Origin of the sequence: Derxia gummosa DSM 723 (assembly GCF_000482785.1) — a bacterium.
In the GTDB taxonomy this organism is placed as follows: Bacteria; Pseudomonadota; Gammaproteobacteria; order Burkholderiales; family Burkholderiaceae_E; genus Derxia; species Derxia gummosa.
In genome coordinates, this window is sequence record NZ_AXWS01000013.1 from 57,672 (window position 1) to 168,195 (window position 110,524).

The following is a 110,524-nucleotide window of genomic DNA, read 5'->3' on the forward strand; positions in this document are numbered from 1 at the left end:
TGTCGCTCGAATCGAAGGTTCCGTTGTTGCTGTAGAGCGTGTTGAACGGCGAGTAGGGGCCGCCGACGATGTCCACGAGGCTCGCGATCTCGTCGTTGCCGACGACGCGACGCATCTCGGCCTCGACGCGGTCGATGAGCGCCGGCATCTCCTCGATGCGCGTGGCGACCGGCGCGCGCACATGCAGCCGCACCTGGCCCGCGTCGACGGTCGGGAAGAAATCTCGGCCGAGCTGGGGCACGAGCGCGAGTGAGCCGAGGCAGAACAGCGTGAACAGCCCGCCGCACAGGAGCTTGTGCTGGAGCAGCCCCGCGAGCGTGGCCGAATAGCCGGCGCGCAGCCGCTCGAAGGCGCCATCGAAGGCCAGATGCACGCGCCGCAGCGGCGTGGCGCGCGGCGCCGGCCCGCCCCGGTTGCGCTGGCGCATGAGGTACATCACGAGCGTCGGCACCAGCGTGCGCGACAGCAGCCAGGACGCGAGCATCGCGTACACGACCGACAGCGCGAGCGGCACGAACAGCGTGTGCGCGACGCCGCTCAGCAGGAACACCGGCAGGAAGACGATGCAGATGCACAGCGTCGAGACGAAGGCCGGCGTCGCGATCTCGGCCGCGCCGTCGAGGATGGCCTGATGCGGCGCCTTGCCCATGTGCAGATGGCGCTCGACGTTCTCGATCTCGACGGTCGCGTCGTCCACCAGGATGCCGACCGCGAGCGCCAGCCCCCCGAGCGTCATCACGTTGATGGTCTGGCCCGTGAGGTGGAGCAGCAGCACCGCGCTCAGGATCGACAGCGGAATGCTGACCGCGATGATCGCGGTGCTGCGCCAGTTGCCGAGGAACAGCAGGATGAGCGCGACCGTCAGGCTCGCCGCGATCACCGCTTCCTCCACCACGTTGAACACCGCCGCGCGCACGAAGCGCGACTGGTCGGCGAGCTGCGATACCTCCACCTCGGGCGGCATCGCCTCGACGGCCTTGGGCAGCGCGCGATGCACGGCGTCGAGGATGTCGAGCGTCGAGGCCTTGCCGTTCTTGAGCAGGGTCATGAGCATGCCGCGCTCGCCGTCGCGCCTCACCACGGTCTGCGGCGCCTGGCTGCCGTCATGCACATGGGCCACGTCGCGGATGAAGACCGTGCCGCCGCCGAGTTTGCGGATCGGGATGTCGCCGAGCGCGGCGATGGTCGCGGGCGAGCCGTTGAGCGCGACGTTGAATTCGGTGTCGCCGAGCTTGGCCGTGCCCGTCGGCAGGATGAGGTTCTGCGCCGACAGCGCGTTGACCACATCCACCGGCGTGAGGCCGCGCGCCGCAAGCGCCGGCCCGTCGAGATCGACCGACACCTGACGGAAGCGCCCGCCGAAGGGCGCGGTGATGGCGAGGCCCGGAATCGTCACCAGCCGCGTGCGCAGCTCGTTGAAGGCGGCGTCGTTGAGTTCGCCTTCCGTCAGCACCTTGCTGCTCACGCCGAGCTGCATGATCGGCAGGTTGGACGCCGAGTACTTGACGATGGTGGGCGGCGTGCTGCCCGCCGGCAGCGAGCGCAGCGAGGCCTGGGTACTCGCGACCAGTTGCGCGATGGCCTCGGCCGGATCGACCGTCGGCTGGAAGAACACCTTGATGATGCCGAGCCCGCCCGCCGTCTGCGACTCGACATGCTCCATGTCGCTGACCGAGTTGGCGAGGTTGCGCTCGACCGGGATGACGATGCGGTCGGCCATCTCGCGCGCCGACAGGCCGTTGTAGCTGAGCAGGATCGCGGCGGCCGGGATGTCCACGTCCGGGAACACGTCGACCGGCGTGCGCCTGAGCGCGAACGGCGTCGCCAGCACGATGAGCAGTGCGGCGACGATGAAGGTGTAGGGGCGCCGGAGCGCGAGCTTGACGATCCACATGGAGGAGGGGCTGCCGCGAAGGTTCAACCGGACCCTTTCAGCAGCGTCCATGCCATGCGGTTTCAGGCGGTTACGGGGCTTGCGCTGGCCCTCGCGCAGCAAGCGGGCGGCGCCGGCGTGCTGTCGAAACACCATGGCTGCTGCAAATCCAGCAGTTCAAAGGCGGGTTCCGCCGGCTGCGGACGGCAGGCGAGCGTGGCCCGGGAGTTGCACAAGGGCGCTTCAGTCCCATGACACTGAAAGCCTTTGCAATGAAGCTCGCCTCCTCCCTCGCCGCCGCCCTGCTGTTCGCCGTCTCGGCCACCGCCGTCCACGCCCAGGAAGCCGCCCCGGCCGCGCCCGCCGCCACCGCGCCGGCCGCCGACGTGTGGAACTACAAGACCAGGCGCCTGACGCGCGCCGACATCGACAAGCTCGTCGCCAGCCCGAAGAAGGTGATCTTCCTCGACGTGCGCCGCCCCGATGAGATCGTCAGCAAGGGCAGCTGGCCCGTCTTCCTCAACGTGCAGGTGAAGGACATCGAGCAGCAGCTCGACTACATCCCGCGCGACCGCCAGATCATCACCGTGTCCAACCATGCGCATCGCGCCGGCGCCGTCGGCGACCTGCTCGCCAAGAAGGGCTTCAAGGTGGCGGGCGCGGCCGGCTCGCAGGATTACGAAGCCGAGGGCGGCACGATCGTGCGCATCACGGCGCCGGTGCGCCAGGCCGCCGCCGCGCCCGCCGCGACGGCCGCCGCGCAGTAAGCCGGAGCCACGGTCATGACGACGCATGCCGCCGACGCGGGCCGTCCCGCGGACGGCGCCGCCTCCGCCCGCACCGCCGCGCCGGTCGCCACGCCGCCCGCCGGCGCCGTGCCGCCGCGCGCGGCCAATGACGCCCGCGCCGCCCTCGCGCGGACGCGGGTCTGGGATCTGCCGCTGCGGCTGTTCCACTGGTCGCTCGTCGCGGCGGTGGGCACGGCGCTCGTCACCGGCGAGCTGGGCGGCAGCCTGATGGAAGTGCATGCGGCGGCCGGCATCACGGTGGTCGGGCTGGTCGCGTTCCGGCTCGTGTGGGGGCTGGTCGGCTCGACGCATTCGCGCTTCCTGAGCTTCGCGCCGACGCCGGCGCGGCTGGCGGCCTATCTCAAGGGGCGCTGGCAGGGCGTGGGGCACAACCCGCTCGGCGCGCTGTCGGTGTTCGCGCTGCTCGGTTTTCTCGCGGCGCAGGCGGTGAGCGGGCTGTTCGGCAATGACGACATCACCTTCACCGGCCCGCTGTTCGAGCTGGTGGACGAGGAGGTCGCGGCGCGCATCACGACGCTGCACAAGCAGTTCGCCAACCTGCTGATCGGGCTGGTGGCGCTGCATCTTGCGGCGATCGTCTTCCACCGCGTCGTCAAGCGGCATGACCTCGTCAAGCCGATGGTGACGGGCTGGGCCGAGGTGCCGGTGGCGGAGCTGCCCCCGGCGCCGAAGGGCGGCGGCGTGATCGCCTTCGTGGTTGCGGTGGCGGTTGCGCTGGGCGCGGTGTGGGTGGCGAACGGCGGGCCGTGGAAGGCCGCGCCGGTGGCCGCGAGCGCGCCGCCGGCGGCCGCGAGTGGCTGGGGTGGCGCCTCGACCGCGACCGAAGCCGAGCGGCCCGCCGCCGCGACCGCCGACGCTCCGGGCACGCCGGCGACGGGCACGACCCCGGGCGCGACGGGCAAGCCGGCTTCGCCCGCGTGGTAATGCCCGCGCCACACCAGCCGTGACCCTCGAAGCCAGCAACCTCGCCTGCGAACGCGGCGGGCGCGAGCTCTTCGCCGGCCTCGACTTCACCGTCGGCGCCGGCGAGGCGCTCTGGGTGCGCGGGCCGAACGGCGCCGGCAAGAGCAGCCTGCTGCGCATCCTCTGCGGTCTGTCGGCGCCGGCCGCCGGCGAGCTGCGCTGGCGCGGCAGCCTCGTGCACAAGCTGCGCGAGGACTTCCGCCGCGAGCTGCTGTTCATCGGCCACGCGGCCGGCCTGAAGGACGAACTGACCGCGAGCGAGAACCTCGGCTTCGCGGCGATGCTCGCGGGCCGGCCGGTCAACTGGCAGTCGGTGGCCGACGCGCTGGCCCAGGCCGGGCTGTCGCGCATCGCGCGCGTGCCGGCGGGCCGGCTGTCGCAAGGCCAACGCCGGCGCGTGAGCCTCGCGCGGCTGTTCCTCGCGCGCGACGCGAGGCTGATCGTGCTCGACGAGCCCTTCGCCGCGCTCGACGCCGCCGCGATCGAGGCGCTCGTCGCCACGCTCGACGCCCGTCTTGCCGAGGGCGCGAGCCTCGTCTTCACCACCCACCAGCCGCAGACGCTGGCCGCGCGCCGGCTCCAGTCGCTCGAACTCGACGCCTGGCGCCCGCGGGTCGCGCGGCCATGAGCGGCTTCATCGCGCTGGTCCGGCGCGACCTGCTGCTGGCCTGGCGCCGCCCGGCCGACGCGCTCGGCGTGCTGCTGTTCTTCGCGCTCGCGGCGGCGCTGTTCCCGCTCGGCGTCGGCCCGGAGCCGGCAATGCTGCAAACCATTGCACCCGGCGTGCTGTGGGTGACTGCGGTTTTTTCATCAATGCTTTCTCTCAACCGTTTGTTTGCCGCCGACCACGCCGACGGCACGCTTGAGCAACTGCTGCTGTCGGCCGAGCCGCTGCCGCTGGTCGTGACCGCCAAGGCGCTCGCGCACTGGCTGGTGTCGGGCCTGCCGCTGGTGCTGCTGGCGCCGCTGCTCGGGCTGCTGTTCGGCCTGCCGGTCGAGGCGATCGGCGTGCTCGTCGCGAGCCTGCTGCTCGGCACGCCGGTGCTGGGCCTTACCGGCGCGATCGGTGGCGCGCTGACGCTGGGCCTGCGCGGTGGCGGCGTGCTCGTCTCGCTGCTGGTGCTGCCGCTTCAGGTGCCGGTGCTGGTGTTCGGTGCCGGCGCGGTGGGCGCCGAGCCCGGCGGCGGCGTGGCCGCGCATCTGCTGCTGCTCGGCGGGCTGCTCGCGTTCTCGCTCGTGCTCGCGCCCTGGGCGGCGGCGATGGCGCTGCGCGTCGCGCTCGACTGAGGGCGCGGTGGCTCCAACCAACAACGATCAAGGCTTCCTCCGCATGACCTCGACCCTGCTCCATCCCGTGCCGCCCGGCCTCCGGCGCGGCGCCGCGCGGCCTTCGTGGAAGTACGCCGCGCCGTCGGTGTTCTATCCGCTCGCGGGCCGGCTGCTGCCCTGGCTCTACGCCGTCGGCGCGCTGCTGCTCGCGGCCGGCCTCGTGCTCGGCTTCGGCTTCGCGCCCACCGACGCGCAGCAGGGCGACGCCTACCGGATCATCTTCCTGCACGTGCCGGCGGCCTGGATCTCGATGGTCGTCTATCTCGCGATGGCCTTCTGGGGCGCGGTCGGCTACGTGTTCGGCACGCGGCTGTCGTTCATGCTCATGAAAGCGCTTGCACCGACGGGCGCGCTCGCCGCCTTCCTCTGCCTGTGGACCGGCGCGCTCTGGGGCCGGCCGACCTGGGGCGCGTGGTGGGTGTGGGATGCGCGGCTCACCTCGGTGCTGCTGCTGCTCTTCCTCTACCTCGGCTTCATCGCGCTCCAGGCTGCCATCGAAGACCCGCGCCGCGCCGACCGCGCGGGCGCGCTGCTGGCGGTCGTGGGCGCGGTCAACGTGCCGGTCATCTACTTCTCGGTGCAGTGGTGGAACACGCTGCATCAGGGCGCGACGATCCGCCTCGGCGCGGCGCCGTCGATGGCGCCCGACATGCTCGCGGCGCTGCTGCTGTGCGCGCTCGGCCTCTGGGCCTGGGCCATCGCGAGCGTGCTGCGCCGGCTGCGCGCGATCGTGCTCGAACGCGAAGCCGGCAACGACTGGGTGCTGAAGCTGCCGGAGGTGGGTGCATGAACGGTCTCCATCCTCACTGGGCCTCGCTCGCGGATTTCGCGGCGATGGGCGGCTACGGTGGCTATGTGTGGGGCTCGGTGCTGGTCGCGCTCGCGGTGCTCGCCGGCGAGCAGATCGCCATCGGCCTGCGCCGGCGCGCCGCGATCGAGCGCATCCACGAACTGCGCGACGCGCGCGCCGACGACGGGCATGACGATCACGCCGCCAACCGGCGCCACGGCACTGCCGGCACGCCGGACGACAACCTCACCGGAGCCGGAGCATGAAGCCGCGCCACAAGCGCCTCGGCCTCGTGCTGGGCGGGATCGCGGTGCTCGGCATCGGCGTATGGCTGGTGCTCGCGGCCTTCCGCCAGAACCTCGTGTTCTTCTACACGCCGAGCCAGGTGGCGGGTGGCGAGGCGCCGCATGAACGGCGCTTCCGCATCGGCGGGCTGGTCGAGACCGGCAGCCTGCGCCGCGACGGCGACGGCCTGACGGTGAGCTTCGTCGTGACCGATACCGCGCGCACGGTGCCCGTGCGCTATCGCGGCGCGCTGCCCGACCTGTTCAAGGAAGGCAAGGGCGTGGTCGCGCAAGGCCGGCTCGCGGCCGACGGCGCTTTCGTCGCCGACGAGGTGCTCGCCAAGCATGACGAGAACTACATGCCGCCCGAGGCCGCGCAGGCGCTGAAGACCGCGCACGAGCAGGGCGTGGCAAAGCTCGCCGCCGAGGTGCCGAAGTGATTCCCGAACTCGGCAATTTCGCGCTCGCGCTGGCCTTCGCGCTCGCGCTCGCCCAGGGCACGCTGCCGTGGTGGGGCGCGGCGCGCGGCGATGCGCGGCTCACGGCGATCGCGCGCCCGGCCGCCTTCGCCCAGGCGGGCTTCGTCGCGCTCGCATTCGCGGCGCTGGTGCAGGCCTTCGTCACCAACGACTTCTCGGTCGGCTATGTGGCGGCCAACTCCAATTCGCGGCTGCCGCTGGCCTATCGCGTCTGCGCCGTGTGGGGCGGGCATGAAGGCTCGGTGCTGCTGTGGATCGCGATGCTGTCGGCGTGGAGCGTGGCCGTGGGGCTGTTCAGCCGCTCGCTGCCGGCCGAGCTGGTGGCGCGCGTGCTCGCGACGATGGGGCTGATCTCGCTCGGGCTGCTGACCTTCCTGCTGTTCACGTCCAATCCCTTCGCGCGCATCGACGCGCCGGCCGACGGCCGCGACCTCAATCCGCTGCTTCAGGACGCGGGGATGATCGCCCACCCGCCCATCCTCTACATGGGCTATGTAGGCTTCTCGGTGGCCTTCGCGTTCGCGATCGCGGCGCTCGTCGGCGGCCGGCTCGACGCGGCCTGGGCACGCTGGACCCGGCCGTGGACGCTGCTCGCGTGGAGCTTTCTGACGCTCGGCATCTTTCTCGGCAGCGCCTGGGCCTATTACGAGCTGGGCTGGGGCGGCTGGTGGTTCTGGGACGCCGTGGAGAACGCGTCCTTCATGCCCTGGCTGGTCGGCACGGCGCTCATCCATTCGCTGGTCGTGACCGAGAAGCGCGACAGCTTCCGCAACTGGACGGTGCTGCTCGCGATCCTCGCGTTCTCGCTGTCGCTGCTCGGCACCTTCCTCGTGCGCTCGGGCGTGCTCACGTCCGTGCATGCGTTTGCAAGCGACCCGAGGCGCGGGCTGGCCATCCTCGTGCTGCTGGCGCTGGTGATCGGCTCGGCGCTCGCGCTGTATGCGTGGCGCGCGCCGACGGTGGGCCTCGGCAAGCGCTTCGAGCCGTTCTCGCGCGAGGCGCTGCTGCTGATCAACAACCTGCTGCTCGCGGCGTCGGCGGCGACGGTGCTGCTCGGCACGCTGTATCCGCTTGCGCTCGACGCGCTCGGCCTCGGCAAGATCTCGGTCGGGCCGCCCTACTTCGACGCGGTGTTCATGCCGCTGGCGCTGGCGCTCGCGCTGCTCACCGGCCTTGGGCCGCTCGTGGCCTGGAAGCGCGACGGCCTGCGCGCGGTGCTGGCGCGGCTGCGCTGGCCGGCACTCGCGGCCGTGCTGCTCGCGGCGGGCGCGGCGGTCGCGCTGCGCAGCTCGGTTGCGACGGCGGCGGGGCTGGCGGCGGGCTTCTGGCTGCTGATCGCGACCGCGCTCGAAGTGCGCGCGCGGCTCGCGGGCGCCGACGGCTTCCTGCGCCGCGTCGCCGGCCAGCCGCTCGGCTGGTGGGGGATGCTGCTCGCGCATGCGGGCGTCGGCGTGTTCGTGCTGGGCGTGACGGTGGTGCGCAGCTTCGACGCGAGCGTCGACGCCAGCCTGCGCCCCGGCGAGGCGGTCACGCTCGGCGACTACCGCTTCGCCTTCGACGGCATCGAGCGCAAGGAAGGCCCCAACTATGTCGCCGGTCGCGCGAGCTTCACCGTGACGCGCGACGGGCGCGCGGTCGCCACGCTGCATCCGGAAAAGCGCTTCTACGTCGTGCAGCAGATGCCGATGACCGAGGCCGCCGTCGATCGCGGCTTGTTGCGCGACCTATACGTCTCGCTCAGCGAATCGACGCCCGACGGCGCCTGGGTCGTGCGCGTGCAACACAAGCCGCTGATGGGCTGGGTCTGGGCCGGCGCGCTGCTGATCGCGGCCGGCGGCGCGCTCGCGGCGGCCGACCGGCGCTATCGCGGCGCGCGGCGGCGATCGGCGCGCGAAGCCGCCAACCCGCTCCCCGAACCCGCGCCGGCCCACGCCGCCGGCGCCATCCCTGCGTACAAGTCATGAGCCTGCCCCTGCGTCGCCTTCTCGTCCCGATCGGGGCCGTCATCGCCCTTGTCACCCTGCTTGGTGCCGGCCTGCGCCGCGATCCGTCAGAGCTGCCGTCGCCGCTCGTGGGCAAGCCCGCGCCCGCGTTCTCGCTGCCGCGCCTCGACCAGCCGACCCAGAACTTCGGCCCCGAGCAGTTGCGCGGCCAGGTCTGGCTGCTGAATGTCTGGGCCTCGTGGTGCACGTCCTGCCGCAAGGAACATCCGCTGCTGGTCGAGCTCGCGAAGAAGAAGGCCGTGACCGTCGTCGGCCTCGACTACATGGACACGCGCGCCGAGGCCGGCAAATGGCTGGCCGAGCACGGCGACCCCTACAAGCTGTCGGTGGAGGACGCCAAGGGCCGCGCCGGCATGGACTGGGGCGTGGTGGGCGTGCCCGAGACCTTCGTGATCGACAAGGCCGGCGTCGTGCGCTTCAAGTTCACCGGCCCGATCACGCAGGAAGCCTGGGACAAGACCCTCGCGCCGCTGCTGCGGGAGCTGGAGCGTGGCTGAGCTGCAAGCGATTGCAGCCCTCGCGCGGCCGGCCCGGCTCGCGGGCCTGCTGCTGGCGGCGCTGCTGGCCGGCCAGCCGACCGCGCGCGCGGCCGACTCGACGGCGCCCGACGCCGGCACGGCCGTCGCCGAAGCAGCCGCGCCCGACCGCGCGCTCGACGACCACGTCCGCCGCCTCGCCGAGGAGCTGCGCTGCGTCGTCTGCCAGAACCAGACCCTCGCCGAATCCCACGCCCAGCTCGCGCTAGACCTCAAGGCCGAGGTGCGCGCCCAGCTCGCGCGCGGCGCGAGCGACGACGAGGTGAAGGACTTCCTCGTCAGCCGCTACGGCGACTTCGTGCTCTACCGCCCGCCGGTGCGTCCGGCGACCTGGCTGCTCTGGGGCGGACCGCTGCTCATCGTCGGCGCGGGGCTGGCCCTGCTCGTGCCGCGCCTGCGCCGTCAGGCGCGTGAAGGCCAGCCCGATGACGGCGAGGCCGGGGAGATCGCATGACCACCTTCTTCGCCCTCGCGGCCGCGCTGTCGGTGGCCGCGCTGCTCGCGGTGCTCTGGCCGCTGGTCGGACCGCTGCCGCGTCGCGTCGCGGCGGCGGGCGGCGCCGGCAAGGCGGCGGATGGCGTCGCGACGCCAGACGCGCCTGAGGCAGCGAGTGCCGTCGGCCACGCCACGCCCACCACAAACGCGCCCGTCACCCCCGCGCATCGCCGGCTCGCGGGCGCGCTCGTGCTGCTGCTGCCGCTGCTCGCGGCCGGTCTCTATGCCGTGACCGGCGCGCCGTCGGTGCTGCGCGCGATCGCGGCCGACGACGATTCGCTCGACCGCCTCGAAGCCGCAACGCGCGCCGAGCCGGCCTCGGTCGAGGCCTGGCGCCGGCTCGCGCGCGGGCATGAGCATCGCGGCGACTTCGAGCGCGCGGTGACGGCCTGGAAGCGCGCCGTCGATCTCGCGCCGAACGACGCCGATCTGCTGCTCGACTACGCGGTCACGCTCGGCATGGCGCGCGGCGCGAAGCTCGACGGCGAGCCCGAGGCGCTGATCGAGCGCGCGATCGAACTCGCGCCCGACCATGTGCAGGCGCTCGCGCTGTCGGGCAGCGTGCGCTTCGAGCGCGGCGATTACGCGGGCGCCATCGCGCAATGGGAGCGCGTGCTGGCCCAGGTGCCGGCCGATGCCGAGGTGGCGCAATCGATCCGCGCCGGCATCGACAAGGCGCGCGCGCTGGAACAGGCGCGGCGCTGACCGGGCGGCCCTTCACGCGGGCGCGCGCCGCCGCCTGACGGTGCGCGTCCCGCCCCGGGCCGTGCCGACGGCGCTCAGCCCTGCGCGACCTGCGGCTGGAACGCGATCACCGCCATGCCGCCGAGCGCGATCGCCGCGCCCGCCACGTCCCAGCGCGTGAGCGCCACGCCGTCTACCAGCCTCAGCCAGGCGAGCGCGACCGCGATGTACATGCCGCCGTAGGCCGCGTAGGTGCGGCCGGCGGCGGTCGGATGCAGCGTGAGCAGCCAGGCGAACAGCGCGAGCGAGGCGGCCGCCGGCAACAGCAGCCACGCCGACCGGCCCTGGCGCAGCACGAGCCAGGGCAGATAGCAGCCGACGATCTCGGCGACGGCGGTGAGCGCGTAGAGCGCAGCGAGACGGGCGAAGTCCATTGGGGGCCGTTCCTGTGCGGAGGAGCGGCCGATTCTGAACGGCCACGGCGTGATGGCGCGCCCGCTCGCCGGTGCCGGCGGCGCGGCCGTCGCCCGAGGCCGCGCGGCGGTGCGCCTGCTGCTCAGGGCTGGCCGGCCGCGCCGGTCGTGAAGGCCAGCGTGGCGGCGGCGAGGCGGGCGGCGGCGCGCGCGTCCTCGACCGCGCTGTCGGCCTGGGCCAGCGAGTTGTCGGCGTCGATCAGGCTCGTGTGGTTGCCGACGCCGCGCAGCCAGGCCTCCTGCGCGGCGTCGCGCGCGATACGCGCCGCGTCGGCCAGCGCGACGGCAGCCTCGTATTCGGCCAGCGCGGTGCGCAGGGATTCACGCGCGGCGCCGATCTCGCGCGCGGCGGCGTCGATCGCGTGGTCGTGTTCGGCGCGCGCCGCCTCCACTTCGGCGCGCGCGGCGGCGATGCGGCTGTCGCGCCGGCCGCCGTCGCTGAGCGGCAGGCTGAAGCGCAGCAGCAGCGCATTGCCCGAGCGGTTCACGCTGGCCCAGGGGCCGTCGTCGGCGCGCAGCGCGCCGAGGTTCTGGAACACGCGGCCCGCGAGCGCGAGCGTCGGGCCTTCGTCGGCGCGCGCGAGATCGAGACGCGCCTCGGCGGCGCGTTCGCGGCCGAGGCTGGCGAGCAGGTCGGGCCGGCGTTGCAGCGCGTCGGCGAGCAGGCCGTCGAGGTCGGTGACGGGCAGGGCGGGCAGCGGCGCGTCATCGTCCTCGCGCACGCGCAGCGGCGTGGCCGGCGGCAGGCCGAGGCTTGCGAGCAGATCGGTGCGGGCCTGGCGCAGGGCGCCGTCGGCGCGCGCGAGGCCGAGCGTGGCGCGCGCCGACTGGCGCCGCGCCTTCGCCTGATCGACCACGGTGGCAAGGCCGCGCTCGCGGCGCGCATCGACGGCGGCGAGATCCGTCCCGGCGGCCTCGACCGCGCGGACGGCGGCGCGCTGGCGCCCGCGCGCCGCGACGAGCGCGAGGTAGTCGCGCGTGACCGCGTGGATCAGCCGCTGGTGCTCGCCGGTGAAGGCGACGTTGGCGACGAAGGCGGTCTCGCGCGCGGCGCGCTCGGCGCCGGCACGACGGCCGAAGTCGAACAGCAGCCATTCGACCGCGAGCGCGGGCAGCAGCTCGCGCGTGTCCGACGTGAAATAGCCCTTCGGCACCAGCCGGTCCGGAATCGGCAGCGGCGTGCGCTGCATGCCGGCGATGACCTGCACCGACAGCTGGGGCAGATAGCTGCTCTCGACGAGCCCTACGCCGGCCGCGGCGGCGCGCGCCCGTTCCCAGGCGGCGCGGGTCGCGGGGTTGTGGCGCTGGGCGAGGTCGATGAGTTCGGGCAGCGTCAGTTCGCGGTCGGCGACGGCGTCGGCGGCGAGCGCGGCTGGCTCGCGGGCTGGCGCGGCGGTGGGAACGACCGGTGCCGGCGCGGGCGCGGTTGCGGGCTTCGTGCCCGGCGGCGCGAGCAGGTCGGTCGGAGGCGCGGCGGGCGGCAGGGGCAGCGGCCAGGGTCGCTCGGCCGACAGCGGCGCGAGCGCATAGGGATCGGAGGCACAGGCGCCGAGCAGCAGGGCGAGCAGCGGCAGCGGGTTAGCGCGCATGACGGGGCTCCGGCGCGAGGCGGGCGAGCAGCCGGGCCTGAGCGGCCAGCGCGTCGCGTCGGGCCTCGGCGGCGAGGGAGGAGGGGGACGGGGCGTCGGGCGGCGCGGTGGCGTCGGTACGCGTGTTGGTGGCGTCGCGGGTGGCGCTGGGGTCAACGTCAACGTCGGTGTCGATGGCGGTGGCGGTCACGGCGGCGGCAGCGCGGGCGGCGGTCTCCGGCGCGAGAAGCGCGGCGGCGCAGTCGCGCAGTCCGAGCGCGACGGTCGCGCGCGCGGCCGCGTCGCCGCGCGCGTCGCGCTCCGGCTCGGCGAGCGTGTCGACGACCCAGGCGGTCGCGCACACGCGGCGGGCCGCGTCGGTCAGCGCCTGCGGATCGCGCCGCCGCGCGGCCGGGCGCAACCGGGCTTCGAAGCCGGCGAGCCCGACGAGCCGCGTCGCGCGGTCGAGCGCATGCGTGACGGCGATGCCGGCCTCGTCGTCGCCGACAGCGGGCCTGCCGCGATCGCCGGCGTCGCCGCCGTCGAGCCGGGCCGCGAGCAGGTCGAGCGCGCGCGCCAGTTCGCGTCGCGCGCCGTCGAGCGAGCCGGCCGGCCACAGCGTCGCGAACACCACCGACATCAGGAAGTTGCCGAGCAGGATGCCGACCACGCGGTCGCGCAGCACCGTCAGGTCGGTGCCGGGACCGTCGCCCTGGAGCACGCCGACGAAGAAGGCGAACGCCATCTGCATGCCGGCATAGGCGAGCCGCTCGCTGGCGCCGGCGATCCAGCCGCAGAGCGCGGCCACGGCCGCGATCAGCAGCAGCAGCTGGCCGATGTCGGTCATGCGCGGCAGCAGCCAGACGATGGCGATCGCGCCGAGCAGCCCGCCGGCCAGCGCGCCCGCGAGCCGCAGCGTGAGCTTGTGCAGCGTCTCGCCGGTGCTGTCGAGCGCGACGAAGAAGCAGGTCACGAGCGCGGTGCGGATGCCGGGCCAGTCGAGCAGGCTGTAGGCGAGATAGGCCAGCGTCGCGGCGAGCGTGGCCTTGAGCGCGAAGCGCAGCCGGACCGGATCGCGCCAGGGCGGCGGCGCGGCGGGACGGGCAGGCCCGGCGGGCGTGATCCGCGTGGCGGACGTGGCGGACGTGGCGGACGTGGCGGACGTGGCAGGCGTGGCGGACGTGGCAGGCGTGGCGGGCGCTTCAGGCAGGGCGGGCGCGGAGCGTGGGCCGTCCGCGCCGGTCGCGCCGTCGGGTCCGGCCCGGTCGTCGGCGTCGATGCCGGCCAGCAGTCGGTCGAGCGCGTGCCGCGCCGCCGTGGGGCTGCCGTCGGCGCGGCGTTGCGCGAGCGCGGCGATGCGCTCGGCCCGGTCCACGCGGGCGAGCAGCGCGCGGGCGGCGTCGGCCTCGGTGCGGCCGCGCGCGCCGGTCAGGCCGGCGGCGCGGGCAAGGACGTCGAGCAGCGTGGCGGTGGCGCCCGGCGCCGCCGGGGCCGGCACCGGCCGGCCGGCCGCGAGCGCGTCGCGCAGGCGCGCGAGCCGGCGTGCGGCCTCGGCGCGCGCGAGCGTCACCGCGTCCTGGCCGGTGGCGAGATCGAGCAGCGCGATGATCGCCGCCGGCAGCACCGCGACGACCCACAGCCACAGCAGCAGCCGCGTGAGCGCCTCGGGGCGGGGGATGTCGTCGACCACGGCCTGCGCCAGCACCAGCACGAAGCCGGCGAGGAAGGCGATCGGTCCGGCGCCGGGCAGCCGCGCCAGCAGCATCGCGGCGAAGGTGGCGCAGGCCATGAGCGGCAACCGCAGCGCCGGTTCGCCGGCATCGAGCATCGCGAGCAGCAGCGCCAGCGCGACGGCCAGCGTCGCCGCGAGCAGGCCGCCGACGGCGGTGGCAAGCGTGGTCTGGCGATCGCGCCCGCCGACGAGGAAGACGACATAGGCCGCATAGGCCGGCAGCGGAATGCGGAAGGTCATCCAGATCGCCACCACGAGGGCGCTGGCGAGCGCGAGCCGCAGTGCGCCGGCGAGCCGGCCCGGACGCGGCGCGAGTTCGGCCGCGAGCAGCGCCATCAGTCCGGCCGGCCCGGGCATGACGGCCGGGCGCGGGTCGGCGCCGGCCGTCATCGGTCGCGCGCGGCGCCGGCGCCGGCGGTCTCGCTCGGCGCCGCGCCGGCCTCGGGCTCGACGCGCACCGACACCGTCGCGCCCACGCGCAGGGCCTCGGGCGGCGCGGCGTCGAGCAGGATGCGCACCGGAAAGCGCTGGGCCACCACCACCCAGCCGAGCGTGCGGCCGACGGCGGGCAGGCCGGGCGCGCCGCCGTTCTCGGGCCGCACGCCGGGGCCGATGCTCTCGACCCGGCCACGCAGTGGCGCGCGGCCGTCGTCGCCGAGGCGCCAGACCGTGGCCGGCGCGCCGATGGCGAGCGCGCCCAGCTCGGTCTCGCGGAAGTCGGCCACCGCGTACCAGCGATCGGCACGCACGAGGCTGAACAGCGCGTGGCCGGCCGCCGCGTAGCTGCCTTCGCTGAGTTCGAGCCCGGCCACCGTGCCGTCGAAGGGCGCGCGCAGCACGGTGTTGCGCAGGTCGCGCTCGGCCAGGGCGACGGCGGCATCGGCGGCACGCAGTTGCGCGACCAGACCGCCGGTGTCGGTCACGGCCTGGCGTGCCTGCGTGGCCTGGAGCAGGGCGCCCGCGAGCGCGGCCTCGGCACTGCGTTCGTTGGCGCGCGCCTCGTCCACCTGCTGGCGCGTGACATAGCCGGCGCCGAGCAGCGGCTCGACGCGGGCCAGCGTGTCGCGCGCGAGGCCGAGCTGGACCCGCGCGCGCTCGACCGCGCTGCGCGCCGCGTCGGCGCCCGAGCCCTGGGCCGTGACCTGGCGCGCCGTGGTGTCGATCTGGGCGCGCAGCGCGTCGCGCTGGGCGCGCGCCTGGGCCAGTCTGAGTTCATAGGGTTCGGCGTCGATCTCGACCAGCGTGGCGCCGGCGCGCACGCGCTCGTGGTCGCGCACCGCGATGCGCGTGATGCGCCCGTTCACGTCGGGCGCGAGCGCGGCGCTGTCGGCATAGAGGTAGGCGTCATGGGTGCGCGGCCGGGCGTCGAGCACCGTCAGCACGCGCAGGCCGAGCAAGGCGGCCGCGCCGACCGCGAGCAGCGCGACCGCGCGCGCCGCCGGGGTGCGCCAGCCGCTCATGCGCGCGGCTCCGTGGGCAGGGGCAGGGCGTGCATCAGGCCAGCCACAGCAGCCAGAGCGCGAAGGCGAAGGCCGTGGCGCTGGCCAGATGAACGAGCAGCGGCGCCGGCAGCAGCGCCTCGATGCCGGCCAGTACCAGCAGCTGGCGCAGCAGCAGCGCGAGCAGCACGCCGCCGAAGGCGCACAGCATCCACGACGGGAAATAGGCGCCGAGCAGGCTGCGCGACGGCGCGCCCGAGCAGCCGCCGAGCAGCAGCGGAGCGAGCCGGACGGGCAGGTGACGGGCGTGGCGCGACGCTCGCATCGTTTGTTCTCCTTGGCATGACGGTGGCGCCGCCGCCCTCCCGACGGGCCGCGATCGCGGCGCGGATTCTGCTCAGCCTGCGCGGCCCGCGCGCTGAAACTTCTGCATTCCCGGGATGCAGGCAAATCAGCGCGCGGGCCGGGCCGATCCGGCAGCATCGGCGCCGGCGCGCGGCACGCTGCGGCCGCGCCCGCCGACACCAAGATCAAGACCCTTCTTCGCCGCGCGCCCGCGCCTTGCCGCCCATGTCCTCCAAGCGAATCGACCTCAACCTGCTGCGCGTGTTCGAGGCAGTCATGCAACGACGCAGCATCGCCGGCGCGAGCCGTGAGCTGCACCTGACGCCCTCGGCGGTGAGCCATGCGCTGGCGCGGCTGCGCGAGGCGATCGGCGATCCGCTGTTCGTCACCTCGGGCCGGGGCATGGAGCCGACCACGCGCGCCCTCGACCTCGCGCCGCGCCTGCGCGCCGGCCTGGCACAGCTCGACGAGGCGCTCGACATCGGCGGCTTCGACCCGGCCAGCGCGACCCGCGACTTCCGCATCGCCGCCACCGACTACGCCTGCACGATGCTGCTGGCGCCGCTGGTGCGGCGCATCGCCGCGCGCGCGCCGGGCGTGGATCTGCGCGTGTTTCCGTTCAGCCGGCTCGACACCATCCGCCAGCTCGACGATGGCCGGCTCGATCTCGTGCTCGGCTGGTTCGACGAACTGCCCGCGCGCATGCGCCGGCTCGCGCTGTGGGAGGACCGCGAGGCCCTCGTGGTGCGAGCCGGTCATCCGCTCGCGCGCGGGCCTGTGAGCCGCGAGGCGCTGCTGCGCTTCCCGCACGTGGTGGTGGAGCTGACGGGCAGCGCCGAGAGCGGGCCGGGCGGCTTCTTCGACGACCGGGGCGTGCAGCGCCGGGTCTGGATCGAGCGGCTGCTGCTCGAAGGCGGCATCGACGGCGCAGCCCACGGCGGACGCGCTGCGGTGTCGGTGCCGCATTACGGCGCGGTGCTGCCGCTGGTGGAGACCAGCGATCTGGTGGCGACGCTGCCGCTCGGCTATGTGCGCGCGACCGCGCGGCCGGGCGCGATCGCGTTGCTCGATCTGCCCTACGAGCCGGTGGTGGCACGGATCGAGGCGCTGTGGCATCGCCGCTCCGACCCCGACGCGGGCGTGAGCTGGCTCGTGGGCGAACTGGCGGCGGGCGCGGCCGAGGCGGTCGGCATGTCCGCCGCGCGGCATGCCGTCGCGGCTGGCACGGCGGCAGTCGAGGCGCCGCCTGCGGGGCAGGCTCAGACTGGCGAGTAGCTCCAGCGCGGCGTCAGCCACACCAGCACGAAGGCCGCGAGCCCGAGCACGCCGGCGACCCAGATGAACGCCGGCATCTCCGCGAAGCGCAGCGGATGGATCACGCGCGCCGCGCCCAGCCCGAGCGCGTTGCCGCCCGCGACGAACACCGCCACCGCGTAGTCGTGGAAGCGCCGCGCATGGTTGGCGCCCTGCGACCAGCGCGGATCGGTGTTGTAGCTCGGCAGGCGCGCATGCATGTCGTCGAGCCGCTCCAGCTCCGACATGAAGGTGCGCAGATTGGTGATCGCGCGCTCGGCCTTGTAGTTGAGGAAGGCGAAGCAGATCGACGCGATCGGAAAGGCCAGTACCAGCCATTCCACCGGCGCCGCCGTCGCGCTGCCTGCGCCCGGCCGCAGCGCGACCACCGCCGCGAGCAGGCCGACGAGGATGCTCACGTACATCGCCAGCGCCTGCTGGCGCTGGGTCACGCGGGCGTTCACCTCCTGCGAGGCGGCGATGAAGCGGTAGTTGGCATCGACGATGAGCGAGGCCATTCGGCGGACTCCGGAAGAAGGGTTCAGCGCGCCAGCCGGCGCGCGACGAGGCCGCCCGCGAACATCGCGGGCACGAACAGCCATGTCTCCCGATTGTCCAGCACCAGGCCGGCGAGCGCCGGGCCGGGGCAGTAGCCGGTCAGTCCCCAGCCGAGACCGAACAGCGCGGCGCCCGTCACGAGGCGCGGATCGACACGGCGCGCGGGCGGCAGATGGAAGCGCGTGTCGAGCCGGGGCGAGGGCGCGCCGAGCACGCGCCGGAAGCCGATGCCGGCCACCAGCACCGCACCGCCCATGACGAAGGCGAGGCTCGGATCCCACTCGCCCGCGATGTCGAGAAAGGCCAGCACCTTGAGCGGATCGGTCATGTGGCCGATGGCGAGGCCGGCGCCGAACAGCAGGCCCGCCGCGAGGCTCGTGAGCAGTCTGAGCATCACCGCGCCTCAACCCGCATGACGCATGACGAAGACCGTCGCGACGGCCACCGCCATGAACACGCCCGTGGCGACCAGCGAGCGCGGCGACAGCCGCGCGAGGCCGCACACGCCGTGGCCGCTGGTGCAGCCATGCGCGAGCGCCGTGCCCGCGCCGACGAGCAGCCCGCCCACGATGAGCAGCGCGGCCGGCATGCCGGTGCGCGCGGTCGCGGACGGCTCGCCCGACAGCGCGGCCCACAGTCGCGCGCCCGCGAGCAGGCCGACGAGGAAGGCGATCCGCCACGCCAGCTCGGACCGCGCTGGCGCGGTGACGGTGTCGGCGGCGGGGGCGGGGTTCGCGGTGTCGCGGCCGCGAAGCCGGTCGAGCAGCAGCGCGAGCGCGCCGAAGGCAATGCCGCTGACGCCGGCGATCCGGCCGAGCGCGCCCAGCAGCAGCACGGCCGACGCACCGATGAGCAGGCCGGCGACGGGAGTGAACTGCGTCATCTCAGAACTTCCAGCCCCAGGCCGCGCCGACAAGGGTTTCGGACAGGCGCACATCCGCCTCGCCGCCGCCGAAGGACGCGGGGATCGAGCCCGAGCCGCTCACTGTCTTCGGCAGCGCGCGGGCCACATAGCCGCTGACTTCCGAATGCGCATCGACACCCCAGGTGAAGCCCAGCGTCGCATGGTCCTGCACCACGCCGGGCGCGAGGATGCTGAAGAAGGTCTGGTCGCCCGGCACCGGCTGGCTCGCATGGCTGTAGCCCGCGCGCAGCACGAGACCCGGCACCACCTCGTTGAGCACGCCCAGCTTGACCACGCGCACATCGCGCCAGCCGAAGCCCGGCCCGTCGGCGCCGCCGAGCGGCCTGCCCGCGAACAGCCGCGACAGCGGATTGCCGACCGAACCCACATCGCCGTAGCCGATGTGCTGCCAGTCGGCCGCGAGCGTCCAGGCCGGCGCCGGCTTCCACGCGAGGCCGACGCCCCAGGTCGCGGGAATGTCGAAGCCGCCGTTGTCGGCGAACAGCCCCCGGTACTTGCCGAAGCTGCCCTGGACCTTCGACGACCAGCTCGCGCCGAGGCTCAGGCCCGGCGCCAGTTCGCCGGTCCAGCCGAGCTTGAGACCGGCGCCGTTCGACGTGTCGGTGCCCCGGTCGGTGAGCGCGCCGCCATCCTGCGACGCGCCCGCGAACGGTCCGATGCCGCGCGCCGAAAAGCGCTGATGCGCAAGCACCAGCGCCGCGCCCAGCACCTGGCCGGGCGCGACCCGCGCCGCGACCGAGGGCGTGACGAAGAGCTGTTCGAGATTCACGCCGGCCTTGCCCTGACCGCCGATCGCGCCGAAGGGATTGCGCGCATAGCTCGTGTTCATGCCGCCATTGCCGTACACGGCGAGGCCGACGCTCAGGTCGGACGACAGCGCGCGCGTGTAGCCGAATTCGGGGATGAGGAAATGGCGCCGGTCGTTGCCGTCGTAGTCGCCGTCGAGACCGGCGCCGTTGCCCCGGATGCGCGCGCCGCGATCGGGCGTGAACAGCGTGAGGCCGGCATCGAGCCGGCTGCCGACGAGCGCGGTGCCGGCCGGATTGGTCGCGGCCGCGAGCGAGTCCTGCGGCAGCGCGATGCCCGTGCCCGCCGCGCCGAGCGACTTCACGCCGTAGCCGTGCTGGAAGTAGCCGTTGGTGGCGCGCGCGGCCTGGGGCGCGAGCGCGGCCGCGATGGCGAACGCGGCCAGGCTGGCGCGGGTGGCGGAAGGCGCCGAGAGAGGCGGGCGGCGGTAGCGGAGCATGGCGCACTCCTGTGCTGGGTCTTGGGGTCCGCCATGCTCGATGCGGCGCCGCAGGCCGCAAAAGATGCCTTTGCCATGTGCTTATCCGGCGCCTGTCGGGCCGACGGGCGCCGGAGGGAGAGCGCGCGGCGTGCCCGCTCGCGGACCGCCGCCGGCACGGCCGTCAGGCCATGGCGCCCCGGCGCCGCCGCGCGACCCAGCCCAGCCCGCCCAGCCCGAAGCCGAGCATCGCGAGGCTGCCCGGCTCGGGCACCGGAGCGACCGCGTTGATCGAGTAGTCATGCCCGCTCAGCGCGTCGAGCGTGACGCCGGACGTGAGCGGGTCGAGGAACAGCCGCGCCGTGTGGCTCGCGTCGAGGGTGCCGTGGTTGTACCAGTACTCGCCGCCGCCGCCCTGGTTCGACCAGCCCTGGTCGATGCCGACGGTGAGCGCGGCCTGGAGGTTGATGGTCGCGCCCACGGTGGTGGACAGCGTGACCGGGTAGTCGAAGCCGTAATCCTGGCCCACCGTGTAGGTCGTGTTGTAGTCGGGCGTCTGGTAGGTCCAGGGGCTGCTGCGGTCGAGCTGGTAGCTGGCCAGGCCGTCGTTGCTCCAGAGCGAGGTATTGAAGTCGAAGGCGCCGCCCCGCGTCTCCCTCGGCACGTTGATGTGGCAGCGGATGTCGAACACGAAGTCCACCGGCGTGCCCGCCGCGAGGCCGTTGCCGTTGACCACGATCTGGTCGTTGAACGCGCCGCCGAACAGGCCGAAGGCGTGTGGCTCGACCAGGTTGGGCAGCGACGGATTGAGCGGGTTGCTCGCCTTGATCAGCTCGGTGTTGACGTAGGCGCGCAGCGTGCCCTCCGTCGCTTCGGCCCAGCCGCCGGCCCCGGCGAGCGCCAGCACGCCATCGGACACCGAGTAGGTGGCGTTGGCGCTGCTCTCGATCCGGTGGCCACCGCCGGGCAGGGCCGAGAGAAGGGGGTCGCTGGCGGTGGTGTGGGTGCCGGCGGCGTCGGTCATGCTGGCCCAGGTCCGGCCGTTGACGGTGGCGGTGGCATGGGCCGGGGCGGCAAGTCCGGCGAGGGCGGCCAGCAGGGCGAGCGCGACGGGCACGCGCGCGGTGGAAAGGGAACGGGGCATGGCGGCTTCCTGATGAGTTGTCGGTCGGTTCCGGAGGCCGCGATGCGGGCCTCCAGAACCGTGAACGGAAGTCGCCGCCGAGAACTGCCATCGGCGCGATGACGCGGCTGGCGGGAACGATCACGCCAGCCGCCGACGGGCCGCGCCGGATCGCGCTCCCGCCGCGCCCGTCCGCCCTCTCAGTTGACCGCGAAGCAGTAGAACAGCCCCGCGCCGCCGGTGGCGACCAGGTTGTCCTGACCGCAGCCCCGGCTGCCATGGGCCGAGTTCCACGAGGTATTGCCGCCGCCCGTGCGGTCGAAATGCCCGACCTGGGCCGAGCCCTCGGCCGCGCTGCTCGTGTAGTTGCCGCAGGTGTGGTCGGCGGCGTCGGTGAAGGCGCGGCCGTCGGGCGTCGAGCCGGTGAGGATGTCGTGCTGGTTGGGCTGGTCGCCGGCGCGCTTGACGGCTTCGTTCTTCTCGGTGAAGGCGGTGGCCCAGCTCAGGTTGTTGCCGAGACGGGCGGCGTCGAGCGTGTCGCCGTGCAGATGGGCGAGGTCGCGCGCCACCACCGCGCCGCGCGTGTTGTACCAGGGGCCGTTGCCGATGCGGTCGCGCGCGTTGACGGCGGACTTGCCGTCGGCGGCCTGGGTGCTCAGGTAGGCATGCCAGGTCTTGTCACCGGCGCCGACGGCGGCCGCGAGCTTCTGGCAATGCGCGTCGGCACCCGCGAGGCCGCCGAGGTCGGCGCCCTTGCCGGGGCCGGCGCTGGTGATGAAGAAGCTGAACAGCTTCGCGGCCTCGGCCGATGTCGGTGGCGCGTTCTGCGCCAGCGCCGGCGGCGCCGCGAGCGCGCCGGCGCACAGCGCGAGCGCCGCCCGGATCTGGGTCTTGTGCATGTCGTCTCCGTGGCGGCGCGGCTTCAGTCCTTGGCCTTGTAGTCGTCGTGGCAAGCCTTGCAGGTGCGCGTGAGCTTGCCGTACTGCTCCTTGACGGCGGCGGCGTCACCGGCGCTCGCAACCTTCACGAGTTCGTTCGATTCCCTGGCCAGATCGGCGGCGCGCTCGCCCACCTTCGAGCCGGCGGCCCAGATCTCGGCCTTGGCGGTCGTGTCGTGCCAGCCCTTGCCGGTCTCGGTGCCGGGCGCGAACAGCGCGCCGAGGCCGCCGTTGGCGATCGCGGCGATCGTGGTCGCGGCCTTGAGCACCTCGTCCTTGTTGTAGCCCGATTCGAGCGAGGACTTGATGCGGCCCGAGTTCCAGGCGATGACCTGATAGGCCGACTGGCGCCACTTGATGAGCTGCTCGGGCTTGGGCGCCTGCTGGGCATGGGCGCCGAGCGAGGCGGCGGCGATGCCGAGCGCGACTGCGCCGGCGACGAGGGGTCGGATGGAGAACGTCATGTTCCTGCCTTCTCGGTGGGTGGTTGCTGCTTTGGGGGAAAAGACGCAGCCGCGATGCGGCTTTCAGGCGCGCAGGTTGCGATTGAAGAACTCGACCGTGCGGCTCCAGGCCAGCTTCGCGGCGGCGGCGTCGAAGCGCGGCGTCGTGTCGTTGTTGAAGCCGTGCTGCACGCCCGGATAGATGAAGGCCTCGTAGCGCACGCCGGCGGCCTTGAGCGCCTCTTCGTACTTCGGCCAGCCGGCGTTGATGCGTTCGTCGTCGCCCGCGTACTGGAGCAGCAGCGGCGCCTTGATGCGCGCCGCGTCCTCGGCCGGCGGCTGGCCGCCGTAGAAGGGCACGCCGGCGTTCAGGTCGGGCAGGCGCGTGGCCAGGAAGTTGACGATGCCGCCGCCGTAGCAGAAGCCCACGGCGCCGAGCTTGCCGTTGGCCTCGGGATTGGCCTTGAGCCAGCGCGCCGAGGCGATGAAGTCGGCGCGCGACTTGTTCTGGTCGAGCTTGGGGAAGAGCTCGCGCGCCTTATCCTCGTCGCCGGGATAGCCGCCGAGCGGGAACAGCGCGTCGGGCGCGAAGGCGAAGAAGCCGTCCACGGCAAGACGGCGCGCGATGTCCTCGATGTGCGGATTGAGGCCGCGGTTCTCGTGCACGACGAGCACGGCGGGCAGCTTGCCGCTGGCCTTGGCGGGTTTGGCGAGCAGGCCGCGCACCTTGCCGTAGCCCTCGGGCGAATCGATCTCGACGGTGCTGGTGACGATGCGCGGATCGTCGTTGCGCACCTGCTGGGCCTCGGCGAAGTTGGGGCTGAGCTGCTCCAGCAGGATCTCGGCGGTGACGCCGCCGAGCGCGTACTTGCCGGCCTGTTGCAGGAAGCCGCGCCGGCCCAGCAGGCCGTGCACGTACTGGTCGAAGAGCTTGAGGACTTCGGGCGCGAAGTCGGCGGCGGTGTGGCGGGGCATGACGGTTTCCTTGATGGCGTGGCGGGCCGGCCTCCGATGCTGGCCCGCGCGGCTCACTTGTTGCGACCGGCGTAACCGGCGGTGAGGGTTGCGATGCGGTAGGCGGCGCCGCGTCCGACCACGTAGAGCGTGTTCTTGCCCGGGCCGGCGAAGGCGAGGTTCTGCGGCTGCCTGGGCAGCGCGATCGTCCCGAGCGGCGCGCCCGAGGGAGAGAACACCTGGATGCCCGGGTTGGACGCCACGTAGAGCCGGCCCTCGGCATCGACGGCGAGGCCGTCGGCGCCGCTGCTGCCCGTGCCCTGCTCGTTGCGGCGGAAGCCGTCGAGCCTGGCGAAGTTGCGCGCCGGGCCGAGGCTGCCGTCGGCGCGGATGTCGAAGGCGAGGATGTGCTCGCCGTTGGTGTTGGCGACGTAGAGCGTCTTCTCGTCGGGGCTGAGCTGGATGCCGTTGGGCCGCTCGATGCCGCTCGCGATGCGGCTCAGCTTGCCGTCGCCGCCGATGCGGTACACGGCCGGCGGATTGATGTTGGCCGGCAGGCTTTCGCCCGGGCGCAGGTTGGGGCCGGAGTCGGTGAAGTACACGACGCCGGCCTTGTCCACGACGAGGTCGTTGGGCCGGCCGAAGCCCTTGCCCTCGAACTGGTCGGCGAGGGTGCGGCGCTTTTCGGGCGGATGGACGATGCCGACGCGCGTCTGATGCACCTGCACCGCGTACAGCTCGCCGTCCGGGCGCAGGGCGAGGCCGTTGGCGCCATTGCTGTCGCCGAGGAAGGTCGAGGTGCCACCGTCGGCCGCGATGCGCGTGATGCGGGCGGCGTTGGTCTCGGTGAAGATCAGGCTGCCGTCGGGCAGGCTCGTCGGGCCTTCGGTGCCGTTGAAGCCTTCCTTGATCAGCTCGATGCGCGTGCCCGCCGCGACCACGCCGGGAATGGCGGGCGTGACGGCGGGGCCGGAATCGTTGGCGGCCGGGGCGGGCGGCGTGGCTTGCGCGACTTGCACCGCGCCGGACGCGGCGGACTGCGCGAAGGCGGCAGGCGCGGCAGCGAGGCTGAGCGCGGCGAGGAGCGGGGCGAGGGTCTTCATCGGGCGGCGGAAGAGGCGGGGGAGGCGCCGGCCGCGAGGCCGGACAGGTGATGGGAGAGGCTCAGGATTTCGGCGTCGCTCAGGCCGCGCGCGGCGGCGCTCATCGCGTCGCCGGGGCTGTTGCGGCGGAAGCCGTCGCGCCAGTCGAGCAGCTGGCGTTCGAGGTAGCGCCAGGACTGGCCGGCGAGGCGCGGCGCGATGCCGTCGGCCAGGCGCTGGCCGAGCGCGTCGGCGCCATGGCAGGCGGCGCAGGCCGGGATGCCGCGCGTGGCGTCACCGCGCGCGTAGAGCGTCGCGCCGTTCGCGTCGGCCCTGCCGTCGCCGCGCATCGGCGGCAGGCCGGCGAAGAAGGCGACGATGTGGGCGGCGGTCGCGTCGTCGATGCTGCGCGCCATCACCTGCATGAAGTCGTTCTTGCGCGCGCCCGAGCGCAGGTCGCGCAGCTGCTTGAGCAGGTAGTCGGGCTGCTGGCCCGCGAGGCGCGGGAACTTTCCCTCGATCGCGTCGTCATGCGTGCTGCCCTGGCCGTCGGCGCCGTGGCATTCGATGCAGCGTTCGGACTCGGCCAGTTCGCGCCCGGCCACGGCGTCGCCGCGCGGCGCCGACGGCGCCGGAGGCGGAGCCACCGGCGTCTTGCGGGCGCCCTGCGCGAGCGCGGGCTGGACGAGCATGACCATGCAGCAGAGCAGTGCGAGCCGTGTCGCGGCCCTCACCGTGCCTTGGCCGCAAGCGCTTGCACGGCCTCCAGCGCCTTGTCCACGTTCTCGCCGGGCGCGAGGCCGCCGATCGTGGCCGCGACCTTGCCGTCGGGCGTCACGACAAAGGTCGTGCGCTCGGTGAAGCCGTGGTCGATCTCGACGCCGCGCGTGTCCTTGCGGCCGGCCTGGGCCTCGCGCACGTTCAGGTCGAAGCCCTTGGCGATCCTGCCGTCGGCATCCGACGCCACCGGCAGCTTGCCGGCGCAATAGGCCGGGTCGGCCGAGAAATCGTTGAGCCGCGCGATGCTGTCGAGCGACACGCCCACGACGCTCGCGCCGGCGGCGGCGAACTTGTCGATCTGCGTCGCGAAGGCATGGGCCTGCGCATTGCAGCCGTTGGTGTAGGCCGAAGGGTAGAAGTACACGACCACCGGACCCTTCGCGAGCGCGCCCTTCAGCGAGTAGCCGAAGGCCTTGCCGGCGAGCGAGGCCTGGGCGGTGAAGGCGGGCGCCGTGTCGCCTTCCTTGAGGGCGGCCTGGGCCGTGCCTGCGAGCATCGCGCCGAGCGCGCAGGCGGCGAGGAGTTGCTTCATCGAGCGTCCTTCAGGATTTCTTGTAGAAGTTGTGGCAGGTCTTGCAGGTACGCGAGAGCGTGGTCGCCGTGTCGGTGGCGGCGTCGAAGTTCTTCGTGCTCACCTGCTTGAGGATCTGCGCGGTCAGTTCCCGGCTCTTCTTCGCGAGCTCGACGGCGTCGGCCGCGTCGCCCTTCTTCACGTAGAAGGTCTCGACGGTCTCGAACATCTTCGCGAGATCGTTCGCGTCGGTGGTCGCGCCCTTCTGGTCCTTCGTGGCGATGTAGGAAGCCAGGCTCTTGTTGCTGTCCTCGATGGCCTGCATGAGGTCGTTGTCGAGTTCGTCTTCGGCTGACAGCGCGCTGCCGATCCCGGCCGAAGCCAGGACCAGCAGCGCCACCGCCGCCGCGATTGCCTTGCGCATGCGGAGGAGGTCCTTCTTCTTGTCGTTGCCGGTCAGGTCAGGATGTCCTTGACGACCTTGCCGTACACGACGGTCGGGCGTTCCGAGCGGCCGTTGTTGAGGAAGGTGGTCTTGAGGTGGTCGAGGCCGAGGATCTGCAGCACGGTGGCGTGCAGGTCATAGGTATCGACGCCCTTGTCCTTGTCGGCCGTCTGCAGGCCGATCTCGTCGGTCTCGCCGTAGGTGAAGCCGGCCTTGACGCCCGCGCCCGCGAGCCATTGCGTGTAGCCCCAGGGGTTGTGGTCGCGGCCGTTGCCGCTCTGGCCGTAGGAGGTGCGGCCGAACTCCGAGGTCCACACCACGAGCGTGCTGTCGAGCAGGCCGCGCTGCTTCAGGTCGGCGAGCAGGCCGCCGATCGGCTTGTCGATCATGCGGGCCATCGTGCCGTGGTTCTTTTCGAGGTCGTTGTGCGCGTCCCAGCTCGTGACCTCGGTCTCGCCCTCGGGCGCGCCCGACACCACCTGGATGAAGCGCACGCCGCGCTCGACCAGCCGACGGGCGCGCAGCAGCGTCGTGCCGTAGCTGGCCGACACCGGATCGTCGAGGCCGTAGAGCTTCTTGGTGGCGTCGCTTTCCTTGCCCAGATCGACCGCCTCGGGCGCCGAGGTCTGCATGCGCTCGGCCAGCTCATAGGAACGCAGGCGGGCGCGCAGCTCGCTGTCGCTCGGGTACTGGGCGGCACCGGTCTGGTTAAGCTTCTTGAGCAGGTCGAGCGAGGCGCGCTGCTGGCCTTCGGAGCGGACTTCGGGGCGCTCCAGATAGAAGATCGGCTGGGCGCCCGGGCGGAAGGCCGTGCCCTGATAGACGGCGGGCAGGAAGCCCGACGACCAGTTGACCGAGCCGGCGGTCGGCTCGCTCTTGCCGTTGTAGAGCACGACGTAGGGCGGCAGATCCGGATTGGCCGAGCCGAGCGCGTACACGACCCAGGCGCCGAGCGACGGACGGCCCGGATTCAGGTCGCCGGTGTTGAGCTTGAGGATCGAGATGTCGTGCGTCGCGCCGACCGTCACGCTCGACTTGATGAAGCAGAGCTTGTCGGCGTGCTGGGCGATGCTCGGCACGAGATCGGAGAACCAGGCGCCGCTCTCGCCGTACTGCTTCCACTGGCGGTTGGATGCGAACAGCTTGCCGACGCCGCCCTGCGTCGAGGTCTTGATGCCCTTGAGGAAGCTCGCGGGCACCTCGGTGCCGGCGTACTTCACGAGGTCGGGCTTGTAGTCGTACAGGTCGAGCGTGGACGGCGCGCCGTTCATGTGCAGCCAGATGACCGACTTGGCCTTGGCCGGGAAGTGCGGCTGCTTCGGGGCGAGCGGGTTCACGTCGCCGGCGAGGTCGGCGGCCCAGGCGGCGCCGAAGCTACCCATGCCGGGCACGACGCCCGTGGTGAGCGCGGCGCCGCCGAGCCCGAGGCCCGACTTGACCAGGAAGCCGCGACGCGACAGATGCGGATGATGGTGGGACATGGTGGATTCCTCTTGATCGTTGGAGGTCGGGCTCAGAAGCGGTAGGCGAAGTCGTTGGAGTTGGCGACGGTGTGGACCAGATCGACGAGGGCGGCGGCCTTGATCGGGTTCTGGACCTGACCGTCCTTGAGGCCGGTCGGGACGGCGATCTCGTACTTGCCGTTGGTGGCGGCCTTGGCCTGGATGGTCTTTTCCTCGTTGTTGAGGAAGTCCTTGAGCGCGGCCAGCTCGGTCTTGTTCGGCTCACGCGAGAACAGGATCTGGTACAGGCGCGTGAGCTGGGCGTCCTGCTTCGGACCAGCCTCGCGGATGACGCGGCCTGCAAGCGCTTGCGACCAGTTGAAGACGATGTCGCTGTTGAACAGCGTCAGCGCCTGCAGCGGCGTGGTCGTCACGTCGCGCTTGTGGTGCGGCTGCGAGGGGTTGGCCGGGTCGAAGGTCTGGGTGAGCGGATAGGGGATCGACCGGCGCACGAAGGTGTAGATGCTGCGGCGGCGGAAGTCGGCCTCGTTGTCCGACACCGTCCACTGGTTGCCGGCGTTGAGGTTGCTCGGCACCGGCGGGAACACGGCCGGGCCGCCCACCGTGTCGTTGAGCGTGCCCGAGGCGTAGAGCAGGGCGTCGCGGATTTCCTCGGCTTCGAGGCGCTTGCGCGGATACACGGCGAGCAGCTTGTTCTCGGGGTCGGCCTTGACCACCTCCGGACGCTCGGCCGACGACTGCCGGTACACCGACGACAGCAGGATCTGGCGCGTGGCCTTCTTGACGCTCCAGCCGTTCTTCACGAAGTCGGCGGCGAGGTAGTCGAGCAGTTCCGGGTGCGTGGGCTTGGCGCCGGCGCGGCCGAAGTCGGCCACCGTGCTGACGATGCCGTTGTTGAAGTACTGGGCCCAGAGGCGGTTGACGAACACGCGCGGCGTGAGCGGATTGCTGTTGCTGGCGAGCCAGTTGGCCAGCGCGCTGCGGCGGCCCGACGACTTCTCGGTCGGCGTGATTGCAACCTTGTCGCCGCCCCACAGCGCCGGGATCGTCGGCTGCACTTCCTCGACCGGTCGCTCATGGATGCCGCCGAAGCGCAGGAAGGTCGGCGGCGAGACGTTGCCGAGTTCGGTCGCGGTGGTGATGAAGCGCGAGCCGCCGAGCTTGGGCCGCTGGTTGTCGAACTTCTTCAGCTCGGCCGCGAGCTTCTCGTACTCGGCCCACTTGGGGATGTTGTCGGCGTTGTACTCGGGGCTGTCCTTGTCGGTGGCCGAGAGCTTCAGGTACTGGGCGATGTCCTGTTCGGTCGCGACGGCGACCTTGCGCCAGTTGACCCAGCGGTCGAGCGGCGTCCATTCCTTCTCGTCCTTGAAGATCGACTCGCGGCTGTCGGTCAGGTAGCGCTCGTTGTGGTACTTGCGGCCCTTCTCGCGCACGGTGTCGAGGATGGCGCGCTGCTTGTCGCGGATGTCCTTGGTCGCGGCCTGGTAGGCGTCCTGCTGCTTCTGCCATTCGATGTCGTAGCTGGCCTTGTCCTTGAGCGGCTCGCGCTCGTTGAACGCGGTGTTGGCGAAGAAGGCCTGGAGCTGGAAGTACTCCTTCTGGCTCACCTTGTCCGACTTGTGGTTGTGGCAGCGCGCGCAGCCGATGGTCGCGGCGAGGAAGGTCTCGCCCACCAGATCGGTCATGTCGGTCTCGATCTGGTACTTGCGCTGCACCAGGTCGCGCGAGTTGTGGTTGTCGGGATAGTTGGCGAGGAAGCCGGTCGCGATCTTCGCTTCCTGGCTGTCGGGGTAGAGCTCGTCGCCCGCGACCTGCTCGCGGACGAACTGGTCGAAGGGCTTGTCGCTGTTGAAGGCCTGGATGACGTAGTCGCGGTAGCGGAAGTTGTTGGCGCGGGTCGTGTCGTTCTGGAAGCCCGAGCTGTCGGCATAGCGCGCGAGGTCGAGCCAGCGGCGGGCCTGGCGCTCGCCGAAATGCGGCGAGGCGAGCAGGCGATCGACCAGCTTCTCGTAGGCGTCGGGCGACTTGTCGCCGACGAAGGCCGCGACTTCTTCCGGCGTGGGCAGCAGGCCCCAGGCGTCGAGCGTGGCGCGGCGGATGTAGGCGGCGCGGTCGGCGTCGGGCGAGGGCTTGATGCCGGCGTTTTCGAGCTTGGCGAGGATGAAGTTGTCGATCGGCGTGCGCGCCCAGGCCTTCTGGTTCACCGCCGGGATCGCGGGTGCGACCACGGGCTGATAGGGCGACCAGGCCTTGGCGGGCGTGGCGGCGGCCGGCGTGGCAGGCGCGGCGGGCGTGGCCGTCTTGTCCGTCGCTGCGCTGGCGGCGAGGGACGACAGCCCGATCAGCAGGGACAACATCAATTTCTTGTTCATCTTTGCACTCCGAAGCGGGAAGCAGGCTGGACCGGCGAGCGGTGGTGCGGCCCTTATTGCAAGCCGCGAACCAGCCCTGGCGCCGTTGCGGAAACTTTCGCAAGTCACTGACGCGGAAGGGAAAATTCCCGCCGGTACCAAAGCCCGTCAGACCGGCTGCTTGTTCCCGCGCAGCCTCGGCTGCTGCTTTCATCGCAGCGTGGCGGCGGGGGTTTGCGTAGGACTCAGCAGGGACGGCGCAGGGGGTCGTGATGGCGCGGCAATCCCGATGACGCCTGCCGCGCGGGCGCGTGCGAGCCGGCCGGGCGGCGTGACCGCCTGCCGCGCGCCAGCCAAAAAAAATCGCGACCGCTCCGGCGCATGAAGCGCCGACGCAGGTCGCGAACGAGGGGACAGCCCTGAGAGGAAACGGAAATCAGCGCATGCGGACTCGCGGCGCGGGACGCGGACGGCTCAGCGCACGAGCGCCGCGCCGCCGTCGAGCAGGAGTTCGTCCTCGGCGTCGAGCGCGGGCTCGGCGCCTTCGCCGGACTCGGCCGAGCCGTCGCCGATGAGGCCGTAGCGCTTGAGCAGCGTGCGCAGCGTATTGCGCGTAATGCCCAGTACCCGCGCCGCCTGCACCTGGTTCTCGCCCACGTGCGCGAAGGCCGCGCGCACCAGCGCCTCCTCCACGCCCTTGAAGATCTGCGGCCCGCCTTCCTGCAACAGCGCATCGAGCGAGCCGAGCAGCCGCCGCCAGGCCGGACTCTCGACCGGATCGTTGGCCGACGGCTCGCCGGAGGGCAGGCGCCCGAGCGGCGCCGCATGCGCCGGCACCGTGGCTGCCGGCACCGGTGCGGGCGCGGGCGGCAGACCCGTGCCGCCCGGCGCCACGCCGGCCACGAGCTTCAGGTCGCCGGCGCGGATCACCTCGTGCCGGCAGACGATGAGCGCGAAGTGGATGACGTTCTCCAGTTCGCGGATGTTGCCGGGCCAGGAATAGGCCAGCAGCGCGTGCTCGGCCTCCTGCGACAGCACCACGTCATGCGCGCCGAGCCTCATGCCGTAGTTGCTGATGAAGTGGCGCGCGAGCGGCAGGATGTCGCCCGGCCGGTCGCGCAGCGGCGGCAGGTTCACCGAGGCGACGCTCAGGCGGTAGTACAGGTCGGCGCGGAAGTGCTGGGCCTCGACCGCGCGGATCAGGTCGATGTTGGTCGCGGCCACGAGCCGCACGTCGAGCGGGATCGAGCGACGCGAGCCGAGCCGCACTACCTGACGCTCCTGCAGCACGCGCAGCAGCTTCACCTGGAGCGGCATCGGCAGGTCGCCGATCTCGTCGAGGAAGAGCGTGCCGCCGTTGGCCGATTCGAACCAGCCGGCGCGCGCCTGCGAGGCGCCGGTGAAGGCGCCGCTCTCGTGGCCGAACAGTTCGGCGTCGATCAGCGATTCGCTGAAGGCGCCGCAGTTCACCGCCAGGAACGGCCCCTTGCGGCCGCTGCGGTTGTGGATGTGGCGCGCGATGAGTTCCTTGCCGGTGCCGGTCTCGCCGATGACGAGCACGGTGGCGTCGCTGCGGGCGATGCGCTCGACATGCTCCAGCAGATCGGCCGAACGCGGATCGTGGAAGAGCAGGGCCTTGGCGCGGATCGACAGCACGCCCCCCGGCGAGTCGGGCAGCGTGAGGACCTGGGAGGCGAGGGTGTGTGCGGAATCGGGCATGGTTGACGCTCGGTCTGTGTTCTTTTGCCGGCCCACCTTAGGAGTGGGCTGCTGCCTAACAAACTCACGATTTCGTCTTTGCATATCACCTGTAACCGAGTGTCAGCGGAACCGACAGGCAGGCGAAAGCTTGCAAGCGCTTTCACAACTCGCGGGCATATCGAACGTCGCACAGCTTCGTTAACCGCATGAGCGGACCTCCCTAGTCTGGATCGGCCGGCTATCGCCACCAGCCCAACCCGACCAGAACAGGAGTCCGCCATGTCCGCCGTCCTCGCAGAATCCGCCGCGAGCGCCAGCCATCCCGTCCTCGACAGCGCCCGCGAGACCGCGCGCGCCGCCGGCCTGCCCTACGCCGGCAGCGTTCCACCGGCCGAGGCCTGGGCGCTCGCCCAGGCCGGCGCGGCGGTGCTGGTGGACGTGCGTTCGGCCGAGGAGCGCAAGTTCGTCGGCCAGGTGCCGGGCAGCGTGCATGTGGCCTGGGCCACCGGCACCAGTCTCACCCGCAATCCGCGCTTTGCGCGCGAACTCGAAGCCAAGGTGCCGAAGAACGCGGTGCTGCTGCTGCTGTGCCGCAGCGGCAAGCGCTCGGCGCTCGCGGCCGAGGCCGCGACCAAGGCCGGGTTTGCAAGCGCTTTCAACGTGCTCGAAGGCTTCGAGGGCGAGATCAACGAGGCGCAGCAGCGCGGCACGGCCGACGGCTGGCGTTTCCGCGGTCTGCCCTGGATCCAGGACTGAGCCATGAGCCTCGTCTTCATCGAGGCGGCGCCGGGTATCGCACCCGGTGCCGAGGAGCTGGCCGGCAGCGAGCAGGTGTTCGGGGGCGATGCGCTGCCGCCGCTGACCGACATCGTCGCGGCGCTGCGCGAGGTGCGCGAGCGCTGGCGCGACGCGACCCAGCGCCCGCGCGAGGTCGTGAGCCGCGAGCTGCCGTCGCGGGAGGTGCTGGCCGGCGTCGTCGCCGAGCTGCGCGGCGCGCTGTTCCCGATGCGGCTCGGCCCGCCCGACCTGCGCCAGGAGAACGAGGACTGGTACGTGGGCCAGACCATCGACGCCGCGCTCAACCGCCTGCTCGGCCAGGTGCGGCTCGAACTCGGCTATCACGCGCGCCACGAGCATCTGCATGACGCCGGCACCGAGGCGCGCGCGCTGGCGCTGGTGCGCGGCTTCGGCGCGGCGCTGCCGGGCATCCGCGCGCTGCTCGACAGCGATGTGTTCGCCGCCTACCACGGCGATCCGGCCGCGCGCAGCGTGGACGAGGTGCTCGTCTGCTACCCGGGCGTGCAGGCGGTGATCTCGCATCGCATCGCGCATCAGCTCCATCGTTTGGGCGCGCCGCTGGTGGCGCGCATCGTGGCCGAGATCGCCCACGGCGAGACCGGCATCGACATCCATCCGGGCGCGCGCATCGGCCCGGGCTTCTTCATCGATCACGGCACCGGCGTGGTCATCGGCGAGACCGCCGAGATCGGCGCCAACGTGCGGCTCTATCAGGCCGTCACGCTCGGCGCGCGCCGCTTCGAGGTCGATGACGAAGGGCATCTCGCCAAGGGCGGCGCGCGCCATCCGCGCATCGAGGACGACGTCGTCATCTATGCCGGCGCGACGCTGCTCGGGCGCATCACGGTCGGGCGCGGCTCGACCATCGGCGGCAATGTCTGGCTCACGCACAGCGTGGCGCCGGGCAGCCGCATCCATCAGGCAAACCTTCGCAACGAGTCGGGACATGAACGCACTGACCAATGACGTGCTCGCGGGCGAACGCCCCGCTTCCGCCACCGGCCTCGCGCCGGTCCTGCCGCCCATCACCGTGGGCGAGCGCTTCGGCTTCGTGGTGCGCCGGCTGCGCGAGGCGCGCGGCTGGTCGCAGGAGGCGCTCGCAAGCCGGGCCGAGCTGAACCGTTCCTACATGGGCGAGATCGAGCGCGCGGCGGTAATGCCCTCGCTTGCCACCGCGTCGAAGCTCGCGGGCGCGCTCGGCCTGCCGCTGTCGGAGCTGATCGCGCGCTGCGAGGAAAGGCGCACGGCGGTCTGAGCGCCGGCGCTCGACGCGGCCTCGTCGCGCCCGCATTCCGGGCGGCGCGCTCGCGCCGCTCGCCACCACGATGTCCGGCACCCGACGGCGCCGTCGGCGGTGTCGCGTCCGATGCCACCGCCCATAGCCGGTTGATCGCACCGGAGCGCGGCGCCGACACTCGCCGACAGCCATCGCGGCAATAAGCAAATTCAGATTTCATCTAAGGAAGAACGACGTGTCGGACACGCAACCCACCCAGCTCGCCCTCGGCGACAACGCTGCGCGCCAGCTTGCCAACGCCACCAAGACCGCACCGACCCTCTCGACGATCACGCCGCGCTGGCTGACGCACCTGCTGCAATGGGTGCCGGTCGAGGCCGGCATCTATCGCCTCAACAAGGTCAAGAACCCGGAGGACGTTCAGGTCGCCTGCACCAAGCGCGACGAGAGCGAACTGCCCACCACCTTCGTCGATTACGACGAAGCGCCGCGCGAGTACTTCCTGAACGCGGTGAGCACGGTGCTCGACGTGCACACGCGCGTCGCCGACCTGTACAGCTCGCCGCACGACCAGATCAAGGAGCAGCTGCGCCTCACGATCGAGACGATCAAGGAGAAGCAGGAGCGCGAGCTGATCAACAACCCGGACTACGGCCTGCTTGCAAGCGTGCATCCGGACCAGATCATCTATCCGCTCACCGGCGCGCCCACGCCCGACGACCTCGACGAGCTGCTGACCAAGGTATGGAAGGAGCCGGCCTTCTTCCTCACGCATCCGCTGGCGATCGCCGCCTTCGGCCGCGAATGCACGCGCCGTGGCGTGCCGCCGCCGACCGTGAGCATGTTCGGCTCGCAGTTCCTGACGTGGCGCGGCATTCCGCTGATCCCGTCGGACAAGGTGCCGGTGGCCGACGGCAAGACCAAGATCCTGCTGCTGCGCGTGGGCGAGAAGCGCCAGGGCGTGGTGGGGCTGTACCAGCCGGGACTCGCGGGCGAGCAGAGCCCGGGCCTGTCGGTGCGCTTCATGGGCATCAACCGCAATGCGATCGCGTCCTACCTGATCTCGCTGTACTGCTCGCTCGCGGTGCAGACCGATGACGCGCTCGCCGTGCTCGACGATGTCGAGATCGGCAAGTTCCACGACTATCCCGATACCTACAAGTGAGTGGCGCGATGTCCTCGCCCGAAACCCTCGGCGGCATCGCGTCGCCCGGGCTGCCGGACCCGCTGACGATCGCAAGGCTCGCGGCCGAGGTGTTCTCGGCCGCGCTGCCCTCGGTGCCGTCGGCGGGCGGTGTGCCCGTGCCTGCCAATGCGCATCCGGCCGGGTTCACGCTGCCGCCGGGCAGCAGTGGCCCGTCCACGCCCTCGGCAGTGCCCTTCGGCGCGCTGCCGCCGGGCGTCAACGTGATCCCGACCTCGCCGCAGAGCGCCGCCAATCTGGGCGCCTCGGCACCCGCGCGGCTGCCGCATGCCCAGGCGCCCAACGGCGTGCCCGACAATATGCTGGCCGCCGCGCCGGCCTATGACGGCCGTGTCGGCAGCCAGGTGCTCGGCGTGCCGCAGGCGCCGGCCGCGAACGCGCCGGGCGGCATCGGCCTGCCGGGCGCGGCCGGCGCGAGCCTGCCGGGCGCGGCCGGCGCGAGCCTGCCGGGCGCGGGCGGCGCGAGCCTGCCGGGCGCGCCGGTGCTGGCGCCGTCGTCGGCACCCGGCCCGCAATCGCTGCCGGTGGCGCCCGCCGTGCCCGATGTGCCGGCCTCGCCGCGCGTCTCGGCGGCTGCCCAGCCCTACTACTTCCTCGATGAATCGCGCGGCGCGCCGTCGTCGCGCGACGTGACGGCGCCGGGCGCGGACGCCCTCGTCGCGCGCAGCTTCGGCCTGCCCGGTGAAGATGAATTGCGGGCACTGCTTTCCGGGCACGGCCGCGCGCCGACCACGCCCGCGCGCGGCGTGCCGGCGCCGTCGGCCGGCAGCGCCGCCGGCCACGGAGGACTGCCGTCCGCCACGCCCGGCTTCTACTTCCTCGACGCGACGCCCGCGGGCCAGCGCCATGCGGCCAGCGTGCCCCAGGTGCCGGCCGGCGCGCGCCCGCCCTTCGACGTGAACGCGATCCGGCGCGACTTCCCGATCCTCCAGGAGCGCGTGAACGGCCGCCAGCTCGTGTGGTTCGACAACGCCGCCACGACGCAGAAGCCGCAGGCCGTCATCGACCGGCTCGCCCACTTCTACGCGCACGAGAACTCCAACATCCACCGCGCCGCGCATGAACTCGCGGCGCGCGCGACCGATGCCTACGAGGACGCGCGCGAGACCGTGCGCCGCTTCATCGGCGCCGGCTCGGTGGAGGAGATCATCTTCGTGCGTGGCACGACCGAGGCGATCAACCTGATCGCCAAGAGCTGGGGCGCGAAGAACATCGGCGCCGGCGACGAGATCATCGTGTCGAACCTGGAGCACCACGCGAACATCGTCCCGTGGCAGCAGCTCTGCCAGGCGACGGGCGCCAAGCTGCGCGTGATCCCGGTCGACGACGACGGCCAGGTGCTGCTCGATGAGTACGCCAAGCTGCTCAACGACCGCACGAAGCTGGTGTCGGTGACGCAGGTGTCGAACGCGCTCGGCACGGTCGTGCCGGTGCACAAGATCGTCGAGATGGCGCATCGCGCGGGCGCGAAGGCGCTGGTGGACGGCGCGCAGTCGGTGTCGCACATGCGCGTGGACGTGCGCGCGCTGGATGCCGACTTCTTCGTGTTCTCGGGCCACAAGATCTTCGGGCCGACCGGCATCGGCGCCGTGTACGGCAAGCGCGACATCCTGGAAGACATGCCGCCCTGGCAGGGCGGCGGCAACATGATCCAGGACGTGACCTTCGAGAAGACGGTCTATCACGGCCCGCCGGCGCGCTTCGAGGCCGGCACCGGCAACATCGCCGACGCCGTGGGGCTGGGCGCGGCGCTGGAGTACGTCGAGCGCATCGGCATCGAGAACATCGGCGCTTACGAGCATGCGCTGCTCGACTACGCGACCGCGCAGATGGCGCCGATCAAGGGCGTGCGCCTCGTCGGCACCGCGAAGGAAAAGGCCAGCGTGCTGAGCTTCGTGCTCGCCGGCTACACGACCGAGGAAGTGGGCAAGGCGCTCAACGCCGAGGGCATCGCGGTGCGCACCGGCCACCATTGCGCCCAGCCGATCCTGCGCCGCTTCGGTCTCGAAACCACGGTGCGGCCGTCGCTGGCCTTCTACAACACCTGCGAGGAGGTCGATCGCATGGTGGCGGTGGTGCAAAGGCTTGCAGGCTCGCGGCGCTGACCGCCGGGGCTGCTTCGCCGATGACGGCCGCGACTTCCGCCAGGAAGCGCGGCCGTCGTGCGCTGGAGGCGGCGCGCACCGGTAGCGCCCCTCGGCGACAAGCGTGGCGCGGCCTCGGACGAGAAGCGCCCGTTCGCCCAGGATCCCCCCGCTTTTCACCGCTTGCCCTCCGACCCGCCTCCCTAGCATGCGGACGCAAGCGGCCCCGGTCGCGCGTGCCCTCGCGCGCGACGGCCAGCGGTGCCGCGCCATCAGGAAGAGGCGTCCATGCCCGCAGACCATCCCGCCGCCAAGCCGGCCACGTCCCCCCGTCAGGCCTGGGCCGACGAAACCCTCGTGCCCGCCGACTTCCAGACCGGCCTGTACGGCGCCGGCGGCAACGACCGGCTCATCGGCCGCGACGGCCGCGGCTGCCAGCTCGATGGCGGTGCCGGCGACGACACGCTCATCGGCGCCGACGCGAGCTGGCAGGCGCTGCGCGACGGCATCGGCCATGACCACCTCATCGCCGGGCCATGCGCCACCGTCATCTCCCTGATCGTGCCCTGCGACGGCTCGGCCACCGTCGAGGGCGGCGCGGCGGATGACCGGCTGCAACTCGACGTGCGCGCCGGTGCCCGCTACGCCGCCAGCGTCGCCATGGGCGACGGCGCCGACGCCCTCGACATCGATCTCGCCGCCGGCGCCCGACTCGACGCCGCTCTCGACGGCGGCGCCGGCGATGACCGCTTCTCGCTCGCGGTCGCCGGCACGGGCAGCCTGCGCCTGACCGGCGGCGCGGGCGGCGACCGCTACGCCTGGGTTCCCGGGCACTGGACGGGCGACGCCGCGATCGCGCTGCCCGTCGAGATCACCGACTTCGCCGCCGACGACCGCCTCTCGCTCGACCTGCCGCTGCAACTCGCCGAGAACGCCGGCTGGCGCGGCGGCAACCCCTTCGACGCCGTCACCGGCGTGTTCAGCCTGCACGCCGACGGCGATGCGACCCGGCTCGACTTCGACGCCGACGGCCGCGCCGGCCCCGGCGACTGGCAGACGCTCGCCGTCTTCGAAGGCCGCGCGCCGGCCGACTTCAGCGCCGCGAACTTCGACGGGTTCGACCCGACCGGCGCGCCCGTCGCGGGGCGGCATGTGCGCGTCTCCGATGCCGGTGGCGTCGATCTCGGCGGCATCGCCGTCTTCGGCGTCCAGGCGGTCGGCGGCGCGGGGGACGACAGCATCCTCTGCGACCGGGCGCGGGACATTGACGCCGGCGCCGGCAACGACCGCGTGCTGGTCAGTCTCGGCGCGGGCGATCGCGCCGGGGTCGGCGGTGGCGCCGGCGACGACAGCCTGATCGGCGGCGCCAGCGATGACCGCCTCGACGGCGGCAGCGGCGACGACCGGCTGCTCGGGCGCGCCGGCGCCGACGCGCTTGCCGGCGGCAGCGGCAACGACCGGCTCGACGGTGGCGCCGGCAACGACAGCCTCGACGACGGCGGCGGCAGCGACACCCTGATCGGCGGCGAAGGCGACGACGTCTTCAGCGTCGCCACCGGCGGCGGCGAGCGCGACGTGCTGCGCGCCGGCGCTGGCGACGACCACATCGGATTCAGCGCCGCCGGCGGGCGTCTCGTCATGAGCGGCGGCGACGGCAGCGACACCTGGACGCCCTCGGGCGCCGCCCTCGGCCAGCCGGCCGTCATCACGGACTTCGCGGCCGGCGCGGGCGGCGACCGGCTCGATCTGATGCCGCTGCTCGACGCCGCCGCGCCCGGCTACGCGGGCGGCAATCCCTTCGGCGGCTGGCTGCGCCTCGTCGCGCGCGGCGACGACACGCTGCTGCAACTCGACGTTGACGGCGCCGCCGGCCCCGCGCGCTGGGCCACCCAACTCGTGCTGCGCGGCGTCGCGCCGGGCGCGCTCACCGCCGACAACTTCGGCGCCGGCCTGCGCCCCGACGGCGGCCCGATTGCCGGAGGCGACGGCAGCGTCGCCGGCTCGCCCGAGCTGCGCGGCGGTGCCGGCGACGACCGCCTCGACGGCGATGCCGACCATCCCTGGCTCTTCGGCGGCGCCGGCGACGACCTGCTCGTGCTGGACCTCGCGCCCGGCGCCGACGGCAGCTAGGCCGAGCCGCTCGGCCATCCGCTGCTCGACGGCGGCAGCGGCGACGACACGCTGGTCTCGGCGTACTCCCGCGCCGGGTCGGAACACGGGATGTACGCCGTGCTGCACGGCGGCCGGGGCGACGATCTGCTGGTCTCCGAAGGCGACGGCGCCGAGCTGATCGCCGGCACGGCCGGCGGCAACGACCGCCTTGTCGGCCACTGGGGCGACGACTTCCGGCTCTCGCTCGACGCGGGCGGGCAGGACCGGGTGAGCGCGCGGGGCGGCGTCGGTCACGACAGCTTCCACGTCTTCATCGCCGCCGGCGGCGGCGGACGCATCGACATCGACGGCGGCGGCGGGGCCGACGTCTGCGCCTTCGATTTCCTCGGCGCGGCCGGCGCGCCGACCGGCACGGTGAGGCTGACCGGCTTGGGCGCCGACGACCGCATCGACCTGAGCGGACTACTCGACACGGCCGCCGCCGCGGGCGGCTACCAGTCAGGCGAACCCTTCGCGGGCGGCTGGTTCGCGCTGGTGGCGCGCGGCGCCGACACCGTGCTGCGCTTCGACGCCGACGGCGCGGCCGGTGACGCCCACGGCTGGATCGACATCGCGACGCTCGTCGGACTCGCGCCCGCGCAGATCGGTGCCGGCATGTTCATCACCGATCACGGCGCCGACGGCCTGTTCGCCATCTGAACCGGGGCGGCCCGTCCGGGCCTTCGACCACCGGATGTCCGGCGCGAAGCGCTGCGCCGCCGAGCCCACGCGTCAGTCGCCGGTCTCGTGGAAGGTGGCCGTCTCCAGCGTTGGCACCGTCTCGCCCACCTGGCGCCGCGGCCGCCAGCCCCGGCGCACGATGCCGACGCCCGGCGTGCCGCGCGAACGGTGCTTGCCGAGCACCTCGGCGCGCAGGCTCAGAACGCGTGGCGCAGCCCGATCATCGTGCCGAGCTGGTTCTGGCCGGCGAGCGGCGTCGTGCCCGGGCCGCCGCCGCTCACGCTGTATTGGGCGCGCGCGCTGTTGTCGAGAAAGCCGGCCTGCGCATAGCCCGCCGTGCGCTTCGAGAACGCGTGCGTCGCGCGCAGCGCGAGCAGGGTCGCGTCGCGGTTCTGGGCCGTGTTGCCGATGCGGTAGAGCGCGCCGTCGATGACGAGCGAAGGCGCGACCGGCAGCGCCGCGCCGAGGTGCCACAGGTTGGAGCGGACGTCGCCGGCCACGGCGTCCACATGGCGGCCGAGCCAGCCGCCGCCCACCTTGACCGCACCCAGCTTCGCCCAGGCGCTGACGGAGACGCGGCGGTCCTTGTCGCCCGCATTGCCGAGTCCGATCGGGGCCGCGCCGTTGAAGAAGCTCGCGGTCGCGCCGCTGCCGCCGCGCAATTCGTCGATGGCGGCGGCGATACCCCAGTCGGCCGTCTTCCAGCCCGCGAGCGCGCTCCATTCGCGGCAGGCGACGGCCGCCGAGGCCGACTCGCCGGCGCAGCTGCCCGAGGCCGGCGTGCTGCCGACGCTGTCGCGGCCGGTGGACCAGGTCGCGCCGAGTTGCAGGCCGCCGAAGCCGCCGCGCCAGGCGATCGCGTTGTCGGCGCGGGCGTTGGGGACGCCTGCATCGAGCGACCCCATCGCATGGATGCTGGGGCCAAGGATGTCGGCATCGAGCAGGCCCCAGTACAGCATCGTGTACTGGCGCCCGAGGCTCAGCGTGCCCCAGTCGCCTTGGAGGCCGACGAAGGCCTGTCGGCCCCAGAGCCGACCGCCCTGGGCCGCCGTGCCCTGGTCGGGCGCAAAGCCGCCCTCGATCGTGAACACGGCCTTCAGGCCATCGCCCAGGTCCTCGCTGCCGCGCACGCCGAGGCGTGACGGCAGCTGGCCGGTGATGGTCGGCACGCGCCACAGCGTGCGGTCGCCGCTGGCGTGGGTGACACCCTCGACGCCGCTGTCGATGAGGCCGTAGAGCGTGACATTGGCGGCCGTCTGGGCCTGGGCGGCGGCGCCCGCGAAGGCGGCGGCGAGCGCGGTTGCAAGGGCTTGCAGGCGGGCGGGGCGCAGGGCGGCCCGCCACGCCGCGCGCGGGGCGTGGGGCATGGGTGTCTCCGGTTGTCGTGGTCGTTGGGGGTCGGGCGGCGCGCGCCGCGGTCGATGCCGCGGCCGCGCCGGTCCGGCCGGCGGCGGCCGTCAGTGCGCGAGCGTGGGTTGCGCGACGGGCTGCGCGGGCGCGGCGGCCTGCTCGGGATAGCGGTAGCCGCCCAGCCGCAGGATCAGCGCCGTCGCGATGGCCAGCGCCGCGCAGGCACCGGCCAGCCCCGGCACATAGCTGCCCTGGAGGTCGAAGCTCCAGCCCATGAGCGCCGGCCCGAGGCCCGAGCCGAGCATGAACACGGCGAACAGCCAGCCGTAGATCTCGCCGAAGGCACGCATGCCGAGGTAGCGCGAGAGCAGGAAGGCGATCAGATCGACCTCGGCGCCGAGCCCGAGACCGATGAACACGACGCACAGCGTCACGAGCTGGGGCGTGGGGCCGGACAGCAGCATCAGGATGCCCACCGCCGGCAGCACGAAGAAGGCCGCCGCCACCACCGGCGCATGCACGCGGTCGAGCAGCCAGCCCGCGATCAGCCGGCCGACGGTCAGCGCCAGCCCCGCGAAGGCGAGCGCGCCCACGCCGACGGCCGGCGGCAGGCCGCGATCGACCAGCATCGGCACCAGATGGGCGATCGTCCCGTTGGCCGCGCAGGCCACGGCGAAGAAGGCCAGCGCGAGCTTCCAGAACACCGGCTGACGCAAGGCCTCGCGCGCGGTCTCGCCGGGCAGGTCGGGGCGCTGGCCGTTGGCGCCGCGCGCGGTCGGCGCTTCCTCGACGAGGAAGCCGACCGCGAGCGTGCCGATCACCGCCACCAGCACCGCGAGGCCGGCATAGGCGAGGCGCCAGCCGCCCTCGGCGATGAGCCGCTGCGCCACGTTCGGCATCAGTGCCGCGCCGAGGCCCACGCCCGCCATCGCGATGCCGAGCGCGAGGCCGCGCCTGCGGTCGAACCAGGTGCTGATCGCCTTGGCATAGGGCAGCGGCGTCTGGCCGGCGGCGGCCACGCCCATCAGCGCGTACAGCGCGTAGAACAGCACCAGCGACGGCGGCAGCAGCGCCATCGCGCCGAGCGCCGCCGCGAACAGCCAGATCGCCGGCAGGCTCACGCGGCGGATGCCGTGGCGATCGATGAGCCGGCCCGCGAGCGGCACAAGCAGGCCGGTCGCCGTCAGCCCGATGACCAGGCCGGTCGAGGTCGCGCCCCGGCTCCAGCCGAAGTCCTTCGAGATCGCCACGAGAAAGATGCCGAACGTGAACTGCATGATCGGCCCGTTGCCCACGAGCAGCCCGAGCAGGGCGCCGAGGACGACCCACCACTTCTTGTGTTGCTTCATTTGCGTCTCCTCCGATGAGGTTGGGTGCGTGGCCTGGCCACTGCGTTTTTCTGGGGGATGAAGCGGGTTGTCCAGCGGGAGTTCACCCCCGGCCGGGCGCGATCTCGAACAGCCCGGCGGCGCCCATGCCGCCGCCGATGCACATGGTCACGACCGCGAGGCGCGCGCCGCGCCGCCGGCCTTCGAGCAGGGCATGACCGACCATGCGCGCGCCCGACATGCCGTAGGGATGGCCGATCGAGATCGCGCCACCGCTGACGTTGAGCCGCTCGGGGTCGATGCCGAGCCGGTCGCGGCAGTAGAGCGTCTGCACCGCGAAGGCCTCGTTCAGCTCCCACAGGTCGATGTCGTCGACCGCGAGGCCGGCGCGTTCGAGCAGCCTCGGCACCGCGAACACCGGGCCGATGCCCATCTCGTCCGGCTCGCAGCCCGCCACGGCCATGCCGCGGAACACGCCGAGCACCGGCAGCCCGTGGCGCTCGGCGTAGCCGCGCTCGGCCACGACGCAGGCCGAGGCGCCGTCCGAGAGCTGGCTCGAATTGCCGGCGGTGACGCTGCCGCGCTCGCCCACCACCGGCCGCAGCGCGGCCAGCCGGTCGAGCGTGGTGTCGGGCCGGTTGCCCTCGTCATGCACGAGCGTGACCGTCTGGTACTCGGGCGCCGCGCCACCGTTGTCGATGCGCTTGCGCGTGGCGATCGGCACGATCTCGTCGTCGAAGCGGCCGGCCAGCTGGGCCGCCGCCGTGCGCTGCTGGCTCAGCAGCGCGTACTCGTCCTGGCGCTCGCGCGCGATGCCGTAGCGGCGCGCCACGGTCTCGGCGGTCTCCAGCATCGGCAGGTAGATCGACGGCACGCGCAGGCGCAGCGTCTCGTCCTGGGCGCGATGGGTGTTGGTGTGCGCGTTCTGCACCAGCGAGATCACCTCGACGCCGCCGGCCGCGAACAGATCGGCCTCGCCCGCGACGATGCGCTGGGCCGCGAGCGCGATCGCCGCCAGCCCCGACGAGCACATGCGGCTCACGGTCAGGCCGCTCACCGTCACGGGCAGGCCGGCGGCGAGCGCCGACTGGCGCGCGATGTTGGCGCCCGACGCGCCCTCGGGCCGGCCGCAGCCGAGGATGACCTCGGCGATCTCGCCGCCCTCGATGCCGGCGCGCGCGATCGCGTGCCGCAGCGCATGGCCCGCGAGCACGCTCGCATGCGTGTCGTTGTACGCGCCCTTGTAGGCCCGCCCGATCGGCGTGCGGGCGGTGGCGCAGATGACGGCCTCGCGCATCACAGGCCCAGCACGCGCTCGGCGTTGCCGTGGAAGAACTGGTCGAGGAAGGCGTCGGTGAAGCCGAGGCTCTTCCATTCGTCGAGCAGGCGGGCGTAGGGGATGCTCGGGTAGTCGCTGCCGAACATCATCTTGTCGCGGAGGCGGCCGCGCATGTCGCGCACGATCTGCTGCGGCAGGTACTTCGGCCCCCAGCCCGACATCTCCCAGAACACGTTGCCCTTGTGCAGCGCGACCACCGTGGTCTCGTCGATCCACGGATAGCCGGGATGGGCCATGACGATGGTGAGGTCGGGGAAGTCGGCGGCGAGCGCGTCGATCGACGACGGATGCGCGTGGCGCGTCTTCGCGCCCATGCCGCCCGGCATGCCGGCGCCCATGCCGGTCATGCCCACGTCGATCATCACCGGCACGCGCAGCCCGGCGATCTCCTCCCACATCGGGTAGTAGCGCGGATCGTCCACGCTGAAGTGCTGCATGATCGGATGGAAGTGGAAGCCGATCATGCCGAGGTCGTTGACGGCGTGGCGCAGCTCGTCGATCGCGGCCTGGCCCAGGCCCGGCTCGACCGCGCCCCAGGCGCCGATCATGCAGTCGCGGTGGCGGTCGCGCATGCCGGCCACGTAGTCGTTGGAGCAGGGCGGCGTGTTGATGGTGGTGCGCAGGTCGAGCGCCACCAGGCAGGCCTCGATGCCGTGCTCGCGGAACTCGGCCGCGACGGCCTCCTCGGTCTTCGCGCTCCAGTCGCGTTTCCAGTAGCTGGCGAGCGCCGCCACGTAGGGGCCCTGGCAGTCGATCCAGGGCTGGGTGTTGGGATAGCAGTGCAGGTCGATGATGCGCATGACGTTGTCCTCGGGTTGGGGACGGATCGGCTTGCGGGCCGGCTTCCGCGTGGATCAGAATGGATCGTGATCAGAATTGATTTGGCCGTGAGACGTCACGGCCGTGGAGACGACCTTGACCGACGAGACGACGAAGCCGGACGCCCCGCGCCCGGGGCTGCGCGAGCGCAAGAAGCTGGAGAAGGCCCAGCTCATCTGCGCGGCGGCGCGCAAGCTGTTCACCACGCTGGGCTACGAGGCGACGACGCTGCGCGAGGTGGCGCGCGAGGCCGACGTGGGCTTCGGCACGGTGTTCAACTACGCGACCGACAAGGCCGGGCTGCTGGCCATGGTCTATGTCGACGAGCTGCAACGGCTGCCCCGGCTGTTCAAGGCGCCGTCGGCGCGGCGCAGCCTCGTCAACGAGCTGGCCGACGCCTTCCTCACGCTCTACGACTTCTGGGCGCAGAACGCGGCGCTCGCGCGCATCGTGCTGCCGCAGATGGAGTTCTACGGCTCGAATCCGCACACCGACCGCATCCTCGCGCGACGCGAGCTGGTCAAGGCCGAACTGGCCGCCTGGCTCGACGACTGCCGCGCGCGCGGCCGCGTGGCCGAGGGCGTCGACACCGCCCAGGCCGCCGCGACGCTGTTCGCGATCTACACCTCGGCGCTGCGCGAATGGATCACGAGCGAGGCGCTCGACCGCGACGAGGGACGCAAGCGGCTGGCCTGGCTGCTCGCGCTGCCGCTCGCGGCGATCGAGAAGCCGAAGGGCTGAGCGCGCGGGCCTCCGTTCCGCCGCGTGGCAGCCGGCGGCGGCCCGCGTGATGCGCAATGCGGTCCGGCGCATCTCAGCTCCCGGTCCAGCGCGGCGAGCGCCGCTCGGCGAAGGCGCGCGGGCCTTCGATGCTGTCGGCACTGCGCTTGCGGCGCGCCTCCAGCGGATAGCTCGCGGCCATGGCCTCGGCCAGCGGCCGGCCGAGCCCGGCCATCGCGCACTGCTTGGTGGCCTGGAGCGACAGCGGCGCGCAGGCCAGCATGTCGGCCACCCAGCGCCCGACCGCCACGTCCAGATCGGCGGCCGGCACCACCTCGTTCACCAGCCCGTGCGCGAGCGCCTCGCGCGCCGCGAGCGGCCGGCCCGTGAGCAGCATGCCCATCGCGAGCTTGAGCGGCAGCTGGCGCGGCAGCCGGTGCATGCCGCCCGCCATCGCGACGAGGCCGCGCCTCGGCTCGGGCAGCGCGAAGCTGGCGTGCTCGGCCGCGACGATCACGTCGCAGGCCAGCGCCAGCTCGAAGCCGCCGCCGAGCGCCATGCCGTTCACGCGGGCGATGACGGGGCGGAAGAAGTCGTGCCGGTCGGTCAGGCGGCGCAGCCCGGCCCAGCGCGCGGCGAGGGCGGCGCGTTCGGCCTCGTCCATCAGCGGCTCGCGCGCGACTTCCTTCAGGTCGCGCCCGGCCGAAAAGGCGCGCTCGCCGGCGCCGGTCAGCACGACGATCCAGCAGTCGGGATCGGCCTCGATCGCGTCGAGCGCGCGGCTCAGCGCCAGATGGGCATGCGAGTCCATCGCGTTGAGCGCGTCGGGTCGGTCGATGGTGAGACGCGCGACATGGCCGTCGCGGTCGAGGCGCACGGGCGGGCGCGCGTCCGCCGCCGCCGGGGCCGGCGACAACGCCGGCGGCGGGACGCGCGCGTCGCCATCGACGATCGGGCGCGACGGGTCCTCGGCCAGCGTCGGCGCGCTCATGACGTCTTCCCCGACAGGCTCGCCTGCATCGCCGTGACCCGCGCCGCGAACGCCGGCTGTTGCAGCGACCACATCTGCTGCGCCGTCTCGTGCGCGAAGGCCTCGGCATGGCTGCCGCGCGCCGCGAGCCGCAACGAGGCCTTGGCGCGGCGCACGAGTCCGGGCGGCGCGGCGGCCAGCCCGGCCAGTTCGGCGTCGAGCAGGCCTGCAAGCGCTTGCGGCTCGACGCAATGCTGGACCAGTCCGATGCGCAGCGCTTCGGCGCCGTCCACCGGCTGGCCGCCGAGCAGCATGCGGTTGGCATTCGCCCAGCCCACCGCGCGCAACAGCATCCAGCCGTGGCCGCCGCCCGGATGCAGGCCGATGCGCTGGAAGCGCGTGTCGAAACGCGCGCCGGTGGTGGCGATGCGCTGGTCGCAGGCGAGCGCGAGGTTCATGCCCGCGCCCACCGCCGGACCCTGGACGACGGCGACGGTGGGCAGCGGCGCGTCGGCCACGACCATGAAGGCGCGATAGACCAGCTCGACCGCCTCCGTGCTGCCGGCGGCGGCGGCCTTCAGGTCGTCGAGATCGGCGCCGGCGCAGAAGGCGCGGCCGTTCGCGTCGATGACGATCGCGGTCGCGGCCGGGTCCTCGCAGGCGAGCGCGACCGCCTCGATCAGCGCCGTGCACAGCCCGACCGACAGCAGGTTGCGCCGCGCCGGATTGTCGAGCGTGATGCGATGGATGCCGCCCTCGCGGCGGTGCTGGACGAGGCTCATCTCAGGCCGCCTGCAATGCGCGCTCGGCCACGATCACGACCAGATCCTTCTTCGACACCTTGCCGAAGCTCGACAGCGGAAAGCCGTCGAAGATCTCCAGCCGCTCGGGCAGCTTGAAGCGCGCGATCTCCTGCTGCTCCAGGAAGGCCACAAGCTCGGCGAACGCCAGCTGCCGCCCCGGCCGCAGCACGACGCAGGCGCAGTTGCGCTCGCCCAGCGTCGGGCAGGGCACGGGCACGCAGGCCACGTTCTGCACCGCCGGATGCATGAGGATGAGGTTCTCGATCTCCTCGGCGCTGATCTTCTCGGCGCCGCGGTTGATGAGGTCCTTCTTGCGCCCCTCGACCATGTAGTTGCCCGAGGGATGCTGGCGCATCAGGTCGCCCGAGCGGTAGAAGCCATCGGGCGTGAAGGCCCGTGCATTGTGTTCGTCGGCGCGGAAGTAGCCGCGCAGCGTGTAAGGCCCGCGGCAGCACAGCTCGCCGACCTCGCCGGGCGCGACCGGCCGGTCGTCCTCGCCGAGCAGCATCACCTCGTCGTCGGGGCAGATCGGGCGGCCGACGGTCTCGAGCCGCACGTCAGCCGGGTCATCGAGGCGCACGAACATGAGCAGGCCCTCGGCCATGCCGAAGTTCTCCTGCACCGTGCAGCCGGGCAGCAGCGCCTGGGTGCGCCTGCGCGTCTCCGGTTGCAGGCGCTGGCCGCCGCTCTGGATCACGCGCACCGAGCCGAGGTCGAAGCGGCCCGCGAGCGGGCTCTCGATCCAGCGGATCAGCAGCGCCGGCACCACGTGGATATGGGTGACGCGATGCCGCTCGACCAGCGGAAACACCTGCTCCGGCGCGGTACTCGTGTGCAGCACCACCGCGCAGCCCTTGCCGAGAAAGCCTTGCAGGCCGGGACAGGCCAGCGGCAGGTTGTGACCGATCGGCAGCACGTCGAGCAGCACGTCGCCCTCGCGCACGCCGCACACCGACACCGCGAGCCGCGAGTTGAACAGGTAGTCGTTGTGCGTGCGCGGGATGAGCTTGGGCACACCCGTCGTGCCGCCCGACAGCAGGAAAAGCGCGGGCGAGTCGGGGTCGATGACGATCGCGTCCATGTCGGACGGCGCGCGCGTCGCCGGGCGGTCGATGAGCTCGGTGAGCGACACGAAGCCCTCGGGCGCCCGGCCGAGCACGATGCCGAAGCGCAGGCAGGCGTGCCGCTCGCGCAGGCGCCCGACCATCTCGGTGTACGAGAAGTCCTTGGCGACGTCGGGCGTGACCGTGGCCACGGCCTCGGCCAGGCCGACGAAATGATTCATCTCCCGGAAGCGGTGCGGCGGCAGCGCGAGCACCGGCATCGCGCCGATCTTCTGGAGCGCGAAGTGCAGGTACACGAACTCGATCACGTTCGGCATCTGCACGACGAGGCGGTCGCCCGGCCCGATGCCGAGGTCGAGCAGGTTGAGCGCGAGGTTGGTGGAGCGCGCGTCCAGCTCGGCGAAGCTCACGCTGCGGGTCGCGTCGATGAGGGCGGTGCGCTCGGCGTGCTCGGCACACCAGGCGCGGAAGTCGTCGCGCATCGCGCGGTCCTGCCAGTAGCCGCGCTCGCGGTAGCGCCGGGCGAAGTCGGACGGAAAGGGGGTGACACCGGACAGCATGGTCGGTCTCCTCGGAAGGCTGGGGCGGCGCGGCGGCATGGCCGTCGCGGAAGGAAGGCGCTGGGCGAAGAAGGCGCCGGCCGGCGGGGAGACCGCCCGGCGCGCAGGCCGCGCTCAGGTCACGGAGGCGAAGCCGCCGTCGATCACGAACACCTGGCCAGTCATGAAGTGCATCGAGGTGGCGATCGAGACCACGACCTCGGCCACGTCGTCGGCGGTGACACAGCGCTTGAGCGGCGTGGCCTTGGCGCGGCGCTCCATCAGGCGGTCGTAGTTGTCGCCGAGGGCACGTTCCATCCAGTCGCCCTCCATCCAGCCCGGCGCGATCGCGTTGACGCGGATGGCCGGGCCGAGCGCGCCTGCAAGCGTCTGCGTCATCGAGACGATGGCCGCCTTGCTGGCCGAGTAGGGCAGGGGCTGGGGGCCGGGGCGCAGCCCGACGATGCTCGCGGTATTGATGACGGTCGCCTTCGGCCGGGCGCGCAGCAGCCGCGTCGCATGCTTGGTCACGAGGAAGGTGCCGCGCACGTTCACCGCGAACACGCGATCGAAATCCTCCACCGCGACGGTGTCGAACTTCGCCGGCGGCGTGTCGATCGTTGTGCCGGCGTTGTTGTGCAGCAGGTCGAGCCGACCGCCGTAGGCCTCGGCGACGGCGTCGATCATCGCCACCACCTCGCGTTCCTGGCTCACGTCGCCCCGGATGACGGCGACCTTCGCGCCGGCGTCGCGCGCGGCCGCCTCGGTCACGCGGATCTCCTTCTCGCTGCGGCTGTAGTTGAGCGCGAGGTCGTAGCCCGCCTTCGCGAGCGCCACCGCCGACGCGCGGCCGATGCCGGTGGATGCGCCCGTCACCAGCGCCACGCGCTTGCCTTGTCCGTCCATGTCCCGCTCCTTCTTGGTGAATCTGAATCAAAAGTGATCGTGATCAGATTAAGTGCGCGACCGGAGGCGGGGCAAGACGGCTTGCGGGTATCTACGCGGGAGGGAAAACGGCAATCGTCGATCGCCGCTCAAATGTGATCGAGATCGGAATCAGTCGTGAGCGGGGCGGAAACGCGGCAGAGATGTAACAAGGCGTCTTTCCATGCATCATAGTTAATGATAATCGTTCGCATTTAACAAGACCAACGAGGCATGCCTTGACTCCGCTTTTCCGCCCCAGCGCGCAGCCGCGCGCCGTCCTGACGTCGATCGCGCTCGCGGCCCGCGTCGTTTCCGCCTCGGTCGTCGCGGGCGCCGCGCTCGGCGCCGCGCCCGCAATGGCCCAGGCCGCCACGAGTGACGCGAACGCGCCGGTACTGCCCGCCGTCAAGGTCGCCGCGCGCAAGGAGTCCGCCACCGACCTGCCGGCTGCCCAGGCAGGCGGACAGGTGGCGCGTGGCGCCCGCGTGGGCCTGCTCGGCAACCTCGACGTGATGGACACGCCGTTCAATCTCACCGCCTACACCGCCGAGCTGATCGAGAACCAGCAGGCGCGCACGCTCGCGGAGGTATTCGCCAACGATCCGTCGGTGCGCTTCACGACCTCGTCGGGCCATGCCTACGAGAACTTCCGGGTGCGCGGCTTCGACGTGAACGCGGGCGATCTCGCGATCGACGGGCTGTTCGGCCTCGCGCCGGTCGGCCATGTGCCGACCGAGATGTTCGAGCGCGTCGAGCTGCTCAAGGGCGCGAGCGCACTATTCACCGGCATGCCGCCCGGCGGCGGCGTGGGCGGCGTGGTGAACCTGGTGCCCAAGCGCGCCGGCAGCGAGCCGCTCACGCGCGTGACGGTCGGCTACCAGTCGGAAGGGCAGGTCGGCACGAGCGTCGATGTCGGCCGCCGCTTCGGCCCCGACGACAGCCTGGGCCTGCGCCTGAACGGCGCCTACAGCGATGGCGAGACCAGCGTCGACGGCCAGTCGAAGAAGCGCAAGTTCGCGTCCGCCGCCTTCGACTACCGCAACCGCGATCTGGTCGCCTCGCTCGACGCCTACTACAGCAAGGAATCGTTCAAGGGCGGCACGCCGGCGATGTACTGGTTCTCGACCACCACGATTCCCAAGGCGCCGAAGGGCAGCGCCAACCAGTTCCCGAACGCCTGGGGCGACCTCGAAAGCAAGGCCGCGATCGCCCGCGCGAGCTACGACTTCACGCCCGCGCTGTCGGCCTTCGCCGCGGTGGGCGTCATGCAGCACGACTACGCCGGGATGATCAACGGCACGCATGCGCGCCAGATCCAGGCCAACGGCAACTACACCGGCCGCATGGTGGCCCAGCTCGGCTACACCGACAGCCTGTCGGCCGAGGCCGGACTGCGCGCGAGCGTCTCGACCGGCGCCGTCGCCCACGAGTTCGTGCTGCAGGGCAGCCGCCTCGGCCAGGAGAACGGCAGCGGCTCCAATCTCTCGACCTACAGCTCCAACATCTACGACCCGGTGGTCTGGGCGATGCCTGCGCTCCCGCTCAGCTCGCCCAAGACCAGCGAGGTCACGCTGTCGAGCCTGGCGCTGGTCGACACGATGTCGATGCTGTCGGACCGGCTCAGGCTCATCGTCGGCCTGCGTCACCAGCGCGTCGAGACGACCAACTACAGCAGCACCACGGGCTTGGCGGTCCAGCCGGTGTACGACAAGTCGGCCCTCACGCCGTCGGTCGCGGTGGTGGTCAGGCCCTGGGCGGCGGATGTCTCGCTCTATGCCAACTACGTGCAGGGTCTGAGCAAGGGCGACAGCGTGACGACGGTGACGCCCGCGCTCATCTTCGCGCCCTACAAGACCGAGCAGGAGGAGGTCGGCGTCAAGTGGAACGCCGCCGGCTTCGGCAACACGGCGAGCCTGTTCCAGATCACGCGGCCCACGCTCATCAGCCATGGCAGCGGCGGCGACATCAGCTATTCCGACGGCGGCGAGAAACGCGTGCGCGGCCTCGAATGGAACACCTTCGGCGAGGTGATGCCGGGCCTGCGCCTGCTCGGCGGCGCCACCTACACGCAAGGCATCCAGACCAGGACCACCGACGACCTCTACAACGGCAAGGCCGCCGTCGGCGCGCCGCGCTGGCAGGGCAACCTCGGCACCGAATGGGACGCGCCCTGGCTCGCGGGCCTCACGCTCACGGGCCGCGTCACGGCCACGAGCAGCCAGTACCTCGACTCGGCCAACACCCAGCGCATCGCCGGCTGGGGCGTGCTCGACGCCGGCGCGCGCTACGCCACGCGCATCGACGGCCGGCGCGTGGTGCTGAGACTCAACGTCAACAACCTGTCCAACCGCGCCTACTACTCGGGCAGCTTCAGCGACAGCACGCCGATCGCCACGCTCGGCGCGGCGCGCAGCGTCATGACCTCGGCCAGCGTGGACTTCTGACATGGCCGCCCCTTCCTTCGCGGCATCGCTCGCGCTCGCGCTGACAGCGCTTGCAGGCCCGGCCGGCGCGATGACGGCCGCGGGCGACGCGCCGGTCATGGCCACCGGCGCGGGGCCGGCCCCCGCGGCCCGCCTCGCCGACGCCAGCCACCGTTCGGACCGCGCGCCGGCCGACGCGCCCGTCGTGCTGCCCGCCGCGCGCCAGTTCGACCTCACGGCGCGCGCCAACGGCCAGCGCTACCGCATCTTCGTGGCCGTGCCCGACACGCCCGCGCCGCCCGCCGGCCATCCGGTGCTCTACGTGCTCGACGGCAACGCCGCCTTTCCGGTCGCGGCCTTTCTCGCGCGCGGCGCCGCGCGGCGCCAGGACGAGACCGGCCTCGCGCCGCCGATCGTGGTCGGCATCGGCTACCCCGACGCCACCGACTTCGACGTCGCCGCGCGCCGGCGCGACTACACGCCCGGCCCGGTCGCTCCGGACACGGTCGGCGCGCCCGGCAGGCCCGCCGGCGCCGATGGCGTCGCGCGTTCCGCCGACGCGGCCGAGGCGGGTGGCGCCGACCGCTTCCTCGACTTCATCGAGCACGAGCTGCGACCGCTGATCGCGGCGCGCCACCCGGTCGATCCGGCGCGCCAGGCGCTGTTCGGCCATTCCTTCGGTGGACTGCTGGTCGTGCATGCGCTGTTCACGCGGCCGGCGCTGTTCTCGACCTGGCTCGCGTCCAGCCCCTCGATCTGGTGGGACGACCGCCGCGTACTGCGCGACCAGCCCGGGCCCGATGCCGGCCGCGCGCCGGCGCGGGTGCAGATCAGCGTCGGCGCGCTGGAGGACGACCCGCCGCCGCCCACGCTCGCGCCCGAGCTGCGCGCGCTGATCGCCACGCGCCAGATGATCCCGCCCGCGCGCGAGCTGGCCGCCGGACTGCGCGCGCTGCCCGGCTGGGCCGACCAGGTCGCCTTTCACGAGCTGGCCGGCGAGGACCACGGCCCGGTCTGGCTGCCCGCGCTGAGCCGGGGCATGCAGACCTTCCTCGCCCAACCCTGAACCGGCGCGCGCGGCCCCGACCGGGTAGCGCGCGCCCATCCGGACTTCCGACGATGACTTCCTTCCTCCTTCTCGGCCTCGGCGCGGTGCTCGCGGGCAGCGCCGGCTTCTATCTCGCGTCGCCGCATCAGCGCCTGCGCGCGGCACCGCTGCCCGCGCGACCCGCGCGCGGCGCCGGCACGGCGCTGCTGCTGCTCGGCCTGCTCGCGCTCGGCCAGACGATGCAGGCCATCACCGCCGTCTTCGTGTTCCTGACCGCGCTCATGCTCGCGCTCGTGCTGCTGCCGCACGCGGGCGCGCTCGTCGCCCGGCCGCGAGGCCGCTCGTGAGCGCCGCCGGCAAGCCCCCGCCGATCGCGCGCGACTGGACCGCCAGGACCCTGGCCGGGCTGCTGCTCGGCTTCGGCCTCGCCCTCGGATGCAGCGGCGTGCTCGCGCAACTGCTGGCGGCGCTGCCGCTCGCGCTGCGCGGCCAGCTCGCGATGTGGCTCGTCGTGCCGCTGTGGTTCGTCGCCTTCGGCGCGAGCGGGTTCTTCACGAGCGGACTGCGCGCCTGGCTGTGGCTCGGCGGCGCCAACCTGCTGGCCTGGGGCGCCTGGGGCGCGCTGCGGCTGGCCCAGAACTGAGGCGGCATTCATGCGAACCGACTACGTGCGCATCTACAAGTCGGTCCACACCTGGACCGGCATCCTGAGCGGCATGGCGCTGTTCATTGCCTTCTACGCGGGCGCGTTCACGGTGTTCAAGGAACCGATCTCGCGCTGGGCCTCGCCTCCGGCGGTCGAGGCCGCGCTGCCGCTGGCCGACGCCGGCCCGCTGGTCGTGCAAACCCTTGCAGCCCGGCCCGACGCGGCGCGCGAGTTCACCGTCCACCTGCGCGAGGCCGAGCATCTGCCCGGCCGGCTCGAATGGCAGCTGCGCGCGCCCGGCGGCGACGACCATGACGAACGCGGCGCGCGCCATTACGTCGCCACGCTCGACGCCGGCAGCGCGCGCGTGAGCGAGTTCCAGCCCGCGCCGGTCGCCGGCTTCATCGACGTGCTGCACCGCGTGATCGGCCTGCCCGTCGACAGCGATCCGAACCGCTGGGTCATGGGCGTGATCGCCACGCTCTACGCGCTCGCGCTGTTCTCGGGCGTGGTGGTGCTGCTGCCCTCGCTCGTGAAGGACCTGTTCGCGCTGCGCGTGGGGCCCAATCTCAAGCGCATGTGGCTCGACGCGCACAACGCCGTCGGCCTCATGAGCCTGCCCTTCCATGTGGTGATGGCGGTGACGGCGGCGGTGTTCGCCTTCCACGACGGCATCTATGCCTTGCAGGACCGGCTGTTCCATGACGGCCGCTTCGGCGCGGCGGTGCAGGGGCCGGGCGTCGCTACCCCGGCCGCGACGCCGCCGCGCGATCCGGCCACGATGCTGGCGCCGACCGAGCTGGTGGCGCGGGCGCGCGAACTGTCGCCGGGCTTCGTGCCGACCCAGCTCCAGTACCAGAAGGTGACCGGCCCGAAGCCGGTGGTGCGCGTCTGGGGGCGCGACGAGGCAGCGGTGTCGCCGCGCGCGCGGGGCGGCTTCGTCGCGCTCGATCCGTACAGCGGCAAGGTGATGAACGCCGACTTCCTGCCCGGCCGCCAGAGCGCGCCCAATCTCGTCATCAGCAGCCTGTTCGCGCTGCACATGGCGGCCTTCGGCGGCACGGCGGTGCAATGGATGTACTTCGCGCTCGGCCTCGCGGGCGCCTGGCTGTTCTACAGCGGCAACCTGCTGTGGATCGAATCGCGCCGCAAGCGCGCGCCGAAGCAGGGCGGCGCGCTGCCGGCCCAGCGCCGCGATGCCCGGCTGATGGCGGCCGCGACGATCGGGGTCTGCCTCGGCTGCGTGTGCGGCATCTCGCTCACGCTGCTGGCGGCCAAGTGGCTGCACGGTCGCGTGGCCGACCTGCATGCCTGGCATGTCGGGCTGTACTACGCAGCCTTCCTCGGCGCGATCGGCTGGGCCTTCGCGCGGGGCGCGGGGCGCGCGGCCGTGCATCTGCTGTGGCTCGCGGCGGCGCTCGCGTTCGCGATTCCGCTCACGACGCTGGCAGGCTGGCTCGCGCCGGGCCTCGGGCTCTGGGCCCATGGCTCGGCGGCGGCGCTGGGGGTGGATCTGACGGCGCTTGCAGGCGCGGGCGCGCTGGCGCTGATGGCGCGGGCGGCGGCGCGCCGGATGCGCGCGGGGCCGCCGGACAGTGTCTGGGCGGCGCGGCCGGCCACGGCTTCGCCGATCGATGGCGCCACGGTGCCGAACGCGGGCTGAAACGGCCGGGCGCCGCACGCGGTCCTTCGCACCGTCGCGGCGGCGCCCGCCTCGGCGCGCCAGGCGACCGCCGTGAACGACACGAAGGACCAGCCCGCGTTGGCGCCGATCACGCCGCGTCCGCCCGGGCCGAGTGGAATCGCCACGGGTCGGCGGCCGGCGAAGGCGTTGCCGGACGCCGATTCGCGAAGCAATCGCGCGGGATTGCGTCGGCCGTGACCGGCGCGCGAGGCTTTGTTGAAACTTCCGTGAGGACTGGCCGGTTGCGCCTTCCGATCATCGGCGGCGACCGCGCCTCGCGCGGCGTTCCCGCGCCACCGGCGCGCCACAACCGCAGATCGGAACCGACCATGCAAACGCTTTCAATCCGGCCGCTCGCGCCCGTCGCGCTGGCCCTCGCCCTCGCCGCGCCGCTGGCCGGCGCCCAGGCCCATGACTTCCTCGCGCACGACTTCGATGTCGGCGGCATCGTCTACGTGATGACCAATGCGGCCGGCGGCAACCGCATCCTCAGCTATGCGCGCGCGCCGGGCGGCAAGCTCCAGGCACTGCCGTCGGCCACGGTCGACACCGGCGGACTCGGCGGCAGCGGCAATGCGGCGGTCGATCCGCTCGGCTCCCAGCATTCGCTGGTGTACGACCCGGCGTCGCGGCTGCTGTTCGCGGTGAACGCGGGCGACAACACGGTGTCGGTATTCGCGCCCGGCAATTTCGGCGGCAAGCCGCGTCGCACCGCGCTCGTGTCCTCGGGCGGGAACATTCCGGTGAGCCTGGCCGTGGCCGACGGCGTGCTGCACGTGCTGAACGCGGGCGGTACCGGCCGCATCACCAGCTTCGTGATCGGCCCCGACGGCAGCCTGCTGCGCAAGGGCACGGTTGACCTGGGGCTGGCCAATGCCACGAGCATCCCGTTCGCGCAGATTCCGGCGCCGGGCGACATCGGCGTCGATGCGCTGTCGCGCCGCCTCATCGTCACGCACGCGGGCGGCGGGCGGCTGTTCAGCTTCGATCTCGACGAGGCGGGCCTGCCGACCGGCGCGCCGGCGATCACGCCCGCGCCCGGCGCGGCGCCGTTCTCGTTCGCGGTCACGCCCTACGGCTCGGTGCTCGTGGCCGAGGCCGGCAGCGGCGCTGTCAGCAGCTTCGACGTGCCGCCCACGCCGGCCTCGACCCTGCTGCTCAACACCGCCACGGTGGCCAACGGCCAGGCCGCGACCTGCTGGATCGTGGCCGACGCCGACGGCCATGCCTATGTCGCCAACACCGCCTCGGGCACCGTGAGCGAATACCGGTACAAGCGCGGCGGCGGGCTGGAACTGGTCAACGCCGTGGCGGCCCGCCCCGGCGGCGCGCCGACCGACATCACGCTCGCGGGCCGGGGCCGCTACCTCTACGCGCTCAGTCCGGCGGCCGGCTCGGTGAGCGGCTATGTGATCAACCGCGAATCAGGCGCGCTGCAATCGGTCGCGGCTGTCACCGGCCTGCCGGCGAACCAGGGTCTCCAGGGCATCGCGGCACGCGACTTCTTCGAGTGACGGCGCAACCCGTCGCGCGCGGCGAGGCTCCGGCGCCGCCACGACCGGCCTTCGCCCGGCGCGCGCGGCGGCGCATTCATTCCCGCGCCCGGCCCTCGCCGCGCCGGGCGGCGAGCAGGCGCAGCAGGCCGATCTGCTCGCGGTAGCGCGCGCAGCGGCGGCAGTGGCCCAGATGGAGCAGCAGCCGCGCGCGCTCGACCGGGCCGAGCCGCGTATCGAGCGCGCGCGAACTGAGCGCGGCGGCGTCGCGGCATTTCATGCGCGCGGGCCCCAGCCGGCGTCGAGGCATTCGCGCAGCCGCAGCCGGGCGCGATGCAGGATCACGTGGCAGTTGCCGGGCGTGATGCCCAGCTCGGCGCAGATCTCCTCCACCTCCAGGCCGAGCAGCTCGCGCATCACGAACACGCGCGCGGTGCGTTGCGGCAGCTCGTCGAGCGCGGCCGCGAAGGCGGCGTCGAGCTGGCGCGATTCGAGCGCGCCGTCGGGCGCGACCGGCAGCACCGAGGGCGCGGCGCCGTCGCGCCAGGCGCCCCGGCCGTCGAACAGCGCGTCGAGCGCGTCGTTCCAGTCGTCGTTGTCGTCGATGACGCTGCCGATCGTCATGCAGCGATCGGCCTCGCGCAGCTGGTCGATGATGCGGTGACGCAGGATCGCGAACATCCAGGTGCGCAGGCTCGACCGGCCGGCAAAGCCGGCGCGCCCGCGCAAGGCGGCCTCGATCGCGTCCTGCACCGCGTCCTCGGCGGCGCCGGCGTCGCGCAGCTGCATGCGCGCATGGCGCAGCAGGTCGGGCCGCAGCGTGGCGATCATCTCGGGGGTGACGCGCGGGGCGGCGTCGGCGGGGGGCGGATCGGCCGACGCGGCGTCGGTACCGGGGCGGCGGTCGAGGGCGGCGGACCGCGTCGTGGCGTGGCCGTCGCGCTGGCCGCGAGCGGGCGGGGCGGGGGCGAGGAGGGTGGCGGTCATGGAGTCTCTCCGGCAGCCGAACGCCGCTCCGTCGCCATCGACGGATGTTTTGTAGCGGTCGTTCTGTTACCGTGATTGGACGGTGCCGCCGCCGGCCGAGTCCTCACGGAAGTGTCACGGCGCGCGTAAGAAATGCGCGCGCCGCGCGACACGGCCGGCAGCCATCACCGCCGCCCGCCCGGAGAACCACCATGACGCCTGCCACCCCAACGCCGCCGCGCCGCGTGCTGCTCGTCGAGGACGACGCGCACATCGCCGAGATCGTCCGCATGCATCTGTGCGACGAGGGCTATGCGGTCACCCACGCGGCCGACGGTCACGAGGGCGAGCGCCTGCTGGGCGCGGCGCGCTGGGACGCGGTGGTGCTCGACATCATGCTGCCGGGCATCGACGGGCTGGCGCTGTGCCGCCATGTGCGCGCGGGCGAGGGGTACACGCCGGTCATCATCACCAGCGCGCGCTCGGGCGAGGTGCACCGCATCCTCGGCCTGGAGCTGGGCGCCGACGACTATCTGGCCAAGCCGTATTCGGTGTTCGAACTGGTGGCGCGGGTGCGCGCGCTGCTGCGCCGGGCCGATGCGCTGGCGCGGCGCACGCGGCCCTCGGGCAGCGTGGTGGCCGGCGCGCTGCGCATCGAGCCGGCGGCGCGCGAGGCCTTTCTCGACGGCGCGGCGCTCGATCTGACGCCGCGCGAGTTCGATCTGCTGGAACTGTTCGCGCGCCATCCGGGCGAGGTGTTCTCGCGCGCCGACCTGCTCGACCGCGTCTGGGGCCATCGCTATGACGGCTACGAGCACACGGTCAACACCCACATCAACCGGCTGCGCAGCAAGATCGAGCCGAATCCGGCCGAGCCGACGCGGCTGCTGACGGTGTGGGGGCGCGGCTACAAGCTGGGCGCGGGCTGAACGTCGGCGGCGCAGACGTTCACGCGGCCAGGCGCCGCGCCGGCCGCGCGTACCGGCGCGGCGGCGCGACCGGCGAGGCTCAGCGCTCGGCCGGATTCAGCGCGCGCCGAGTCCGGCGGCGAGCCGCGCGCTCTCGTCGGCGCCGAGGTCGGACACGAGCACGCGGCGCATGCCGTCGCGCGCCCAGCGCTCGATGCGGTAGCCGCGCGCGTCGGCGCGGGCCAGCGCATGGTCCGGCCCCGGCTCGGGCCAGACGTAGAGATCGGCCTGATGCGCGCCGAGCCGATAGGCCAGCACCGCCACCGGCCGGCCCGCGACGTAATCGAGCCGGCCGCCGAGGAAGCTCGCGTCGGGCAGCGGCTGCTCGATCACCGGCGGCGCGAAGTCGAGCCGCGCGGCGAGCCAGGGCCGCACCTGATGGTGGTCGGACGAGGCGATGTCCACCACGCGCGCGGCGAGCGTGGCGCGGGCATGGCTGGCGACCAGTTCCTCGTCAAGCCGGCGCGCCTCGCCCGCGCCCGCGAGCGCGAATTGCAGCGCAACCGTGGCGACCGCCGAGAAGGCGAGCGCGCCGGCCCAGGGCCGCCACGCGAACCAGCCTGCCGGGGCCGATGCGCCCGGCGCGGCGGCCGGCTTGCGCCTCGGCCCAGGCGCGGGCGAGCCGGCCGGCGCGCTGGTCGCCGCGCCCGTGCCATCGGCCTTGCCCGCGCCACCGGCCTTGCCCGCGCCGTCGGGCACCAGCGCCGCGAGGCGCGCCCGCAACGCGGCCGGCGCCGCATGACGCTCGGCCTCGGCGCGCAGGCCGTCGCGCAGCGCGCGCAGCGCCTCGACCTCGGCGCGCAGGCCGGCATCGCGCGCGAGCCGTGCCTCGATCTCGAGGGTACGCGCGAGTTCGAGTTCGCCATCGACGAAGGCGCCAAGCTCGGCGCGGGAAACGGGGCTGTCGTTCATGGTTGGCAATCGTGGCGGCCGGCGCCGACGGCGCGCGGGCGCGGCTTCGCATCGGGATCGAGCGCCACGCGCAGCAGCGCGCGGCCTCGGGCGAGACGCGACATCACGGTGCCGACCGGCAGGTCTGCGATGGTGGCGATGTCGCGGTAGGACAGGTCTTCGAGTTCGCGCAGCACGATCACCTCTCGGTAGGCGACCGGCAGCGCCGCGAGCGCGGCATTGATGCGCGCGCGGTCGGCGCCGCGCAGCACGCGCGCATGCGGCTCGTCGCAGGCCGGCGCGGGCTGGTCGCGCCAGCGCGCGTCGTCCTCGTCGAGCGGCACGATCACGGCCGGCCGGTTCTCGGCCAGCCACGAAAAGCAGGTGTTGCGCACGATCTGGAGCAGCCAGGCGCGCGCGTTGTCGCCCCGGAAGGCGGCGAAGTAGCGCAGCGCGCGCAGCACGGCTTCCTGCACCACGTCGTCGGCATCGCTGTCGTTGCGCGTGAGCCAGCGCGCGAGGTTGTACGCGGCATCGAGATGCGGCAGGGCAAGGCGCTCGAAGCGCTTGAGGTCGGCGTCGTCGGTCACGTCGGAATCCCGGGGGTCTGCTTGCCATACCGCCGGAACTCGCCGCCTATTCCCGCGCCGGTCCGCCGGCCGTCGCGCGGGATGCGCGACCTGGCGCGATGGCAGGCGGCGCGGCGCCGCGCGACTTACAGCCGGCGCCGGCGCGGGAATGGAATCGGCCGCGCGCCGGTACTGCATCCCGAGCCGGGCGAGGTCGCCCGGCCAACCCACAGGGAGCAGTGATGAGCGCTATCGACAGACGACAATTCCTGCGGCTCGCGGGGCTCGGGGGCGCGGTGTTCGCCTCGGGTCTCGCGCGCACGCCGGCCGCGCGCGCGGCCGCCATGGCCAACGAAGATTTCTTCTTCGTGCAGCTTTCGGACACGCACTGGGGCTACGAAGGCCCGGCCAACCCCGATGCGCGCGGCACGCTGCCGAAGGCGATCGACGCGGTCAACGCGCTCGCCGACAAGCCCGACTTCATCGTCTTCACCGGCGACCTCACCCACACCACCGACGACCCGCGCGAGCGCCGCAAGCGCATGGCCGAGTTCCGCGACCACATCGCGCGGCTGGACGTGAAGACCGTGCGCCTCATGCCCGGCGAGCACGACGCCTCGCTCGACGCGGGCAAGGCCTTCCGCGAATTCTTCGGGCCGACCAGCTACAGCTTCGACCACAAGGGCGTGCATTTCATCGTGCTCGACAACGTGAGCGACCCGGGCGCGCGCCTGGGCGACGACCAGCTCGGCTGGCTGGAAAAGGAGCTTGCCGGCCAGCCCGCCGACGCGCGCATCGTGGTGTTCACGCACCGCCCGCTGTTCGACCTGTATCCGCAATGGGACTGGGCCACGCGCGATGGCGCGCGCGCCGTCGGGCTGCTGTCGGCGCGGCAGAACGTGACCGTGTTCTACGGCCACATCCATCACGAGCATCACCAGATGACGGGGCCGGTCGCGCACCACTCGGCCAGGTCGCTGATCTTTCCGCTGCCCGAGGCCGGCTCGCAACCCAAGCGCACGCCGCTGCCCTGGGATCCGGCCCAGCCCTATCGCGGCCTCGGCTTTCGCGAGGTGAAGGCCGCGCCCGCCGCGCCGGCCTATGCGCTGTCCGAATTTCCGATGAAGGCTTGAACCATGACGATCGAACGCCATCCGCAAGTCCCGCCATCGCGCCGCCGCCTGCTCGCCAGCGCCGCCGCGCTCTGCGCCGCCGCCAGCGTGGGCGGGCTCGCGCGCGCCGCGACCAAGCCGCGCGTGATCCCCGTGGTCGCGCGCAAGTTCGATTTCGTGCCGGCCGAGATCCGCGTGCGCCGGGGCGAGACGGTCACGCTCAGCCTGACCGCGCCCGAGGTGCCGATGGGCATCAACATCGCCGATCTGGGCGTGCGCGCCGACATCATCCCGGGCAAGCCGACGCTGCTCACGATCACGCCCGACAAGGCCGGCCGCTTCACCTTCCTGTGCGACGTGTTCTGCGGCACCGGCCATGAGGACATGAGCGGCGCGCTGATCGTGACCTGAGGCCGGCGCGGCCATGCAAGCCGTTGCATGGCCGCGTCACGCCCGCTCGCGCGGCGCCGGCACGCGGGCCGGCGGCGCAAGCGTCAGCGGCGCGCGGGCGCGCGCAGCGCGAGCGCCACACCCGTCAGCACGACCGCGCCGCAGGCCAGCGTGCGTGGCGCGAGCGGCTCGCCGAGCGCGAGCCCGCCGAGCGCGGTGATGACCGGCACCGACAGTTGCGCGGTGCCGGCCGCCGCCGTGCCGAGCGCGGGCAGGGCCGCATACCAGGCCGCGTAGCCGAGGCCGGAAGCGAGCGCGCCCGAGGCGAGCGCGCAGGCGACGCCAGCCGGCGCCGCCTCGACCGGCCCGGCGGCGAGCCAGCAGACGAGCGCCGGCAGGCTGCCGAGCGCGAAGTTGCGCGCGCTGTCGGCGAGCGCGTCGGCGCTGCCGCGTCCGGCCAGGGTGTAGCCGGCCCAGGCCAGACCCGCGCCCGCCATGAGCAGGGCCGGCGGCAGCGCGGGGGCGCTCGCGCCGGGCAGCAGCAGCGCGCCCAGCCCGCCGAGCGCGATCACCGCGCCCGCGAGCCGCGCGCCGCCGGCCGGCTCGCCGTGCCAACGCGCCGCGAGCAGCAACGCCGCCTGCACGCAGCCGAACAGGATCAGCGCGCCGGTCGCCGCGCCGAGCCGCACATAGGCGAAGGAAAAGCCGAGCGCATAGGCCGCGAGCGCGAGCGGCGCCAGCCGGCGGCGCGCCGACGCCGTCGTCGCGCTCGCCTCGCGGGTCGCGTCAAGAGCCGAGACCCGCGCCGGACCATCGCCCGCCCCGCGCCAGCCGCAGGTGCAGCAGCAAGGTCAGCATCAGCGCGCCCGCGACCATCCTGAGCAGCGTGAAGCCGGCCGGATCGATCAGGCCGCGCGCGAGCGCCACGCGGCACAGCAGCGAATTGGCCGCGAAGGCCAGCAGCGCGAAACCCGCGAGCAGCACCGGCCGCGCGCGCCCCGCCGGCCGATGCGCGCCGGCCGCGATCGTCGCCACGCGCGCCGCCTCAGGCCGCCGGCGGATAGTTGGACGGATAGAGCGCGCGCATCGCCTCCTCGTCCAGCTCGGTCTTGAAGACGTGGGCGCTGCCGATCTCACGCGCGCGGGCGGCGGCCGGGCGCGCGTCGATCGCGGCGAACCAGCGCTTCAGCTCGGGGAAGGGCGCGAGCGGATCGTCGTTGCCGAGCACGAATTTCGCGCGGTCGAGCCAGCCCCAGGCCGAGATGTCGGCGATCGTGTACTGCGCGCCGACGAGGAATTCGCGCCCCGCGAGCTGGCGGTCGAGCACCTCGTAATGGCGCTCGGCCTCGCGCCGGTAGCGGTTGATCGCGTAGGGCAGGGTCTCGGGCGCGACACGGCCGAAGTGCACCGCCTGTCCCGAGTAGGGCCCGACGCCGCTCGCGATGAACAGCAGCCAGGACAGCAGCTCGGGCCGGTCCTCGGGCGCGCCGAGCAGGCGGCCGGTCTTCTCGGCCAGGTAGAGCAGGATCGCGGTCGAGTCGAACACGCGCGCCTCGCGGCCGCCGGGGCCGTCGGTATCGACGATCGCGGGCAGCTTGCCGTTGGGGTTGATCGCGCGGAAGGCCGGCAGGTGCTGCTCGCCACGGCGCGTATCGACCGGCAGCAGCTCGAAGGGCAGGCCGGTCTCTTCCAGGAAGAGCGCGACCTTGAGCGGATTGGGCGTGGGGTGGAAGTGGAAGCGGATCATCACGGGCCTCGCAGTCGATGAGCAGCGCGCGGGCCTTCCGGGCCCGGCGCGCCGATGCGCGGAAACGGAAACGCGCCCGCGCCGGCCGCGCGGCCGGACACGGGCGCCGTCGCGCGCCGATCAGAGGAAGCGCGAGACGATCGGGCAGTTGACGATGAAGCCGGTCGAGCCGAACGGACCGCCGCCGGGGCCGGTGAGGAAGCCGCGCTGCACGTTGCCGAGGAACTCGAACTCGCCGGTCAGGCGGGCGCGGTAGTCATGGCTGACAGCGCTTGCAGTCCATTCACCGACGTTCAGATCCCAGAGCGGACTGTAGTCGGTGGCGACGGTCGGGATGCCGCCGAGCACGTTGAGCGGGCCGCCGTCGCCGCGCAGCGCGCTGTCGAAGCCCTGGCGCTGCGGATGCACTTCGCCGGCCACGTCGTTGCTCGCGCCGTTGACGACCGCGAACAGGCGCTCGACCGCGCTGAAGGCCGTGTCGTCGTTGCCGACCTTGATGTCGACCAGGCCCGGGGCGAGCGTGGCACCTTCCATCGCGGCGGGCAGCGCATGGCTGGCCTCGGTGCTCAGGTAGAGCACCGGCCGGCCGAAGCTGAAGCCGGTCGTGAGCGCGAGCGTGACCACGCGGTCGCGCGGGCAGATGCTGACCACCTTGTCATGCACGAGGTGGTAGTCGGCATTGCCGTTGCAGAAGGCGTCGAGCGTCGCGGCCGGCGTGCCGAAGGCGACGATCGGCGCGTTGTACACATGGCCGCCGATCATCGCGAGCGGGCTGTAGTCGGCATCGCCCACCGAGCCGGGCTGGAAGGCCGAGGGCGGGAAGGGATGCGGCTCGGCGCCGGGCGTGACCGCGTGCACGGGCGAGAAATCGACCCGGCCCGACTCGAACACCACCACGGTCTCGCCGTCGATGAGCTGCTGGCTCGCATGCCGCACGCCACGGCCGACGGCCGCATAGCTCAGCTTGGACGAGAAATTGATGCCGAGCGCGGCGGCGTTGGCCTCGTCGTCGGTGTCGGTGAGGATGTACCAGACGGTCTCGCCGGAGGCGAGCCTGCCCTTGTAGAGCGGCAGCGTGAGCCGGCCCTTCTCCTCGTCGAGCGTGCCGGCCTTGAGCAGCTGGTAGGGGCCGACCAGTTCCTTCTGCACGGTGGACGGCGCGGTGCCGAAGTAGGTGGCCGGCACGTCGGCGCCGATGGACGCGGGGGCGGGCTGGATCTCGGTGATGGCGGTCGGGTTCTGGATGGCGGTCACGCCGCTGGTGAGGTCGCCGCTGGCGGCGCCGGGGCTGACGTCGGGACCGGCGCTCGGCGCGGGGCTGTCGCCACCGCCGCCGCCACAGGCGGCCAGCGCGAGACTCATGAGCAGGGGTGCGAGATTGAGGGGCTTCACGGCTTTCTCCTGAAGAGGTGTGGGGCGCTTCAGAGGAAGCGGAAGACGATCGGGCAGTTGACGATGAGGCCGCTCGAACCGAAGGCCTTGCCGCCCGGCCCGGTGAGCCAGCCGGCACGCACGTAGCCGAGGGTCTGGAACTCGTCGCGCAGGCGGGCGCGGTAGTGCTTGTCGATCGCGTGCCGGGTCCACTGGCCGACGTTCAGGTCCCAGAGCGGGCTGTAGTCGGTGGCGACGGTCGGGATGCCGCCGAGCACGTTGAGCGGGCCGCCCTCGCCCTTGAGCGCGCTGTTGAAGCCCTGGCGCTGCGGATGGATGACGCCGGCCTCGACATTGGTCGGGCCGTTGATGACCGCGAACAGCCGCTCGACCGCGCTGAAGGCGCTGTCGTCGCCGCCGACGCGCACGTCGGTCAGGCCGGGGGCGAGCGTCGCGCCTTCGAGCGCGGCGGGCAGGGCGTTGTTGGCTTCGGTGCTCAGGTAGAGCACCGGGCGGCCGAAGCTGAAGCCGGTCGTGAGCGCGAGCGTGACGACCTGGTCGCGCGGGCAGATGCTCACGACCTTGTCATGCACGACCGAATGGTCGGCGTTGCCCGAGCAGTACTCGTTGAGCTTGGCCTCGCTGACGTTGAACGCGACCATCGGCGCGTTGTAGATGTAGTCGCCGATCTTCGCGAGCGGGCTGTAGTCGGCATCGCCGACCGAGCCGGGCTGCACCGCCGTCGGCGGGAACACATTGGGCTCGGCGCCCGGCGTGACCAAATGCACCGGCGAGAAATCGACCCGGCCGCGCTCGAACACCACGACGGTCTCGCCATTGATGAGCTGCTGGCTCGCCTTGCGCACGCCCCGGCCCACGTCGGCATAGACGAGCTTGGACGAGAAGTTGAGGCCGAGCGCGGCGGCGTTGGCTTCGTCGCTGGTGTCGGTCAGCACGTACCAGACGGTCTCGCCGCTGGCGAGCCGGCCCTTGTAGAGCGGGAGGGTGATCGTGCCCTTCTCCTGGTCGATGGTGCCGGCCTTGAGCAGCTGGTAGGGGCCGATCAGTTCCTTCTGCACGGTGGACGGCGCGGTGCCGAAGTAGGTGACCGGCACATCCGCGCCGATGGAGGCCGGCGCGGGCTGGATCTCGGTGATGGGGGTCTGGACCGGCAGGCCCTGGGCGAGCGCGGGAAGCGCGAGACACCAGCCTGCCAGCGTGAGGATCTTCTTCATTCGATTCTCCGTCGGGCGACTGCGAAGATGCAGTGGGCTCAGCATCGGCAGCGCAAGGGAAGAAATCCTCACGAAACATTCAAGCCGGTTGCACCTTATGGAGCGGAGAGACGATTCACGAACATCCGCTCTAGAATCGGCGCGAACCGATCAGAAGAGGAACGCCGCCATGGCCCGCCCGCGCGAATTCGACGAGAACACCGCCCTCGACGCGGCCATGGGCTGCTTCTGGCATCGCGGCTACGAGGCGACCTCGATGCGCGACCTGGGCGCCGACATGGGCATGACGGCGGCGAGCATCTACAACGCCTTCGGCGACAAGGCCGCGCTGTTCCGGCGCGCGCTGGAGCACTACCTCGACGGCGCGGCGCGCGAGCGCATCGCGCGGCTGGAGCAGATGCCGTCGCCGCGCGCGGCGGTGATGGCCTTTCTCGACGAACTGGTCGATGCCTCGGCGCGCGACCGGGCGAAGCGCGGCTGCATGCTGGTCAACACCGCGCTCGAACTCGGGCCGCACGACGCCGAGATGCGCAGACTCGTGGGGCGCGAGCTGGCGGCGATCGAGGGCTTCTTCCGGGGCCGGTTGCGCGCGGCCGACGCGGCGGGCGAACTGCCGCCGGGCAGCAGTCCCGATGATCTCGCGCGGCTGCTGCTCGGGCTGCTGCTGGGCATCCGCGTGCTGGCGCGCTCGAAGCCGCAACGCGCCCTGCTCGAAGGCATGCTGCGGCCGGTGCGCGGGCTGCTCGGGCTGGCATGCGACGGCGACGGCGCGACCGCCGGCAGCCTCGCCGACGAGGCCGAACCGGCGGACGCGAGCGCCTGACGCGGCGCCGGCCGCACGGCATCACGGCCGCCCGAGCGCCTCCACTCGCGCCTGGATCGCCGCCACGCCAGCGCTCGCGCAGCGCTCATCGAGGGCGCCGCCGGGCGCGCCGCCCACGCCGAGCGCGGCGAGCGTCTCCTCGCCACGCCGGATCGCCACACCGCCCGCGAGCAGGATCACGTTCGGCACCGACGCGAGCGCCGGGCCGGTCGGCGTGCGGCCGACCTTCTCGGCGAGCGCGCCGGTGGTGGCCGCGCCGAAGATCGGCCCGAGCGTCACCGCCGTGTAGGCCTTGCGGAAGGCGGTGTCGCGGGTGTGGATGGTGCTGTGGTCGCCGCGCAGGAAGGCGCGCTCGACGCCGGCCGCGTCCACCACCGAGGCCGAGACGCGATGGCCGTCGGCCTCGCAGGCGCGGATGGCTTCCCGCGCCGCCGTGTGGGCGAGTTCCAACGGCAGCGTGACGCCGCTGGTGAGCACCTGAGCGCCGGCGGGCAAGGCCGCGGCGGCGGTCAGCACCCAGCCGGCGACGGCGAAGCCCAGCCGGGCCGCGCGCAGCGTTGCAAAGGCTTGCGACGCATCCATCGCCGGCCTCAGGCGAGAAAGCGGCGGCGGATCAGCCCGGCGATGCCGGCCGCGTCCTCCTCCAGCGCGAAATGCCCGCTGTCGAACAGATGCAGCTCGGCATCGTTCAGCTCGCGCACCATGGCTTCGGCGCCCGGCACGAGGAAGAACGGGTCGCCGCTGCCCCAGGTCACGAGGGTCGGGGGCTGGTGCTCGCGCATCCAGTCGGCCCAGGCGTCGTAGCGCGCGACGTTGCTGGCGTAGTCGCGGAACAGCGCGAGCTGGCGCTCGGTCGCGCCCTCGCGGTCGAGCGTGGTGGCCTGGTCATGGGTCCAGGCGTCGGGGTCGAGACCGTCGGGATCGCGCGCGCCGGCGGTGTACTGGAACTTCGTCATCTCGGCCGTGAGCAGCTGGCGCGCGTTGCGGTCGTCGTTCTGCTGCCAGAGCGGCATGAACACGTCGGCGGCGGCCTGGCTCACGCCTTCCATGCGGAAGTTGGCGTTCTGGATCACGAAGCCGGCCACGCGCGCCGGGTCCGTCACCGCGAGGCGCATGCCGACCGGGCCGCCGTAGTCCTGCATGTAGAACACGGCGCGGCGCACTTCGAGCCGGTCGAGCAGGCGATCGACGGTGGCGGCGAGATTGTCGAAGGTCCAGTCGTAGTCGGCCGGCGCCGATGAATGGCCGAAGCCCGGATAGTCGGGCGCGATCACGCGGAAGCGGTCGGCCAGCAGCGGAATGAGCTTGCGGAACATGTGCGACGACGACGGGAAACCATGCAGCAGCACGATGGCCGGGCCGTCGGCCGGACCGGCCTCGCGCCAGAACAGCTCGACGCCGTCGATGGTGGCGCGGCGGCTGCGCACGACGGGCAGGGCGGGCGCGGCGGGCAGCGGCGGCTGGCCGCCGCCGTCGGGAGCGACACGGGCGGGTTCGAGCGACAGGCCGCTGGCGAGCCAGTGGCGAAGCGATTGCATGAGCGACATGGTGGTCTCCGGGTTCAGGCGGTTTGCAGATGGGGCGCGTCTTGTTGCGACAGGCTGGACTCGACGGCGCGCGTCATCTCGTCGGCGAGTGACTGACTAAACGGAACGATCAGTCCGTATAAGACGAAAAAAAGGCGGATGCCTTACATCCGCCAAACATGAAGCCGGTTCAGGCGACGGCCGCGATCGCCGCGTCGGCCATCGCGCGCAGCGCCGCCGGACTTCGATCGACGCGCGCCGCCACGTTCAGGCCGAGCGCCACGGCGAGCAGCATCTGCGACAGGCCCTCGACATCGCGGCCGGGCGCGATCTCGCCGCTGGCCTGGCCGCGTTCGAGCAGCGCGAGCAGTTCGGCGCGCAGCGCGCGCAGCCCGTCGGCGACGAAGGCCTGCACGCGCGGGTCGGCCGTGGCGAGCGCGGTTGCGGTGTTGGTGATGAGGCAGCCGTCGGGCAGCGCGGCGTCGCAGCAGGTGTCGATCTGATGCGCGAAGAACTCGCGCAGGCCGGCGCGCACGGTGCGCGCCTCGCGCAGCGCGCGCACCCGCGCCAGCACGAACTGCCCGACGTAGCGCCGCGCCGCCGCCTCGAACAGCCCGAGCTTGTCGCCGAAGCTGTCGTACAGGCTGGAGCGGCTCAGGCCGGTGGCGCCGAGCAGGTCGGGAATGCTCGTGGCCTCGTAGCCCTGGCGCCAGAACACCCGCATCGCCGCGTCGAGCACGGCGTCTTCATCGAATTCACGTTGTCTTGCCATGAGCCGGAGACTAGCATTGAACGGAACAAACAGTCCGGAAAGTGTCAGGGATGAAGAACGAGCTTTCCCGTGCTGGCGCGGCTCTCCAGCAGCCGGTGGGCCTCGCCCGCCTGTTCCAGCGGCAGCCGGGCGCCGATCACCGTGCGCAGCCGGCCTTGCGCATGCAGCGCGCACAGCTCGCGCCAGTCGGCATGCAGCCGCTCGGGCGTGAGCAGCGGCGCGAGCGCGAAGCCCGTGACCGACTGGTTGCGGAAGATGAGCGCGAGCAGTTCGGGCACGCCGAACGCGAAGCGCTGGATGTTGAGCGCGCCGTAGACGACGAGATTGCCGCGCGGCGCAAGCAGGCCGAGCGCGGCGGGCGTGAAGTCGCCGCCGACCGAATCGTGGATCACGTCGGGGCCGAAGCCGCCGGCGGCCGCGCGCACCCGCTCGATCCAGTCCGGCGCGCGGTAGTCGATCGCGGCATCGGCGCCGAGGCTCGTCGCCAGCGCGCATTTGGCCGGGCCGCCCGCAAGCGCTGTCACCGTCGCGGCGCCGGCTTCGCGCAGCAGTTGCACGAGCAGGCCGCCGACGCCGCCGGCCGCCGCGCTCACCAGCGCCGAGCGGCCGGCCACCGGCACGTGGCGCGCGAGCGCGAGCGCGGTCAGGCCCTGGACCTGGAGCGCGACCGCGTCGTCCCAGCCGAGGCCGTCGGGCAGGGGCAGCGCGAGCGCGGCGTCGATCACCACTTCGCTCGCGTAACCGCCCGCGAACACGCCGGCCGCGAACAGCGGCGCGGCGACGCGCTGGCCGACGGCGAGGCGGGTCACGCCGGCGCCGAGCGCGTCGATCGTGCCGGCGGCCTCGCAGCCGGGCAGCCAGGGCAGGGCGGGCGTCATCGCGTAACGGTTCTCGCGCATGAGCGTCTCGGCGAAGTTGACGCCGGCGGCGTGCACGCGCACGCGGATCTGGCCCGGGCCGGGTTCGGGCGCTGGGAGTTCGACGACGCGGAACTGGTCGGTGCCGCCGAAGCGGTCGAGCTGGATGGCTTTCATGGAGGAGGTGCCGGCGAGTGGATCGGATCGCCAGAGTCGCGCCGCCGCCGTCCGCGCCGCTACCCACCGTTCTCCGACCTGCACACCGGATGGTGGGCATGAGCCGGCCCGTCAAGCATCTGCCGCCGCTGCCGGCCGAACGCGCGCTCAAGGTGATCGCCGGGCGCGGCAAGGCGGTGATCCTGCACCGGCTGTTCGACGGGCCGATGCGGCTGTCGGCGCTGGAGCGCGCCCTGCCCGACCTGAGCCAGAAGGTGCTGATCGCCCAGCTGCGCGAGCTGGAAGCGCACGGCGTGGTGAGCCGCCGCGTGCATCCCGAGCTGCCGCCGCGCGTCGAATACGCCGCCACGCCGCTCGGGCTGAGCCTCGCGCCGCTGCTCGCGGCGCTGTGCGACTGGGGCCGGCGGCACGCGCATGCGCTGGGCGAGGCCGGCCGGCTTGCCTGCGCGAGCGACGCACGCGCCAGCCGGGACGCCGAGGCCGGCGCGCCGACATCCCCCGGCGGGCGCGCCGACACGCCGCCTGTCGCGGCCGATCCGCCGTCCGCGCCCGCACTGTAAGAAGCCGGCGCGCCGCGCGACCAAGCCGGCATGAACGCCTCGCCCCACTTCGCCCGCCGTCTGGCGCGCCGCGTGCTCGCCCAGCTGGGCCTGAGCGCGCGGCTGTGCATCGTCTTCACCGTGCTGCTCGCGGCGGCCTCGGGCGGCACGGTGATCGTGCAGATGCGGCTCGACGAACTGCGCGAGCAGGAGATCGTGCAAAGGCTCTCGGCCGGACTCGCCACCCACATCGCCGGCAACGCGGCGCTGATGCGGCGCGACGGTCTCGACCCGGTGGCGGTGCGCGAGCTGTTCGCCAAGTTCATGGACGTGAACCCGGCGGTCGAGGTCTATCTGCTCGATCTGGACGGCCGCATCATCGGCCACGCGGCGCCGCCGGGCCGGCTGCGGCTCGACCGCGTGGACCTCGGGCCGGTGCGCGACTTCATGCGCGGCCGGCCGATGCCGGTGCTCGGCGACGACCCGCGCCAGCCCGGGCTGCGCAAGGTGTTCAGCGCCGCGCCGGTGCGCGTCGATGGCCGGCCGGCCTGCTATGTGTACGTGGTGCTGATGGGCGAGGAGCACGACGCGATCGCGGCCCAGGGCCGGCCCGACCATCTGCTCGGCCTGCTGCTGCGCTCGGCCGGGCTGGTGTTCGCGCTGGTGCTGGTGGCCGGGCTGGTGGCGCTGCGCATGATCACGCGCCCGCTGGTCGAGCTGACCGCCGCCGTGCGCGGCTACACCGCCGACGGCCGCCCGGCCGGCGGCCCGCTCGCGCCGCCGGCGGCCGGCGCGGCCGCGCCGCCGCGCGACGAGATCGCGCTGCTCGGCCAGACCTTCGCGCAGATGACCGCGCGCATCGGCGAGCAATGGCGCGCCCTCACCGAGCAGGACGAGCAGCGGCGCGAACTCGTGGCCAACATCTCGCACGACCTGCGCACGCCGCTCACCTCGCTGCACGGCTATCTCGAAACCCTGCTGGTCAAGGCCGACAGCCTGCCCGCCGCCGACCGCCGCCGCTATCTCGAAACCGCACTCGCGCAAAGCCGCAAGGTCGGCCGGCTGGCGCAGGAACTGTTCGAGCTCGCGCGGCTGGAATACGGCGTGGTGCGGCCCGATCCCGAGAACTTCTCGCTCGCCGAACTCGCGCACGACGTGCTCCAGAAGTTCGAGCTGCCGGGCGCGGCGCGCGGCCTGCGCCTGCGCGCCGACATCGCGCCGGGGCTGCCGCCGGTCACGGCCGACGTGGCGCTGATCGAACGGGTGCTGACCAATCTGGTGGACAACGCGATCCGCCACACGCCGGCCGGTGGCGACATCGAGCTGCGCCTGCGCCACGAGGGCCGGCAGGTGATCGTGCGGGTCAGCGACAGCGGGCCGGGCATCGCGCCCGCGCTGCGGCCGCTGCTGTTCACGCGCGCCGCCTTCGCGGTGGCGTCGAAGCAGGGCGGCGGCTGCGGCGGCCTGGGGCTGGTGATCGTGCGCCGCATCCTCGAACTGCATGGCAGCGAGATCCGGCTGCTGCGCGAGGTCGGGCGCGGCGCGGTGTTCAGCTTTCCGCTCGCGGCGGGGGGATGAGGCGCGCGGTCGCCGGAAGACCAGGCGCCGGCCGACCCGGAAGAAGCGGCGCCGCGCCGACGAGGCCGACGGCTCAGCTCGCCGGGTACATGGCCGGGGCGCGGTCGCGCGGCGCGAGGCCGTCCTCGCCGATCGGCGCGAGGCCGAGCCGCAGCGCCTCGGCCAGTTCGGCCTTCACCTCGGCGCGGCTGCGCGCGACGACCGCGCGCGCCGGGAAGGCGGCCGGGTTGCGCTCGCGCGGCGTGAGGCCGTCCTCGCCCACCGGCGCGTCGCCGAGGCGCAGCGCCTCGGCCAGTTCGGCGCGCACCTGCTCGCGCGTGAGCGCGCGGCCCTCGGCCGGCGCCTCGAACAGCGCGCCGCGATAGGGCTCGGCCAGGCGCTGTTCGAGGTCGGTCGCGGGAATGCCGGCCGCATGGGCGGCGGCGCCGGACAGGGTGAGCGCGAGCGTGGCGAGGAGAAGGGAAGTCTTGTTCATGAGGGCTCCGTGGCTGGGTTGATCGGGACCGTCCCGATGCTGTGAAGACCGCCGGAGCCCGCCTTTCCTGTCATGCCCGGGCGTGACATGCGTAACCGGAATTTGCGACGCGGCTTCAGGCTTCGGTGCCGATCGCCGCGTCGGCGTCGGCGCGCGCGGCGGCGCGGGCCGGGGCGCCGGCTGGTCCGCCCGCGAGCGCGGCGCGCAGCGCCGGCACCATGAAATCGACCAGCGCCCGGGTGCGCGCGGTCGCGGCGCGGCTGCGCGCGAACACCACATGCACCGGCAGCGGCGGCGGTTCGCGCTCGGTCAGCAGGCGCAGCAGCCGGCCCTCGGCGAGCGCCGCGTCGGCCTGGTAGGACAGCACGCAGGTCAGGCCGTGGCCGTCGAGCGCCGAGGCGATCGCGGCGTCGGCGCTGTTGACCGTGAGGCGCGGCCGGATGCGCACCTGGCGCGGCCGCGCGTCGCCGGGCGCGGCGCCGAAGCTCCAGACCTCGCCCGGCGTGATCTGGCTGAAGCTGATGCAGGGCAGGGCGGCGAGATCGGCCGGCTCGCGCGGCGCGCCGACGCGCGCGACCAGCGCCGGGCTTGCGACCACCACGCGGCTCACCTCGCCCACCTTCACCGCGACCAGGCTCGAATCGGGCAGATGGCCGATGCGCACCGCCGCGTCGATGCCCTCGTCCACCACGCTGGCCACGCGGTCGAGCAGCAGCAGCCGCGCCTGCACCGCCGCGTGCCGGTCGAGAAAGGCATCGAGCAGCGGCCGCACCACCAGCCGCCCGAACAGGCGCGGCGCGGTGAGCGTGAGCAGGCCGCGCGGCAGCGCGCGTTCGCTGGCGGCGCCGGCCTCGATCGTCGCGACCTGCTCCAGCACCGCGCGGCTGGTCGCGAGCCAGGTCTCGCCCAGCTCGGTCAGGCGCAGCGAGCGCGTGGTGCGCACCAGCAGCGGCGCGCCCGCGCGCGCTTCGAGCAGGCCGATCGCGCGGCTCACCGCCGCCGGCGTGCGGCCGAGCCTGCGGCCGGCGCGGGCCATGCTGCCTTCATCCACCACCGCCACGAAGACGGCCATTGCATCGAGTCGATCCATGCGGGGCTTTCCGGTTGCGCGCGAATCCGCGCGGGCCTGCGGGAGTCGGCCGGAACGCGCCGGCATTACATGCGCCGCGCGCAACAGTGGCTTGCGGGCGCGGCGGATTCTCCCGGCGCGCGGCGCGCTCCAACCTTCGCTTCGCCCGCCAGACGCGGGCTTCAACGCAAAAGGAGCATCCATGACTCGCATTTCCACCCTCGCCCGCACCGATGCCACCGGCAGCGCCGCCGACCTGCTCGACGCCGTCAACAACGCCTTCGGCACCATTCCCAACCTCTTCCTGGTGACGGCGCGCGCGCCGGCGGTGCTGCAAGGGCTGCTGCAATTCAACGCGGCGCTGTCGGGCGGCGTGCTGGCGGCGCGCGAGCGCGAAGCCATCGCCATCGCGGTGGCCGAGGTGAACGGCTGCGACTACTGCCTGTCGGCCCACCTGATGATCGGCAAGGGCGCCGGCCTGGCCGATGGCGAGCTGGCCCTCGCGCGCCAGGGCAAGGCGGCCGACGGCCGGCTTGACGCGATCCTGCGCCTCGCCACCACGCTGGTGCAGACGCGCGGCATCGCGAGCGACGAGCAGATCGCCGCCGCGCGCGCCGCCGGCCTCGGCGACGCCGAGCTGCTCGAAGTCGTGGGCGTGGTCGCGCTCAACGTGCTGACCAACTACCTCAACCTCGTCGCGGGCACGCCGATCGACTTCCCGGTCGTGCGCTCGTCGCGCAGCCACGGCTGATCGCCGTTCGTCCGGCGCGCGCGCCGCGCTGTAAGAAGCGCGCGCGCCGGGCGACCAAGCCACAACACCGATCGCCCGGAGCCCAGCATGAACCTCCCGTCCTCCCTACCGCGCCGCCGCGCGCTGGCCAGCGGCCTGCTCGGCCTGGCCGGTCTTGCAAGCGCTGTCATGCCGCTGGCCGCCACGGCCGCCGGCTGCGCCGTCGCGAGCGGCCCCGGCACCACCGCGCTGGTCGAGCTGTACACCTCCGAAGGCTGTTCGAGCTGCCCGCCGGCCGATGCCGCCGTGAGCCGGCTCGACCGCACGCTGGCCGACGGCGCGCGCGCCATCCCGATCGCGCTGCATGTGGACTACTGGGATTCGATCGGCTGGAAGGATCCGTTCGCGCAGGCCGGCTTCGGCGCGCGCCACTCGTGGCGCGTGGCGACGCTCGGCAAGCGCACCGTGTGGACGCCGCACTTCTTCGTGAGCGGCGCGGAGGCGCGCGACTGGCGCGAGACGCTGTCGGGTCAGGTGGCCCGCATCAATGCCGAGCCGGCGCGCGCGAACCTCGCGCTCGACGCCCGCGTCGGCGCCGACGGGAAGCTCGTCATCGACGCGCGCGGCACGCTTGCCGCGCAGGCGGCGGGGCAGAGCGCGAAGCCGGCGCTGTACCTGGCGCTGACCGAGAGCCAGCTCAGCTCGAAAGTGACGCGCGGCGAGAACGGCGGCGCCACGCTGCATCACGACCATGTGGTGCGCAGCCTGATCGGCCCGATCGATTTCAGCGACGGCCGCGCCGAGCTGCATCGCAGTCTCGCGCTGCCGGCCGACTGGAAGCGCGACGGGCTGGCGCTGGTCGGCTTCGTCGAGGACGAGACCAGCGGCCGCGTGCTCCAGGCCGCGACCACCGGCCAGTGCCTCAAGGGCTGACGCGATGGACGCCGTCATCCTGCAACCGGCCTGGGTCCGCGCGACGCACTGGCTCAATGTCGTGGCCGTGGTGCCGCTCGCGATGAGCGGCTGGCGCATCTACGACGCCTCGCCCTTTCTCGGCTTCGACATCCCGCGCGACTGGACGCTCGGCGGCTGGCTCGGCGGCGCGATCCAGTGGCATTTCGCGGCGATGTGGCTGCTGGTCGTCAACGGCCTCGCCTGGATCGGCGGCAACCTCGCCACCGGCCGCTGGCGCATGCGCTTCTGGCCGCTGACGCCCGCGCTGCTCTGGCACGACATCCGCGCCTTCTTCCGCGCCGAACTCAGGCACGACGACCTGTCGCACTACAACGCGGTGCAGCGCGCGGCCTATCTGTTCGCGGCGCTCGACCTGATCGTGCTGGTGCTGTCGGGCCTCGTGCTGTGGAAGTCGGTGCAGTTCCCGCTGCTGCGCGAGCTGATGGGCGGCTACGAGGCGGCGCGCCGCGTGCACTTCTTCGCGATGGCGACGCTGGTCGGTTTCGTCGCCGTGCATGTGGCGATGGTGATCGCCGTGCCGCGCAGCCTGCGCGCGATGACGCTCGGAAGGTGAGGCCATGAGCGACCCACGCAAATCCGCCCCGCCGCGCGCCGCGCTGCTCGACGTGCTCGGCGACGGCCTGCGCCGCCTGCGCCGCGACGCCAGCCGGCTCGACCTGCCCGAACCCGCGCGCCGGCGCCTGCTCGGCGGCGGCCTCACGCTCGGCGGTCTGTCGCTGCTCAGCGGCTGCGGCATCAGCGACGAGCCGAGCGTCGAAGCCGCGCTCATGACGGTGTCGCGCTTCAACGACCGCGTGCAGGGCGCCCTCTTCGGCCCCGACCGCCTCGCGCCGACCTATCCCGACTCGATGATCGTGCGGCCCTTTCCGTTCAACGCCTTCTACGGCGAGGCGATGGCGCCCGATGTCGATGCCGGCGACTGGCGGCTCGAAGTGGGCGGCAAGGTGACCGAGCCGGGCCGCTGGACCCTCGCCGCGCTGCGCGCCCTGCCGCAGACCGGCCACACCACGCGCCACATCTGCGTCGAAGGCTGGAGCGCGATCGGCAACTGGAGCGGCGTGCCGCTCGGCCTCTTCCTGCGCCGCGTCGGCGCCGACCTCGGCGCGAAGTACGTCGCCTTGCGCTGCGCCGACGGCTACTACAACGGCATCGACATGCCGAGCGCGCTGCATCCGCAGACGCTGCTGGTGCTCGACCAGGACGGCGGCCCGCTGCCGCGACGCAATGGCGCGCCGCTCAAGCTGCGCGTGCCGACCAAGCTCGGCTACAAGAACCCCAAGCACATCGTGGCCCTGACCGTGACCGACGACCGCCCCGGCGGTTACTGGGAAGACCAGGGCTACAACTGGTTTGGCGGGAGCTGATGCGGGCTTCCGCCCGCCGCTGCCGCCTTGTCCCGACCCGCACCGGGTCTGAATTTCCACCCGCAACACCACCCCTCTCAAGGAGCATCACATGAACCGCATCGCCATCGCCCTCGTCGCCGTCGCCTGTTCTTTCGGCTTCGCCTCGGCCCACGCCGACGACATGAAGAAGGACGCCATGAGCCACGACGCCATGGGCAAGGACGCCATGGCCAAGGATGGAATGTCGAAGGACGCCATGGGCAAGGACGGCATGAAGAAGGACGCGATGGGCAAGGACGCCATGGCGAAGGACGGCATGGCCAAGGATGCGATGGGCAAGGACGGCATGGCCAAGGACGGGATGTCGAAGGACGCCATGGGCAAGGACGCGATGAAGAAGTAATCGCGATCCGGCTTCCGGCGCGCCGGCGGGTTGTCGGCCCGCGCGGCGCGGCGGCCCTCGTGCCGACCGCAATCGGCTCCCCGACTCCAGGACTCCTCCATGCTCCGCGATGAACTTTCCGCGCTGGCCGCTCGCGTGGCCGGCATGCTGCCCGCCGAGGCAAGCGCCACCATCGAGCGCGGCATCGCCGCGCTGGCCTTGGCCGGCAATCACGCGCCGCGCCCCGGCGACGCCATCCCCGCCTTCGCGCTGCCCGACGCCACGGGCGCCGCCGTCACCAGCGCCACGCTGCTCGCGCGCGGGCCGCTGCTGCTCGTGTTCTATCGCGGCGAGTGGTGCCCCTACTGCAATCTGCTGCTGCGCGCGCTCCAGTCGCGGCTGGCCGAGATCGCGGCCGCCGGCGCCACGCTGGTGGCGATCTCGCCCCAGCTGCCCGAGGTGTCGTGGTCGATGGCGCGCCGGCTCGCGCTCGGCTTTCCGGTGCTGAGCGATGCCGGCAACGAGGTGGCGGCCAGCTTCGGCCTGCGCTTCGCGCTCGATGCCGAGCACCGCGCGCTGTACGCCGGCTTCGGCGTCGATCTGGCGTCGAGCAACGGCGACGACAGCGCCACGCTGCCGCTCGCGGCGGCCTTTCTCGTCGGCGCCGACGGCATCGTGCGCGAGGCCCGCGTCGAGACCGACTACCGCCAGCGCGCCGAACCCGACGAACTCATCGGCTGGGCGCGCCGCCATGCCGCCGGAGCCGCGCGATGAGCCGCGTCGCGGTGCTCGGCACCGGCGCGATGGGATCGCGCTTCGCGCGCGGCTGGCTCGCGGCGGGGCATGAGGTCGCGGTGTGGAACCGCGATGCCGCGAGGCTGGCGCCGCTGATCGAGGCCGGCGCGATCGCCCACGCGACGCCGGCCGCCGCCGCCGAGGGCGCCGACTTCGTGGTGTCGATGCTGCGCGACGACGCGGCCTCGCGCGAGGTCTGGCTCGGCGCCGGCCAGGGCGCGCTGCGCGGTCTCGGTGTCGATGCCGTCGCGCTCGAATGCTCGACGCTGTCGCCGGCCTGGACCCGCGAGCTGGCCGCGACCTTCGCGGCCGCCGGCCGGCGGCTGGTCGATGCGCCGGTGTCGGGTTCGGTGCCCCAGGCCGAGGCGCGCCAGCTCGTGTGGCTCGTGGGCGCCGACGCGACCGATCTGGCGCGCGTCACGCCGCTGCTGCGCGATCTCGGTCCGGAGGTGTTGCACGCGGGCGCGCCGGGCACCGGCATGGCGCTCAAGCTCTTCGTCAACGCGATGCTCGGCGTGCAGCTGTTCGCCTTCGGCGAGCTGCTCGGCATGGCCGAGGCCGAGGGGCTGGCGCCCGCGACGGCGGCGGCGCATTTCGCCCGGACGCTGGTCGCGAGCCCGATCGTCAACCGCTTCGGCGGCATCGTCGCGGCCGGGCAGACGCCGGGCGGTTTCACGATCGAGCTGCTGGCCAAGGACTTCGGCTATCTGGCCCTGCCGTCGGGCGCCGGGCCGTCGGCCGTGACGGCCTGCGCGATGGCGCTGCGCGCGGCGGTGATGGCCGGCGCGGGCGGGCGGCATCCGGCGCTGCTCGGGCTGCCCGCGGCGCTGGCGGCGCGCTGACCGGCGCCGGATGCCGGGCCGCGCGACCCGGCCCGGGTCCGACGCGCCCCGCGCGCGGCCGCGCTACTTGGTGAGGATGAGCCGTCCCATCGACGTGATGCGCAGCCGGTAGATCGCGCCGTTGTGCTCGATCTCGATCTCGCGCGTCTGCTCGAACAGCTCGGCGCTGCTCAGGCGCCGGCCGCCGGTGGCGGGACGCACGAGGGCGGTGGTGAACAGGGCTTCGGCGCCGGGCGCGAGGCAGGACGGGTCTTGCGCGGTGCTGGCGGTCATGGCGGCTTCCTCCTCTTGGGAACGATGATTGGTCTGCAAAGGCTTGCAGGGCGGGTCAGTAAAGGTCGCGGCGGTAGCGGCCGGCGCGCGCGAGCGCATCCACGGCGGCACCGCCGAGCAGTTCGCGCAGCGCGCCGTCCACGCCTTCGCCCATGCCGGCGAGCCGGCCGCAGACGTAGAGCGCGGCGCCGGCGTCGACCCAGTCGCGCAGGCGGTCGGCTTCGGCGTGGAGCAGGTCCTGCACATGGCGCGGCGCGGCGGCGGGCGTGCCGGCGGCGTCGCGCGAGAAGGCGAGATCGGCGCGGGCGAGCCGGCCGTCGGCGAGGGCGGCGGCGATCTCGTCGGCGAAGAAGGCGTCGCGCTCGCGCTGGCGCTCGCCGAACAGCAGCCAGACCGGCGCGGCGGCCGGCGCGGCGGCGCCAGCGCTGGCGACGGCGTCGGCGCGGGCCTGCCAGTGCGCGCGCAGCCCGGCCATGCCGGTGCCGCTGCCGATCAGCACGAGCGGCCGTCCGGCATTGGCGCCGATGCGGAAGGACGGATGGGCGCGCAGCCTGAGCCTGACTTCGCCGCCCGGCGCGAGGCCGCCGGTGAGCCAGCCCGAGGCGATGCCGATGCCGCCGTCGTCACGCCGGTGGCGCCGCACGAGCAGCTCGATGCGGCCGTCGGCGCCGGGCGCGTTGCACACGGTGTAGCGCCGCGCCCGGCCGCCGTCGCCGGGGGCGCGCAGCTCGACCAGATCGCCGGCCTGCCAGCCGCGCGCGTCGGCGTCGGGCGCTTCGAGCAGCAGATGGCAGACCGGCTCGCCGATGCTGCCGGGATTGAGCCGATGCCGCGCCACGAGGCGCCAGGGCGAGAACGCGGGTTCGGCGAAGGTGGCGGCGTCGTTGCCCGGCGCGACGCCGTCGTCGACGTCGGTCGCGGCGCGGGCATCGGCATCCGTGCCGGCCGCGGCGTCGGGGCCCGGCACGGACGCGACCGACGCGATGACGGTGCCCGGTCCGGCCTCGCGCGCGGCGAGCGCGCCGATCCGGCGCTGCCAGAGCGCGAGCGCCGTCGCGTCGCCGCGATCGACCTCGACGCGTTCGAAGCAGGGCCGCGCGCCGTGCGCGAGCAGCCAGTGGTCGAGCCAGCGGCCGAAGCCGCAGAAGACCGGGTAGTCGCTGTCGCCGGCGGCGAGCAGGCCGTAGCGCAGTCCGTCGAGGGCGAGCGCGCCGTCACGCTCGAAGCAGTCGCTGGCGAAGCCGAGCGCGTCGTCGGGCGGATCGCCCTGGCCGGCGGTGCTGACGAGGATGAGGGCGCGCTCCTCGCGCGCGAGCGCGGCGGGCGTCAGTTCGCACAGGCTCGCGACCCGGGCGCGGGCGCCGGCGGCGCGCAGCAGTCGCGCGGTCTGTTCGGCCCAGGCGGCGACGGTGCCGGTCTGGCTCGCGTAGGCGACGAGCCAGTCGGGGCCGGCGGGATCGGCTGATCCGGCGGCGAACGCGGTCGGGCCGGCGGAAGCCGGCGGCCAGGCGCGGTCGGACGCATGGTCGGCCGGCGGCGTGCCGTCGTCGCCGCGCCGGGCGTGGCCGCCCGCGTCGCGCGCCAGCCGGCGCGCCTGACGCGCGCAGCCGGCACAGAGCAGGCCGTAGCCGAGCAGCAGGCCGAGCGCGGCGCCGAGGCGTTCGGGCTGGAACAGCAGCGTGTCGATCATGCGAGCAGCTCCCGCGCGGCGGCGCTCCAGGTTTCGCGCCAGCCGTCGGCCAGCCGCTCGATCCAGATCGCGGCGAGGCCGTGGCGCGCGGCGAGCGCGAGGCCCTCGTCCACGCCCGCGACCAGCAGCGCCGTGGCCCAGCCGTCGGCGCGCCGGCAGGACGGATGGATGACCGTGACCGAGGCCACGTCATGCTCGACCGGGCGCCGGCTGCGCGGGTCGATCGTGTGCGAACGGCGCCGGCCGTCCTGGCTCCAGCAGCGGCGCGCGTCGCCCGAGGTGGCGACCGCGAGGCCGTGCAGCGCGATGCGCGCCGGCGGCATGGGGCAGGCCGGATCGGGCCGTTCCAGCTCGACCCACCAGGGCTGGGCGTCGGGGCGCATGCCCGCGCCGCGCAGCTCGCCGCCGATCTCCACCAGGTGATGCGCGAGACCGCAGCCGCGCAGCCAGTCGGACACGGCGTCCACCGCGTGCCCCTTGGCGATGCCGCAGAGGTCGAGCGCGAGGCCGCCGGGCTGGCCGAGCCGGCCATCGGCGTCGATGCGCAGCTGCCGCCAGCCGATGCGCGCGGTGGCCAGATCGGCGGCGGTCGGCGGCGTGAAGCTGGGTGCGTCATGACGCCGGCCGGGACCGAAGCCCCAGAGCCCGACCAGCGGCGCGGCGGTCGGGTCGAAGGCGCCGCCGCTCGCGCGCGCGATGTCGATCGCGTCGCGCAGCACGCAGTCCAGATCGGCCGGCAGGCGCAGGCGAGCGCCGGCCGGCGCCGCGCCCCAGCGGTTGAGATCGGACTCCGGCTCCCAGGGGCTCATCTGCGCGACCACGCGCGCGATGACCGCCTCGATGCCCGGCCGCAGCCGCTCGGCGTCAAGCGAACGCGGCGCCGCGCAATCGACCGCCCAGGTCGTGCCCATCGCGCGCCCCGCCAGATGCAGCCGCGCCGCGCCCGGCGGCAGCGGTTCGGGGTCGATCACGGCCGGCAGCAGCAGCCGGAGATCGGCCGCCGCAAGGTCGGCATCGGGCGGCGCGACGACGGCCGCCGACGGCGGCGCGTCGGCCGGCGGCGCCGGCTCGGCGGTGGGATCGGCGCGGTCCATCGTCATCTCAGCGCGGCAGCACCTCGAAGGTCGCGGCATAGCCGGCGCGCCGCAGCGGCGCCTCGACCGTGCCGCCGGTGCCCGGCGCGCCGCCCTCGGGTCGGGCCGCCGACCAGCTCGCGCCGATCCAGTACTGGCCCGGCTCGGGCCAGGCCACGGTGAACTGGCCCCTGGCGTCGGTGCGCAGCGTCAGCTCGCCGAGCTTGTAGCGGTAGCGGTTGCCGCCGCGCAGCACCGTGACCACGGTGTCGGCCAGCGGCTTGCCGTCCATGAGCAGCACGAAGCGGGTGCTGTCGCCGCTGCTCAGATCGGTGACCGGATCGAGCGGCTGGAGCGCGATGCCGTCGGCCGGCGCGGGCGGCACGCTGGCGCCCGGCTCGTCGCGGCTGACGAAGGTTTCGAGGCGGTTGTCGGCCACGGTCACGCCCAGCACCTGGGCCCCGGCCGGGACGGCCTTGGCCAGCTCCTCGGGCTTGCCGCGCCAGCGCTTCGTCTCGTCGCCGACCTTCCAGCTCGCCATCGCCTGGCGCGACAGGTTGCCGATGCGATAGGTGCCCGGCTCGCCGAGCTTGACCTCGAAGCTCGAACGGTGACGCGCCGTGGTGACCGCCTCGGGCGCGAGCGTCTCGCCCTTGGGGCCGACGGCGCTCAGCTTGTCGAGCTGGAGCGCGCGCTCGAACACGAACAGGTCTTCCGACACCGCGGCGTCGATGACGGCGACCGGGTCCTTGCCCTCGACCACGGTGGCCGTGGGCAGCAGCCAGGTGCGGTGCGCCTGCGCCGCCCAGGGCAGGGCGGCGAGCAGCAGGGCGGCGAGCGCGTGGCGGGCGAAGGCGGCGCGCGCGGTCGCGCGGGGCTGACGGGCCGGGGCGGCGCCGGTCGTGGCGTGGCGGGCGGTGCCGGCCAGGGCCGGCTTGCAAAGGCTTGCAGTCTTCATCGGCAACCTCAGGGCTTGGCGACGAGCGACACGGCACCCAGCTCGTGCTCGCCCTTCACGCGTTGTTCATCCGCCTTGGCGGGCGGCCATTGCAGCGGCAGGCGCAGCACCTCGCGGCCGCCCGATTCGCGCGCGGCTTCCACCACCACCTCGTAGCGGCCCGCCGGCAGCGCCGCGATCGCGGGTGCCGCCGACAGGTTGATCGCCTGCTGGCCCGGCGCGCGCGTCGCGCCGGTGATGCCGTCGGCCGGCACGCTCAGCGCGCGGCCGCCCTTGCGCCACCACTGGCGCAGCTCGTTGAGCCACTTGGTGCCGCCCGCGTTGGGCTTCTTCTGGTCGTACCAGACCGCCAGATGGCCGGCGAAGGCCTGGCCGTCCGCGCGTTCGAGCCAGGCCGCCACGTAGGGGCGGTGGTACTCGGCCACGTCGAGCTTCGGGATCTCGACATTGAGTTGCAGCTCGGCGGCGCCGGCCGGCAGCGCGCTGGCTGCCGCGCCGATCACGGCCGCGCGGATCACGGGGGAGGAGGACATCCTGCGTTTCCTTTCGCTTCAGGACTTGGGGGCGGCCCGTCTCAATGGACGAACAGCAACAGCAACAGCACGGGGATCACGAGCCCCAGCCCGGTCACGGGCCAGACCGAAGGCCGCCGCGCCGCATGCGCTTGCAGGATCAGCAGCCCGGTGATCGAGAACACCAGGCAGGCGACGGCGAACAGGTCGATAAACCAGCCCCACACCGGCCCGGCATGGCGGCCCTTGTGCAGGTCGTTGAGCCAGGAGATCCAGCCGCGATCGGTGCGCTCGTACTCGGCCGCGCCAGTCTCGCGGTCGATGCGCAGCCAGGCGTCGCCGCCCGGACGCGGCAGCGGCAGATAGACCTCGTCGGCCGACCATTCGGCGTCGCGGCCCGCCAGCGCCACGCGCCAGCGCGACTCCAGCCAGCCGGCGACGGCCTCGGGCAGCGGCCCGGGCGCTTCGCCGTCGTGGGCGGCGAGGCTGGCGCGCAGCGCGTCGGGCAGATCGGCCTGCAGGTTGGTCACCTCGGGCCGGGCGGGGATCGAGGCCGCGTGATTGAGCGTGATGCCGGTGAAGCTGAAGGCCAGCAGCGCGACCAGGCAGAGCGCCGAGCTGATCCAGTGCCAGCGCAGCAGGGTCTTGAGCCAGGCGGCGCGGCGCAGGGCGGCATCGGCTTGCGGCATCACGCGGCTCCGCCTCAGAACATCAGGCTGGCGGTGACGGTCGCGTAGCGCGGCGCGCCGAGCACGATGCGGGCGCCGCTGTTGTTGGGCGCCATCACGTATTCCTTGTCGAACAGGTTGTAGACGTTCAGGCGCAGGTTGAGGTTGCGGTTGACGCGCCAGGCGCCCATGAGGTTGAACACCGTGTAGCCGTCGATCTCGGGCAGGTTGGTCTGCCCGGCCACGTCACCCGACGAGATGCTGCGCTGGAGCTTCGACATGTAGGTCGCGCCGCCGCCGAGCGTGAAGGCGTCAAGCGTGTACGAGGTCCAGAGCGTGGCCGACCAGTCGGGCGACCAGCGCACGCCGGTCGTGCTCGTGACGACGCCGGTGGTGGTGTTGCGGCTGTAGCTGTCGAGCGCCTTGGTGTCCATCTTCGACACGCCGGCCGTCACCTGCCAGAAGTTGGTGATCTGGCCCACGGCCGAGAGTTCCACGCCCTGCACCCGCGTCTTGCCGAACTGACGCGTCTCGTTGGTGGCCGCGTCATACGACGTCTGCTTGTCGTTGGTGGTGCGGTAGGCGGCGGCGTTGACGTTCAGGCGCCGGTCGAGCAGTTCCCACTTCGTGCCCACTTCGTAGTGCGTGGTTTCCTGCGGGTCGAGCGTGGGGCTGGCCTGGTTGGTGGTGGTGGAGCTCAGCGTGAAGTTGGCGCTGCCCGGCGGCGTGTAGCTGTTGGCCGTCGCGATGTAGATCGAGCCTTCGGGCACCGGCTTGTAGACCAGGCCGGCGTTCCAGCTGAACAGGTTCTCGGCCTTGCTCAGCGAGGTCGGCGCGATGCTGCCGACCGCATAGCCCGGGTAGGTGGCCGAGTTGCCGGTGCTGCCGCCGGTGACGATCGTGCCGCTGTTGGTCGTCAGGTCGTAGCGCTCCAGGCGACCGCCCAGGCTCAGCTTCCATTCCTCGCTCAGATGCAGGGTGTCGAACAGGTAGAGCGCGGTCGTCGTCACCTTGCCTTCGGTGTTGGCGCCGGTCGCGTAGGGAATGCCGAGCGCGTCGCCGCTGTTGGGGCTGTAGAGACTGGCCGGCGTGATCGTCACGGCCGTGTAGTTGCTGCCGTTGATGGTCTGGGCGGTGGTGCCGAAGCCGAGCGTCTTCTGGCGCTCGTACATCAGCTCGAAGCCGCCCGCGAAGCTGTGGCGCAGGCCGCCGAGTTCGCCTTCGAGCTTGAGCGTGGTCTGGTTGGCGAGGATCTCGTTGGTCTGGTCGACGCGCTGGCGGGTGCGCGCGACGGTCCAGGTCGACGGATCGGCGACGTTGGTGATGGTGAGCGCGTTGATGCCGGTCATCACGCGGTCCATGTGCGTCTTGCCGTAGCGCGTGAGGCTGGTGACGCGCGCGTCGGCGCCGAAGTCGTGCTCGAACTTCAGCGACACCATGTCGGCATCGACCTTCTCGTAGTCGCCCTTGCCGCCGTAGTAGTTCGAGCGATCGACCTTGGCCGGATTGAGACCGGCGAGCGCCGAGTTGTAGAAGCCCTTCATGCCGATGGTCGGGATGCCGCCATCGGGCACGTTGTCCTGGCGCACGTGCTGCGAATACAGGTACACGCGCGACGGCGTGCCGAGGCCGAAGGCCACCGACGGCGCGATGGCCGTGCCCTTGTTCTTCACCTCGTCGCGGCCCGGCACGTCGCTGTCCTGGGTCATGACGTTGAGCCGCAGCGCGCCTTCGCGGTTGGCGAAACTCTTGTTGACGTCGGCGGTCACGCGCTTCTGGTTGGCCGTGCCGGCGGTGAAGTCGGCGCCGACGAAATCGTCCTGGCCCGGCAGCTTGGAGATGAGATTGATGTAGCCCGAGGCCGAGCCGCGGCCGCTGTCCGAGCCCGAGGGGCCGCGCACCACTTCGACCTGCTCGAGGTTGAACACGTCGCGCGTGACCGCGCCGAGATCGCGGATGCCGTCGACGAAGGTCGAGGTCTGGGTCGAGAAGCCGCGCATGTAGAAGGCGTCGCCGGCCGAGCTGTTGCCGTTCTCGCCGAGCTGCATCGTGATGCCCGGGGTGTTGCGCAGCGCGTCCATGAGCGTGGCCGCGCCCTGTTCCTGAAGCACTTCCTTGGTGATGACCTGCTGGGTGCGCGGCGTGTCGAGCAGCGGCGCGGTGGCCTTGGCCGAGGCCGACTTCTCGACCTTGTAGTCGCTCTCGCGTTCGCCCTTCACGCTGATGGCGGGCAGGGTGGCGGCGTCGCCGCGATTGCCGGCGGATTGCGCCAGAGACGTGGCCGGCAGCGCCGCGCCGAGCAGGAGACCGACCGCCGGAGCGGCAAATGCGAGGGAGGAGGCAGCCGCATGCTTGCGGCTCTTGATGATGGCCATGACCAGGTTTCCAGGCAGGGGGAGTAGTCGGATTGGTTCCAACGACCGCGAGCCCTGCCTGGGGGGAAACCTGGGTTCCAGCTCTTGATGACGTTTAGTAAATGATAACGATTCTCAAGATTTAGTGAAGCTTGTTGTTGTGAATCAACGCTCACGCAACAAGCCCGCAATCGCCGTCAGATCTTGACTTCCCAGCGCAGCGACACGATCGGGTTTGTGCGCTGCGTGCTCGACACCACCTGGGTGATGCCCTGGCTCGGCGCCGTGATGCTGCTGCCGGTCTCGTAGTCGCGGCCCGTGAGGTTGGCGACCGACAGCCGCAGCTGCGACGTGCCCGACAGCGTCCAGGCGCCGAACACGTCCACGAGCATCTTGGTGCCGGTGCGCGCAAGCTGGTTGTCGGCGCTCTGGATGCGCGTCACCGGCGTCCAGCTCAGGCTGCCGCCGAGCGTGAGCGGCGTGCCGGGCACCCGACCGTCGATGCTCAGGCCGCCCTGGGCGCGCGGCTGCTGGTCGATCTGGTTGTACGGCCCGGCGATGCTGTCCACATGCGAGCGGTAGAGGCTGAGGCTGGCCTTCACGTTCACCATCGGCATGCCGTCGAACATCTCGTCGAGGCCGCTGCGCGCCTCCAGCTCGATGCCGCGCGTGACCGCGTCGCCGATGTTCTCGGGCCGCGACACCCAGCGCGGCGTGTCCGACCATGCAACCGTTTGCAGGCTCGTCGTCGTGCGGATGAAGTTGCTGATGTCGCGCTGGAACACGCCGATGCTCGTGACGCTGCGCTTGCCGAAGTAGTGCTCCCACGCGAGGTCGATGCCGGTGGCGAGCTCGGGCTTGAGCGCCGCGTTGCCGGCGCTGTCGGGATTGCTCGGGTCGTTGGGGCGGGTGCTGAGCACCGGCAGGCGCGCGAGCTGGTTGGCGCGCGGCGGCTTGTAGCTGCGCGTGAGGCTCAGACGCACCACGTCGCGCGCGTTCTCGTCGGGCTTCCACGCGACGTGGAACAGCGGCGACCACACGGCGCTGCTGTTCTCGATGTCGCTGCCGCCGAGGCTGCTGCGCGTGAGGATCTGTTCCCAGCGCAGGCCGGCATAGGCCGACCAGTGGGGGTTGATGTCCCATTCGTCCTGGGCATAGCCGGCGAGGGTGCGCACCTTGGCCTGCGCGTACTCGCCCACGTCGGCGAGTTGCGACACGCCGTTGTCGTAGGACGTGCGGCGCTGGTGGTTCCAGCTCTGTTCGGCTTCCCAGCCGGCGACGAAGCTGTGGCTGTCGCCGAGCGGCTGGGTCAGCTTGCCCTTGGCCTTGGCCGAGCGGTCCTGGCTGCGGCTGGTGGCGTCGAGCGTGCGCGTGAGCGCGCCGTCGGAGCCGTATTCGCCGCGCTGCGAATCGCCGCGCGACTCCGAGCCGCCGAGGCTCAGTTCGAGCTGGTGCTTGCCGCCGCTGTCGTTGATGCGCTGCTGCCACTGGGTGTTGAGACGCAGGCTGGTGTCGCTGCTGTCGGCGTCGGTGTGGCTGGTGGCGTAGGGCGCGGTGCCGAGCGGCTGGGCGAGCCAGGAGTCGGTCGTGCTGCTGCTGCGCGATGCGGCGAGGAAGGGCATGAACACGATCTGGTCTCCGCCGTCGAGCTTCCATTGCACGCGGCCGCCCAGGTGCACGCCGTCGCGCCGGCCGATGCCGCGCGCCGTCTCGTCGCGCTCGGCAATCGGGTTGCCGTCGGCGTCGTAGGTGACGGTGCGGGTGGCGGTCTCGGTCAGCTGCTCGGAATGGAAGACGTTGGCGTTGACGTTGTAGCGGTTGCCGGCGCCGAACTCGTCGTTGTGCAGCAGCGAGGCGCGCTCGGTGAAATGCCCGCGCTCGAAGCCGGTTTCGAGCTTCACCTCGTTGAAGGTCTGGCGCAGCGGCTCGCTCAGCACGATGTTGATGGTGCCGGCGATCGCGCGCGTGCCGAACTCGGCGGTCGGCGCCTTCATGACCTCGATGCGCTCGATCTGCTCGGGCGACAGCGTGTCGATGGAGAAGCCGGGCGGCATGCGCTCGCCGTTGACGAGGATCTGGGTGTAGCCGCCGCCCATGCCGCGCATGCGGATCTCGCCGCCGGGCCGTCCCGGCGGGCCGCCGACGGTCACGCCCGGCAGGCGCTTGAGCACGTCGCCCACGTTGCTGTCGCCGAACTGGAGGATCTCCTCGCGCGTGACGATGGATTTGGGCGCGGTGGAATAGCGCCGCGCGTCGAGCGCGTTCGAGCCTTCGGCGGTGACGCGCACCGTGTCGAGGCGTATCGCGTCGCCCGGCGCGGGCCCGGCCGTGGCGGTTGCCGGATCGGCCTGCTGGGCGGCCGCGAGGGCCGGCAGGCAGGCCGCGAGGCCCAGGGCGATGGGACGAAGCCGGACGGAAACGCGGCGCGCGGCAGGCGCGGGCGCGGGACGGAGGAGGATGTTCATCTGGGTTGCGCGCGAAAGAAGCCGGGGGAGGACGGGCAGAGTCGACTCTGCTGGCTGGCGTGCAACGGCTGGCTGGCGTCGGCGCGTAGTGTGCAGCAACAGGACCGGCGACCCGTCGATGGCCCCGGTCAGGGACCGCCTCGACGGCCTCGCCGGAACCATCCGGACCTGCCAACGCGCGGCGCCGAAAGTGCTGGCCGCGCATTGCCGGCTTGTTGCGGCGATGTGCGGAAGCTGTATCCGGACATTGCGCGCCTTGACCGGGAAAGTGCGGGCCCGGACAGCTTAGGCATTCCGTCGGTGGCGACACGTACGATGTTTCTTATGTCTAATTTCATCGCCGGCCTGGCGGTCGCGGCGCTGGGCATGGCGGGCGTCTCGCTGCTGCGTCGGTGGCGGCGCGGGCGGGTAGCCGGTCTGCCGCCCGGCCTGTCGTCGCGCGACCGCGACGCGGCGCTCGCCGCCATCGTCGGCAACTCGCCGGCGGCGCTGTCCATCAAGGACCGCGACGGCCGCTACGTGCTGGCCAATCCCAATCTCCAGCGCATCCATGGCCGCAGCGAGGCCGAGATCGTCGGGCTGGACGATTTCGCGCTCTACCCGCACGACGCCGCCGAGCAGTACCGCGCCAACGATGCGCGCGTGCTGTCGACGCTCGCGCGCCATTCCATCGAGGAAGTGGTGGTCGTCGATGGCGAGCCGCGCACCTTCATGTCGCAGATGTTCCCGGTGCTCGACGCCTTCGGCCGGGCGCGCTTCGTGTGCCGCATCTCGCTCGACATCACCGCCCGGCTGCATGCCGAGGCCGAGGCCCGCAAGCTCGCGCAGGCGGTCGAGCAGAACCCGGCGAGCGTCATCCTCACCGGCATCGACGGCCGCATCGAGTATGTGAACCCGGCCTTCACCGCCCACACGGGCCATGCGCGCGACGACGTGCTCGGCCGCGATCCGCGCTTTCTCGGCGCCGGCCTCACGCCGGCCGACACCTATGCCGACCTCTGGCGCGCGCTCGACGCGAGCCGGCCCTGGCGCGGCGAATTCATCAACCGCCGCGCCGACGGCAGCCGCTATGTGGCGCTCGCCGTCGTCGCCGCCATCCGCGACGCCGCCGGCCAGCCCACGCACTACCTGTCGATCCAGGAGGACATCACCGAGCGCAAGCGCATCGCCGAAGACCTGGAGCGCGCCCGCGCCACGCTGGAAGAGCGGGTCGCCCGGCGCACGCATGAACTCGAAGTCGCGCGCGACGCCGCCGAGACCGCCGTGCGCGCCAAGAGCCTCTTCCTCGCCAACATGAGCCACGAGATCCGCACGCCGATGAACGCCATCCTCGGCCTCGCGCATCTGCTCATGCGCGAGATCGCCGACGAGGGGCCGCGCGCTCGCCTGCGCCGGCTCGATGACGCGGCGCGCCATCTGCTCGGCATCGTCAACGACATCCTCGACCTGTCGAAGCTGGAGGCCGGGAAGATGACGCTGGAGCCGGGCGAATTCGCGCTCGACAGCCTGCTCGACCAGGCACTCGACATGGTGCGCGGCGCGGCGCGAGACAAGTCCCTCGACCTGCTGCTCGACGCCGACGCCGGCCTGCCGCGCCGCCTGAACGGCGACCGGCTGCGGCTCGCGCAGGCGCTCATCAACCTGCTGTCCAACGCAGTCAGGTTCACCGACGCCGGCTCGGTGCGCCTCGGCGCGAGGGAAGCCGCGCGTGCCGACGGCCGGGTACTGCTGCGTTTCGAGGTGAGCGATACCGGCGTGGGCATCGCCGCCGGGCAGATCGGCGAGCTGTTCACCGACTTCGCCCAGCTCGACGGCACCAGCGGCCGGCGCCACGGCGGCACCGGCCTCGGCCTCGCGCTCACGCGGCGGTTCGCTCGGCTCATGGGCGGCGATACCGGCGTCAAGAGCGTGCTCGGCAAAGGGAGCTGCTTCTGGTTCACCGCCTGGCTCGGACTCGCGTCCGACGCCGGAGATGCGGCCCGCACCGACGCTGTTCCGGGTGCCGCGAGCGATCCCGCGTCCGGCACAGCGTCCGCGCCGGCAGCCATCACCACGTCGGCACGCGGCGAGGCCGAGTTGCGCGCGCACGGCGCCGGCCGCCGGGTGCTCGTCGTCGACGACAACCCGGTCAACCGCGAGATCGCCGCCGACCTGCTCACCGGCGCCGGCCTGCTCGTCGATGTCGCCCCCGACGGCGCCAGCGCGATCGCCCAGGTGAACGCCGGCCATCACGACCTCGTGCTGATGGATGTGCAGATGCCCGGCATCGACGGCCTGGAAGCAACCCGGCGGCTGCGCGCCGACGGCTTCACGCGGCTGCCGATCGTCGCGATGACGGCCAATGCTTCCGGCGAGGACCGCGCGGCCTGCCTTGCCGCCGGCATGAACGACCACGTCGGCAAGCCCGTCGATCCGCAGGCGCTGTTCGCGACGCTGCTGCACTGGCTGCCGGGCGCGGGGCAACTGCTCGCCGAAGCGCCGCGTTCGTCCCGCGACAGCGCTCCCCGCTTCGCCACGCCCGATCTCGATCTGGCGCTCGCCCTGCCTCAGGCCGGCGGCAGCGCCGAGGTGCTGATGCGCGTCGTCAGCCGCTTCGTCGCCACCTATCGCGACGGCGACCCGGCGCTCGCGCGGCTGCAATGGCCCGACCCCGGCGTGCCCTGGCTGGCGAGCTGCCATTCCTTGCGTGGCGCCTGCGCGGCGATCGGCGCGACCGCCTTCCGACGCCGCGTCGAGGAATTCGAGCTGACGGTATCCGGCACGCCGGACGTGACCGCGCTCGCGCCCGAGGCGCGGCAACTGGGTGACGAACTCGCCGCGCTGGCGGGACGGCTCGGGCTGGCGCTCTCCGCCGCCCATGACGTCTGACGGCCCGTACCGGCGCGTGGGGCGATCACGCAAGCTGGATGTACAGCCCATGTTGAATGTTCCCGCGCGGCAGACGACCCCCTTCACGACAGCGGGGCCGCCACTCACGCGCGACCCTTCCGTCCCACTCCCGCGCCGGCCGGTGAACCGCCCGGCAGCCGGCAGTTCAGTCCGCACGCCCCACGCCGTGAATAGCCGGCAAGGCGATACCGCTCATGCCCGCGCAATGAACATCACGACATCCCTGCCCTCCGCGTCGGCCCTCGGCACGTCCACGGCCGATCCGGCCACTGCCCGCGACGCGCGCATCGCGCGCCAGCGGCAGACGCTGGCCCAGGCGCTGAACCGGCTCGGCAACCCGCCCGACGCAAGGCAGATCGCCCGGCAACGCGCCGCCGACAAGATCGGCCGCCTCCAGGCCCGCCTGATGGAACTGAAGATGCTGCTGCGGCACGCCAGCCCCCGGCAGGCAAGGCTGATCGCGCGAGAGATCAGCGGCCTCGCAGGCGAACTGGCCCAGGCCGCTCGCGCTGCCGGAATGGCCGGAAGCAGCGGCACCGCAAGCGGCGCGGCCCTTTCGCCGTCCGGCTCATCGACCAATGCGAACACGGCGGCTGAAGCCGGCGAAGCGGCCCCGGACGATGGCGCCGCAACCGCCGGCACTGCCGGCACCGAGCCGCCAGTCACGACCGGTGCCGCCGTGCCAGACGACGACAAGAACGCTTCCGCGGAAGACCCGGCCAGGGCCAACAGCACCGCCGCCGACACCCCGCGCACATCCGCCGCCGCCCGCGACGACAGCCGCGCCGCCCCTCGCACCGCACGCGACGCAGCCACCGGCAGCGACGGCTCCGCCCTCCAGCGCCAGCTCGAAGCCGCCCGTTGCCTGCTGCGCGAAGTCATTGCCCTCGCCCGCACCCGCCTGCACGAAGGCGACGACGAGGCCCGCCGCCAGCTCGCCGACGCCGAGCGCGCCCTGCCCGCCTCCGGCACGGCCCCTGGCGCCGAGGCGGGCGCGACCGCCGCGCTCTACACCGCCGCCGGCACGACGGACATCGGCGGTGATGCCGGCGGCGGATTCAGCCGGCAGGCCTGAAAGCGCTTGCAACCCCGCCCCCCGGCGCCGTCGCTCTCGACGGACACGGCTTTCATCTTGTGAACCCGGCCCCGAGGCACCGACAATCCCCCGCGTCCCATTGATGCAGCGGAGTCCGATCATGTCGCTCAGCCTCGATAACCCGACCGGCGCAGCCGCCCTGCCCGCCCGCGACCGCGCCGGCAAGCCCTTCGCCGACGCCCCGCCCCAGCACTACATCGAGGCCTGGCGCGCGCAATGGTGGAACCCGGAGCCGCCCGGTCTTTCCCGCGCGCTCGAAGGGCTGCCGATCTTTCTCGGCAGCGACGACGCGGTGCGCGGCTGGGCCGAGGCGCTGTGCAACCTCTGCGGATCGATCGAGGCCCACATCAACGACAACTGCCGCGGCCGCGTGCCGCGCTGGATGAAGCTGCCGAAGGTGCTGTTCGGCGTCGAGCGCGTGACGGTCGTGCGCTGCGAGGCCAAGGATTCACGCAGCTTCACGAACGTGGCCGACTTCGTTGCAAGCGTTCGCACGACGGTCGAGGTGGCCGACCAGGAACGGCTGTCGGACTGGCTGCGCGCGCATCCCGAGGGCAAGCTCGTGAGCCACGCGCCCTTCGTCGATCTGGCCGCGCATGTGTACAGCCGCCATGACGACAAGCCGCGCCGCGTGCGCTTCTACGAAGGCGGACTGGTGCTGGCCGCCGCGCCGGGGCTGGAGCGCGTCGCCGTGGACGACCATCGCGGCATCGTCCGCAAGCTGCGCAGCAACCGCTACGTCAACCCGCTGCTGGAGCTGGGAAAGATGCGCGTGTACGGCGTCGAGCAGCAGATGACCTTCCGGGGGCGCTGAGTACCGCCCTCGCCTGCCGCCGACGGCGCCGCGCCTTCCGCCTGCTTCCGCTGCCGTGCGCCGACGGCGCGGCAGCGCCGTTCTTCGTTCTTTGGCTCGTTTTTGCAGCTTAGGCTGTTACATCAAGCCTGAGCTTCAGCCAGTCCATCGCCGCCCGAGTGCGCTCGGTGAGCGGCCATTCGGCGCGGCGCAGCAGATAGAGCGTGTCGATCACGGGCGGGCCGCAATCGACCACGCGGATCTCGTCCTGGCGCGCGAAGGCGCGGCGCGCATGGCGCGGCAGCACGGCAAAGCCCAGGCCGCGCGCCACCGGTTCGAGGATCAGCCCCACCTGGTTGATGAAGCCGTGCTGCGGCAGCGCCCGCACGCTCGGGCAGCCCGGCAGCAGACGCGGCAGCAGCCGCCCCGCCATCGCCTGGCCGTCGGGATGGTCGATGTAGCCGAGCGCCGCGAGGTCGTCCCAGGTGCAGGCCGGCGCGCCCGCCGGCACCACGAGCTCGAGCACCTCCTCGGCGAAGGGCTCGGCGAGCAGGCGGTCGTCGTCGGGCCGGCGCGCGACCAGGCCGACTTCGTAGCGCTGGGCGAGCACCGCCTCGATCACGTCGTCGTCGGGCGCGAAGCGGTGCCGGATCACGAGGCCCGGCCGTTGCGCCTGCCAGTCGAGCAGCAGCGGATAGACCGCCAGCCCGATGCTGCCCGGCGTCGTGATGGCGATTTCGCCGACCTCGGCGGCACGGTCGTGCAGCCGGCATTGCAGGCGCTGGTCGGCGGCGTCGAGTTCGTCGCAGTAGCCGCGCAACGCCTCGCCGGCCGGCGTCAGCTCGAACTGGCGCGGCCGGCGCACCAGCAGCGGCCCGAGTTCGGCCTCCAGCCGCGCGATGTGCTGGCTCACGGCGGCCTGGGTCAGGCCAAGCTGATCGGCCGCGCGGGTGAAACCGCCGGTCTCGCAAAGCGCGCGGAAGCTGCGCAGGCATTGGGCGTTGAGCATCACGAAGTCTTATCAATGCAATAAGCGGCAAACGGTTTTCATTATGCATTCCTCTTCCTAGACTGGCGCCCGTCATGCAGCCCCGGGCTGCCCATCAAGAAAAGAAGGAGAACAACGCATGCAACGCTTCCTCGCCTCGTTTGCCCTGGTCGCCATGCTGGCCGGCGGCCCGGCCTTCGCCGCCGGCAAGGGCCGCGTGCTCGTGCTGCTGTCGAGCGAGACGCAACTGCCGCTCGCGAGCGGCCCGGCCTATGCCACCGGCTACTACCTCAACGAATTCGGCGTGCCGGCCGACCGGCTGCTCAAGGCCGGCTATGAGCTGGTGCCGGTCACGCCGCGCGGCAATGCGGCGAGCGTCGACGGCAACTCGGTCACGCCGCAGTACTTCGGCGGCGATGCCGCCGAAATGCGCCGCATCGAATCCGTCGTGGCCGGCCTGCCCGCGCCGCGCGCGCTTGACGAGGTGCTCGCGGGCGACCTCGACCAGTACGCGGGCATCTTCATTCCGGGCGGCCACGCGCCGCTCATCGACCTCGCCAACAACCCGCGCGTCGGCCGTCTGCTTGCGCACTTCCACGCTCGGGCCAAGCCGACGGCGGCGATCTGCCACGGCCCGATCGCGCTGCTCTCGGCCCAGGACGACGCGCGCGGCTACGAGTCGGCGCTGGTCGCGGGCCGGCATCCGGCCGCGGGACACTGGCTCTATGCCGGCTACCGCATGACGATCTTCTCGACGCCCGAGGAGCAGGTGTTCGAGGGCTCGCTCGACGGCCGCCGCATCCGCTACTACCCGGCCGCCGCGATGGCCGGCGCCGGCGGCGCGATGGACTTCGCGCCCGTCTGGCAGCCGCACGTGGTCGTCGACCGCGAACTGATCACCGGCCAGAACCCCTTCTCCGACAAGGCGCTGGCCGACGCCTTCATCGGCCACCTCGAGGCCGACGCCGCCCGCTGAACTCCGCCCCGCCCAAGGACAACCGAATGCCCGGCCTCTTCTCCCCCTTCACGCTCAAGGGCGTCACGCTGCGCAACCGCATCGCCGTGCCGCCAATGTGCCAGTACAGCGCCACCGACGGCCTCGCCAACGACTGGCATCTGTCGCACTACGCGGGCCTCGCGCGCGGCGGCGCCGGCCTCGTCATCGTCGAGGCGACCGGCGTCTCGCCCGAGGGCCGCATCACGCCGGCCTGCCTCGGCCTCTGGAACGACGCGCAGATGACAGCGCTTGCACCGCTCGCCGCCGCGATCAAGGCCGGCGGCGCCGTGCCCGGCATCCAGATCGCGCATGCCGGCCGCAAGGCGAGCGCCAACCGCCCCTGGGAAGGCGACGACCACATCGCCGAGGGCGACCCGCGCGGCTGGCAGCCGATCGCGCCCTCGGCCGTCGCCTACGGCCACGGCCTGCCGCGCGTGCCGCGCGAGATGACGGCCGACGACATCGCGCGCGTCACCGCCGACTACGTCGCGGCCGCGAAGCGCGCGCTGGCCGCCGGCTTCGAATGGCTGGAGCTGCACTTCGCCCATGGCTATCTCGCGCAGAGCTTCTTCTCGCCGCACAGCAATCGCCGCGGCGACGGCTACGGCGGCGACTACACCGGCCGCAGCCGCTTCCTGCGCGAGACGCTCGCGGCGGTGCGCGCCGTGTGGCCGGAGCACCTGCCGCTGACGGCGCGCTTCGGCGTGATCGAGTACGACGGCAATGACGAGGCCACGCTGGCCGAGTCGATCCGGCTGGTGCGCGACTTCCGCGACGGCGGCCTCGACCTGCTGAACGTGAGCGTGAATTTCACGATCGCCGAGACGCGCATTCCCTGGGGGCCGGCCTTCCTCGCGCCGATCGCGCAACGCGTGCGGCGCGAGGCCGGCATTGCCGTGGCGTCGAGCTGGGGCATCGATTCGCCGTCGGTCGCCAACCGCGTGATCGAACGCGAGCAGATGGATCTGGTGATGGTCGGCCGCGCGCATCTGGCCAATCCGCACTGGCCGTATCACGCGGCGCTGACGCTCGGCATCGAGCGGCCGAGCTGGGTGCTGCCGGCGCCTTACGCGCACTGGCTCGCGAAGTACCGCGTGGCAGAGTGAGGGTTGCGCCGACGCGGCGGCACGCGGCATCCGGCCGTCGCGCCGCAGGCGTCAGCGCCGGCGCGCGTCAGTCGCGGGCCGGCGGCGTCGCGAGCACCTCGACGATCGCCGCGATCGCGCCGTCCACGCGTTCGAGCGTGGACGCAAGCTCGGCGCGCTGGCGGTCGAGTTCGGCGATCTGCTCGCGCAGACGGGTCCGGTCGTCGCGCAGGGCGGCAAGGCGGGTGCGGAGGATGTCGGTCGTCTCGGGCATGGAATCGGGCAGATGAAATCGGATGGCCCGATTGTCGCGCGTCGGCGGCGCCCGGTCCGCCGCGCTTGCGACCTCGTCACATCCGTGCTCAGCCGCGCATCTGCGCCTCGCGCAACCGGCGGATGTCGCGCACCGGCGGCTCGCCGAAGAACCGCGAGTACTCGCGCGTGAACTGCGACTGGCTTTCGTAGCCGACACGCCGGCTCGCGGTGCCGGCGTCCACATGCTCGGCCAGCATCACGCGGCGCGCTTCCTGCAGACGCAGCTGCTTCTGGTACTGGAGCGGGCTCATCGCCGTGACCGCCTTGAAATGGTGGTGCAGCGACGACGCGCTCATGTGCACCTCGCGCGCGAGTTCGTCGATGCGCAGCGGCGCGTCGAAGTTGGCGCGCAGCCAGTTGATCGCGCGCGCGATGCGGTGGCTGTTGCTCTCGGCGGCGGCGAGCTGGGCCAGCTTCCAGCCGAGCGGCGAGGTGAGCAGGCGGTAGAGGATCTCGCGCTGGATCAGCGGCGCGAGCAGCGCGATGTCGGCCGGCGTGTCGGCCAGCCGCACGAGGCGCAGCACCGCGTCGAGCAGGCTGGGCGTGAGGTCGCCGGTGGAGATGCCGCGCTGGCAGGCGCAGGTCGGCGGCGCGATGCGCTCGCCCAGCTCCAGCGCGAGCGAGGTGATCTCCTTCGGGTCGAGGTCGATGCGCACGCCGAGATAGGGCGACTCGGGCGTCGCGTCGATCACCTGGCTCGCGACCGGCAGGTTCTGCGATACCACGAGGAACTGGTTCGGGTCGTACACGTACACGTCGCTGCCGAGCAGCACGCGCTTGCTGCCCTGGGCCAGCACGCACAGCGCCGGCTCGTGCACGACATGCTGGGGATGGTTGGCATGCGACAGCCGCGCGAACCAGACGCGCGGAATGACGCTTTCATGCGCGCCGTCGCGCTGACGCGTGAGGCGTTCGATATGGGAGGCGAGTTCGGCGCGCAGCACGATCACTTCGAGCGGATCGACGGCCGTGGCGGCAGGCAGGCAGGGCGGCGTATTGAGCATCGGCGCAGCCTAGGCCGGCCGCCGGCCTGCGTCATCTGCCGTCCGACAGCCGCGCAGGATCATGCAAAACATGCGGGCCAGCGGGCAAACCGCAGCCCCTGCTGCCATGCATCGGCAGCTGCGGGCGCCCGATTGCCCTTGCGCAATCGTCTGGCGAGGCGACCGGAAGCCGGGCGCCGCGACTGCCGCCCGGCTCGCATGCCTTTCAGCGGCGTTCGCTGGATCGTGCAAAACCTGCCCGCGATCGTTCAACTGCCGCCCGGGGTGGGATTCCTACACTGCATCGCACAAACCGGAGTGCCCCGCACCTGCCTTGCTGGCAGCATTCGGGCGTGCTCCATGGCGCGAACTCCCACTTCCGAGAATCAGAACATGAAATCCATCTTTGCGAGCTTAGGTTCCACGCGGCGGCGCGTGGCCGTCCTGTCCGTCGCCACGGCGTTCGTCGCCGGTGGCGCGATCGTCGCGTTCCAGCCGCATGCGGATGCGGTCGCCGCCGCGCCGGCCGCCCAGCCGGCCGCGATCCCGGCCTCCGTCGCCGTCATCGAGCCGCGCGCGGTCACGCTCTGGGACGACTATCCGGGCCGGCTCGAAGCCGTGCAGCGCGTCGAACTGCGGCCGCGCGTCGCGGGCGCGATCCAGTCGGTGCATTTCCGCGAGGGCGCGCTCGTCGCGGCCGGCGATCTGCTGTTCACGATCGACCCCGCGCCCTACGCGGCCGCCGTCGCGCGCGCCGAGGCCCAGATGGCGAGCGCCCGCGCGCGGCTGAGCCAGGCGACGACCGAGCGCGACCGCTCGCGCCGCCTCTGGGACGAGCGCGCGATCGCCGAGCGAGAACTCGACGCGAGCGAGAACGCCGCGCGCGGGGCCGAAGCCGATCTGCGCGCCGCCGAGGCCGCGCTCCAGATCGCGCGGCTCGACCTCGGCTACACGCAAGTGCGCGCGCCGGTCGCGGGCCGGGTCGGCAAGGTGGAGATCACGGTCGGCAACCTCGTCTCCGCCGGGCCGGACGGGCCGGTACTCACAACGCTGGTGTCGGTCAGCCCGATCTACGCGAGCTTCGACGTGGACGAGCCGGCGGTGACGCGTGCGCTCGCGGCGCTCGACGGGCGCGGCGCTGCCGGCGCCACAGCCAAGACCGCCGACGCCGCCAGGCGCGACACCGCGCCCCAGCGCCTCGCCATCGACCGCATCCCCGTCGAGATCGCCGCCACCGCCTCCGCCGCCGCGACCATCACCGGCCACCTGCAACTCATCGACAACCAGGTCGATGCCCGCAGCGGCACGGTGCGCGTGCGCGCCGTGTTCGACAACGCCGACGGCGCGCTCATGCCGGGCCAGTTCGCGCGCATCCGCCTCGGCCGGCCGCGCGCGAGCGAGGTGCTGCTCGTGAACGAACGCGCGATCGGCACCGACCAGGACCGCAAGTTCGTGCTCGTCGTCGATGCCGACAACCATGTCGCCCACCGCGAGGTAGTGCTCGGCGCGGCGGTCGGCAACCAGCGCGTGGTCGAGCGCGGCCTCGTCGCCGGCGACCGCGTGGTCGTGAGCGGCCTGCAACGCCTGCGCCCCGGCGCCGAGGTCGCGCCCACCGTGGTGCCGATGGACGCCGCGCCCGACCAGGCCGCCACCAACACCGCGCCGCGCGGCTGAACCGGAGCCCGAAGATGAATCTCTCCCGCTTCTTCATCGACCGGCCGATCTTCGCCGGCGTGCTCTCGCTGCTGATGCTGCTGTCGGGCCTCATCGCGATCGGCGTGCTGCCGGTGTCGGAATATCCCGAGGTCGTCCCGCCGTCGGTCGTGGTGCGCGCGCAATACCCGGGCGCCAACCCCAAGGTGATTGCCGAGACCGTGGCCACGCCGCTCGAAGAGTCGATCAACGGCGTCGAGGGCATGCTCTACATGGGCAGCCAGGCGACCACCGACGGCCTCATGACGCTCACCGTCACCTTCAAGCTCGGCACCGATCCCGACAAGGCCCAGCAGCTGGTGCAGAACCGCGTCAACCAGGCCGAGCCGCGTCTGCCCGAGGAGGTGCGCCGGCTCGGCATCACCACCATCAAGAGCGCGCCCGACCTGACGATGGTCGTCCACCTGCTGTCGCCCGACGGCCGCTACGACATGACCTATCTGCGCAACTACGCGGTGCTCAACGTCAAGGACCGGCTCGCGCGCATCGACGGCGTGGGTCAGGTGCAGCTGTTCGGCTCGGGCGACTACTCGATGCGCGTCTGGCTCGATCCGCAGAAGGTCGCGGCGCGCGGTCTGTCGGCCGGCGACGTGGTGGCCGCGATCCGCGAGCAGAACGTGCAGGCGGCGGCCGGCGTGGTCGGCGCCTCGCCGGGGCTGCCGGGCGTCGAGCTGCAACTGTCGGTCAACGCGCAAGGCCGGCTGCGTAACGAGGAGGAGTTCGGCGACATCATCGTGCGCACCGGCGCCAACGGCGAGATCACGCGCCTGCGCGACCTCGGCCGCATCGAATTGGGCGCGGCCGACTATGCGCTGCGCTCGCTGCTCGACAACAAGTCGGCTGTGGCCATCCCGATCTTCCAGGCGCCCGGCTCGAACGCGATCAGCATCTCCGACAACGTGCGCGCGACGATGGCCGAATTGCGCAAGACGATGCCCGAAGGCATCGACTACTCGATCGTCTATGACCCGACGCAGTTCGTGCGCGCGTCGATCAAGTCGGTCGTGCACACGCTGCTCGAAGCGGTCGCGCTCGTAGTGCTGGTGGTCATCCTGTTCCTGCAAACCTGGCGCGCGTCGGTGATTCCGCTGCTCGCGGTGCCGGTGTCGGTCGTGGGCACCTTCGCGGTAATGCTGCTCGGCGGCTTCTCGATCAACGCGCTGAGCCTGTTCGGCCTGGTGCTGGCGATCGGCATCGTGGTCGATGATGCGATCGTCGTGGTCGAGAACGTCGAGCGCGGCATCGAGGATGGTCTGTCGCCGCGCGACGCGACCTATCGCGCGATGAAGGAAGTGTCGGGGCCGATCGTGGCGATCGCGCTCGTGCTCGTGGCGGTGTTCGTGCCGCTCGCCTTCATCAGCGGGCTGACGGGCCAGTTCTACCGTCAGTTCGCACTGACGATCGCGATCTCGACCGTCATCTCGGCCGTCAACTCGCTCACGCTGTCGCCCGCGCTGGCTGCCTTGCTGCTGCGCGGCCACGACGCGCCGAAGGACGCGCTGACCCGCGCGATGGATCGCGTGCTCGGCGGCTTCTTCGCGCGCTTCAACCGGGCCTTCGGGCGCGGCGCGGCGGGCTACGGTCGGGGCGTGCGCGGCGCGATCGGCCGCAAGGGCGCGATGCTCGCGGGCTATGCGCTGCTGGTGGCGGTGACGGCCGGGCTGTTCCAGGCCGTGCCGGGCGGCTTCGTGCCGGCGCAGGACAAGCAGTACCTCATCGGCTTCGCGCAACTGCCCGACGGCGCGACGCTCGACCGCACCGAGTCCGTCATCCGCCGCATGAGCGAGATCACCCTCGCCCAGCCCGGCGTCGAGCACGCGATCGCCTTTCCGGGCCTGTCGATCAACGGCTTCACCAACAGCTCCAACTCCGGGATCGTGTTCGCGAGCCTGACCGACTTCGACCAGCGCAAGGACAAGTCGCTGTCGGGCGCCGCGATCGCGCAGCAGCTCAACCAGAAGTACGCCGCCATCGACGATGCCTTCATCGTCATGTTCCCGCCGCCGCCGGTGCAGGGCCTCGGCACGACGGGCGGCTTCAAGCTGCAACTGGAGGATCGCGCCTCGCTCGGCTACGAGGCGATGGACGCGGCGCTCAAGGCCTTCATGGGCCGCGCGATGCAGACGCCCGAACTCGCGGGGCTGTTTTCGAGCTACCAGATCAACGTACCGCAGCTGTTCGCCGATCTCGACCGCGCGAAGGCGCGCCAGCTCGGCGTGGCGGTGACGGATGTGTTCGAGACGCTCCAGGTCTATCTCGGCAGCCTGTACGTCAACGACTTCAACCGCTTCGGCCGGACCTACAGCGTGCGCGTGCAGGCCGACGCCGCCTACCGCGCCCGCGCCGAGGACATCGGCCAGCTGCGCGTGCGTTCCAGCTCGGGCCAGATGGTGCCGCTGTCGGCGCTGCTGAACGTGCGGCCGGCCGCCGGCCCCGAGCGAGCCATGCGCTACAACGGCTTCCTGAGCGCCGACATCAGCGGCGGGCCGGCGCCGGGCTATTCGTCGGGCCAGGCGCGCACGGCGGTCGAGCGCATCGCGGCCGAGACGCTGCCGCCCGGCATCGGCTACGAATGGACCGAGCTGACCTATCAGGAAATCCTCGCCGGCAACTCGGGGCTGTGGGTGTTCCCGCTCGCGGTGCTGCTCGTCTTCCTCGTGCTCGCGGCGCAGTACGAAAGCCTCACGCTGCCGCTGTCGGTCATCCTCATCGTGCCGATGGGCCTGCTCGCCGCGATGACGGGCGTCTGGCTCTCGCACGGCGACAACAACGTGTTCACGCAGATCGGGCTGATCGTGCTCGTCGGCCTGAGCGCGAAGAACGCCATCCTCATCGTCGAGTTCGCGCGCGAGCTGGAGTTCGAGGGCCGCACGCCGGTGCAGGCCGCGATCGAGGCAAGCCGGCTGCGGCTGCGGCCCATCCTCATGACCTCGACCGCGTTCGTCATGGGCGTGCTGCCGCTGGTGCTCGCGAGCGGCGCCGGCGCCGAGATGCGCAGCGCGATGGGCGTCGCGGTGTTCGGGGGAATGATCGGCGTGACCGCCTTCGGCCTCTTCCTCACGCCGGTGTTCTACGTGCTGCTGCGCCGCCTCGCGGGCAACCGGCCGCTCAGCCGTCACGGCGGCCAGCACGCGCCGGTGGTTGCCGCCGACGGCGCGGGCGGTGCCGCCGCCCTGCCCCATCCCGCCGCGCCGCGCGGCACGCATGAATGAACGATCGGGGGATCACATGAACCAGAACAACAAGCGCCTGCCCGGCGCGATCACCCGGGCGCGAGGCATTGCAAGCGCTGTCGGCAACGCCGGCAGCCGCGCGACCGGCGCGCGCCGTCCGGCCGGCCTCGCGCTGGCCGTCCTCTCCGCCGCGCTGCTCGCCGCCTGCGCCACGCCGGTGCCGGTCGATCCGGCCGCGCTGCCGGCCGTGCCCGCCGCCTTCCGCGAAACCGGCCCGCAACGCGCCGGCACGGCGCCCGCCGAGGCCGACGCGCGCGGCGACTGGTGGACCGCCTTCAACGACCCGACGCTCGACGAGCTCGTCGATCGCGCCCTCGCCGGCAATGCGAGCCTCGCGCGCGCCGCCGCCAATCTCGCCCGCGCCCATGCGCTGCTCGGCGCGACGCGCGCCAACGAACTGCCGCAGGTGGACGTGGGCGCCGGCGCGAGCCGGGGCATCACCACGCTGCGGCCCGGCGTGGCCGCAAGCGCTTTCAGCCTCGGCGCGAGCCTGAGCTATGAAGTGGACCTGTTCGGCCGCCTGCGCGCCGCGACCGACGCCGCCGCGCTCGACGCCGAGGCCAGCACCGCGCTGCTGCGCGACGCGCGCCTGCTGGTCGAGGCCGAGGTAGCGACCACCTATCTCGCATTGCGCGCCACCGACGACGAGCGCCGCCTGGTGCGCGACACGCTCGCCAGCTACCGCGACACCCTGCGCTTCACCGAGCGCCGCAACGCCGCCGGCGACGTGGGCGAGCTGGACGTGGTGCGCGTGCGCACCCAGGTGGCCGCGACCGAAGCCGAGGCGCTCGCGCTCGACGCCCGCCGCGCCACGCTGGAACACGCGCTCGCCGCGCTGCTCGGCGAGGCGCCGGCCACGTTCACGCTCGCGCCCGCCGACTGGACCTCGGCCCTGCCCGCGATCCCGGCCGGCGTGCCGAGCACCGTGCTCGCGCGCCGGCCCGACGTGACGGCCGCCCAGCGCAGCCTCGCCGCCGCCCAGTTGCGCGCCGGCATCGCGCGCACCGCGTGGCTGCCGTCGCTGTCGCTCACCGCGAGCGGCGGCCAGGCCTCGCCCGAGCTGTCCGACCTGTTCACCTGGCCGGCGCGCGTGTGGGGCATCGGCGCCGGGCTGGTGCTGCCGGTGTTCGACGGCGGCCGGCGCGATGCGCTCGCGCGCGGCGCCCAGGCCGATCTGGACGGCGTGGTAGCCGACTACCGCGACCGCGTGCTCGTCGCCTTCCGCGACGTGGAGGACCAGCTCTCGACGCTGCGCCTGCTCGACGAACAGGCCGAGGCGCAGGCGCGCGCCGTGCAGTCCGCGAGCCGCGCGACCGCGCTGTCGCAGACGCGCTACCGCAACGGCCTCGTCAGCCAGCTCGACCTGCTCGACGCCCAGCGCAGCGAATTCGCGGCGCGGCGCGGCGAGTTGCAGGTGAGGTCGGCGCAGTACCAGACGACGGTACGGCTGGTGCGCGCGCTCGGCGGCGGCTGGGACGGCGGGCGCGGCTGAGGCGCCCGAAGCGATCGGGGCGCTTGCGGCGGCCGACACCGCCGTCCGCGCCGCAAGCGCTTTCAGGCCGTCGCCGGCGGCACGCCACCCGCGTGCCGCGCCAGCCCGTCGTCCTCCACCGGCCACCAGTCGCAGGCCGAAGCCACATGCTGATGCAGCCCCGGCCGCGCCGCGACCGGCCCGTCGAGCAGCCCCGCGCGCAGGCGCACCACGCCCGGCAGGCCGTCGCGGTCGCTGAACACCGGCGAGCCGCAGACCGAGCAGAACCAGCGCCGCTTGCCCGGCGACGATTCATAGGCGCGCAGCAGCGCCTCGCCACGCTCGAAGCGCAACTGCTCGCGCCGCAGCGGCAGGTTGGTGGCAAGCGGCCCGCCCTGGGCACGCCGGCACTGGCTGCAATGGCAGACCTGGATCGGCGGCAGCTCGCCCCTCACGCCGAAGCGCACGCCGCCGCACAGGCAACCACCCGCATGCATCGTCATCGTCCGTCCCTCCTCGTTCATCGCGCGGCGCCGAGGCCGCGCAGCACCGTCGCGACAGATTCGAGCACGTCGTCGGCCAGTTCGCGGTCGGTCTTGAGCACGCCGCTGGAAATCGCCATCGCGCCCGTGAGCGCGGCCACGATCGTCGTCGCGAGCGCCTCGCGCTGGGGCGTGTCGGGCAGGCCGGCGAGCACCGCGTCACGCAGCGTGACGAAGGACTCGGCATAGCTGCGGCTCACGGCCTCGCCCTGGCGGCCGATCTCGCAGGCCGAGGCGAGCAGCGGACAGGCGTCGGCGAGGTTGTCGCGCTTGGCCGGCGTGAGATAGCGCGCGAGCAGGTCTTCATGCGAGGCCGGCGCGCCGGCCTTGGGCCGGGCGAGCCGGTCGAAGCCGCGCCCGAAGCTGTCGGCGAGTGCGCAGGCCGCGAGCTCCTGCTTGTCGGCGAAATGCTTGTAGAGCGCGCCGTGCGTCAGCCCGGCGGCGGCGCAGATCTCGGCCACGCCCACGCCGTCGATGCCGCGCTCCTTGAACAGCCGCGCCGCCGCGTCCAGCAACGCCTGCCGGTTCTGCGCCGCCTGTTCCTTCGTGACCCTCATGGCCTGCCCTCCGGCAAAAGTCTTTGACGATGAGCGCAATCATAATTTAGATTGCGACCGCAATCTTTCAACCGTCACCCGGAAGGACCGCCATGCTCGCCCGCCCTCTCGCCGCCCGCCTCGGGCGTCACGGCATCCATTACGCGTGGATCGTCGCCGCCGTCACCTTCGTCGCGATGCTCGTGACCTCGGCCGCGCTCGGCCTGCCCGGCGCGCTGCTGCAACCGCTCGAACGCGAATTCGGCTGGAGCACCGACGCGCTGTCGTCGGTGTTCGCGGTGCGCTTCGCGCTGTTCGGGCTCATGGGGCCGTTCGCGGCGGTGTTCATGCTGCGTTTCGGGCTGAGGCGCGTGGTCGCCTTCGCGGCGGCGCTGATCGGCGTCGCGCTGCTCGCGGGCACGCACGCGGGCTCGCTCGGCCAGCTCTTTCTGGTGTGGGGGCTGATGCTCGGCTTCGGCACCGGCATGACGGCGATGGTGCTGGGCGCGATGGTCGCCAACCGCTGGTTCACCGAGCGGCGCGGCCTCGTGATGGGCCTGCTCGCGGGCAGCAGCGCGACGGGCCAGCTCGTCTTCCTGCCGCTCGCGGCCTGGCTGGTCGAGCACGTCGGCTGGCGCACGGCGGTGCTGCCGGTGTGCGCGGCGGCGCTCGGCGTGTTCGCGCTCGTGCTGCTGCTGCTGCGCGACCATCCGGCCGACCTCGGCCTGCGCGCCTACGGCGAGCCGGCCGACGCGCCGCCCGCGCCGCTGCCCGCCGCCGACTTCCTCGCGCCGTTCCGCACGCTCGCGGCGGTGTCGCGCAACCGCACCTTCTGGATCCTCGCGCTCACCTTCTTCATCTGCGGGCTGAGCACCAATGGCCTCGTGCAGACGCATTTCATCTCGCTGTGCGGCGACTACGGCCTCGGCCCGGTGCCGGCGGCGTCGGTGCTGTCGATGATGGGCGTGTTCGATCTGGTGGGCACGACGCTGTCGGGCTGGCTGTCGGACCGCTTCGACAACCGCAAGCTGCTGGCCTGGTACTACGGCCTGCGCGGGCTGTCGCTGCTGTGGCTGCCGCATGCGGATTTCACGCTGCTCGGGCTGTCGGGCTTCGCGATGTTCTACGGCCTCGACTGGATCGCCACCGTGCCGCCGACGGTCAAGCTGTGCGCGGCCGAGTTCGGCAAGGAGCGCGCGGGCGTGGTGTTCGGCTGGGTGTTCGCGGCGCATCAGCTCGGCGCGGCCACCGCCGCCTACGGCGCGGGGCTGACGCGCGCGGTGCTGTTCAGCTACGGGCCGGCGCTGGTGGTGGCGGGCGCGGCCTGCCTGATCGCGGCGGGCGCGGTGATGCGCGTGCGGCTCGTGCCGCGTCTGGACGGCAAGGCCTGAAGCCGCCGGGGCCGCGCCTCACGCGTCGAAGAACTGCCCCGGCGCCGCATTGAAATGCCGGCGGAACATCGCGGCGAAGGCGCTCGGGCTGTCGTAGCCGAGCGCGAGCGCCACGTCGATGACCTTGGCGCCGGTCGCGAGCAGCTCCAGCCCGCGCAGCAGCCGCGCCTGCTGACGCCACTGGCCGAAGGTCATGCCGGTTTCCCTGGCGAACAGGCGCTGGATCGTCTTGACGTCCACGTCGAGCCGGGTGGCCCAGTCGGCCAGGGTCGAGGCGTCGTCGGGCCGGCGCTGGAGCGCGTCGCAGATCTGCTGCAGGCGCGCATCGGCGGGCATGCGCAGATGCAGCGGCAGCACCGGCAGCGCGCGCAGCTCGTCGAGGATGAGCCGCATGAGCCGCCCGTCGCGCGAGGCCGGCGCATAGGGCTGGCTCACCTCCATCGCCGCGCGCACCAGTTCGCGCAGCAGCGGCGCGATGCCGACCGCCTGGGTGCGCGCCGGCAACCTGGGCGCCGCGTCCACGGCGACGAACAGGCTGCGCATGTGGACCTCGCCGATGCAGCGGATGGCATGCGTCATGCCTGCCTGCATCCAGATCGCGCGCGTCGGCGGCACGACCCAGCGCCCCGCCTCGGCCTCGACCACCATCACGCCGCGCACCGCGTGGATGAGCTGATGCCGCGAATGCGCATGCGGCGCGACGCACCAGCCGGCCGGGTAGTCGGTCTGGCGCGCGGCGACCGGCGACACGGCCGCCTCGATCTCCTGCAGCGAGGTCGCCAGGGCGGGCGGCGGGCTCATGGCGCGGATGTCCTTTTCGCGATGGTTGATGGTCGATTGGCGCGAGACAGCCTGCGCCTGCCGCCTTCATGCTCGCACGTCCCTGTCGTCACCTCGCGAGCTTTCCCATGAGCAAGTCAGCCAGCGCCACGCTCGATGGCGCCGCCCGGCCCGACGGCCGCCCGGCAGCGTCCGGACCGGCCTTCGGCATCCTCGGCGCCATCAGCGGCGCCCACATGATCAACGACATGATGCAGTCGCTGATCCTGGCCATGTACCCGGTGCTGAAGGGCAGCTTCGCGCTGAGCTTCGGCCAGATCGGCCTCATCACGCTCACCTACCAGCTCACGGCTTCGCTGCTTCAGCCGCTCGTGGGCCTGTTCACCGACCGCCGGCCCCAGCCGCATTCGCTGCCGCTCGGCATGGCCGCGACGCTGACCGGCCTGCTGCTGCTGGCGCTGGCGCCGAGCTTCGAGGTGGTGCTGCTCGCGGCGGCCTGCGTGGGCCTCGGCTCGTCGGTGTTCCATCCGGAGTCGTCGCGCATCGCGCGGCTCGCGTCGGGCGGGCGGCATGGGCTCGCGCAGTCGCTGTTCCAGGTGGGCGGCAACACCGGCACGGCGATCGGGCCGCTGCTCGCGGCGGCGGTGATCGTGCCCTTCGGCCAGCGCAGCGTCGCGTGGTTCGGGCTGGCGGCGCTGCTCGGCATCGCGCTGCTGCTGCGCGTGAGCCGCTGGTATGCGGCCCATCCGGCGGTGGCGAACCGCGCGCGCAAGGCGGCGGCCGTCGCGCCGCATCCGCCGCGCGTCGTGGCCGGCGCGATCGCGGTGCTGCTGGTGCTGATCTTCTCCAAGTACTTCTACGTCGCGGGGCTGAGCAGCTTCTACACCTTCTATCTGATCGAGCGCTTCGGGCTGACGGTGCGGGACGCGCAGCTGCATCTGTTCGCCTTCCTGTTCGCGTCGGCGGTCGGCACGGTGGCGGGCGGGCCGATCGGCGACCGCATCGGGCGCAAGCCGGTCATCTGGGGCTCGATCCTCGGCGTGGCGCCGTTCGCGCTGCTGCTGCCGCATGCGGACCTGTTCTGGACCACGGTGCTCACGGTGGTGATCGGCCTCGTGCTGTCGTCGGCGTTCTCGGCCATCCTCGTCTATGCGCAGGAGCTGGTGCCCGGGCGCGTGGGCACGGTGTCGGGGCTGTTCTTCGGCTTCGCGTTCGGCATGGGCGGGCTCGGCGCTGCCGTGCTCGGCCTGCTGGCCGACCGCACGAGCATCGCCTTCGTGTACCAGGCGATCGCCTTCCTGCCGCTGCTCGGGCTGGTGGCGGCACTGCTGCCGAAGACGAGGCGCACGGCGTGAGTGCGCCAGCCGGCGCGGCCCGCCTTCAGGCGCCGCCGGCCTGCGCGCCGGCGCGTGGCGGCAGCCAGCGCAGCAGCGTCTCGTAGAGCTCCAGCGCATCGACGGGCTTCGAGAGATAGCCGTTCATGCCGGCCGCGAGGCAGCACCGGCGGTCTTCGTCGAAGGCATTGGCGGTCATCGCGATGATGGGCAGCCCGTCCGCGCCGTCGAGGGCGCGGATTTCGCGCGTCGCGCCGAGCCCGTCGAGCACCGGCATCTGCATGTCCATGAGCACGAGCGCGTAGTCGCCGGCGGCAACGCGGGCGACCGCCTCGCGCCCGTCGGCCGCGACATCGACCGCCAGCCCGACCGCGCCGAGCTGGGCGAGCGCCACATGCACATTGACCGGGTTGTCCTCCGCAAGCAGCACGCGCGCGCCCGCGTGCCGGGCGCGCAGCAGCGCCGCCGCGCGTGCCGCCGGGTCGTCGTCGGCTTCGGCGCGGGCCGGCGGCATGCCGCGCGGCAGCCGGGTCGTGAACCAGAAGCAGCTGCCGGCGCCGGGCGTGCTGCGCGCGCCGGCGTCGCCACCCATGAGCCGGGCGAGCCGCCGCGTGATGCTCAGGCCGAGGCCGGTGCCGCCGTGGCGGCGCGTCGTCGAGGCATCGGCCTGCTCGAAGGGCTCGAACAGCCGCGCGAGCTGCGCCGGATCGATGCCGCAGCCCGTGTCCTCCACCTCGAAGCGCACCTGCACGCCGTCGGCGTCCTCGTCGAGGCGGCGCGCGCGCAGCACGATCCGGCCGGCCGACGTGAAGCGCACCGCGTTGCCCGCGTAGTTGAGCAGCGCCTGGCGCACGCGAGTCTGGTCGCCGCGCAGCCAGCAGGGCGTGGCGTCGGTCTCGATGGCGAGCGCGAGGCCCTTGTCCTGCGCGTCCTGGGCAATGAGGTCGCGCACTTCCTCCAGCACGGCGCGCACGTCGAAGTCCACCGTGTCGAGTTCGAGCCGGCCGGCCTCGATCTTCGACAGGTCGAGGATGTTGTTGACGATCGCGAGCAGGTGGCGCGCGGCCGAATCGATGTGCGCCAGATGCTCGGGCGCCTGGGTGTCGTCGGGCCGGGCGCGCACGAGGCGCACGAGGCCGATGACGGCGCTCAGCGGCGTGCGGATCTCGTGGGTCATGTTGGCGAGGAATTCACCCTTGGCACGCGCCGCCGCCTCGGCCTGGGCGGTGCGCTCGCGCACGCGCACCTCCAGTTCGTCGCGCTGGTGGTGGACCTGGTCGAGCAGCTCGCGCAGGTCGTGCACGTCGGTATTGACGCCAAACCAGCCCAGCACCCGGCCCCGGGCATC

General features: G+C 72.7%; 109 protein-coding genes (2 of these 109 only partly in view). 49 read left to right on the top strand and 60 right to left on the bottom strand.

Translation table 11 applies throughout. From position 1 onward, the window contains the following. Nucleotides 1–1,894, bottom strand: partial view of an efflux RND transporter permease subunit gene (locus tag H566_RS24420; protein ID WP_084544992.1) — the 5' portion only. It extends 1,412 nt beyond the left edge of the window; 1,894 of the gene's 3,306 nt are visible here — the first part of the coding sequence; the start codon lies at nt 1,892–1,894; its stop codon lies off the left edge, out of view. Nucleotides 1,895–2,145: 251 nt separating this feature from the next. Between H566_RS24420 and H566_RS0110950 the strand changes: the two genes are divergently transcribed. The 11 genes from H566_RS0110950 to H566_RS27450 are packed head-to-tail and all read left to right on the top strand — an operon-like array spanning nt 2,146 to nt 10,266. Beyond that, a complete protein-coding gene (locus tag H566_RS0110950) occupies nt 2,146–2,640 on the top strand; it encodes a rhodanese-like domain-containing protein (protein WP_034411455.1) in 495 nt (164 codons plus the stop codon). Nucleotides 2,641–2,655: 15 nt separating this feature from the next. Further along, complete coding sequence (locus tag H566_RS24425; RefSeq protein ID WP_084544993.1) at nt 2,656–3,606, top strand: cytochrome b/b6 domain-containing protein; 951 nt, start codon at nt 2,656–2,658, stop codon at nt 3,604–3,606. A gap of 19 nt (nt 3,607–3,625) precedes the next feature. Then, nucleotides 3,626–4,273 carry a cytochrome c biogenesis heme-transporting ATPase CcmA gene (ccmA, locus tag H566_RS24430; RefSeq protein WP_034411457.1) on the top strand — a complete coding sequence of 216 codons (648 nt, stop codon included), beginning with the start codon at nt 3,626–3,628 and terminating at the stop codon, nt 4,271–4,273. Continuing rightward, nucleotides 4,270–4,932: a heme exporter protein CcmB gene (gene ccmB, locus H566_RS0110965; RefSeq protein ID WP_034411459.1), complete on the top strand. Its 663-nt coding sequence runs from the start codon at nt 4,270–4,272 to the stop codon at nt 4,930–4,932. The genes ccmA and ccmB overlap by 4 nt, the downstream gene beginning before the upstream one ends. Nucleotides 4,933–4,975: 43 nt before the next feature. Next, nucleotides 4,976–5,764: a heme ABC transporter permease CcmC gene (gene ccmC, locus H566_RS0110970; protein WP_084544994.1), complete on the top strand. Its 789-nt coding sequence runs from the start codon at nt 4,976–4,978 to the stop codon at nt 5,762–5,764. Then, nucleotides 5,761–6,030 carry a heme exporter protein CcmD gene (ccmD, locus tag H566_RS24435; protein ID WP_084544995.1) on the top strand — a complete coding sequence of 90 codons (270 nt, stop codon included), beginning with the start codon at nt 5,761–5,763 and terminating at the stop codon, nt 6,028–6,030. The genes ccmC and ccmD overlap by 4 nt, the downstream gene beginning before the upstream one ends. Then, entirely contained in the window at nt 6,027–6,488 is a 462-nt protein-coding gene (gene ccmE / locus H566_RS0110980; RefSeq protein WP_028311480.1) for a cytochrome c maturation protein CcmE, read from the top strand. Before ccmD ends, ccmE begins: the two co-directional genes overlap by 4 nt. Next, nucleotides 6,485–8,491, top strand: a complete 2,007-nt coding sequence (locus tag H566_RS24440; RefSeq protein WP_051378644.1) for a heme lyase CcmF/NrfE family subunit — start codon at nt 6,485–6,487, stop codon at nt 8,489–8,491. Before ccmE ends, H566_RS24440 begins: the two co-directional genes overlap by 4 nt. Beyond that, nucleotides 8,488–9,027: a DsbE family thiol:disulfide interchange protein gene (locus H566_RS0110990; protein ID WP_028311481.1), complete on the top strand. Its 540-nt coding sequence runs from the start codon at nt 8,488–8,490 to the stop codon at nt 9,025–9,027. The genes H566_RS24440 and H566_RS0110990 overlap by 4 nt, the downstream gene beginning before the upstream one ends. Then, entirely contained in the window at nt 9,020–9,520 is a 501-nt protein-coding gene (locus H566_RS24445) for a cytochrome c-type biogenesis protein (RefSeq protein WP_245591344.1), read from the top strand. The genes H566_RS0110990 and H566_RS24445 overlap by 8 nt, the downstream gene beginning before the upstream one ends. Then, nucleotides 9,517–10,266 (top strand): tetratricopeptide repeat protein, encoded by a 750-nt coding sequence (locus H566_RS27450; RefSeq protein ID WP_051378645.1) that lies wholly within the window; start codon nt 9,517–9,519, stop codon nt 10,264–10,266. Before H566_RS24445 ends, H566_RS27450 begins: the two co-directional genes overlap by 4 nt. A gap of 74 nt (nt 10,267–10,340) precedes the next feature. Here H566_RS27450 and H566_RS0111005 read toward each other — a convergent pair whose 3' ends face one another. The 5 genes from H566_RS0111005 to H566_RS0111030 form a co-directional block, all read right to left on the bottom strand. Beyond that, complete coding sequence (locus tag H566_RS0111005; RefSeq protein ID WP_028311482.1) at nt 10,341–10,679, bottom strand: YnfA family protein; 339 nt, start codon at nt 10,677–10,679, stop codon at nt 10,341–10,343. A 122-nt stretch (nt 10,680–10,801) separates the two neighbouring features. After that, nucleotides 10,802–12,307: a TolC family protein gene (locus H566_RS0111015; protein WP_028311483.1), complete on the bottom strand. Its 1,506-nt coding sequence runs from the start codon at nt 12,305–12,307 to the stop codon at nt 10,802–10,804. Beyond that, nucleotides 12,297–14,408, bottom strand: a complete 2,112-nt coding sequence (locus tag H566_RS24455) for an FUSC family protein (RefSeq protein ID WP_051378646.1) — start codon at nt 14,406–14,408, stop codon at nt 12,297–12,299. The genes H566_RS0111015 and H566_RS24455 overlap by 11 nt, the downstream gene beginning before the upstream one ends. Continuing rightward, a complete protein-coding gene (locus H566_RS24460; RefSeq protein ID WP_084544996.1) occupies nt 14,405–15,478 on the bottom strand; it encodes an HlyD family efflux transporter periplasmic adaptor subunit in 1,074 nt (357 codons plus the stop codon). Before H566_RS24460 ends, H566_RS24455 begins: the two co-directional genes overlap by 4 nt. 34 nt (nt 15,479–15,512) lie before the next feature. Further along, nucleotides 15,513–15,782, bottom strand: coding sequence for a YtcA family lipoprotein (locus tag H566_RS0111030; RefSeq protein ID WP_028311484.1), 270 nt, complete (start codon nt 15,780–15,782; stop codon nt 15,513–15,515). Between the two features lie 245 nt (nt 15,783–16,027). Between H566_RS0111030 and H566_RS24465 the strand changes: the two genes are divergently transcribed. After that, complete coding sequence (locus H566_RS24465; RefSeq protein WP_084544997.1) at nt 16,028–17,077, top strand: LysR family transcriptional regulator; 1,050 nt, start codon at nt 16,028–16,030, stop codon at nt 17,075–17,077. On the opposite strand, the gene H566_RS0111040 is transcribed toward H566_RS24465, so the two are convergent. The 15 genes from H566_RS0111040 to H566_RS24480 form a co-directional block, all read right to left on the bottom strand. Next, complete coding sequence (locus tag H566_RS0111040) at nt 17,062–17,613, bottom strand: hypothetical protein (protein ID WP_028311485.1); 552 nt, start codon at nt 17,611–17,613, stop codon at nt 17,062–17,064. The genes H566_RS24465 and H566_RS0111040 overlap by 16 nt on opposite strands. A 23-nt stretch (nt 17,614–17,636) precedes the next feature. After that, nucleotides 17,637–18,047, bottom strand: coding sequence for a DUF6691 family protein (locus H566_RS0111045; RefSeq protein WP_028311486.1), 411 nt, complete (start codon nt 18,045–18,047; stop codon nt 17,637–17,639). Between the two features lie 9 nt (nt 18,048–18,056). Beyond that, nucleotides 18,057–18,536: a YeeE/YedE family protein gene (locus tag H566_RS0111050; protein WP_028311487.1), complete on the bottom strand. Its 480-nt coding sequence runs from the start codon at nt 18,534–18,536 to the stop codon at nt 18,057–18,059. Nucleotide 18,537: 1 nt separating this feature from the next. Beyond that, a complete protein-coding gene (locus H566_RS0111055) occupies nt 18,538–19,824 on the bottom strand; it encodes an OmpP1/FadL family transporter (RefSeq protein WP_084544998.1) in 1,287 nt (428 codons plus the stop codon). Between the two features lie 163 nt (nt 19,825–19,987). Then, nucleotides 19,988–20,947, bottom strand: a complete 960-nt coding sequence (locus H566_RS0111060) for a PEP-CTERM sorting domain-containing protein (RefSeq protein ID WP_245591345.1) — start codon at nt 20,945–20,947, stop codon at nt 19,988–19,990. A gap of 179 nt (nt 20,948–21,126) precedes the next feature. Then, entirely contained in the window at nt 21,127–21,825 is a 699-nt protein-coding gene (locus H566_RS0111065; protein WP_028311490.1) for a lectin, read from the bottom strand. Between the two features lie 23 nt (nt 21,826–21,848). After that, on the bottom strand, nt 21,849–22,328 hold the full coding sequence (locus H566_RS0111070) for a c-type cytochrome (RefSeq protein WP_028311491.1): 480 nt from the start codon (nt 22,326–22,328) through the stop codon (nt 21,849–21,851). Nucleotides 22,329–22,391: 63 nt separating this feature from the next. Beyond that, nucleotides 22,392–23,282, bottom strand: coding sequence for a dienelactone hydrolase family protein (locus H566_RS0111075; RefSeq protein ID WP_028311492.1), 891 nt, complete (start codon nt 23,280–23,282; stop codon nt 22,392–22,394). Nucleotides 23,283–23,335: 53 nt separating this feature from the next. Next, nucleotides 23,336–24,364: an SMP-30/gluconolactonase/LRE family protein gene (locus tag H566_RS24470; protein WP_084544999.1), complete on the bottom strand. Its 1,029-nt coding sequence runs from the start codon at nt 24,362–24,364 to the stop codon at nt 23,336–23,338. Next, a complete protein-coding gene (locus tag H566_RS24475; protein ID WP_169732522.1) occupies nt 24,361–25,035 on the bottom strand; it encodes a c-type cytochrome in 675 nt (224 codons plus the stop codon). The genes H566_RS24470 and H566_RS24475 overlap by 4 nt, the downstream gene beginning before the upstream one ends. Nucleotides 25,036–25,073: 38 nt before the next feature. After that, entirely contained in the window at nt 25,074–25,655 is a 582-nt protein-coding gene (locus H566_RS0111090) for a peroxiredoxin (RefSeq protein ID WP_028311493.1), read from the bottom strand. 10 nt (nt 25,656–25,665) lie between these two features. After that, entirely contained in the window at nt 25,666–26,058 is a 393-nt protein-coding gene (locus tag H566_RS0111095) for a hypothetical protein (protein WP_028311494.1), read from the bottom strand. A gap of 32 nt (nt 26,059–26,090) precedes the next feature. Then, nucleotides 26,091–27,560: a DUF1501 domain-containing protein gene (locus H566_RS0111100; protein WP_028311495.1), complete on the bottom strand. Its 1,470-nt coding sequence runs from the start codon at nt 27,558–27,560 to the stop codon at nt 26,091–26,093. A gap of 32 nt (nt 27,561–27,592) precedes the next feature. Beyond that, the gene (locus tag H566_RS0111105) at nt 27,593–29,914 is read right to left on the bottom strand and encodes a DUF1553 domain-containing protein (protein WP_028311496.1); all 2,322 of its coding nucleotides are present in this window, start codon (nt 29,912–29,914) and stop codon (nt 27,593–27,595) included. A gap of 453 nt (nt 29,915–30,367) precedes the next feature. Continuing rightward, nucleotides 30,368–31,612 (bottom strand): sigma-54 interaction domain-containing protein, encoded by a 1,245-nt coding sequence (locus H566_RS24480; protein ID WP_051378648.1) that lies wholly within the window; start codon nt 31,610–31,612, stop codon nt 30,368–30,370. Between the two features lie 261 nt (nt 31,613–31,873). Here H566_RS24480 and H566_RS0111115 point away from each other — a divergent pair, with 261 nt between their 5' ends. The 7 genes from H566_RS0111115 to H566_RS0111145 all read left to right on the top strand — a co-directional run bounded on the left by H566_RS0111115 (nt 31,874) and on the right by H566_RS0111145 (nt 39,728). Further along, entirely contained in the window at nt 31,874–32,350 is a 477-nt protein-coding gene (locus H566_RS0111115) for a rhodanese-like domain-containing protein (RefSeq protein WP_028311497.1), read from the top strand. A gap of 3 nt (nt 32,351–32,353) precedes the next feature. Continuing rightward, a complete protein-coding gene (gene epsC, locus H566_RS0111120; RefSeq protein ID WP_084545000.1) occupies nt 32,354–33,358 on the top strand; it encodes a serine O-acetyltransferase EpsC in 1,005 nt (334 codons plus the stop codon). After that, the gene (locus H566_RS0111125) at nt 33,339–33,647 is read left to right on the top strand and encodes a helix-turn-helix domain-containing protein (RefSeq protein ID WP_084545001.1); all 309 of its coding nucleotides are present in this window, start codon (nt 33,339–33,341) and stop codon (nt 33,645–33,647) included. The genes epsC and H566_RS0111125 overlap by 20 nt, the downstream gene beginning before the upstream one ends. 217 nt (nt 33,648–33,864) lie before the next feature. Continuing rightward, entirely contained in the window at nt 33,865–34,794 is a 930-nt protein-coding gene (locus H566_RS0111130; RefSeq protein WP_028311500.1) for a family 2A encapsulin nanocompartment shell protein, read from the top strand. An 8-nt stretch (nt 34,795–34,802) separates the two neighbouring features. Then, nucleotides 34,803–36,938: a family 2A encapsulin nanocompartment cargo protein cysteine desulfurase gene (locus H566_RS0111135; RefSeq protein WP_034411462.1), complete on the top strand. Its 2,136-nt coding sequence runs from the start codon at nt 34,803–34,805 to the stop codon at nt 36,936–36,938. A 267-nt stretch (nt 36,939–37,205) separates the two neighbouring features. Continuing rightward, the gene (locus H566_RS0111140) at nt 37,206–39,047 is read left to right on the top strand and encodes a calcium-binding protein (RefSeq protein WP_028311502.1); all 1,842 of its coding nucleotides are present in this window, start codon (nt 37,206–37,208) and stop codon (nt 39,045–39,047) included. 90 nt (nt 39,048–39,137) lie between these two features. Further along, the gene (locus H566_RS0111145; RefSeq protein ID WP_028311503.1) at nt 39,138–39,728 is read left to right on the top strand and encodes a hypothetical protein; all 591 of its coding nucleotides are present in this window, start codon (nt 39,138–39,140) and stop codon (nt 39,726–39,728) included. 72 nt (nt 39,729–39,800) lie between these two features. On the opposite strand, the gene H566_RS30370 is transcribed toward H566_RS0111145, so the two are convergent. The 5 genes from H566_RS30370 to H566_RS0111170 form a co-directional block, all read right to left on the bottom strand. Further along, nucleotides 39,801–39,932, bottom strand: coding sequence for a hypothetical protein (locus tag H566_RS30370; protein ID WP_281173125.1), 132 nt, complete (start codon nt 39,930–39,932; stop codon nt 39,801–39,803). Nucleotides 39,933–39,946: 14 nt separating this feature from the next. Then, complete coding sequence (locus H566_RS0111155; protein ID WP_084545002.1) at nt 39,947–41,116, bottom strand: porin; 1,170 nt, start codon at nt 41,114–41,116, stop codon at nt 39,947–39,949. 90 nt (nt 41,117–41,206) lie between these two features. Beyond that, on the bottom strand, nt 41,207–42,448 hold the full coding sequence (locus H566_RS0111160) for an MFS transporter (protein WP_028311505.1): 1,242 nt from the start codon (nt 42,446–42,448) through the stop codon (nt 41,207–41,209). A gap of 82 nt (nt 42,449–42,530) precedes the next feature. Continuing rightward, nucleotides 42,531–43,724: an acetyl-CoA C-acyltransferase gene (locus tag H566_RS0111165; RefSeq protein ID WP_028311506.1), complete on the bottom strand. Its 1,194-nt coding sequence runs from the start codon at nt 43,722–43,724 to the stop codon at nt 42,531–42,533. Further along, nucleotides 43,724–44,566 (bottom strand): amidohydrolase family protein, encoded by an 843-nt coding sequence (locus tag H566_RS0111170; protein WP_028311507.1) that lies wholly within the window; start codon nt 44,564–44,566, stop codon nt 43,724–43,726. The genes H566_RS0111165 and H566_RS0111170 overlap by 1 nt, the downstream gene beginning before the upstream one ends. A 115-nt stretch (nt 44,567–44,681) precedes the next feature. On the opposite strand from H566_RS0111170, the gene H566_RS27455 reads away from it, so the two are divergent. After that, the gene (locus H566_RS27455; protein ID WP_169732523.1) at nt 44,682–45,326 is read left to right on the top strand and encodes a TetR/AcrR family transcriptional regulator; all 645 of its coding nucleotides are present in this window, start codon (nt 44,682–44,684) and stop codon (nt 45,324–45,326) included. Between the two features lie 73 nt (nt 45,327–45,399). On the opposite strand, the gene H566_RS0111180 is transcribed toward H566_RS27455, so the two are convergent. The 4 genes from H566_RS0111180 to H566_RS0111195 form a co-directional block, all read right to left on the bottom strand. Beyond that, nucleotides 45,400–46,296: an enoyl-CoA hydratase-related protein gene (locus H566_RS0111180; RefSeq protein ID WP_084545003.1), complete on the bottom strand. Its 897-nt coding sequence runs from the start codon at nt 46,294–46,296 to the stop codon at nt 45,400–45,402. After that, nucleotides 46,293–47,057, bottom strand: coding sequence for an enoyl-CoA hydratase-related protein (locus H566_RS0111185; protein WP_028311509.1), 765 nt, complete (start codon nt 47,055–47,057; stop codon nt 46,293–46,295). The genes H566_RS0111180 and H566_RS0111185 overlap by 4 nt, the downstream gene beginning before the upstream one ends. A 1-nt stretch (nt 47,058) precedes the next feature. Continuing rightward, on the bottom strand, nt 47,059–48,702 hold the full coding sequence (locus H566_RS0111190; RefSeq protein ID WP_034411464.1) for a (2,3-dihydroxybenzoyl)adenylate synthase: 1,644 nt from the start codon (nt 48,700–48,702) through the stop codon (nt 47,059–47,061). 114 nt (nt 48,703–48,816) lie between these two features. Further along, complete coding sequence (locus H566_RS0111195) at nt 48,817–49,587, bottom strand: SDR family NAD(P)-dependent oxidoreductase (RefSeq protein ID WP_028311511.1); 771 nt, start codon at nt 49,585–49,587, stop codon at nt 48,817–48,819. A gap of 257 nt (nt 49,588–49,844) precedes the next feature. Between H566_RS0111195 and H566_RS24490 the strand changes: the two genes are divergently transcribed. The 6 genes from H566_RS24490 (at nt 49,845) to H566_RS24505 (ending at nt 56,923) form a co-directional block, all read left to right on the top strand. Continuing rightward, nucleotides 49,845–52,052 (top strand): TonB-dependent receptor, encoded by a 2,208-nt coding sequence (locus tag H566_RS24490; RefSeq protein ID WP_245591346.1) that lies wholly within the window; start codon nt 49,845–49,847, stop codon nt 52,050–52,052. Nucleotide 52,053: 1 nt separating this feature from the next. After that, nucleotides 52,054–53,097, top strand: a complete 1,044-nt coding sequence (locus tag H566_RS24495) for an alpha/beta hydrolase (protein ID WP_051378650.1) — start codon at nt 52,054–52,056, stop codon at nt 53,095–53,097. Between the two features lie 53 nt (nt 53,098–53,150). After that, a complete protein-coding gene (locus tag H566_RS24500) occupies nt 53,151–53,426 on the top strand; it encodes a hypothetical protein (protein WP_034411466.1) in 276 nt (91 codons plus the stop codon). Continuing rightward, nucleotides 53,423–53,722 carry a hypothetical protein gene (locus H566_RS0111215; RefSeq protein WP_028311512.1) on the top strand — a complete coding sequence of 100 codons (300 nt, stop codon included), beginning with the start codon at nt 53,423–53,425 and terminating at the stop codon, nt 53,720–53,722. Before H566_RS24500 ends, H566_RS0111215 begins: the two co-directional genes overlap by 4 nt. Nucleotides 53,723–53,732: 10 nt before the next feature. Next, nucleotides 53,733–55,388 (top strand): PepSY-associated TM helix domain-containing protein, encoded by a 1,656-nt coding sequence (locus tag H566_RS0111220; protein ID WP_028311513.1) that lies wholly within the window; start codon nt 53,733–53,735, stop codon nt 55,386–55,388. A gap of 350 nt (nt 55,389–55,738) precedes the next feature. After that, nucleotides 55,739–56,923 (top strand): lactonase family protein, encoded by a 1,185-nt coding sequence (locus tag H566_RS24505; protein ID WP_156924394.1) that lies wholly within the window; start codon nt 55,739–55,741, stop codon nt 56,921–56,923. Between the two features lie 76 nt (nt 56,924–56,999). On the opposite strand, the gene H566_RS0111230 is transcribed toward H566_RS24505, so the two are convergent. Both H566_RS0111230 and H566_RS24510 read right to left on the bottom strand, forming a co-directional pair. After that, complete coding sequence (locus H566_RS0111230; RefSeq protein WP_028311514.1) at nt 57,000–57,182, bottom strand: anti-sigma factor family protein; 183 nt, start codon at nt 57,180–57,182, stop codon at nt 57,000–57,002. After that, nucleotides 57,179–57,889, bottom strand: coding sequence for a sigma-70 family RNA polymerase sigma factor (locus H566_RS24510; protein WP_084545004.1), 711 nt, complete (start codon nt 57,887–57,889; stop codon nt 57,179–57,181). Before H566_RS24510 ends, H566_RS0111230 begins: the two co-directional genes overlap by 4 nt. A 191-nt stretch (nt 57,890–58,080) precedes the next feature. Between H566_RS24510 and H566_RS0111240 the strand changes: the two genes are divergently transcribed. Further along, on the top strand, nt 58,081–58,797 hold the full coding sequence (locus tag H566_RS0111240) for a response regulator transcription factor (protein WP_028311515.1): 717 nt from the start codon (nt 58,081–58,083) through the stop codon (nt 58,795–58,797). Between the two features lie 96 nt (nt 58,798–58,893). Here the strand turns inward: H566_RS0111240 and H566_RS27460 are convergent, their stop codons facing one another. After that, nucleotides 58,894–59,748, bottom strand: a complete 855-nt coding sequence (locus H566_RS27460) for an anti-sigma factor family protein (protein ID WP_051378652.1) — start codon at nt 59,746–59,748, stop codon at nt 58,894–58,896. Beyond that, nucleotides 59,745–60,317, bottom strand: a complete 573-nt coding sequence (locus tag H566_RS24520; protein ID WP_051378653.1) for a sigma-70 family RNA polymerase sigma factor — start codon at nt 60,315–60,317, stop codon at nt 59,745–59,747. The genes H566_RS27460 and H566_RS24520 overlap by 4 nt, the downstream gene beginning before the upstream one ends. A 221-nt stretch (nt 60,318–60,538) precedes the next feature. Between H566_RS24520 and H566_RS0111255 the strand changes: the two genes are divergently transcribed. Next, a complete protein-coding gene (locus tag H566_RS0111255; protein ID WP_034411468.1) occupies nt 60,539–61,429 on the top strand; it encodes a metallophosphoesterase family protein in 891 nt (296 codons plus the stop codon). A 3-nt stretch (nt 61,430–61,432) separates the two neighbouring features. Then, complete coding sequence (locus tag H566_RS0111260; protein WP_028311517.1) at nt 61,433–61,819, top strand: cupredoxin domain-containing protein; 387 nt, start codon at nt 61,433–61,435, stop codon at nt 61,817–61,819. A gap of 83 nt (nt 61,820–61,902) precedes the next feature. On the opposite strand, the gene H566_RS24525 is transcribed toward H566_RS0111260, so the two are convergent. The 5 genes from H566_RS24525 to H566_RS24535 form a co-directional block, all read right to left on the bottom strand. Beyond that, nucleotides 61,903–62,487: an EamA family transporter gene (locus H566_RS24525; protein ID WP_211238076.1), complete on the bottom strand. Its 585-nt coding sequence runs from the start codon at nt 62,485–62,487 to the stop codon at nt 61,903–61,905. 97 nt (nt 62,488–62,584) lie between these two features. After that, the gene (locus H566_RS29625) at nt 62,585–62,833 is read right to left on the bottom strand and encodes a hypothetical protein (RefSeq protein ID WP_211238077.1); all 249 of its coding nucleotides are present in this window, start codon (nt 62,831–62,833) and stop codon (nt 62,585–62,587) included. Between the two features lie 10 nt (nt 62,834–62,843). Then, nucleotides 62,844–63,545, bottom strand: coding sequence for a glutathione S-transferase family protein (locus H566_RS0111270; protein ID WP_028311518.1), 702 nt, complete (start codon nt 63,543–63,545; stop codon nt 62,844–62,846). A gap of 120 nt (nt 63,546–63,665) precedes the next feature. Next, nucleotides 63,666–64,937: a hypothetical protein gene (locus H566_RS24530; protein ID WP_051378654.1), complete on the bottom strand. Its 1,272-nt coding sequence runs from the start codon at nt 64,935–64,937 to the stop codon at nt 63,666–63,668. Nucleotides 64,938–64,966: 29 nt separating this feature from the next. Further along, nucleotides 64,967–66,151 carry a hypothetical protein gene (locus tag H566_RS24535; RefSeq protein ID WP_051378655.1) on the bottom strand — a complete coding sequence of 395 codons (1,185 nt, stop codon included), beginning with the start codon at nt 66,149–66,151 and terminating at the stop codon, nt 64,967–64,969. A gap of 169 nt (nt 66,152–66,320) precedes the next feature. Between H566_RS24535 and H566_RS24540 the strand changes: the two genes are divergently transcribed. Then, complete coding sequence (locus tag H566_RS24540) at nt 66,321–66,974, top strand: TetR/AcrR family transcriptional regulator (protein ID WP_051378656.1); 654 nt, start codon at nt 66,321–66,323, stop codon at nt 66,972–66,974. A gap of 21 nt (nt 66,975–66,995) precedes the next feature. Here H566_RS24540 and H566_RS0111290 read toward each other — a convergent pair whose 3' ends face one another. From H566_RS0111290 to H566_RS0111305, 4 genes are all read right to left on the bottom strand, one after another. Further along, the gene (locus H566_RS0111290; protein WP_051378657.1) at nt 66,996–67,556 is read right to left on the bottom strand and encodes a GlcG/HbpS family heme-binding protein; all 561 of its coding nucleotides are present in this window, start codon (nt 67,554–67,556) and stop codon (nt 66,996–66,998) included. Between the two features lie 8 nt (nt 67,557–67,564). Then, nucleotides 67,565–68,521, bottom strand: a complete 957-nt coding sequence (locus tag H566_RS0111295) for an alpha/beta fold hydrolase (RefSeq protein ID WP_245591347.1) — start codon at nt 68,519–68,521, stop codon at nt 67,565–67,567. A 169-nt stretch (nt 68,522–68,690) separates the two neighbouring features. Next, entirely contained in the window at nt 68,691–69,272 is a 582-nt protein-coding gene (locus H566_RS0111300; RefSeq protein ID WP_028311521.1) for a TetR/AcrR family transcriptional regulator, read from the bottom strand. Nucleotides 69,273–69,316: 44 nt separating this feature from the next. Then, nucleotides 69,317–70,306 carry a quinone oxidoreductase family protein gene (locus H566_RS0111305; protein ID WP_028311522.1) on the bottom strand — a complete coding sequence of 330 codons (990 nt, stop codon included), beginning with the start codon at nt 70,304–70,306 and terminating at the stop codon, nt 69,317–69,319. Between the two features lie 98 nt (nt 70,307–70,404). Between H566_RS0111305 and H566_RS24545 the strand changes: the two genes are divergently transcribed. Together H566_RS24545 and H566_RS0111315 are read left to right on the top strand one after the other, a co-directional pair. Next, nucleotides 70,405–70,866, top strand: coding sequence for a winged helix-turn-helix transcriptional regulator (locus H566_RS24545; protein WP_084545081.1), 462 nt, complete (start codon nt 70,405–70,407; stop codon nt 70,864–70,866). Between the two features lie 30 nt (nt 70,867–70,896). Continuing rightward, entirely contained in the window at nt 70,897–72,423 is a 1,527-nt protein-coding gene (locus H566_RS0111315) for a sensor histidine kinase (RefSeq protein WP_051378659.1), read from the top strand. A gap of 73 nt (nt 72,424–72,496) precedes the next feature. Here the strand turns inward: H566_RS0111315 and H566_RS27465 are convergent, their stop codons facing one another. Both H566_RS27465 and H566_RS24555 read right to left on the bottom strand, forming a co-directional pair. Continuing rightward, a complete protein-coding gene (locus tag H566_RS27465) occupies nt 72,497–72,898 on the bottom strand; it encodes a DUF4148 domain-containing protein (RefSeq protein ID WP_051378660.1) in 402 nt (133 codons plus the stop codon). Between the two features lie 115 nt (nt 72,899–73,013). Next, nucleotides 73,014–73,988, bottom strand: coding sequence for a LysR family transcriptional regulator (locus H566_RS24555; RefSeq protein ID WP_051378661.1), 975 nt, complete (start codon nt 73,986–73,988; stop codon nt 73,014–73,016). 181 nt (nt 73,989–74,169) lie between these two features. On the opposite strand from H566_RS24555, the gene H566_RS24560 reads away from it, so the two are divergent. The 7 genes from H566_RS24560 to H566_RS24575 all read left to right on the top strand — a co-directional run bounded on the left by H566_RS24560 (nt 74,170) and on the right by H566_RS24575 (nt 79,037). Further along, complete coding sequence (locus H566_RS24560; RefSeq protein ID WP_034411470.1) at nt 74,170–74,718, top strand: carboxymuconolactone decarboxylase family protein; 549 nt, start codon at nt 74,170–74,172, stop codon at nt 74,716–74,718. Nucleotides 74,719–74,805: 87 nt separating this feature from the next. Next, nucleotides 74,806–75,630, top strand: coding sequence for a DUF1223 domain-containing protein (locus H566_RS24565; protein WP_034411472.1), 825 nt, complete (start codon nt 74,806–74,808; stop codon nt 75,628–75,630). Nucleotides 75,631–75,634: 4 nt separating this feature from the next. Further along, nucleotides 75,635–76,225 (top strand): cytochrome b/b6 domain-containing protein, encoded by a 591-nt coding sequence (locus H566_RS0111340; protein WP_028311524.1) that lies wholly within the window; start codon nt 75,635–75,637, stop codon nt 76,223–76,225. 4 nt (nt 76,226–76,229) lie between these two features. Then, complete coding sequence (locus tag H566_RS0111345; RefSeq protein WP_034411474.1) at nt 76,230–77,036, top strand: molybdopterin-dependent oxidoreductase; 807 nt, start codon at nt 76,230–76,232, stop codon at nt 77,034–77,036. A gap of 91 nt (nt 77,037–77,127) precedes the next feature. Next, nucleotides 77,128–77,421, top strand: coding sequence for a pentapeptide MXKDX repeat protein (locus H566_RS0111350; RefSeq protein WP_028311526.1), 294 nt, complete (start codon nt 77,128–77,130; stop codon nt 77,419–77,421). Between the two features lie 99 nt (nt 77,422–77,520). Beyond that, nucleotides 77,521–78,174, top strand: coding sequence for a peroxiredoxin-like family protein (locus H566_RS24570; RefSeq protein WP_034411476.1), 654 nt, complete (start codon nt 77,521–77,523; stop codon nt 78,172–78,174). Next, entirely contained in the window at nt 78,171–79,037 is an 867-nt protein-coding gene (locus tag H566_RS24575; protein ID WP_034411478.1) for an NAD(P)-dependent oxidoreductase, read from the top strand. Before H566_RS24570 ends, H566_RS24575 begins: the two co-directional genes overlap by 4 nt. 63 nt (nt 79,038–79,100) lie before the next feature. On the opposite strand, the gene hemP is transcribed toward H566_RS24575, so the two are convergent. The 8 genes from hemP to H566_RS0111400 form a co-directional block, all read right to left on the bottom strand. After that, a complete protein-coding gene (gene hemP, locus H566_RS29425) occupies nt 79,101–79,310 on the bottom strand; it encodes a hemin uptake protein HemP (protein WP_034411480.1) in 210 nt (69 codons plus the stop codon). A gap of 55 nt (nt 79,311–79,365) precedes the next feature. Next, on the bottom strand, nt 79,366–81,000 hold the full coding sequence (locus H566_RS0111370; RefSeq protein WP_051378663.1) for a sulfite reductase subunit alpha: 1,635 nt from the start codon (nt 80,998–81,000) through the stop codon (nt 79,366–79,368). Beyond that, nucleotides 80,997–82,094, bottom strand: a complete 1,098-nt coding sequence (locus H566_RS0111375) for an FAD:protein FMN transferase (protein WP_084545082.1) — start codon at nt 82,092–82,094, stop codon at nt 80,997–80,999. Before H566_RS0111375 ends, H566_RS0111370 begins: the two co-directional genes overlap by 4 nt. A gap of 7 nt (nt 82,095–82,101) precedes the next feature. Continuing rightward, on the bottom strand, nt 82,102–83,031 hold the full coding sequence (locus H566_RS0111380; RefSeq protein ID WP_051378664.1) for a DUF4198 domain-containing protein: 930 nt from the start codon (nt 83,029–83,031) through the stop codon (nt 82,102–82,104). Nucleotides 83,032–83,039: 8 nt separating this feature from the next. Beyond that, nucleotides 83,040–83,564 carry a DUF2271 domain-containing protein gene (locus tag H566_RS0111385; RefSeq protein WP_034411482.1) on the bottom strand — a complete coding sequence of 175 codons (525 nt, stop codon included), beginning with the start codon at nt 83,562–83,564 and terminating at the stop codon, nt 83,040–83,042. Between the two features lie 41 nt (nt 83,565–83,605). Beyond that, a complete protein-coding gene (locus H566_RS0111390; protein ID WP_028311531.1) occupies nt 83,606–84,232 on the bottom strand; it encodes a PepSY-associated TM helix domain-containing protein in 627 nt (208 codons plus the stop codon). A gap of 14 nt (nt 84,233–84,246) precedes the next feature. Continuing rightward, nucleotides 84,247–86,586 carry a catecholate siderophore receptor Fiu gene (locus tag H566_RS0111395; protein WP_028311532.1) on the bottom strand — a complete coding sequence of 780 codons (2,340 nt, stop codon included), beginning with the start codon at nt 86,584–86,586 and terminating at the stop codon, nt 84,247–84,249. A gap of 176 nt (nt 86,587–86,762) precedes the next feature. Further along, the gene (locus H566_RS0111400) at nt 86,763–89,030 is read right to left on the bottom strand and encodes a TonB-dependent receptor plug domain-containing protein (RefSeq protein WP_051378665.1); all 2,268 of its coding nucleotides are present in this window, start codon (nt 89,028–89,030) and stop codon (nt 86,763–86,765) included. Between the two features lie 324 nt (nt 89,031–89,354). On the opposite strand from H566_RS0111400, the gene H566_RS24585 reads away from it, so the two are divergent. The 3 genes from H566_RS24585 (at nt 89,355) to H566_RS0111420 (ending at nt 93,829) form a co-directional block, all read left to right on the top strand. Beyond that, nucleotides 89,355–91,898 (top strand): PAS domain-containing hybrid sensor histidine kinase/response regulator, encoded by a 2,544-nt coding sequence (locus tag H566_RS24585; protein WP_051378666.1) that lies wholly within the window; start codon nt 89,355–89,357, stop codon nt 91,896–91,898. Between the two features lie 142 nt (nt 91,899–92,040). Further along, on the top strand, nt 92,041–92,994 hold the full coding sequence (locus H566_RS0111415) for a hypothetical protein (RefSeq protein WP_156924397.1): 954 nt from the start codon (nt 92,041–92,043) through the stop codon (nt 92,992–92,994). A 121-nt stretch (nt 92,995–93,115) separates the two neighbouring features. After that, the gene (locus H566_RS0111420) at nt 93,116–93,829 is read left to right on the top strand and encodes a hypothetical protein (RefSeq protein WP_156924398.1); all 714 of its coding nucleotides are present in this window, start codon (nt 93,116–93,118) and stop codon (nt 93,827–93,829) included. A 109-nt stretch (nt 93,830–93,938) separates the two neighbouring features. Here the strand turns inward: H566_RS0111420 and H566_RS24590 are convergent, their stop codons facing one another. Beyond that, nucleotides 93,939–94,817, bottom strand: a complete 879-nt coding sequence (locus H566_RS24590; protein ID WP_034411485.1) for a LysR family transcriptional regulator — start codon at nt 94,815–94,817, stop codon at nt 93,939–93,941. A 118-nt stretch (nt 94,818–94,935) separates the two neighbouring features. Here H566_RS24590 and H566_RS0111430 point away from each other — a divergent pair, with 118 nt between their 5' ends. Continuing rightward, a complete protein-coding gene (locus H566_RS0111430) occupies nt 94,936–95,772 on the top strand; it encodes a type 1 glutamine amidotransferase domain-containing protein (RefSeq protein ID WP_028311536.1) in 837 nt (278 codons plus the stop codon). A gap of 26 nt (nt 95,773–95,798) precedes the next feature. After that, the gene (locus H566_RS0111435; protein WP_028311537.1) at nt 95,799–96,899 is read left to right on the top strand and encodes an NADH:flavin oxidoreductase/NADH oxidase; all 1,101 of its coding nucleotides are present in this window, start codon (nt 95,799–95,801) and stop codon (nt 96,897–96,899) included. Nucleotides 96,900–96,966: 67 nt separating this feature from the next. Here H566_RS0111435 and H566_RS0111440 read toward each other — a convergent pair whose 3' ends face one another. After that, the gene (locus tag H566_RS0111440; protein WP_028311538.1) at nt 96,967–97,152 is read right to left on the bottom strand and encodes a hypothetical protein; all 186 of its coding nucleotides are present in this window, start codon (nt 97,150–97,152) and stop codon (nt 96,967–96,969) included. 88 nt (nt 97,153–97,240) lie between these two features. After that, nucleotides 97,241–98,197, bottom strand: coding sequence for an AraC family transcriptional regulator (locus H566_RS0111445; protein ID WP_051378667.1), 957 nt, complete (start codon nt 98,195–98,197; stop codon nt 97,241–97,243). A gap of 372 nt (nt 98,198–98,569) precedes the next feature. On the opposite strand from H566_RS0111445, the gene H566_RS24595 reads away from it, so the two are divergent. From H566_RS24595 to H566_RS24600, 3 genes are read left to right on the top strand one after another with little or no spacing between them, the layout of a single operon-like run. Continuing rightward, complete coding sequence (locus H566_RS24595) at nt 98,570–99,850, top strand: efflux RND transporter periplasmic adaptor subunit (protein ID WP_034411487.1); 1,281 nt, start codon at nt 98,570–98,572, stop codon at nt 99,848–99,850. A 14-nt stretch (nt 99,851–99,864) separates the two neighbouring features. Continuing rightward, nucleotides 99,865–103,101 (top strand): efflux RND transporter permease subunit, encoded by a 3,237-nt coding sequence (locus tag H566_RS0111455; protein ID WP_028311540.1) that lies wholly within the window; start codon nt 99,865–99,867, stop codon nt 103,099–103,101. 16 nt (nt 103,102–103,117) lie between these two features. Then, nucleotides 103,118–104,614: an efflux transporter outer membrane subunit gene (locus H566_RS24600; RefSeq protein WP_084545008.1), complete on the top strand. Its 1,497-nt coding sequence runs from the start codon at nt 103,118–103,120 to the stop codon at nt 104,612–104,614. 62 nt (nt 104,615–104,676) lie between these two features. Here H566_RS24600 and H566_RS0111465 read toward each other — a convergent pair whose 3' ends face one another. Both H566_RS0111465 and H566_RS0111470 read right to left on the bottom strand, forming a co-directional pair. Continuing rightward, entirely contained in the window at nt 104,677–105,096 is a 420-nt protein-coding gene (locus H566_RS0111465) for a GFA family protein (RefSeq protein WP_211238078.1), read from the bottom strand. Between the two features lie 17 nt (nt 105,097–105,113). Next, complete coding sequence (locus H566_RS0111470) at nt 105,114–105,692, bottom strand: TetR/AcrR family transcriptional regulator (protein ID WP_028311542.1); 579 nt, start codon at nt 105,690–105,692, stop codon at nt 105,114–105,116. 92 nt (nt 105,693–105,784) lie between these two features. Between H566_RS0111470 and H566_RS0111475 the strand changes: the two genes are divergently transcribed. Next, nucleotides 105,785–107,062: an MFS transporter gene (locus tag H566_RS0111475; RefSeq protein ID WP_028311543.1), complete on the top strand. Its 1,278-nt coding sequence runs from the start codon at nt 105,785–105,787 to the stop codon at nt 107,060–107,062. Nucleotides 107,063–107,080: 18 nt separating this feature from the next. Here the strand turns inward: H566_RS0111475 and H566_RS0111480 are convergent, their stop codons facing one another. Continuing rightward, the gene (locus tag H566_RS0111480) at nt 107,081–107,893 is read right to left on the bottom strand and encodes an AraC family transcriptional regulator (RefSeq protein ID WP_425387940.1); all 813 of its coding nucleotides are present in this window, start codon (nt 107,891–107,893) and stop codon (nt 107,081–107,083) included. A 77-nt stretch (nt 107,894–107,970) separates the two neighbouring features. Between H566_RS0111480 and H566_RS24605 the strand changes: the two genes are divergently transcribed. Then, the gene (locus H566_RS24605; RefSeq protein WP_051378668.1) at nt 107,971–109,197 is read left to right on the top strand and encodes an MFS transporter; all 1,227 of its coding nucleotides are present in this window, start codon (nt 107,971–107,973) and stop codon (nt 109,195–109,197) included. Between the two features lie 25 nt (nt 109,198–109,222). On the opposite strand, the gene H566_RS29630 is transcribed toward H566_RS24605, so the two are convergent. Next, a protein-coding gene (locus H566_RS29630; RefSeq protein WP_051378669.1) for a hybrid sensor histidine kinase/response regulator crosses the window boundary here: on the bottom strand, nt 109,223–110,524 show its 3' portion. 747 nt of this gene lie beyond the right edge of the window; the window shows 1,302 of its 2,049 coding nt (coding positions 748–2,049); its start codon lies off the right edge, out of view — the gene reads right to left on this strand; its stop codon occupies nt 109,223–109,225.

Bases quoted from the DNA above. Each gene is read 5' to 3' on its own strand.
- H566_RS0110950 (WP_034411455.1), top strand. From the start codon at position 2,146: ATGAAGCTCGCCTCCTCCCTCGCCGCCGCCCTGCTGTTCGCCGTCTCG.
- H566_RS24425 (WP_084544993.1), top strand. From the start codon at position 2,656: ATGACGACGCATGCCGCCGACGCGGGCCGTCCCGCGGACGGCGCCGCC.
- ccmB (WP_034411459.1), top strand. From the start codon at position 4,270: ATGAGCGGCTTCATCGCGCTGGTCCGGCGCGACCTGCTGCTGGCCTGG.
- ccmC (WP_084544994.1), top strand. From the start codon at position 4,976: ATGACCTCGACCCTGCTCCATCCCGTGCCGCCCGGCCTCCGGCGCGGC.
- ccmD (WP_084544995.1), top strand. From the start codon at position 5,761: ATGAACGGTCTCCATCCTCACTGGGCCTCGCTCGCGGATTTCGCGGCG.
- ccmE (WP_028311480.1), top strand. From the start codon at position 6,027: ATGAAGCCGCGCCACAAGCGCCTCGGCCTCGTGCTGGGCGGGATCGCG.
- H566_RS0110990 (WP_028311481.1), top strand. From the start codon at position 8,488: ATGAGCCTGCCCCTGCGTCGCCTTCTCGTCCCGATCGGGGCCGTCATC.
- H566_RS27450 (WP_051378645.1), top strand. From the start codon at position 9,517: ATGACCACCTTCTTCGCCCTCGCGGCCGCGCTGTCGGTGGCCGCGCTG.
- H566_RS0111005 (WP_028311482.1), bottom strand. From the start codon at position 10,679: ATGGACTTCGCCCGTCTCGCTGCGCTCTACGCGCTCACCGCCGTCGCC.
- H566_RS0111015 (WP_028311483.1), bottom strand. From the start codon at position 12,307: ATGCGCGCTAACCCGCTGCCGCTGCTCGCCCTGCTGCTCGGCGCCTGT.
- H566_RS24455 (WP_051378646.1), bottom strand. From the start codon at position 14,408: ATGACGGCCGGCGCCGACCCGCGCCCGGCCGTCATGCCCGGGCCGGCC.
- H566_RS24460 (WP_084544996.1), bottom strand. From the start codon at position 15,478: ATGAGCGGCTGGCGCACCCCGGCGGCGCGCGCGGTCGCGCTGCTCGCG.
- H566_RS0111030 (WP_028311484.1), bottom strand. From the start codon at position 15,782: ATGCGAGCGTCGCGCCACGCCCGTCACCTGCCCGTCCGGCTCGCTCCG.
- H566_RS24465 (WP_084544997.1), top strand. From the start codon at position 16,028: ATGTCCTCCAAGCGAATCGACCTCAACCTGCTGCGCGTGTTCGAGGCA.
- H566_RS0111040 (WP_028311485.1), bottom strand. From the start codon at position 17,613: ATGGCCTCGCTCATCGTCGATGCCAACTACCGCTTCATCGCCGCCTCG.
- H566_RS0111045 (WP_028311486.1), bottom strand. From the start codon at position 18,047: ATGCTCAGACTGCTCACGAGCCTCGCGGCGGGCCTGCTGTTCGGCGCC.
- H566_RS0111050 (WP_028311487.1), bottom strand. From the start codon at position 18,536: ATGACGCAGTTCACTCCCGTCGCCGGCCTGCTCATCGGTGCGTCGGCC.
- H566_RS0111055 (WP_084544998.1), bottom strand. From the start codon at position 19,824: ATGCTCCGCTACCGCCGCCCGCCTCTCTCGGCGCCTTCCGCCACCCGC.
- H566_RS0111060 (WP_245591345.1), bottom strand. From the start codon at position 20,947: ATGCCCCGTTCCCTTTCCACCGCGCGCGTGCCCGTCGCGCTCGCCCTG.
- H566_RS0111065 (WP_028311490.1), bottom strand. From the start codon at position 21,825: ATGCACAAGACCCAGATCCGGGCGGCGCTCGCGCTGTGCGCCGGCGCG.
- H566_RS0111070 (WP_028311491.1), bottom strand. From the start codon at position 22,328: ATGACGTTCTCCATCCGACCCCTCGTCGCCGGCGCAGTCGCGCTCGGC.
- H566_RS0111075 (WP_028311492.1), bottom strand. From the start codon at position 23,282: ATGCCCCGCCACACCGCCGCCGACTTCGCGCCCGAAGTCCTCAAGCTC.
- H566_RS24470 (WP_084544999.1), bottom strand. From the start codon at position 24,364: ATGAAGACCCTCGCCCCGCTCCTCGCCGCGCTCAGCCTCGCTGCCGCG.
- H566_RS24475 (WP_169732522.1), bottom strand. From the start codon at position 25,035: ATGCTCGTCCAGCCCGCGCTCGCGCAGGGCGCCCGCAAGACGCCGGTG.
- H566_RS0111090 (WP_028311493.1), bottom strand. From the start codon at position 25,655: ATGAAGCAACTCCTCGCCGCCTGCGCGCTCGGCGCGATGCTCGCAGGC.
- H566_RS0111095 (WP_028311494.1), bottom strand. From the start codon at position 26,058: ATGCGCAAGGCAATCGCGGCGGCGGTGGCGCTGCTGGTCCTGGCTTCG.
- H566_RS0111100 (WP_028311495.1), bottom strand. From the start codon at position 27,560: ATGTCCCACCATCATCCGCATCTGTCGCGTCGCGGCTTCCTGGTCAAG.
- H566_RS0111105 (WP_028311496.1), bottom strand. From the start codon at position 29,914: ATGAACAAGAAATTGATGTTGTCCCTGCTGATCGGGCTGTCGTCCCTC.
- H566_RS24480 (WP_051378648.1), bottom strand. From the start codon at position 31,612: ATGCCCGATTCCGCACACACCCTCGCCTCCCAGGTCCTCACGCTGCCC.
- H566_RS0111115 (WP_028311497.1), top strand. From the start codon at position 31,874: ATGTCCGCCGTCCTCGCAGAATCCGCCGCGAGCGCCAGCCATCCCGTC.
- epsC (WP_084545000.1), top strand. From the start codon at position 32,354: ATGAGCCTCGTCTTCATCGAGGCGGCGCCGGGTATCGCACCCGGTGCC.
- H566_RS0111125 (WP_084545001.1), top strand. From the start codon at position 33,339: ATGAACGCACTGACCAATGACGTGCTCGCGGGCGAACGCCCCGCTTCC.
- H566_RS0111135 (WP_034411462.1), top strand. From the start codon at position 34,803: ATGTCCTCGCCCGAAACCCTCGGCGGCATCGCGTCGCCCGGGCTGCCG.
- H566_RS0111140 (WP_028311502.1), top strand. From the start codon at position 37,206: ATGCCCGCAGACCATCCCGCCGCCAAGCCGGCCACGTCCCCCCGTCAG.
- H566_RS0111145 (WP_028311503.1), top strand. From the start codon at position 39,138: ATGTACGCCGTGCTGCACGGCGGCCGGGGCGACGATCTGCTGGTCTCC.
- H566_RS0111155 (WP_084545002.1), bottom strand. From the start codon at position 41,116: ATGCCCCACGCCCCGCGCGCGGCGTGGCGGGCCGCCCTGCGCCCCGCC.
- H566_RS0111160 (WP_028311505.1), bottom strand. From the start codon at position 42,448: ATGAAGCAACACAAGAAGTGGTGGGTCGTCCTCGGCGCCCTGCTCGGG.
- H566_RS0111165 (WP_028311506.1), bottom strand. From the start codon at position 43,724: ATGCGCGAGGCCGTCATCTGCGCCACCGCCCGCACGCCGATCGGGCGG.
- H566_RS0111170 (WP_028311507.1), bottom strand. From the start codon at position 44,566: ATGCGCATCATCGACCTGCACTGCTATCCCAACACCCAGCCCTGGATC.
- H566_RS0111180 (WP_084545003.1), bottom strand. From the start codon at position 46,296: ATGAGCGCGCCGACGCTGGCCGAGGACCCGTCGCGCCCGATCGTCGAT.
- H566_RS0111185 (WP_028311509.1), bottom strand. From the start codon at position 47,057: ATGAGCCTCGTCCAGCACCGCCGCGAGGGCGGCATCCATCGCATCACG.
- H566_RS0111190 (WP_034411464.1), bottom strand. From the start codon at position 48,702: ATGCTGTCCGGTGTCACCCCCTTTCCGTCCGACTTCGCCCGGCGCTAC.
- H566_RS0111195 (WP_028311511.1), bottom strand. From the start codon at position 49,587: ATGGACGGACAAGGCAAGCGCGTGGCGCTGGTGACGGGCGCATCCACC.
- H566_RS24495 (WP_051378650.1), top strand. From the start codon at position 52,054: ATGGCCGCCCCTTCCTTCGCGGCATCGCTCGCGCTCGCGCTGACAGCG.
- H566_RS24500 (WP_034411466.1), top strand. From the start codon at position 53,151: ATGACTTCCTTCCTCCTTCTCGGCCTCGGCGCGGTGCTCGCGGGCAGC.
- H566_RS0111220 (WP_028311513.1), top strand. From the start codon at position 53,733: ATGCGAACCGACTACGTGCGCATCTACAAGTCGGTCCACACCTGGACC.
- H566_RS24505 (WP_156924394.1), top strand. From the start codon at position 55,739: ATGCAAACGCTTTCAATCCGGCCGCTCGCGCCCGTCGCGCTGGCCCTC.
- H566_RS0111230 (WP_028311514.1), bottom strand. From the start codon at position 57,182: ATGAAATGCCGCGACGCCGCCGCGCTCAGTTCGCGCGCGCTCGATACG.
- H566_RS24510 (WP_084545004.1), bottom strand. From the start codon at position 57,889: ATGACCGCCACCCTCCTCGCCCCCGCCCCGCCCGCTCGCGGCCAGCGC.
- H566_RS0111240 (WP_028311515.1), top strand. From the start codon at position 58,081: ATGACGCCTGCCACCCCAACGCCGCCGCGCCGCGTGCTGCTCGTCGAG.
- H566_RS27460 (WP_051378652.1), bottom strand. From the start codon at position 59,748: ATGAACGACAGCCCCGTTTCCCGCGCCGAGCTTGGCGCCTTCGTCGAT.
- H566_RS0111255 (WP_034411468.1), top strand. From the start codon at position 60,539: ATGAGCGCTATCGACAGACGACAATTCCTGCGGCTCGCGGGGCTCGGG.
- H566_RS0111260 (WP_028311517.1), top strand. From the start codon at position 61,433: ATGACGATCGAACGCCATCCGCAAGTCCCGCCATCGCGCCGCCGCCTG.
- H566_RS0111270 (WP_028311518.1), bottom strand. From the start codon at position 63,545: ATGATCCGCTTCCACTTCCACCCCACGCCCAATCCGCTCAAGGTCGCG.
- H566_RS24535 (WP_051378655.1), bottom strand. From the start codon at position 66,151: ATGAAGAAGATCCTCACGCTGGCAGGCTGGTGTCTCGCGCTTCCCGCG.
- H566_RS24540 (WP_051378656.1), top strand. From the start codon at position 66,321: ATGGCCCGCCCGCGCGAATTCGACGAGAACACCGCCCTCGACGCGGCC.
- H566_RS0111290 (WP_051378657.1), bottom strand. From the start codon at position 67,556: ATGGATGCGTCGCAAGCCTTTGCAACGCTGCGCGCGGCCCGGCTGGGC.
- H566_RS0111295 (WP_245591347.1), bottom strand. From the start codon at position 68,521: ATGTCGCTCATGCAATCGCTTCGCCACTGGCTCGCCAGCGGCCTGTCG.
- H566_RS0111300 (WP_028311521.1), bottom strand. From the start codon at position 69,272: ATGGCAAGACAACGTGAATTCGATGAAGACGCCGTGCTCGACGCGGCG.
- H566_RS0111305 (WP_028311522.1), bottom strand. From the start codon at position 70,306: ATGAAAGCCATCCAGCTCGACCGCTTCGGCGGCACCGACCAGTTCCGC.
- H566_RS24545 (WP_084545081.1), top strand. From the start codon at position 70,405: ATGAGCCGGCCCGTCAAGCATCTGCCGCCGCTGCCGGCCGAACGCGCG.
- H566_RS0111315 (WP_051378659.1), top strand. From the start codon at position 70,897: ATGAACGCCTCGCCCCACTTCGCCCGCCGTCTGGCGCGCCGCGTGCTC.
- H566_RS27465 (WP_051378660.1), bottom strand. From the start codon at position 72,898: ATGAACAAGACTTCCCTTCTCCTCGCCACGCTCGCGCTCACCCTGTCC.
- H566_RS24555 (WP_051378661.1), bottom strand. From the start codon at position 73,988: ATGGATCGACTCGATGCAATGGCCGTCTTCGTGGCGGTGGTGGATGAA.
- H566_RS24560 (WP_034411470.1), top strand. From the start codon at position 74,170: ATGACTCGCATTTCCACCCTCGCCCGCACCGATGCCACCGGCAGCGCC.
- H566_RS24565 (WP_034411472.1), top strand. From the start codon at position 74,806: ATGAACCTCCCGTCCTCCCTACCGCGCCGCCGCGCGCTGGCCAGCGGC.
- H566_RS0111340 (WP_028311524.1), top strand. From the start codon at position 75,635: ATGGACGCCGTCATCCTGCAACCGGCCTGGGTCCGCGCGACGCACTGG.
- H566_RS0111345 (WP_034411474.1), top strand. From the start codon at position 76,230: ATGAGCGACCCACGCAAATCCGCCCCGCCGCGCGCCGCGCTGCTCGAC.
- H566_RS0111350 (WP_028311526.1), top strand. From the start codon at position 77,128: ATGAACCGCATCGCCATCGCCCTCGTCGCCGTCGCCTGTTCTTTCGGC.
- H566_RS24570 (WP_034411476.1), top strand. From the start codon at position 77,521: ATGCTCCGCGATGAACTTTCCGCGCTGGCCGCTCGCGTGGCCGGCATG.
- H566_RS24575 (WP_034411478.1), top strand. From the start codon at position 78,171: ATGAGCCGCGTCGCGGTGCTCGGCACCGGCGCGATGGGATCGCGCTTC.
- hemP (WP_034411480.1), bottom strand. From the start codon at position 79,310: ATGACCGCCAGCACCGCGCAAGACCCGTCCTGCCTCGCGCCCGGCGCC.
- H566_RS0111370 (WP_051378663.1), bottom strand. From the start codon at position 81,000: ATGATCGACACGCTGCTGTTCCAGCCCGAACGCCTCGGCGCCGCGCTC.
- H566_RS0111375 (WP_084545082.1), bottom strand. From the start codon at position 82,094: ATGGACCGCGCCGATCCCACCGCCGAGCCGGCGCCGCCGGCCGACGCG.
- H566_RS0111380 (WP_051378664.1), bottom strand. From the start codon at position 83,031: ATGAAGACTGCAAGCCTTTGCAAGCCGGCCCTGGCCGGCACCGCCCGC.
- H566_RS0111385 (WP_034411482.1), bottom strand. From the start codon at position 83,564: ATGTCCTCCTCCCCCGTGATCCGCGCGGCCGTGATCGGCGCGGCAGCC.
- H566_RS0111390 (WP_028311531.1), bottom strand. From the start codon at position 84,232: ATGCCGCAAGCCGATGCCGCCCTGCGCCGCGCCGCCTGGCTCAAGACC.
- H566_RS0111395 (WP_028311532.1), bottom strand. From the start codon at position 86,586: ATGGCCATCATCAAGAGCCGCAAGCATGCGGCTGCCTCCTCCCTCGCA.
- H566_RS0111400 (WP_051378665.1), bottom strand. From the start codon at position 89,030: ATGAACATCCTCCTCCGTCCCGCGCCCGCGCCTGCCGCGCGCCGCGTT.
- H566_RS24585 (WP_051378666.1), top strand. From the start codon at position 89,355: ATGTCTAATTTCATCGCCGGCCTGGCGGTCGCGGCGCTGGGCATGGCG.
- H566_RS0111420 (WP_156924398.1), top strand. From the start codon at position 93,116: ATGTCGCTCAGCCTCGATAACCCGACCGGCGCAGCCGCCCTGCCCGCC.
- H566_RS24590 (WP_034411485.1), bottom strand. From the start codon at position 94,817: ATGCTCAACGCCCAATGCCTGCGCAGCTTCCGCGCGCTTTGCGAGACC.
- H566_RS0111430 (WP_028311536.1), top strand. From the start codon at position 94,936: ATGCAACGCTTCCTCGCCTCGTTTGCCCTGGTCGCCATGCTGGCCGGC.
- H566_RS0111435 (WP_028311537.1), top strand. From the start codon at position 95,799: ATGCCCGGCCTCTTCTCCCCCTTCACGCTCAAGGGCGTCACGCTGCGC.
- H566_RS0111440 (WP_028311538.1), bottom strand. From the start codon at position 97,152: ATGCCCGAGACGACCGACATCCTCCGCACCCGCCTTGCCGCCCTGCGC.
- H566_RS0111445 (WP_051378667.1), bottom strand. From the start codon at position 98,197: ATGCTCAATACGCCGCCCTGCCTGCCTGCCGCCACGGCCGTCGATCCG.
- H566_RS24595 (WP_034411487.1), top strand. From the start codon at position 98,570: ATGAAATCCATCTTTGCGAGCTTAGGTTCCACGCGGCGGCGCGTGGCC.
- H566_RS0111455 (WP_028311540.1), top strand. From the start codon at position 99,865: ATGAATCTCTCCCGCTTCTTCATCGACCGGCCGATCTTCGCCGGCGTG.
- H566_RS24600 (WP_084545008.1), top strand. From the start codon at position 103,118: ATGAACCAGAACAACAAGCGCCTGCCCGGCGCGATCACCCGGGCGCGA.
- H566_RS0111465 (WP_211238078.1), bottom strand. From the start codon at position 105,096: ATGACGATGCATGCGGGTGGTTGCCTGTGCGGCGGCGTGCGCTTCGGC.
- H566_RS0111470 (WP_028311542.1), bottom strand. From the start codon at position 105,692: ATGAGGGTCACGAAGGAACAGGCGGCGCAGAACCGGCAGGCGTTGCTG.
- H566_RS0111475 (WP_028311543.1), top strand. From the start codon at position 105,785: ATGCTCGCCCGCCCTCTCGCCGCCCGCCTCGGGCGTCACGGCATCCAT.
- H566_RS24605 (WP_051378668.1), top strand. From the start codon at position 107,971: ATGAGCAAGTCAGCCAGCGCCACGCTCGATGGCGCCGCCCGGCCCGAC.